The organism is Glutamicibacter sp. PAEs-4 (genome assembly GCF_051161755.1).
GTDB lineage: Bacteria > Actinomycetota > Actinomycetes > Actinomycetales > Micrococcaceae > Glutamicibacter > Glutamicibacter nicotianae.
Genome location: NZ_CP195017.1, coordinates 2641337 through 2754625, shown reverse-complemented (window position 1 = coordinate 2754625; position 113289 = coordinate 2641337). Strand labels below are relative to the sequence as shown.

103 protein-coding genes, 1 tRNA gene and 1 riboswitch (2 of these 105 only partly in view) are annotated in these 113289 nt (G+C 63.2%); of the genes, 62 read left to right on the top strand and 42 right to left on the bottom strand.

The window, feature by feature from the left end; all coding sequences use genetic code 11:
- Positions 1–410 carry the 3' portion of an HTTM domain-containing protein gene (locus ACR9WD_RS12995; protein ID WP_434922177.1) on the top strand. 733 nt of this gene lie to the left of the window's left edge, so only the last 410 of its 1143 coding nucleotides appear in the window; its start codon lies off the left edge, out of view; it ends in the stop codon at positions 408–410.
- A gap of 67 nt (positions 411–477) precedes the next feature.
- Here ACR9WD_RS12995 and ACR9WD_RS12990 read toward each other — a convergent pair whose 3' ends face one another.
- The 3 genes from ACR9WD_RS12990 to ACR9WD_RS12980 all read right to left on the bottom strand — a co-directional run bounded on the left by ACR9WD_RS12990 (position 478) and on the right by ACR9WD_RS12980 (position 3649).
- Positions 478–1860 (bottom strand): NAD-dependent succinate-semialdehyde dehydrogenase, encoded by a 1383-nt coding sequence (locus ACR9WD_RS12990; protein WP_434922176.1) that lies wholly within the window; start codon positions 1858–1860, stop codon positions 478–480.
- A gap of 272 nt (positions 1861–2132) precedes the next feature.
- Positions 2133–3194 carry an L-glyceraldehyde 3-phosphate reductase gene (mgrA, locus tag ACR9WD_RS12985; protein WP_434922175.1) on the bottom strand — a complete coding sequence of 354 codons (1062 nt, stop codon included), beginning with the start codon at positions 3192–3194 and terminating at the stop codon, positions 2133–2135.
- 293 nt (positions 3195–3487) lie between these two features.
- Positions 3488–3649, bottom strand: a complete 162-nt coding sequence (locus ACR9WD_RS12980) for a hypothetical protein (RefSeq protein WP_434922174.1) — start codon at positions 3647–3649, stop codon at positions 3488–3490.
- A 144-nt stretch (positions 3650–3793) separates the two neighbouring features.
- Between ACR9WD_RS12980 and ACR9WD_RS12975 the strand changes: the two genes are divergently transcribed.
- Positions 3794–4585, top strand: a complete 792-nt coding sequence (locus ACR9WD_RS12975) for an alpha/beta fold hydrolase (protein WP_434922173.1) — start codon at positions 3794–3796, stop codon at positions 4583–4585.
- Positions 4582–7140 carry an ATP-dependent helicase HrpB gene (gene hrpB / locus ACR9WD_RS12970; RefSeq protein ID WP_434922172.1) on the top strand — a complete coding sequence of 853 codons (2559 nt, stop codon included), beginning with the start codon at positions 4582–4584 and terminating at the stop codon, positions 7138–7140. The genes ACR9WD_RS12975 and hrpB overlap by 4 nt, the downstream gene beginning before the upstream one ends.
- Before the next feature lie 66 nt (positions 7141–7206).
- Here the strand turns inward: hrpB and ACR9WD_RS12965 are convergent, their stop codons facing one another.
- Complete coding sequence (locus ACR9WD_RS12965; protein ID WP_285673945.1) at positions 7207–8439, bottom strand: acyl-CoA dehydrogenase family protein; 1233 nt, start codon at positions 8437–8439, stop codon at positions 7207–7209.
- A gap of 101 nt (positions 8440–8540) precedes the next feature.
- Positions 8541–9230: a TetR/AcrR family transcriptional regulator gene (locus tag ACR9WD_RS12960; protein ID WP_073707925.1), complete on the bottom strand. Its 690-nt coding sequence runs from the start codon at positions 9228–9230 to the stop codon at positions 8541–8543.
- 161 nt (positions 9231–9391) lie between these two features.
- Between ACR9WD_RS12960 and ACR9WD_RS12955 the strand changes: the two genes are divergently transcribed.
- Together ACR9WD_RS12955 and ACR9WD_RS12950 are read left to right on the top strand one after the other, a co-directional pair.
- Entirely contained in the window at positions 9392–9823 is a 432-nt protein-coding gene (locus tag ACR9WD_RS12955) for a DoxX family membrane protein (protein WP_100339263.1), read from the top strand.
- 94 nt (positions 9824–9917) lie between these two features.
- Positions 9918–10100 (top strand): hypothetical protein, encoded by a 183-nt coding sequence (locus tag ACR9WD_RS12950; RefSeq protein ID WP_066141310.1) that lies wholly within the window; start codon positions 9918–9920, stop codon positions 10098–10100.
- Positions 10101–10171: 71 nt separating this feature from the next.
- On the opposite strand, the gene ACR9WD_RS12945 is transcribed toward ACR9WD_RS12950, so the two are convergent.
- From ACR9WD_RS12945 to ACR9WD_RS12935, 3 genes are all read right to left on the bottom strand, one after another.
- On the bottom strand, positions 10172–11623 hold the full coding sequence (locus tag ACR9WD_RS12945; RefSeq protein WP_434922171.1) for a DHA2 family efflux MFS transporter permease subunit: 1452 nt from the start codon (positions 11621–11623) through the stop codon (positions 10172–10174).
- Between the two features lie 60 nt (positions 11624–11683).
- Positions 11684–12682: a PhzF family phenazine biosynthesis protein gene (locus ACR9WD_RS12940; protein ID WP_233125400.1), complete on the bottom strand. Its 999-nt coding sequence runs from the start codon at positions 12680–12682 to the stop codon at positions 11684–11686.
- 95 nt (positions 12683–12777) lie between these two features.
- Complete coding sequence (locus ACR9WD_RS12935) at positions 12778–13323, bottom strand: AMIN-like domain-containing (lipo)protein (protein ID WP_038993738.1); 546 nt, start codon at positions 13321–13323, stop codon at positions 12778–12780.
- 211 nt (positions 13324–13534) lie between these two features.
- On the opposite strand from ACR9WD_RS12935, the gene ACR9WD_RS12930 reads away from it, so the two are divergent.
- On the top strand, positions 13535–14629 hold the full coding sequence (locus tag ACR9WD_RS12930) for a mechanosensitive ion channel family protein (protein ID WP_052254100.1): 1095 nt from the start codon (positions 13535–13537) through the stop codon (positions 14627–14629).
- Positions 14630–14700: 71 nt separating this feature from the next.
- Here ACR9WD_RS12930 and ACR9WD_RS12925 read toward each other — a convergent pair whose 3' ends face one another.
- Both ACR9WD_RS12925 and ACR9WD_RS12920 read right to left on the bottom strand, forming a co-directional pair.
- Positions 14701–15345, bottom strand: a complete 645-nt coding sequence (locus ACR9WD_RS12925) for a YqaJ viral recombinase family protein (RefSeq protein WP_233125401.1) — start codon at positions 15343–15345, stop codon at positions 14701–14703.
- A 64-nt stretch (positions 15346–15409) separates the two neighbouring features.
- Positions 15410–15670, bottom strand: coding sequence for a thioredoxin domain-containing protein (locus ACR9WD_RS12920; RefSeq protein ID WP_434922170.1), 261 nt, complete (start codon positions 15668–15670; stop codon positions 15410–15412).
- A 132-nt stretch (positions 15671–15802) separates the two neighbouring features.
- Here ACR9WD_RS12920 and ACR9WD_RS12915 point away from each other — a divergent pair, with 132 nt between their 5' ends.
- The 3 genes from ACR9WD_RS12915 to ACR9WD_RS12905 all read left to right on the top strand — a co-directional run bounded on the left by ACR9WD_RS12915 (position 15803) and on the right by ACR9WD_RS12905 (position 19117).
- Complete coding sequence (locus tag ACR9WD_RS12915) at positions 15803–16546, top strand: ABC transporter ATP-binding protein (protein ID WP_434922169.1); 744 nt, start codon at positions 15803–15805, stop codon at positions 16544–16546.
- Positions 16543–17868, top strand: coding sequence for an FtsX-like permease family protein (locus ACR9WD_RS12910; RefSeq protein WP_434922168.1), 1326 nt, complete (start codon positions 16543–16545; stop codon positions 17866–17868). The genes ACR9WD_RS12915 and ACR9WD_RS12910 overlap by 4 nt, the downstream gene beginning before the upstream one ends.
- A 190-nt stretch (positions 17869–18058) precedes the next feature.
- Positions 18059–19117, top strand: coding sequence for an ABC transporter substrate-binding protein (locus ACR9WD_RS12905; RefSeq protein ID WP_073707928.1), 1059 nt, complete (start codon positions 18059–18061; stop codon positions 19115–19117).
- Between the two features lie 7 nt (positions 19118–19124).
- Here the strand turns inward: ACR9WD_RS12905 and ACR9WD_RS12900 are convergent, their stop codons facing one another.
- On the bottom strand, positions 19125–19910 hold the full coding sequence (locus ACR9WD_RS12900; protein ID WP_434922167.1) for an MBL fold metallo-hydrolase: 786 nt from the start codon (positions 19908–19910) through the stop codon (positions 19125–19127).
- Positions 19911–19945: 35 nt separating this feature from the next.
- On the opposite strand from ACR9WD_RS12900, the gene ACR9WD_RS12895 reads away from it, so the two are divergent.
- The 3 genes from ACR9WD_RS12895 to ACR9WD_RS12885 are packed head-to-tail and all read left to right on the top strand — an operon-like array spanning position 19946 to position 24012.
- A complete protein-coding gene (locus ACR9WD_RS12895; protein ID WP_434922166.1) occupies positions 19946–20995 on the top strand; it encodes a FecCD family ABC transporter permease in 1050 nt (349 codons plus the stop codon).
- Complete coding sequence (locus tag ACR9WD_RS12890; RefSeq protein WP_434922165.1) at positions 20992–22101, top strand: FecCD family ABC transporter permease; 1110 nt, start codon at positions 20992–20994, stop codon at positions 22099–22101. Before ACR9WD_RS12895 ends, ACR9WD_RS12890 begins: the two co-directional genes overlap by 4 nt.
- A 3-nt stretch (positions 22102–22104) precedes the next feature.
- A complete protein-coding gene (locus ACR9WD_RS12885; RefSeq protein ID WP_149597234.1) occupies positions 22105–24012 on the top strand; it encodes an SIP domain-containing protein in 1908 nt (635 codons plus the stop codon).
- Between the two features lie 72 nt (positions 24013–24084).
- On the opposite strand, the gene ACR9WD_RS12880 is transcribed toward ACR9WD_RS12885, so the two are convergent.
- Positions 24085–24561 (bottom strand): MarR family winged helix-turn-helix transcriptional regulator, encoded by a 477-nt coding sequence (locus ACR9WD_RS12880; RefSeq protein WP_149597233.1) that lies wholly within the window; start codon positions 24559–24561, stop codon positions 24085–24087.
- 106 nt (positions 24562–24667) lie between these two features.
- Between ACR9WD_RS12880 and ACR9WD_RS12875 the strand changes: the two genes are divergently transcribed.
- The gene (locus tag ACR9WD_RS12875; RefSeq protein ID WP_434922164.1) at positions 24668–26512 is read left to right on the top strand and encodes an ABC transporter ATP-binding protein; all 1845 of its coding nucleotides are present in this window, start codon (positions 24668–24670) and stop codon (positions 26510–26512) included.
- Here ACR9WD_RS12875 and ACR9WD_RS12870 read toward each other — a convergent pair.
- Positions 26509–26994: a MarR family winged helix-turn-helix transcriptional regulator gene (locus tag ACR9WD_RS12870; protein ID WP_038993747.1), complete on the bottom strand. Its 486-nt coding sequence runs from the start codon at positions 26992–26994 to the stop codon at positions 26509–26511. The two genes, ACR9WD_RS12875 and ACR9WD_RS12870, sit on opposite strands and share 4 nt — an antisense overlap.
- A 141-nt stretch (positions 26995–27135) precedes the next feature.
- Here ACR9WD_RS12870 and ACR9WD_RS12865 point away from each other — a divergent pair, with 141 nt between their 5' ends.
- Positions 27136–27711 (top strand): NADPH-dependent FMN reductase, encoded by a 576-nt coding sequence (locus tag ACR9WD_RS12865; RefSeq protein ID WP_149597230.1) that lies wholly within the window; start codon positions 27136–27138, stop codon positions 27709–27711.
- Between the two features lie 124 nt (positions 27712–27835).
- Complete coding sequence (locus tag ACR9WD_RS12860; RefSeq protein WP_083586981.1) at positions 27836–28945, top strand: glutathione S-transferase C-terminal domain-containing protein; 1110 nt, start codon at positions 27836–27838, stop codon at positions 28943–28945.
- A 71-nt stretch (positions 28946–29016) separates the two neighbouring features.
- On the opposite strand, the gene ACR9WD_RS12855 is transcribed toward ACR9WD_RS12860, so the two are convergent.
- Positions 29017–29325 (bottom strand): hypothetical protein, encoded by a 309-nt coding sequence (locus tag ACR9WD_RS12855; RefSeq protein ID WP_434922163.1) that lies wholly within the window; start codon positions 29323–29325, stop codon positions 29017–29019.
- A 117-nt stretch (positions 29326–29442) separates the two neighbouring features.
- Between ACR9WD_RS12855 and ACR9WD_RS12850 the strand changes: the two genes are divergently transcribed.
- The gene (locus ACR9WD_RS12850; RefSeq protein WP_149597228.1) at positions 29443–30351 is read left to right on the top strand and encodes an RNase H family protein; all 909 of its coding nucleotides are present in this window, start codon (positions 29443–29445) and stop codon (positions 30349–30351) included.
- 68 nt (positions 30352–30419) lie between these two features.
- On the opposite strand, the gene ACR9WD_RS12845 is transcribed toward ACR9WD_RS12850, so the two are convergent.
- Positions 30420–31868 carry an APC family permease gene (locus tag ACR9WD_RS12845; RefSeq protein WP_434922162.1) on the bottom strand — a complete coding sequence of 483 codons (1449 nt, stop codon included), beginning with the start codon at positions 31866–31868 and terminating at the stop codon, positions 30420–30422.
- A gap of 263 nt (positions 31869–32131) precedes the next feature.
- Between ACR9WD_RS12845 and ACR9WD_RS12840 the strand changes: the two genes are divergently transcribed.
- The 10 genes from ACR9WD_RS12840 (at position 32132) to ACR9WD_RS12795 (ending at position 46054) form a co-directional block, all read left to right on the top strand.
- Positions 32132–33304 (top strand): serine hydrolase domain-containing protein, encoded by a 1173-nt coding sequence (locus tag ACR9WD_RS12840; protein ID WP_149597226.1) that lies wholly within the window; start codon positions 32132–32134, stop codon positions 33302–33304.
- A gap of 35 nt (positions 33305–33339) precedes the next feature.
- Positions 33340–34128 carry an SGNH/GDSL hydrolase family protein gene (locus tag ACR9WD_RS12835; RefSeq protein ID WP_223308767.1) on the top strand — a complete coding sequence of 263 codons (789 nt, stop codon included), beginning with the start codon at positions 33340–33342 and terminating at the stop codon, positions 34126–34128.
- A gap of 102 nt (positions 34129–34230) precedes the next feature.
- A riboswitch (glycine riboswitch) is annotated at positions 34231–34328 on the top strand.
- 164 nt (positions 34329–34492) lie between these two features.
- A complete protein-coding gene (gene gcvP / locus ACR9WD_RS12830; protein ID WP_121867246.1) occupies positions 34493–37339 on the top strand; it encodes an aminomethyl-transferring glycine dehydrogenase in 2847 nt (948 codons plus the stop codon).
- A 13-nt stretch (positions 37340–37352) separates the two neighbouring features.
- The gene (gcvT, locus tag ACR9WD_RS12825) at positions 37353–38480 is read left to right on the top strand and encodes a glycine cleavage system aminomethyltransferase GcvT (protein ID WP_073707939.1); all 1128 of its coding nucleotides are present in this window, start codon (positions 37353–37355) and stop codon (positions 38478–38480) included.
- Positions 38481–38540: 60 nt separating this feature from the next.
- Complete coding sequence (gene gcvH / locus ACR9WD_RS12820) at positions 38541–38921, top strand: glycine cleavage system protein GcvH (RefSeq protein ID WP_038993761.1); 381 nt, start codon at positions 38541–38543, stop codon at positions 38919–38921.
- Positions 38921–40243 carry a serine hydroxymethyltransferase gene (gene glyA, locus ACR9WD_RS12815; protein ID WP_066141248.1) on the top strand — a complete coding sequence of 441 codons (1323 nt, stop codon included), beginning with the start codon at positions 38921–38923 and terminating at the stop codon, positions 40241–40243. The genes gcvH and glyA overlap by 1 nt, the downstream gene beginning before the upstream one ends.
- 188 nt (positions 40244–40431) lie before the next feature.
- Positions 40432–41841, top strand: a complete 1410-nt coding sequence (locus tag ACR9WD_RS12810; protein ID WP_434922161.1) for an L-serine ammonia-lyase — start codon at positions 40432–40434, stop codon at positions 41839–41841.
- A 417-nt stretch (positions 41842–42258) separates the two neighbouring features.
- A complete protein-coding gene (mgtE, locus tag ACR9WD_RS12805) occupies positions 42259–43614 on the top strand; it encodes a magnesium transporter (RefSeq protein WP_434922160.1) in 1356 nt (451 codons plus the stop codon).
- Positions 43615–43673: 59 nt separating this feature from the next.
- Complete coding sequence (locus ACR9WD_RS12800) at positions 43674–44783, top strand: NADH:flavin oxidoreductase/NADH oxidase (protein ID WP_073707991.1); 1110 nt, start codon at positions 43674–43676, stop codon at positions 44781–44783.
- Positions 44784–44923: 140 nt separating this feature from the next.
- A complete protein-coding gene (locus ACR9WD_RS12795; RefSeq protein WP_073707992.1) occupies positions 44924–46054 on the top strand; it encodes a hypothetical protein in 1131 nt (376 codons plus the stop codon).
- Positions 46055–46143: 89 nt separating this feature from the next.
- Here the strand turns inward: ACR9WD_RS12795 and ACR9WD_RS12790 are convergent, their stop codons facing one another.
- Positions 46144–47274: a CPBP family intramembrane glutamic endopeptidase gene (locus ACR9WD_RS12790; RefSeq protein WP_073707993.1), complete on the bottom strand. Its 1131-nt coding sequence runs from the start codon at positions 47272–47274 to the stop codon at positions 46144–46146.
- Between the two features lie 196 nt (positions 47275–47470).
- Between ACR9WD_RS12790 and ACR9WD_RS12785 the strand changes: the two genes are divergently transcribed.
- From ACR9WD_RS12785 to ACR9WD_RS12775, 3 genes are all read left to right on the top strand, one after another.
- Positions 47471–48724, top strand: a complete 1254-nt coding sequence (locus ACR9WD_RS12785) for a YibE/F family protein (RefSeq protein ID WP_073708013.1) — start codon at positions 47471–47473, stop codon at positions 48722–48724.
- Positions 48725–48792: 68 nt separating this feature from the next.
- Positions 48793–49848 carry a metal ABC transporter solute-binding protein, Zn/Mn family gene (locus tag ACR9WD_RS12780; RefSeq protein WP_073707994.1) on the top strand — a complete coding sequence of 352 codons (1056 nt, stop codon included), beginning with the start codon at positions 48793–48795 and terminating at the stop codon, positions 49846–49848.
- Between the two features lie 109 nt (positions 49849–49957).
- Positions 49958–50986: a CDP-glycerol glycerophosphotransferase family protein gene (locus ACR9WD_RS12775; protein WP_158024712.1), complete on the top strand. Its 1029-nt coding sequence runs from the start codon at positions 49958–49960 to the stop codon at positions 50984–50986.
- Positions 50987–50995: 9 nt separating this feature from the next.
- Here the strand turns inward: ACR9WD_RS12775 and ACR9WD_RS12770 are convergent, their stop codons facing one another.
- From ACR9WD_RS12770 to ACR9WD_RS12750, 5 genes are all read right to left on the bottom strand, one after another.
- The gene (locus ACR9WD_RS12770) at positions 50996–52486 is read right to left on the bottom strand and encodes a gamma-aminobutyraldehyde dehydrogenase (protein WP_073707996.1); all 1491 of its coding nucleotides are present in this window, start codon (positions 52484–52486) and stop codon (positions 50996–50998) included.
- A 20-nt stretch (positions 52487–52506) separates the two neighbouring features.
- Positions 52507–52875: a cupin domain-containing protein gene (locus ACR9WD_RS12765; RefSeq protein ID WP_073707997.1), complete on the bottom strand. Its 369-nt coding sequence runs from the start codon at positions 52873–52875 to the stop codon at positions 52507–52509.
- Entirely contained in the window at positions 52875–54320 is a 1446-nt protein-coding gene (locus ACR9WD_RS12760; protein ID WP_434922159.1) for an NAD(P)/FAD-dependent oxidoreductase, read from the bottom strand. The genes ACR9WD_RS12765 and ACR9WD_RS12760 overlap by 1 nt, the downstream gene beginning before the upstream one ends.
- A 276-nt stretch (positions 54321–54596) precedes the next feature.
- Positions 54597–55049 carry a hypothetical protein gene (locus ACR9WD_RS12755; protein ID WP_434922158.1) on the bottom strand — a complete coding sequence of 151 codons (453 nt, stop codon included), beginning with the start codon at positions 55047–55049 and terminating at the stop codon, positions 54597–54599.
- Positions 55033–56955, bottom strand: a complete 1923-nt coding sequence (locus ACR9WD_RS12750; RefSeq protein ID WP_434922157.1) for a primary-amine oxidase — start codon at positions 56953–56955, stop codon at positions 55033–55035. Before ACR9WD_RS12750 ends, ACR9WD_RS12755 begins: the two co-directional genes overlap by 17 nt.
- A 142-nt stretch (positions 56956–57097) precedes the next feature.
- On the opposite strand from ACR9WD_RS12750, the gene ACR9WD_RS12745 reads away from it, so the two are divergent.
- From ACR9WD_RS12745 to ACR9WD_RS12730, 4 genes are all read left to right on the top strand, one after another.
- Entirely contained in the window at positions 57098–57679 is a 582-nt protein-coding gene (locus tag ACR9WD_RS12745; RefSeq protein ID WP_210416645.1) for a TetR/AcrR family transcriptional regulator, read from the top strand.
- Between the two features lie 105 nt (positions 57680–57784).
- Entirely contained in the window at positions 57785–58708 is a 924-nt protein-coding gene (locus ACR9WD_RS12740; RefSeq protein WP_038990270.1) for a helix-turn-helix domain-containing protein, read from the top strand.
- A 108-nt stretch (positions 58709–58816) separates the two neighbouring features.
- A complete protein-coding gene (locus ACR9WD_RS12735; RefSeq protein WP_434922156.1) occupies positions 58817–60247 on the top strand; it encodes an APC family permease in 1431 nt (476 codons plus the stop codon).
- A 25-nt stretch (positions 60248–60272) separates the two neighbouring features.
- Complete coding sequence (locus ACR9WD_RS12730; protein ID WP_434922155.1) at positions 60273–61685, top strand: aldehyde dehydrogenase family protein; 1413 nt, start codon at positions 60273–60275, stop codon at positions 61683–61685.
- 73 nt (positions 61686–61758) lie between these two features.
- On the opposite strand, the gene arr is transcribed toward ACR9WD_RS12730, so the two are convergent.
- Complete coding sequence (gene arr, locus ACR9WD_RS12725; protein WP_073708002.1) at positions 61759–62169, bottom strand: NAD(+)--rifampin ADP-ribosyltransferase; 411 nt, start codon at positions 62167–62169, stop codon at positions 61759–61761.
- 141 nt (positions 62170–62310) lie between these two features.
- On the opposite strand from arr, the gene ACR9WD_RS12720 reads away from it, so the two are divergent.
- Positions 62311–63126, top strand: a complete 816-nt coding sequence (locus ACR9WD_RS12720; protein ID WP_066141203.1) for a shikimate 5-dehydrogenase — start codon at positions 62311–62313, stop codon at positions 63124–63126.
- Positions 63127–63218: 92 nt separating this feature from the next.
- Here ACR9WD_RS12720 and ACR9WD_RS12715 read toward each other — a convergent pair whose 3' ends face one another.
- The 5 genes from ACR9WD_RS12715 to ACR9WD_RS12695 form a co-directional block, all read right to left on the bottom strand.
- The gene (locus ACR9WD_RS12715; protein WP_066141200.1) at positions 63219–63695 is read right to left on the bottom strand and encodes an HtaA domain-containing protein; all 477 of its coding nucleotides are present in this window, start codon (positions 63693–63695) and stop codon (positions 63219–63221) included.
- Positions 63696–63787: 92 nt separating this feature from the next.
- Entirely contained in the window at positions 63788–64225 is a 438-nt protein-coding gene (locus tag ACR9WD_RS12710; RefSeq protein ID WP_073708003.1) for a hypothetical protein, read from the bottom strand.
- A gap of 38 nt (positions 64226–64263) precedes the next feature.
- Entirely contained in the window at positions 64264–65622 is a 1359-nt protein-coding gene (locus ACR9WD_RS12705; RefSeq protein ID WP_434922154.1) for an FAD-binding oxidoreductase, read from the bottom strand.
- Between the two features lie 60 nt (positions 65623–65682).
- Positions 65683–67047 (bottom strand): aspartate aminotransferase family protein, encoded by a 1365-nt coding sequence (locus ACR9WD_RS12700; RefSeq protein ID WP_434922153.1) that lies wholly within the window; start codon positions 67045–67047, stop codon positions 65683–65685.
- Positions 67048–67052: 5 nt separating this feature from the next.
- Entirely contained in the window at positions 67053–68555 is a 1503-nt protein-coding gene (locus ACR9WD_RS12695) for a CoA-acylating methylmalonate-semialdehyde dehydrogenase (RefSeq protein ID WP_434922152.1), read from the bottom strand.
- Between the two features lie 111 nt (positions 68556–68666).
- On the opposite strand from ACR9WD_RS12695, the gene ACR9WD_RS12690 reads away from it, so the two are divergent.
- Both ACR9WD_RS12690 and ACR9WD_RS12685 read left to right on the top strand, forming a co-directional pair.
- The gene (locus ACR9WD_RS12690; RefSeq protein ID WP_434922151.1) at positions 68667–70193 is read left to right on the top strand and encodes a PucR family transcriptional regulator; all 1527 of its coding nucleotides are present in this window, start codon (positions 68667–68669) and stop codon (positions 70191–70193) included.
- A 62-nt stretch (positions 70194–70255) separates the two neighbouring features.
- Positions 70256–72001 carry a DUF222 domain-containing protein gene (locus tag ACR9WD_RS12685; RefSeq protein WP_434922150.1) on the top strand — a complete coding sequence of 582 codons (1746 nt, stop codon included), beginning with the start codon at positions 70256–70258 and terminating at the stop codon, positions 71999–72001.
- Here ACR9WD_RS12685 and ACR9WD_RS12680 read toward each other — a convergent pair.
- The 4 genes from ACR9WD_RS12680 to ACR9WD_RS12665 form a co-directional block, all read right to left on the bottom strand.
- On the bottom strand, positions 71998–73920 hold the full coding sequence (locus ACR9WD_RS12680) for an acyl-CoA dehydrogenase family protein (protein ID WP_052253592.1): 1923 nt from the start codon (positions 73918–73920) through the stop codon (positions 71998–72000). The two genes, ACR9WD_RS12685 and ACR9WD_RS12680, sit on opposite strands and share 4 nt — an antisense overlap.
- 80 nt (positions 73921–74000) lie before the next feature.
- A complete protein-coding gene (locus ACR9WD_RS12675; RefSeq protein ID WP_038990281.1) occupies positions 74001–75059 on the bottom strand; it encodes an ImmA/IrrE family metallo-endopeptidase in 1059 nt (352 codons plus the stop codon).
- Between the two features lie 157 nt (positions 75060–75216).
- Positions 75217–76596: an aspartate aminotransferase family protein gene (locus tag ACR9WD_RS12670; protein ID WP_073708008.1), complete on the bottom strand. Its 1380-nt coding sequence runs from the start codon at positions 76594–76596 to the stop codon at positions 75217–75219.
- The gene (locus ACR9WD_RS12665; RefSeq protein ID WP_066141175.1) at positions 76593–77060 is read right to left on the bottom strand and encodes an Lrp/AsnC family transcriptional regulator; all 468 of its coding nucleotides are present in this window, start codon (positions 77058–77060) and stop codon (positions 76593–76595) included. Before ACR9WD_RS12665 ends, ACR9WD_RS12670 begins: the two co-directional genes overlap by 4 nt.
- 210 nt (positions 77061–77270) lie before the next feature.
- Here ACR9WD_RS12665 and ACR9WD_RS12660 point away from each other — a divergent pair, with 210 nt between their 5' ends.
- From ACR9WD_RS12660 to rpsN, 8 genes are all read left to right on the top strand, one after another.
- Positions 77271–78494: an ABC transporter substrate-binding protein gene (locus tag ACR9WD_RS12660; RefSeq protein WP_073708009.1), complete on the top strand. Its 1224-nt coding sequence runs from the start codon at positions 77271–77273 to the stop codon at positions 78492–78494.
- 118 nt (positions 78495–78612) lie between these two features.
- A complete protein-coding gene (locus ACR9WD_RS12655; protein ID WP_073708010.1) occupies positions 78613–79746 on the top strand; it encodes an ABC transporter ATP-binding protein in 1134 nt (377 codons plus the stop codon).
- Positions 79743–80666 carry an ABC transporter permease gene (locus ACR9WD_RS12650; protein ID WP_073708011.1) on the top strand — a complete coding sequence of 308 codons (924 nt, stop codon included), beginning with the start codon at positions 79743–79745 and terminating at the stop codon, positions 80664–80666. The genes ACR9WD_RS12655 and ACR9WD_RS12650 overlap by 4 nt, the downstream gene beginning before the upstream one ends.
- Before the next feature lies 1 nt (position 80667).
- On the top strand, positions 80668–81465 hold the full coding sequence (locus tag ACR9WD_RS12645; protein ID WP_038990285.1) for an ABC transporter permease: 798 nt from the start codon (positions 80668–80670) through the stop codon (positions 81463–81465).
- A gap of 341 nt (positions 81466–81806) precedes the next feature.
- Positions 81807–82307 carry a MarR family winged helix-turn-helix transcriptional regulator gene (locus tag ACR9WD_RS12640; RefSeq protein WP_073708012.1) on the top strand — a complete coding sequence of 167 codons (501 nt, stop codon included), beginning with the start codon at positions 81807–81809 and terminating at the stop codon, positions 82305–82307.
- A gap of 329 nt (positions 82308–82636) precedes the next feature.
- Complete coding sequence (rpmB, locus tag ACR9WD_RS12635) at positions 82637–82873, top strand: 50S ribosomal protein L28 (RefSeq protein ID WP_013349911.1); 237 nt, start codon at positions 82637–82639, stop codon at positions 82871–82873.
- 2 nt (positions 82874–82875) lie between these two features.
- Positions 82876–83046, top strand: a complete 171-nt coding sequence (rpmG, locus tag ACR9WD_RS12630) for a 50S ribosomal protein L33 (RefSeq protein ID WP_013349910.1) — start codon at positions 82876–82878, stop codon at positions 83044–83046.
- Positions 83047–83049: 3 nt separating this feature from the next.
- Positions 83050–83355 (top strand): 30S ribosomal protein S14, encoded by a 306-nt coding sequence (rpsN, locus tag ACR9WD_RS12625; RefSeq protein WP_038990287.1) that lies wholly within the window; start codon positions 83050–83052, stop codon positions 83353–83355.
- Between the two features lie 61 nt (positions 83356–83416).
- Here the strand turns inward: rpsN and ACR9WD_RS12620 are convergent, their stop codons facing one another.
- On the bottom strand, positions 83417–83998 hold the full coding sequence (locus tag ACR9WD_RS12620; RefSeq protein WP_066141167.1) for a DUF1992 domain-containing protein: 582 nt from the start codon (positions 83996–83998) through the stop codon (positions 83417–83419).
- Positions 83999–84217: 219 nt separating this feature from the next.
- Between ACR9WD_RS12620 and ACR9WD_RS12615 the strand changes: the two genes are divergently transcribed.
- From ACR9WD_RS12615 to ACR9WD_RS12565, 11 genes are all read left to right on the top strand, one after another.
- Positions 84218–85186: an SDR family NAD(P)-dependent oxidoreductase gene (locus ACR9WD_RS12615; RefSeq protein WP_083587006.1), complete on the top strand. Its 969-nt coding sequence runs from the start codon at positions 84218–84220 to the stop codon at positions 85184–85186.
- Between the two features lie 174 nt (positions 85187–85360).
- Complete coding sequence (locus ACR9WD_RS12610; RefSeq protein WP_013349906.1) at positions 85361–85645, top strand: HU family DNA-binding protein; 285 nt, start codon at positions 85361–85363, stop codon at positions 85643–85645.
- Between the two features lie 274 nt (positions 85646–85919).
- Positions 85920–86204, top strand: coding sequence for an HU family DNA-binding protein (locus ACR9WD_RS12605; RefSeq protein WP_013349906.1), 285 nt, complete (start codon positions 85920–85922; stop codon positions 86202–86204).
- Positions 86205–86361: 157 nt separating this feature from the next.
- Entirely contained in the window at positions 86362–86970 is a 609-nt protein-coding gene (locus ACR9WD_RS12600) for a hypothetical protein (RefSeq protein WP_073705793.1), read from the top strand.
- Positions 86971–87013: 43 nt separating this feature from the next.
- Positions 87014–87604: a copper resistance CopC family protein gene (locus ACR9WD_RS12595; protein WP_170214650.1), complete on the top strand. Its 591-nt coding sequence runs from the start codon at positions 87014–87016 to the stop codon at positions 87602–87604.
- 76 nt (positions 87605–87680) lie between these two features.
- A complete protein-coding gene (locus ACR9WD_RS12590) occupies positions 87681–88196 on the top strand; it encodes a copper chaperone PCu(A)C (RefSeq protein WP_083586557.1) in 516 nt (171 codons plus the stop codon).
- Complete coding sequence (locus ACR9WD_RS12585; protein ID WP_066141156.1) at positions 88183–89319, top strand: Dyp-type peroxidase; 1137 nt, start codon at positions 88183–88185, stop codon at positions 89317–89319. Before ACR9WD_RS12590 ends, ACR9WD_RS12585 begins: the two co-directional genes overlap by 14 nt.
- A 65-nt stretch (positions 89320–89384) precedes the next feature.
- On the top strand, positions 89385–91436 hold the full coding sequence (locus ACR9WD_RS12580) for a cytochrome c oxidase assembly protein (protein WP_285673828.1): 2052 nt from the start codon (positions 89385–89387) through the stop codon (positions 91434–91436).
- A complete protein-coding gene (locus ACR9WD_RS12575; protein WP_204722772.1) occupies positions 91429–92184 on the top strand; it encodes a hypothetical protein in 756 nt (251 codons plus the stop codon). The genes ACR9WD_RS12580 and ACR9WD_RS12575 overlap by 8 nt, the downstream gene beginning before the upstream one ends.
- A gap of 149 nt (positions 92185–92333) precedes the next feature.
- Complete coding sequence (locus tag ACR9WD_RS12570) at positions 92334–94241, top strand: NHL domain-containing thioredoxin family protein (protein WP_434922149.1); 1908 nt, start codon at positions 92334–92336, stop codon at positions 94239–94241.
- Positions 94242–94395: 154 nt separating this feature from the next.
- Positions 94396–95634 carry an MFS transporter gene (locus ACR9WD_RS12565; RefSeq protein WP_073705798.1) on the top strand — a complete coding sequence of 413 codons (1239 nt, stop codon included), beginning with the start codon at positions 94396–94398 and terminating at the stop codon, positions 95632–95634.
- Here the strand turns inward: ACR9WD_RS12565 and ACR9WD_RS12560 are convergent.
- The 8 genes from ACR9WD_RS12560 to ACR9WD_RS12525 all read right to left on the bottom strand — a co-directional run bounded on the left by ACR9WD_RS12560 (position 95631) and on the right by ACR9WD_RS12525 (position 102333).
- The gene (locus ACR9WD_RS12560; protein ID WP_141358465.1) at positions 95631–96653 is read right to left on the bottom strand and encodes a hypothetical protein; all 1023 of its coding nucleotides are present in this window, start codon (positions 96651–96653) and stop codon (positions 95631–95633) included. The genes ACR9WD_RS12565 and ACR9WD_RS12560 overlap by 4 nt on opposite strands.
- 66 nt (positions 96654–96719) lie before the next feature.
- Positions 96720–98258: a helicase HerA-like domain-containing protein gene (locus ACR9WD_RS12555; RefSeq protein ID WP_434922148.1), complete on the bottom strand. Its 1539-nt coding sequence runs from the start codon at positions 98256–98258 to the stop codon at positions 96720–96722.
- Positions 98259–98276: 18 nt separating this feature from the next.
- Entirely contained in the window at positions 98277–99044 is a 768-nt protein-coding gene (locus tag ACR9WD_RS12550; protein WP_073705800.1) for an amino acid ABC transporter ATP-binding protein, read from the bottom strand.
- Positions 99031–99696: an ABC transporter permease subunit gene (locus ACR9WD_RS12545; protein WP_038990297.1), complete on the bottom strand. Its 666-nt coding sequence runs from the start codon at positions 99694–99696 to the stop codon at positions 99031–99033. The genes ACR9WD_RS12550 and ACR9WD_RS12545 overlap by 14 nt, the downstream gene beginning before the upstream one ends.
- A gap of 72 nt (positions 99697–99768) precedes the next feature.
- Positions 99769–100590, bottom strand: coding sequence for an amino acid ABC transporter substrate-binding protein (locus tag ACR9WD_RS12540; protein WP_038990298.1), 822 nt, complete (start codon positions 100588–100590; stop codon positions 99769–99771).
- 86 nt (positions 100591–100676) lie between these two features.
- A complete protein-coding gene (locus ACR9WD_RS12535) occupies positions 100677–101606 on the bottom strand; it encodes an AEC family transporter (protein WP_038990299.1) in 930 nt (309 codons plus the stop codon).
- A gap of 66 nt (positions 101607–101672) precedes the next feature.
- A tRNA-Gly gene (locus ACR9WD_RS12530) sits at positions 101673–101743 on the bottom strand.
- Between the two features lie 104 nt (positions 101744–101847).
- Positions 101848–102333, bottom strand: a complete 486-nt coding sequence (locus ACR9WD_RS12525) for an SseB family protein (RefSeq protein WP_038990300.1) — start codon at positions 102331–102333, stop codon at positions 101848–101850.
- A gap of 111 nt (positions 102334–102444) precedes the next feature.
- Between ACR9WD_RS12525 and ACR9WD_RS12520 the strand changes: the two genes are divergently transcribed.
- Complete coding sequence (locus ACR9WD_RS12520) at positions 102445–104151, top strand: fumarate hydratase (protein WP_073705802.1); 1707 nt, start codon at positions 102445–102447, stop codon at positions 104149–104151.
- Positions 104152–104278: 127 nt separating this feature from the next.
- On the opposite strand, the gene ACR9WD_RS12515 is transcribed toward ACR9WD_RS12520, so the two are convergent.
- On the bottom strand, positions 104279–105139 hold the full coding sequence (locus tag ACR9WD_RS12515; protein ID WP_073705803.1) for a M15 family metallopeptidase: 861 nt from the start codon (positions 105137–105139) through the stop codon (positions 104279–104281).
- A gap of 190 nt (positions 105140–105329) precedes the next feature.
- On the opposite strand from ACR9WD_RS12515, the gene dcd reads away from it, so the two are divergent.
- The gene (gene dcd / locus ACR9WD_RS12510; RefSeq protein ID WP_038991749.1) at positions 105330–105911 is read left to right on the top strand and encodes a dCTP deaminase; all 582 of its coding nucleotides are present in this window, start codon (positions 105330–105332) and stop codon (positions 105909–105911) included.
- 82 nt (positions 105912–105993) lie between these two features.
- Here the strand turns inward: dcd and ACR9WD_RS12505 are convergent, their stop codons facing one another.
- On the bottom strand, positions 105994–107313 hold the full coding sequence (locus ACR9WD_RS12505) for an MFS transporter (protein WP_149597198.1): 1320 nt from the start codon (positions 107311–107313) through the stop codon (positions 105994–105996).
- 226 nt (positions 107314–107539) lie between these two features.
- Here ACR9WD_RS12505 and ACR9WD_RS12500 point away from each other — a divergent pair, with 226 nt between their 5' ends.
- The 5 genes in view from ACR9WD_RS12500 to ACR9WD_RS12480 are tightly spaced (at most 8 nt apart) and all read left to right on the top strand, a layout consistent with a single transcriptional unit that may run on beyond the window.
- Positions 107540–110509, top strand: coding sequence for a Na+/H+ antiporter subunit A (locus ACR9WD_RS12500; protein WP_038991746.1), 2970 nt, complete (start codon positions 107540–107542; stop codon positions 110507–110509).
- On the top strand, positions 110506–110955 hold the full coding sequence (locus tag ACR9WD_RS12495) for a Na(+)/H(+) antiporter subunit C (RefSeq protein WP_038991744.1): 450 nt from the start codon (positions 110506–110508) through the stop codon (positions 110953–110955). The genes ACR9WD_RS12500 and ACR9WD_RS12495 overlap by 4 nt, the downstream gene beginning before the upstream one ends.
- On the top strand, positions 110952–112553 hold the full coding sequence (locus tag ACR9WD_RS12490; RefSeq protein WP_434922147.1) for a Na+/H+ antiporter subunit D: 1602 nt from the start codon (positions 110952–110954) through the stop codon (positions 112551–112553). Before ACR9WD_RS12495 ends, ACR9WD_RS12490 begins: the two co-directional genes overlap by 4 nt.
- A gap of 8 nt (positions 112554–112561) precedes the next feature.
- Positions 112562–113191: a Na+/H+ antiporter subunit E gene (locus tag ACR9WD_RS12485; RefSeq protein ID WP_083586559.1), complete on the top strand. Its 630-nt coding sequence runs from the start codon at positions 112562–112564 to the stop codon at positions 113189–113191.
- A 2-nt stretch (positions 113192–113193) separates the two neighbouring features.
- Positions 113194–113289 carry the start of a monovalent cation/H+ antiporter complex subunit F gene (locus tag ACR9WD_RS12480; protein WP_038991741.1) on the top strand. It continues 171 nt past the right edge of the window, so only the first 96 of its 267 coding nucleotides appear in the window; the start codon lies at positions 113194–113196; its stop codon lies off the right edge, out of view.

The following is a 113289-nucleotide window of genomic DNA, read 5'->3' as shown; positions in this document are numbered from 1 at the left end:
AAGGCACAGCCGTCTATGGGCCGCTGCATACCATGCGCTTCGGACCATGGCCGGAGATCAGCGAACTGATAACCACGATGGGATGGACCGTTGCCATCGCGAGTATTGGATCAATCGTTCTGCAAGTCAGTTTCCCAGGGGCATTGCTTTTCCGATGGACACGTATTCCTGTGCTGTTCGCGATGGTTTCGTTCCATATTGGTATTGCCATCTTGATGGGCCTTCCGTGGTTCTCTTTGGCAATGGTTGGCGTAGATGCCATCTTCATCCGTGACGTCACCTGGAGCCGCTTAGCGAATTGGTTCAAGAAGGCAGCCAAGGATGCGCCTGCCGATGTGGCCGCTCCAGAAATGAAGACGGTTGTGGGCGATAAACGGAATGAAGAGCTGCACGAAAAAGTCAGCGTCTAGTACCCGATAAAACCGAGGGGCTGTCTCCTGAATAATCAGGAAACAGCCCCTCGCTGCGCTTGGCGGACTATTCGCCTACGTAGAACAGGCGCTTGTTCACGAACTCGTCCATGCCCAGCGGGCCAAGTTCGCGGCCGAAGCCTGAACGCTTCACGCCGCCGAATGGCATTTCTGCACCTTCCGCGCTGGCTGCGTTCACGTTGGTCATGCCGGACTGCAGCTTCTGCGCCACCTTGGAAGCGCGCTCGACGTCGGTGGAGTGCACCGAACCTCCCAAGCCGTAGATGGTGTCGTTAGCCAGCTCGGTGGCTTCCTCGTCGCTGGATACCTTGTAGACCACGGCTACCGGGCCGAACAGCTCCTCGTAGTAGGCACGCATGTCCTTGGTGACGCCGCTCAGCACCGCAGGGGAGTAGTACGCGGAAGGGCCGTCGTGCAGCACGCCGCCGGCATGCAGGGTCGCGCCCTTGGAGACCGCATCCTGCACCTGTGCGTGCAGATCCTCGGCGGCCTTGCGCGAGGACATCGGGGCGAATGTGCCTTCCTCTTCCTTCATCGGGTCGCCGGCCTTCAAGCCCGACGCACGCTGGGTCAGCTCGGCAACGAAATCATCGAAGATGTCCTCCATGACGATCATGCGCTTGTTCGAGTTGCAAGCCTGTCCGGTGTTGTCGATGCGGAAGCCCCACGCAGTCTCGGCGATGCCGGCGACGTCGTCGGAGTCGAGCACGACGAATGGATCCGATCCGCCCAGCTCCAGCACTGCCTTCTTCAGGTTCCGGCCTGCCTGCTCGCCGATGATAGCGCCCGCGCGTTCCGAACCGGTCAGCGAAACGCCCTGGATCCGGGGATCAGCGATGATGGTCGAGATCTGATCGTGGGTGGCGAACAGGTTGTTGTAGACGCCTGCAGGCACGCCGGCCTCATCCATGATTTCCTGTATGGCCAGAGCCGAACGCGGGCAGGACTCTGCATGCTTCAAGATGATGGTGTTGCCCAGCATCAGGTTTGGTGCCGCGAAGCGGGCCACCTGGTACAGCGGGAAGTTCCACGGCATGATGCCCAGCAGCGGGCCCACCGGGCGCTTCTGCACGATGGCCTTGCCGCCGGAGAAGGACTTGATCTCCTGGTCCGCAGCCAATGCAGGGCCCTCGGTGGCGAAGTACTCGAAGATCTCCTGGCAGAATTCTGCCTCGCCCACGGCCTCGGACAGCGGCTTGCCCATCTCGGTGGTCATGATCTTGCCGAGCTCGGCAGCGCGCTCGGCGAAGAGCGCTCCGACCTTGGAGATGATCTTGGCGCGTTCGTTGATGTCGACGTCCTGCCATGATTCGTAGGCGGTCTGCGCTGCAGCCAATGCCTGCTCGACTTGCTCGTCGGTTGCTGCGTCGAACTCCTCGACAACTTCACCGGTAGCCGGGTTCAAGACCTTGTAGGTTGGGGCGCTCATCAATGCTCCTGTCGTTTGCACAAAAGTGGCCAGCGTAAGCCGCGTGGCTCTAACGTTAGCGGACTCCACGCAATAAATGAATGTAATTCACTTCATATTGCGTCTACTCCGAGCTTATCTGCAGAAACAGCTTTCAGCCACCGAGGAACAGCAGGAATTTGGCTAGGGATGAAGATGCAGACAGAAGCGAGCGAAAAAGCCGTGGTTTCCAAGTCATGTCTTGGAAAGCACGGCTCGAGAGCACAGATAATTACGCTGTGATCAGTGGATCGCTAGCTGATAGCGGAAGTTCGCCACCAATCGATTCCTGCATCGCCTTGGGCGATCTTGGCAATCTGGGCCAATTCAGCCTCGGAGAAGTCGAGGTTCTCCAGCGCACCAAGGTTCTCGTCCAGCTGCTTGGTGGACGAAGCGCCAATCAGCACCGAGGTTGCCGCACCTTCGCGCAGCAGCCAAGCCAAGGCCATCTGTGCCAGCGACTGCCCGCGCTTCTTGGCGACCTCGTTCAGGTTGCGGATCTTGGCGAGGTTCTCATCGGTCAGCTGGGCTTCGAGCGAACGGCGTCCGCCCTGGCGCACCACATCGGTGGTTTCCAGGTACTTGTCGGTGAGCAGGCCCTGGGCCAGCGGGGTGAAGGCAATGGTGCCCATGCGTTCCTTTTCCAAGGTCTGCAGCAGGCCGTGCTCCACCCAAGGGTTCAGGATGTTGTACGACGGCTGGTGGATCACCAGCGGGGTCCCCAGGTCCTTGGCGATGGATGCGGCTTCAGCAGTGCGTTCTGCCGAGTACGAGGAAATGCCCACATAGGTGGCCTTGCCTTGGCGGACCAGGGTATCCAGGGCGCCGATGGTTTCCTCCAGCGGAGTCTTCGGATCGAAGCGGTGCGAATAGAAGATGTCCACGTAGTCCAGATTCATCTTCTTCAGCGAAGCCTCGCAGGAGGCCAGCAGGTACTTGCGGGAGCCAAAGGTGCCGTGCGGGCCTGGCCACATGTCGTAGCCTGCCTTGGACGAAATGACCAGCTCGTTGCGGTAGGGCTTGAAGTCCTTGAGCATCATGCGGCCGAAGTTCTCTTCGGCCGAGCCTGCCGGAGGGCCGTAGTTATTGGCCAGGTCAAAGTGGTTGATGCCATGGTCGAAGGCATGGCGCAGGATCTCGCGCTGCGTGTCGAAGGGGCGGTTATCCCCGAAGTTCCACCACAGACCCAGGGATAGCGGCGGCAGGCGCAGGCCGGAGTCGCCTACGCGGCGGTAGCCGAAGTGCTCGTAGCGGTCTGCGGCAGCGGTGTAGGGGCGGTGCAGTTCAGGGATGGACGGGAGGCGTTCGTATTCCACGAGGCACCTTTCTGCCAGGCCAAGCGCTGGCGAGCGGAAATCGATGAGAAGTCAATTTCCACAATAGGCCAGAGCCTGAACTAAACAAATAGGCCCCGGCGAATCTGCTGTGTGCGTAATAGTTCTGTGGATCGCGTTAAATGATGAACCGACCCGCCAGGCCAAGGAGGTAACGCCTGTGCGGATCGGTTCATCTAGATCACTCGCACCTTGAGAAGGTATTAACCACACTAGGAGCTGATTCTTGTAAAAAGCTGAACACTACGTGTGCGGTCTCTCAGGAAAAGTTGTTGCTAGTAATTCGAGGGCGGATCCGAAGCGGGGAATGATTCGTCTTCCCACTCTTCGACGAGCGCTTCATCGTGGTCGTCATGGTGCTTCTTTTCCTCTTCGGCAAGTCGCAGCTTTTCCTCTTCAACGCCATCGGGCTGCCCAGCAGCTGATTGTTCAGGCATGCTCTTCCTCCCAACTTCCGTGGGCCACCCCCAGCGGGTGGCCTGACCCTGTGTCTTCAGTGTTCACCTATTCGACGCGGTTGTCGAGGGCGGGACGGAATTCTGATTTCGACTTCACCGCCGCTACAGGATTTAATCGGAGGCATGCCGATGATCAATAATCCCGCAGACGGTTCCGAAATCTTCTTTGACGATGACGGGGCCGCCGGGGAACCGATTCTGTTCCTCCACGGCTCCGCCCTGTCCCGCTCCATCTGGAGAGGGCTCGGCTACACCAAGGCGCTCGGCGAGAACCACCGGACCATCCGCATGGACCTGCGCGGACATGGGAAATCAGCCAAATCCCACGACGTAGCCGATTACACCATGGACAAGGTGGTCAGCGACATCCACGCCGTCATGGATCATCTGGGCATCAAACGCATCCATATCGTCGGCTACTCCTTCGGGGCACGTACCGGCCTGCACATGGCCATGCACCATCCCGAGCAGGTGATTTCGCTGATCATGCTCGGCGGCACCTATGAAATCACCCCCGGCGAAATCGGGAAGCTCTTCTTTCCTGGTTACCTTGATGTCCTCCGCAACGGCGATATCGAAGGTTTCGTCACCGGGCAGGAAAAGAATGGGCGTCTGGATCCAGCCACCCGACTGGCCTTCAAGTCCAACGACCCGCTGGCGCTGGCCGCCTACTACGAAGCTGCCGAGACCCTGCAGAACATCGAGGTGTCCGAGCTGGCGAAGATCAGGATCCCGACCCTGCTGCTGATCGGCACCAGGGACCAGCCGCGCTTCGACCAGAACAAGGTCATGGTCCGCACCTTGCCCAATGCGCGCATGGTGGCCTTGCCAGGCCGGACCCACGGCAGCACCCTGTACCCGATTGAACCGGTAGTGAGCGCCATCAAGTCCTTCTGGTCAGGTCGCCAGGCATGAGTTTTGCCCCCTTTGACCTGAACCGGATCTCTTCCGGCCTGGCCTTCGGGCCCAGCAGGGAAGAGCTCTTCGCATCCGTGGCGGCCAATCCCGCGCAGCCGCTGGTGATCCAGGCTCCGCCGGGATCCGGCAAGACGACCATCGTTCCGCCCACGGTAGCCAATGCGCTGCAGCAGGCTGGGTTGGAAGGCAAGGTCATCGTGACCCAGCCGCGTCGCGTTGCTGCTCGCGCGGCAGCCCGCCGCCTTGCCCAGCTGGATGGATCGGCTGTGGGGCAGCGCGTCGGTTTCGCGGTGCGCGGGGAACGCAAAGCATCGGCACAGACCCGTGTGGAATTCGTGACCGCCGGCCTGATGCTGCGCAGGCTGCTGGCCGATCCGGATCTCGACGGTGTGAGCGCGGTGGTCATTGACGAGGTCCATGAGCGGTCGATTGATACGGACCTGCTGCTGGCCATGGTCAACCAGGTCAGCGAATTGCGCGATGACTTCTCGCTGATCGTGATGAGTGCTACCTTGCATGCCAGCGAGCTTTCGGAGCTGATGGTGCGCGATACGGCAGCACCGGTGCTCAGCGCGCAGACCGCCCAGTTCGAGGTGGAAGAAGCCTTCGACAGTTTCGCGGGGATCAGGAATACCGAACGCGGGCTGAACGACGACTACTTGCGCCATGTAGCGTCCGTCGCGGTACGCCATGCGGCGGAAGCCAATGCGGCCAGCGGCACCTCGGTGGACACGCTGGTCTTCGTGCCCGGCGTTCGGGAAGTCGAACGCGTCTGCTCGCAGATCGCAGCCGCAGGCGTGCCGGTCTTTGCCTTGCACTCGCAGATTTCTTCCAAGGAACAGGACCGGATCCTGGGCGAACCGGAACCCGGCAGCGACCCGCGGATCATCGTCTCCACCTCCATTGCCGAATCATCGGTCACGGTGCCGCGGGTGCACCTGGTCATCGATGCCGGCTACGCCCGCGAGCCGCGCCGAGACAGCTCGCGCGGCTTCTCCGGGTTGATGACCGTGGTGGCCAGCCGTTCCGCAGCCACCCAGCGGGCGGGCCGTGCAGGACGCCATGGGCCGGGCAAGGTGGTGCGCACCCTGGATCCGAAATCCTTCGCCGCCGCACCAGCGCACTCCACGCCGGAAATCCGAACCGGAGATCTGGTGGCCGCGGGCTTGTCGCTGGCGGCGTGGGGGACCCCGCGTGGCGAGGGGCTTGCCATGTGGGAGGCTCCGCCGACTGGCGCCATGGCCAGCGACGAACAGGTCCTGCGCAGCCTGGACGCGGTGGATGAGGCAGGCCAGATCACCTCGCTGGGCGAGCAGATGATGAAGATTCCAGCGGACCCGCGTGCCGCCCGCGCGCTGCTGGAGGGAAGCCGGATCTTCGGTGCCCGGGCTGCTGCGGATGCTGTTGCCTTGCTGGCCAGCTCCGAGCGCATCGCCAGCGCGGACCTGAACGAGCTGCTGGTCGCGGTGGCCCGGAATTCGCATCCGGCGCACCGCGCCTGGAAGCATGAAGCGCAGCGCCTGGAAAAGCTCGTGGGAGCTGCGGGGCCGAGCACCGGAAGGCAGGCTGGATCGGCAGCCACGGCATTGGCAGGGGTGTGCGCGTTGGCGTACCCGCAATGGATTGCCCGCAAGACCGGGCCGGACGAGTACCTCCTGGCCTCGGGAACCCGGGCCACGCTGCCTCGGGGCAGCGCGCTGATGCATGAAGAATTTCTCGCGGTCGCCGAGGTGTCCCGCACCGGATTCAAGGCCATGATCCGGCGGGCTATCGGCATTGACTTGGAGACGGCCATAGACCTGCTGCCGCAGATGCACCAGATGCGTGAGGTGGCAGAAATGTCCGACGGCAGGATCACCGCCCGCCGGATCGAAAGCTTCGGTGAGATCGAGCTGGCAGCCCATCCGATCAAGGCCACCGAGGAACTGGGCATGCAGGCTGTGGCCAGCGCCCTTGCCACGCAGGGCATGCGCTTCTTCGGTACCCACGAGAAATTCGATGCCTTGCGTCGGCGCATGGCAGTGGCCCGCCGTTTGCTCGGGGAACCTTTTGTCCGGGTTGACGACCAGAGCCTGGTTGACGCTGCAGATCATTGGCTGCAGCCGGTACTGCGGAAGATTGCTTCCGGCACGAATGCGGCCAAGGTCGACCTGTATTCGGCATTGCGGACATTGCTGCCCTGGGAGCATGCCCATGATTTCGATTCCCTGGTGCCCGAGCGGCTCCAGGTTCCTTCGGGATCGAGAATTTCCGTGGCCTACCCCGAGGTCGGAGAATCTGGTCCTGCGGTTGTCGCGGTGAAACTGCAGGAATGCTTCGGGCTGGAGGACTCGCCCCGCCTGGTCAATGGCAAGCTGCCGGTGCAATTCCATCTGCTGTCGCCAGGTGGCAGGCCGCTGGCGGTGACCGATGACTTGGTGAGTTTCTTCAATGGACCCTATGCCCAGGTGCGTGCTGAAATGCGCGGGCGCTACCCGAAGCATCCCTGGCCGGAGAATCCGTGGGATCACGTGGCCACCGCGAAGACGAAGAAGCGCTTGGGCGAGCAATAGAAAAAGCACGCCCGGACCGCGGCTCAGATTGAGCCAGGTCCCGGCGTGCTTTCCTGCGTCCTGGTACTAAGCGAAGGCGGAGAAGCCGGTGATGTCGCGGCCCATGATCAAAGCCTGCACGGTTTCGGTGCCTTCATAGGTGTGGATCGCTTCCACATCGGCGAAGTGGCGGGCCACGCGGTTGCTGGTCAGGATGCCGTTGCCGCCGAGCAGGTCGCGGGCATTCGCCGCGATGGAGCGTGCGGTGCGGGTGGCGGTGTACTTGGCCAGCGAAGCCTGCGGCCCGGTCAGCTCACCGGAGGTTTCGCGCTTGGCCGCCTGCATCACCAGAACCTGGATGGTGGCCAGCTCGGACTGCATGCGCGCCAGCCGTTCCTGGACGATCTGGCTGGCAGCCAGCGGGCGGCCGAACTGCACGCGCTGCTTGGCATAGTTCACTGCCGACTCGTAGCATGCGGTCGCGTGGCCTACGGCAGACCAGGCGACGCCCAGGCGGGTGGCGAAGAGGACACGGGAGGTGTCCTTGAAGCTCTTGGCTTCCGGCATCACATCCTCATCCGGAACGAAGACGTTGTCCATGCGGATATGCGCCTGCCAGATGGCGCGAAGGGACAGCTTGTTCTCGATGGTGGTGGCCTTGTAGCCCTCGGCATCCTGGTGGACGATGAAGCCGCGGACCTTGCCCTCGTCATCACGAGCCCAGACGATGCTCACGCCGCCGATCGAGCCGTTGCCGATCCATTTCTTCTCGCCGCTCAGTCGGTAGCCGCCCTTGACCTTGGTTGCGCGGGTTTCCAGCGACACCGAGTCGGAACCGTGGGTGGGCTCGGTCAACGCGAAGGAGCCTGGGAGCTCGCCGCGCAGCATGGGGATGGCGTACTTCTGGATCTGCTCTTCATTGCCGCAGTACAGCACCGAGCGAAGTGCCAGGCCGCCCTGGACGCCGACAATGGTGGAGACGGAGCCATCGCCACGGGCCATTTCCATGTTGACCAGGCCGGCAGCAAGCGGACTCATTTCCGCGTAGCCCTCGGGATTCAGGCCATCGCGCAGGAGATCTGCGTCGCCAAGCTTCTTGATCAGGTGCAGCGGGTAGTCGGCCTTGTCCCAGTACTCGTGGATGTCGTGCTTGACCTCATCGAGGATGAACTTGCGGGCCTTGGCGCGCCAAGCATTGTCCGCTTCGCCGACTTCGGCAAAGACTCCGGTCGGGTCGGTGTTGACGTCCTCCGACCACAGGTCGTATTCGGGTTCAACAACGCCTGCGGGAAATTCGAATTCGGTCTCCAGCTGGGACATTTCAGGTGCTCCTAATAGCTAGGGTGAAAAAGTTTCACTCACTAGACTAGTGGAACGCAGTGCCATGTCAAGAAACTAGGTTTCAAGGTGTGGGGGACAAATTACTTTCCGTGCTCTTTAAGTGCGCGGGAGACCGCTTGGAGAATATCCTTCTCCTCGGCGGCGGCGTCCAGCACCGAGACCACCACGCTGGGGGCCGCGGGCTTGGCAGGGGTTGCCTTCTGGTCCGGGTCGAGCAGATCTGCGAAGCGGTTGAGGAACTGGCGTACGTCGTTGGCCAGCTTGGTGCGGTCAGTGCTGTGCGCATCCTTCAGCCAGCTGCGCAGATGGTCATTATGGATGGCCACCAGACCGGCGCTGACGCCTAGGCACAGCGACTTCTCCGATGCGGTCTTCGCCAAGTCGCGGCGCTTCAAGAATCCATAGAATGCGCGTTCGTATCGGTGGGTGGAAACCAGCTCGCGCTCGCGCAACGATGGCACCGAGGAGAGCAGCTTGTGGCGCAGCGCTGCTCCTTCGGGATTGACCGTGTACTGGTCGAAAACTACATGCGCTGCATCGATGAGCGTAGTGATCGCATCAACCGACGAGGCTGCCAGCGTGGTCTCGACGTGCGCAATGATCATTTCCTGGTCGGCAAAGACCATGTTCTCTTTCGAACCGAAACGGCGGAAGAAGGTGGAACGGGAAATACCGGCGGCAGCTGCCAGCTCGTCGACGCTGGTGGCATCGAAGCCCTGCGTAATGAGCAGATCTAAGGCTGCTGGGGGAACTGCGGAAGAAGCGATCATGATTCACGAATTTAGCATGATTCAAGCTGGGAGATTCTTGGGTTCAGCTTTGCGCGCCGCCCAAATGATTGTGAACTACTGCGCCCATGACTACGCTGAACATCAGGGCGTTCTATAGAAGATCGCCATTTCTGGAAGAAAAGAAAGAGAAGTGAGGGCCCATGGGAATCTCGATTGCAAACGCCGCGCTACGTTTGGTCAGTGGCGCGTTCATTCTCAACAGCGGCATCAACAAGTTGCGCATCGATGAAGCGAGCGCGGCCGGCCTGCAGCAGATGGCAGCCAACGGCGTGCCGCAGCTGGCCGAGCTGGAACCAGCAGTTTTCGGCAAGGCTGTCTCCATCAGCGAGATCTCGCTGGGCAGCGCCCTGCTGCTTCCGCTGATTCCATCGCGTCTTGCCGGCTTGGGCCTGGGTGCCTTCTCCGGCGTGCTGCTGGCTTCCTACCTGCGCACCCCGGGCATGACGGAATCCGATGGCATCCGCCCCACCGCAGACGGCACCGCCCTGGCCAAGGATGTCTGGCTGGCAGGTATTGCGGTGGCCCTGATCTTTGGCCGCAAGGCAGCCAAGAAGATCAAGAAAGCGAAATAAACGCTTGAGCAAAGCGCTCAGCTGGCCTTAAGTTGATCTTGAAGACTGCGGTTTTCAGCGGCCATATTTGAACCACAAGCTAAGAGGAGAACCAATGGGTTTCTTAGATGATGCAAAGAAGAAGCTGGGCGAGGCAGTCGAAAACGCGAAGGAATTCGCCGGAGACGCCAGCGAGAACATCAAGAGCTTCGCAGCTGATGCCCAGGAGAAAATCGGCGAGAAGGTCGACGAGTTCAAGCACGGCGACAACGAAGAAGATCCTGAAGACAAGGTCTAAGGGCCATAAGGCAAGCGCCTGATCCACCGACGTTCACGTCATGGATCAGGCGTTTGCCTTTGACGCGTTGCCTAGCGCCGGGCCTTCTGGCCGTCGCTGAGGAACGCAACAACCAGCACGGCGGCCACGGCGATGAAGCCTGGCAGCATCAACGCCTGCCCCAGGCCGACAGACATGGCTTCCATGATCACCGCAGGATCCTTGGAGTCCGCCTGCGCGATCTGCGCCGAAACACGGGCATCCATCATCACCGCGATCAGCGCCGACCCAAGGACCGAACCGATTTGCCGGGTGGTGTTGTAGATTCCCGAACCGGCACCGGCATCACGCGCGGTCAGGTCCTTGGTGGCCGCCAGCGACAGGGACGGCCAGATCATGGCTGAACCGACGCCTTGGACCGCCGAAGGGATCAGCAGGGCCCACAGCGGGATATCGGCGTGCATCAGGAAGGCATAGGCCACCGTGGCACCGCCAAACAGGAAGAACCCGGGCACAGCCAGGATCCGCGGACTGAGCTGATTGACCTTCTTGCCCAGCTGCGGAGCGATGAAGATCGCCACCAGGGCCATCGGGGAAATCATCAATGCGGACTCGGTCGGACTCAGACCACGCACGTTCTGCAGGAAGAACACCATAGGCAAGGCGATGGTCGCGATCGTCAGGCCCATGAACGTGATCGCCACATTGGCCAGCGAGAAATTGCGCACCGTGAACAAGCGCAGTGGAACCAGCGGCTCGGATTTGGTCTTCGACTGCCACCAGACGAAGGCACCCATCAGCACAATGCCGATGATGATCAGATGCCACGAATTCAGCGGGCCAATAAATGGTTCCCAATTGGTGGCGTCGCCTTCCTGGATGCCGAAGACCAAGCAGAACATGGCCAGCGCCGAGAGGAAGACTCCGAACCAGTCGAAGGAATGCGCATGGGCTTCAAGCGCGGGAACGAACTTGAAGACCATGGCCAGGCTGAGAACCGAGATGGGCAGGTTGATGAAGAAGATCCACTCCCAACCAACAGAGTCCACCAGCAAGCCGCCGGCAATCGGTCCGATCAGCGAGGCGATGCCCGCCACCGCACCCCACAATCCCATGGCCGCGCCGCGGTGCTGGTACGGGAAGAGCCGGGTAATGAGCGTCATGGCCTGCGGGGAAATCATCGAAGCGCCCAGGCCCTGGACGGCGCGTGCTGCCACCAGGGAACCGAGGGAATCGGACAGGCCGCACCACAGCGAGGCCAGCGAGAAGACCACCATGCCGATGAGGTAGATGTTGCGCGGGCCAAAGCGGTCGCCGAGCCTTCCGGTGACCAGCAGCGGCACGGCGAAGGTGAGCAGGTAGGCGCTGTTGACCCACAGGATGCTGGAGATGTCGGCATCCAGCGACTTCATGATGGCAGGCATCGCGGTGGACACGATGGTGGTGTCCAGCAGGATCATGAAGAAGCCGATGACCAATGCCCAGAGGGCTCGCCACGCGGCTTTTCTGTCGAAGTGTGATTCGAGATTCGCAGTATCAGGCACCGCTCAAGGCTATTCCCTATTCGCCGGATGCGGAACCGATAGCGAACCTATGAAGGTTAATCAGTCGAAGCTCACATCACCGGAGATGCGGGTGGCGACATCACCGCTGACCCAAACACCACGTTCGGTCGCTTCGATATGCAAGATCGCTTCACGGCCCAGGCGGGTACCCTGGCGTACCGTATAGCGTTGCGGCGCATACCCGGATTGCGTCAGCCAGGTGCCGAACGCCGCGTTCAGCGAACCAGTGGCTGGGTCTTCAGGAACGGCCTCGCCGGGGATGAAGGCACGGACCTCATAGTCGGCGGGAGGCTGGAGCACTACATTGCGGAAACGCTCCTCGGAACGCTCGAAATCAGAAAAGTCCAAGGGACGCAGTTCTTCACGCGTCCCGGAAACCCGCGGGATGACCGATCCGCGCGGTTGCCACACGCTCTGCGAGACGCTGGAGGCCGTGTAGGGGCCGATGACGCCGACTTCCAACCCCTGGAGCGCCACGTAGTCCGGTTCGATACCCAGCACGATATCGGCGTCACGCAGCACCAGGCCGGCAGGATGCGGACCGTTGACCAGCCACTGGTGGTCCACCACGTCTTCCTCGCGAATGCCCAGACCGGCAATCGCCCATTGCAGGACATCCGGCTCCAAAGGACCGGAGCGGGTGAGCGGGGGAGCGAGGAAAGCCAATCGCCGCGAGTGCCGGTCGCTGCTCTCGCGCTCCACGCGCACCGGGATCAAGCCGGCGCCGCACTGCTGGATCAGATGGCCGGACGGGCCGGCTTCCCCACCGGATTCCAACCAGGCATGGGCAGCGCCAAGGGTCGGATGGCCGGCAAAGGGAAGCTCGGTGCTCGGGGTGAAAATGCGGATGGCATAGTCGGCTTCCTCGTCGCTCGGTTCGACGAAGAATACGGTTTCAGCAAGATTCATCCACTGCGCAAAGTGCTGCATCTGGTCATCGCTCAGGCTGTCAGCATTGAACACGACTCCCAGGCCATTGCCGTTGAAAGCAGTGGGTGCAAAGACGTCAACCTGCTGATAAGAGAATGTGCGCGACATACTTAGCATGGTGGCACATTAACCAGCAGGTTGACCCGGTGTTACGTGTTAGGTCACGCAAAAAGTTGCGAACGCATCATGCAAGCGGACCTTCCTTACCAATGGTGCGCAACATCGATGACCAAGCGTGAACCGTCGCCAGGTCCAGCCAGGGTGAACACGCGCATCGGAAGCCGGGCCCTGGTGGAGATCCCCACCTTGGTCTGGCCTTCAAAGCTGCCCAGCCAGACCAACTGGCGGAACGTCGTATAGCCCAGATTCTTCACCTTCGCTCCGGGATTGAACCCCGGAGCTGTTGGTGCCTGCACCAGGATTTCCAAGTTGGCCCCACCCGTGGTGGCCACCGGCAGTCCGGAACCGATTCCAGTCAGTTCGCTGACATACCTTGCCGAGTAGCTGGCAGCCGGTCCTGCCAGATCAATGACCAGCCGGTCAAAGCACAAATGACGTCCGGTACGCAGATCCTGAACCGTGGAATGCGTGGACAAGGAACCGGTTTTGGCCAAAGAACCCCAATAGACCGTTGGACAGGAAGTGGATGCCTGCGCGGCCGGCGCCGGAGCCGCCGCGGAAGCCGGCGTCACCACGAGCAAGGCCGCCGCCACCGCGCCCAGCGCGATTCCGATTTTTCCGTGGCGCATAGGGATCACCGTCTTTCTTGGTTTGCGCCTGCTGGCAGAGCATACTGCCAGTGAATCTACTAAAGTCCTGGAGCACGTGAAGCACAAGGGCAAAAAGGAATTGGAACCACACTGAGACGGTTCTGCAATGGTGCTGGAAACCTCCCGAACCATATGGTGGGACGAAGGTTCCGCACAGCATTTATTTAGCGCCATATGACATGCTTAAAGCATGTCTCCTACCCCCGTTGAACCTCTAGACGAAACCGTCGAGGAAGTCATTACAGCATCAAGCTTCCTCCCCGAATCGTTGCAATTCTGGGTTGTGCTGCTGATCGGTGCGCTCGTAGCCGCAATCTTGGCATTCGTTTTCAGCGGCGTGGCACGCCGCGTGCTGCGCCGGATCGGCGTGGATGAAGCCGATGTGAAAGCCACCAGATTCCCGTTCTTCGGCATGGTCACATCGATCATCGCGAAGTCGGCTTTCGCGGTCTTCTATAGCGATCGTCCCTGGTACAACCCCTGGCAGTTCGCCATCCTGATCGTCTTGGTCTTCTTCCTCACCTGGTTCATTATCAAGCTGGTGCGCGTGATTGAAGCCGGCATGATGGCACGCTTCGAGTCGAGATTCGGCCCAGGACGCAGGCTTGCCAAGGTCCAGACGCAGGTCGGCCTGATGCGCCGCGTGCTGATCGCGGTGCTGTGCATCCTTGCCGTCGCCGCGGTGCTGCTGACAATCGAACAGGTCAGGGCGCTGGGCGCCGGCCTGTTGGCTTCGGCCGGTCTGGCATCGGTGGTCGTCGGCTTGGCCGTGCAATCAACCTTGGCCAACGTCTTCGCCGGCTTGCAGGTCGCCTTCACCGACTCCATCCGCGTGGATGACACGGTGGTGGTCGAAGGGGAGCGCGGCACCGTCGAGGAAATCACCCTCTCCTACGTCGTCGTGCACCTGATCGATGGGCGCCGGATGATCCTGCCATCGACCTACTTCACCACCACGCCGTTCGAGAACTGGTCGCGGCGCAGCACCGAGATTTCCGGAAATGTCGCACTGCAACTGAAGCTCAATGCGCCCATTGCCTACTTGCGCCAGCGCAGCACCGAACTGCTTGAGTCCTCCGACTGGTGGGACGGCCGGGATAATGAGCTACTCGTGACGGATGCCCAAAATGGCTTGCAGACAGTGACCATTTATTTATCTGCGCGCAACGCCGGGGACCTGTGGAACCTGCGCAACATGCTGCGCGAGAAGCTGCTGGCCGAGCTGGTGGAAAACTACCCTGACTGCCTGCCAGATCCCCGGATGATCCCGAGCAACCCAGTCTGATGGCATAGAGATAGCCACTGATTCCAGTCCTTCGAACTGGTTTCAGTGGCTATTTCCGTTTCCCGGTGAAATCAAAGCCGCAACGCCGCAGGCCCGTAGTCGTTGTAGCGCTCCTGGCGGGCCGTCGCCTCGCGCAATGCGTCGATCAGCGACTCGGCCTTGCCAATCAGATCGCTGATCAAATCATCGTCCCGTTCCACCCAGAGGTATTCGGGAACCGCGCGCACCGGCACGAAATTGTCGTGTTCTTCCCAGACGAACAGCGTGCGTTCGGCACCGATCACGTGCTGCTGCCACAGGATCTGGCGCAGATAGTTCTTCGGGATTTTCTTGAACGGCTTATTGGTGGTCTTGATTTCAGCCAATACCGGAACCCCCGAAGCGTCAAAGCCAAGGCCATCGGGAGTTGCCAGATGCAGTTTCGATTGCTGCGAGTGGAAGAGCTGGGTGGAAGGGAAGATATTGAAATTCTCTTGGACCCAGGCGGCAATGACCGGTTCGCGCTTGCGTCCATGGTCGGTGTAGGGATTGCCGGAGAAGCCATTGCCGTACAGCTTGTCCCATGCGGCGTTCTTGATGGACTTCTCGGTGGACAGCTTGGCCACGTCCGTTGCCGTGATGCCCTGCGCTCGTGCCCGCAGCCACTCGATGCGGTTAGAAGAGTCAGCTAAAACACGTTCGAAGCATTCATGGTGGACGCCGGGCACAGTAATCACTTGATCTATTCTTCCCCATGAAGGGGCAAGAATCGTGCACCTTGGCCTCGCAGCCGGCGTGAGACTAGTCGCTGGCTCCGGCGATAGCGGTCAACAGCTGATTGATAGTCGGCGTCTCACTGGCACGGAATTTCTCTGTGCCGTCCTGCAATAGCCGGATGACCGGGGTGCTGGTGATTCCCAATTCCTCGCCACGGGCCACCTGCTCCACGACGTTGACCTCTTCGACCTCCAACGCGGGCAGCAATTCCTGCACTCGGGCCACGGTTTGCCGAGTGCGGACGCATGGCGCGCAAAATGGCTGCGTATACAATTCCAGCTTCATTTGCCGCTGACTGCTCCTGCTGTAGTTGTGAACAAGACGCCGGCAACTCCTACCGGGGGATGAGCCCGGCCGGAGGCGACTTGGCCCCCTGCGCCGATGCGCGTAAGGGCACACGATTGAAAACATTGGGTCATGCTTGAAAATTCCCTTGGCCATCCACCCGTCCTCGACGCTCGCAGACTCTACCGCAGCTTCGGCTCCACCACCGCATTGAACGGCATCGACCTGCAGATTGCACTGGGCCAATCGCTGGCCATCATGGGTCCCTCGGGGTCCGGCAAATCCACGCTGCTGCACGCACTGGCCGGTATCGAACTTCCAGACGCCGGCAGCATCATGCTGAACCTCCCGGGCCGGGCACCGGTGGATATCCAAGGGCTCAAGGACAAGGCGCGCACCAAGCTGCGCCGCGAATCCTTCGGCTTCGTCTTCCAATCCGGACTGCTGATTCCCGAGCTGACCGCCGAGGAAAACGTGGCCATGGCCCTGATGATCAACGGGGTGCCACGCAATGCCGCCATTGCCAGCGCCGGATCAGCGTTGGCCGAACTGGGCCTGGCGGGGATGGAGCAACGCCGCATCGGCCAGCTCTCCGGCGGGCAGCAGCAACGCGTTGCCATAGCCCGCGCACAGGTCACCGGAGCCATGGTGGTCTTCGCCGATGAACCCACCGGCGCCCTGGACTCGACCACGGGATTCGAGGTGCTCGATACCTTGCTGCGCTGCACCGTCGGCGCCGGCAAATCACTGGTGATGGTGACCCACGATCCCAACGTAGCCGCACGCTGCGGCCGCATTGTGCAGCTGCAGGACGGCCAGTTGACCAGCGGCAGCCTGCACCCGTCGAATGCAGCGAAGGACGGTGCCCAGCAGTGAATATCCTGCACCTTTCATGGATGCTCGGCCGGCCGGCGAAATCCCGGCTGGCACCGCAGATCCTGACCGCCAGCGCCTACGCCATGGTCAGCGCGATCCTGCTGATCGTGCTCGGCGGCGCCTACTCCTTCACCAGTTTCAAGCTCGAAGCCCAGGGAACCTATCTGCCCTTGGCCATCTTCGCCGTGGTGCTGCTGGTGGTCCCGCTGCTGGTGCTCGGCTCGGCCGCGGCCCGGCTTTCCGCACGCTCCAATGACCGGGCCCTGTCATCTTTGCGCTTGCTCGGCGCCACCGGTGCGCAGATCAGCCTCGTGGCAGTGCTCCAGGCAGCAGGCACGGCACTGGCCGGTGCGCTCGCCGGTATCGCGCTGTACTTCCTGGCAGCCCCGTTGGCTTCCTTGATTCCGTTCCAAGGTGCGCCGATCGGCTCAGCCATCTACTTGCCGCTGTGGGTGCTGGCGGTAGCGGTAGCCGCTATCGTGCTCCTCGCGGCGGGCAGTGCAGCTGCCGGCCTGCGCAAACTGGTGATCACCCCGCTGGCGGTGGCAACCCGCAGCACGGTGCCCACACCCAGCTGGCTGCGCGCGGTAATCGCCGTTGGCGGCATCCTGCTGCTGTACGCGCTGTTCTCGAACATGGGCCAATTCATGCAGTCCATCGCCGCGATCATCGCAGTGATTGCGGGCGGATTCGGCCTGGGCTTGCTGGTGATGAACCTTCTCGGCCCGTATCTGGTGGCCAAGGCGGGCAAGGGCAAGCTGCGCAAGGCCAGCACTCCGCAGCAGCTGCTGGCGGCCCGCATGATCCTGGAAAGCCCTGCCGAGTCCTGGCGCCAGGTCTCCGGGGTGGCCATGGCTTCCTTCGTCGCGGTGGTGGGCGGAAGCGGTGCCGCCCTGATGGCATCGCCCGGCAATGAATTCGGCCAGGGCACCTGGATGGAGCATGTGCCGGCAGATATCGTCACCGGCGTGCTGGTGACCCTTGCCATCAGCTTCATCTGCGTGGCCGCCTCGGCAGCGATTTCGCAAAGCGCCAGCACCTTGGACCGTGCCCCGCTGTATCGCGGGCTGAACCGCTTGGGCATGCCCTACACGACGATGAACGCCGCGCGCACCAAGTCGATCATGATCCCGGCGCTGACTGCCTCGCTCGGTTTCGCCATCGCCTCCACAATCCTCGTGCTGCCCCTGGCCGGGGCCGCCGTCCTGCTCCAGCCGCTGACAGTCATTACGGTCATTGCCTGCGTCGCGCTTGGATTGCTGCTGGTGCGAACGGCAATTTCGGTTGCCGATCCGCAGAAGCTGCTAGCAAGTAGAGAATAAATTCTCTGGTCAGCACACCGAAATAATGGCCCGATTTGGTTAGGGTCACTTCCGGGCCGGTGATTAGAGACGTTTCGTGTTGCGTAATGCTGACAAAAACGCGTATTGTGGCATACGGCCCGGATAGGCTTGCCTAACCTTGCTGACCGATACGCTTACAGTACCTCGCATAGTCTGGAATTACCGACCCATGAAAAATTCACGTCGCGCCGGAATTTTCGCCGCATCATCCGTCATCCTCGCCCTCGGCCTGACCGCCTGCGGCGCGTCGAGCAACTCGGCGGATCCATCGGCTGACACCTCTGCCAAGGCTGCAGAAGACTTCACCCCGGTCACCATCGAGAACATCTATGGCGAGACCACCATCGAAGAAGTCCCAGAACGCATTGCGACCATCTCGTGGGTCAACGCCGACACCCTGCTGGCACTGGATACCGTGCCGGTAGGCATGGACACCGACACCTACGGCATGAACGAGAACAACTCCACCGCGTGGAAGGACGCCGCGCTTCAAGAGCAGGGCGCCGCCATCGGCTCCGAGAACGCTCCCGTGCAGTACAAGGTGGGCGACGACATCGACTACACCGGCATCGCCGCCAGCAAGCCGGATGTCATCTTCGCCCCATACTCGGGCCTGAAGAAGGAGCAGTACGAGAAGCTGCAGGAAATCGCCCCGGTCGTTGGCCCGATTGAGCCGAACTACCTGACCAGCTGGGAGCAGGCAGCCGAGGCCGCCGGCCAGATGCTGGGCAAGGAAGAAGAAGCCGACGCCCTGATCGAAGAGATCGAAGGCAAGCTGGCCAAGGTCGGCGAAGACAACCCAGTGCTGAAGGACACCACCTTCATCGCCGCCGACCTGTCCGCTCCGGACACCGCCTACGTCTACTCCGAGGGCGACACCCGCCCGCGCTTCCTGAGCGCGCTGGGCATGACCCAGGCCGAGTACGTGCAGGAGAACGCCGCCAAGGACACCTTCTTCTTCACCGTTTCCCCTGAAAAGGTCAACGAGTGGGATTCGGACATCGTCTTCGCCTCGGCAGTTGCGGGCAACACCATGGACGACATCATCAAGGGCCAGCCGCTGTACGGCCAGATCCCTGCCGCGAAGAACGATGCAGTGGCACTGCCAGGCACCGACGAGGCAACCCTGGCCATCTCCGCGGCATCGCCGCTGTCCATCGAATGGGCACTGGAGAACGTGGTTCCAGGCATCGTGAAGGCTGCCGAAAACGCGGCTGCCGCGAAGTAGCTTCGGGCTAGGGATTCACTGACAGATAGTGCAATTGCGCTTCCAGGGAATGGGTAGCCGCGCCCACCAGGCGCGCATCGAGGTCGGGGTAGACGTGCTCCAGCAATTCTGCTGGCTGCGTGTCGGCCCCGGCCTTGCCGAGTTTCCGCAGCGCCGCACGCACCTGGTCCAGCCGGGACTGGCGGTGCTCGATGTACATCTGCAGCAGCGGATGCGAGGACTCGTGCTGTTCGCCGTGCGCCGGATGCAATGCCATGTCGGGCAGCGCCAGCAGCCGCTGCAGGGAGTCCAGGTAATCGGCCAGCGTGCCATCGGGATGCTCCAGGATGGTGGTGCCGCGGCCCAGCACGGTATCCCCGGTGAACAGGTGGGCGCGTTCGCCCTGGCGGATGAAGCACACCGAGTCCGAGGTGTGTCCCGGGGTGGAGAGCACCTGGATGCTGGCCCCGGCCGCATGGATCACCTCGCCATCGGCGAGGACCGGCGCATCCCGGCAGTACTCGGGGAGATTGGCGCGCACCGGCGCCGCGGCCATCCGGCGCAGCGCATCGATGCCTCCGGTGTGATCGGCATGCCGATGGGTAATGAGCACCAGCTGGATGTCGAACACCGCCAAGGCTTGCAGATGCTCTTCGAGCTCGGGGCCCGGGTCGATCAGCACCACCGGTGTTCCCGGCGCGAGTTCGCCCGCAGCCGGGTCGAACAGCAGATACGAATTAGTCCCGTCCAAAGTCATTTCAGAAGGATTCGGCGCGCGCAGCACGCCGATCCCGGGGGCGATAATAGTGGGCAAGGGAAGAAGAGCCATAGCAATGAGTGTAGGAACCAATGACCGCGACTGAAAGCGTGACGCGCCAGTCACCGGGGGCCGCATCGGCAAAAACCACCCGGAAGCTCGGAGCCGTGCTGCTGCTGATCCTGCTGCTCGCACTGGCACTGTTCGCCTCGCTGCTGCTCGGTGCGCGCAGCGTCTCGATCGGCACCGTCATCGATGCCATCTGGAATTTCGACCCGACCAACGGCGACCAGGGCGTGGTCGCCTCGCGCTTCGCCCGCACCGTCGGGGCCATCGTGGTTGGCGCCGCCCTGGGCTTGGCCGGGGCCGGCCTGCAGGGGCTGACCCGCAACCCGCTGGCCGATACCGGCATCCTGGGCCTGAACGCCGGATCCTCCGTGGCAGTGGTGCTGGCGATCGCCTTCCTCGGCGTCCGCTCGCTGGGCGGAATCATGGTTGCCGCCTTCATCGGCGCCGCCGGGGTGATGGCGCTGGTCTACCTCGTGGCGAATGTGGGCCGCGACGGCGCCACCCCGATCAAGCTGGCCCTCGGCGGTGCCGCCATGGCCGTGGGCGTCGGGGCGATCACCAATGCGATCCTGATGATTTCCGATGCCACCGTGGACCGCTTCCGCATGTGGCAGGTGGGCACGCTGTCCAGCAGCGGCATCGACACCTTCCTCGGCGCGATTCCCGTGGTGGCGGCCGGCGCGCTGATCGTGCTGTCAACCGCCAGGGCCTCCAATGCCGTGTCCATGGGCGATGACACCGCGATCGCCCTGGGTTTCAACCTGAACCGCGCCCGGCTCATCGGCTCCATCGGCGTGGTCATTCTCGCCGGCACAGCTACCGCTGTGGCCGGGCCCATCGCCTTCGTCGGCCTGATGATCCCGCATGCGGTGCGCCTGCTGGTCGGTTCCGACTACCGCTGGCTGATGCCGGCGTGCCTGATCGCCGGTCCGATCCTGCTGCTGGTCGCTGATACGGTGGGACGGATCATCGCCCCGCCCAGCGAGATCCAGGTAGGCGTCATGTGCGCCATGCTCGGCGGACCGATCTTCATCATCATGATGCGCAGCGGCATGAAGTCGGTGAGCCTGTGAGCACGAGCGAAATGGAAGCAACCACCATGGCCCAGCCGACCAGTACCGGGGACGCGGACCTGCCGGCGAAGCCGCCGGCTGCCGCCCAGTCCGGCACGACGCTGGCGGCCCGGCGCCGCTCCCGCGAGCGCCGCACCGCCCTGTGGATGGTCGTGGCGCTGGTGCTCGCCATCGCCGCCTACCTGTTCTGGGGACGGGACCGACTTCCGGCGGCCGAGGTGTTCCAGGTGCTTGGCGGCGAGAAGGTGCCGGGCACCAGCTTCATCATCATGTCCGACCGCCTGCCGCGCATCGCCGTGGGCGTGCTCGCCGGTGCTGGCCTGGGCATTTCCGGTGCGCTGTTCCAGCGCTGGCTGGGCAACCCGCTGGCCAGCCCCGACGTGATCGGCGTGGGCTACGGCGCCTCGGCGGCCGCCGTCTTCGCCATGATCATCCTCGGCTACACCGACTGGAAGCTCAACGCCTTCTCGCTGGCCGGCGGGCTGCTGGTCGCCGCGCTGATCTATTGGCTCTCGGCCGCGGGCAAGCGCACCGGGTCCCGGCTGATCCTGGCCGGCTTGGCCATCGGCGCAATGCTGCAGGCGCTGATCCAGTACCTGCTCACCCAGGCGCAGGTGAACACTGCCAGCGATGTCATGCACTGGTTGACCGGTTCACTGGCCAGCAGCAACTGGGAGAACGCGCTGCTGCTGCTGGTCTCCCTCGGCGCCATCGGCATCTTGCTGCTGCCGCTGGTGCTGCGCCAGCTGAAGATGCTGGAGCTGGGCGAGGACGCCGCGGCGGCTCTGGGCCTGCATGTCGGCTGGGCCCGTGCCCTGCTGGTCTTCGTGGCCGTGGCCATGGGCGCCCTGCCGATCGCCGTCACCGGGCCGATGGCGTTCGTCGCCTTCCTGGCCGGCCCGATTACCGCCGCGCTGACCCGCGGACCGATCAACATCCTGCTGGCCGGCCTGACCGGTGCCACGCTGGTGACCATCGCCAATTTCTTTGCCGCGAACTTGTTCGCGGACCTGTCGCTGCCGGTGGGCGTTATCACCGGCGCATTCGGTGCACCCTTCCTGATTTGGATTCTGGTGCGCGCCAACTCAACTGGAAGCGGGGCATAACCCATGGCCACTTTGCAGGCTAGCGATCTGACCTTGGCCTATGACAAGGTCACCATCGTCGACGAGCTGTCGCTGGATATCCCCACCGGGCAGGTGAGCATCGTCGTCGGAGCCAACGGCTGCGGCAAGTCCACCCTGCTGCGCGCCCTCTCCAGGCTGCTGAAGCCGGCCGGGGGGCAGGTGCTCCTGGACGGCGCGGATATCCACTCGAAGCCGGCCAAGGTAGTCGCCAAGACCCTGGGCCTGCTGCCGCAGTCGCCGACAGCGCCGGACGGCATTACCGCCCGCGAGCTGATCAGTCGCGGCCGCTACCCGCACCAGGGCCTGTTCAAGCGCTTCTCCGCCGAGGACGAGGCGGCGGTGAACCGCGCCATGGAACTGACCGGCACCACCGAGCTGGCCGACCGCTCGGTGGACGAGCTCTCCGGCGGGCAGCGTCAGCGCGTCTGGATCGCCATGGCCCTGGCCCAGGAGACCGACCTGCTGCTGCTCGATGAGCCGACCACCTTCTTGGACGTGGCGCACCAGCTCGAAGTCCTGGATGTGGTCAGCGAGCTGAACCGCAGCCGCGGGATCACCGTGGTGATCGTGCTGCACGATCTGAACCTGGCTGCCCGCTACGCCGACTACCTGGTGGCCCTGCGCCACGGCAAGATCTACGCCGCCGGCCACCCCAACGACGTGGTCACCGAAAAGACTGTCAAGGATGTCTTCGGCATGCCAAGCCGCGTGATCCCGGACCCGGTGGGCGGCACCCCGCTGGTGCTGCCCATTGGCCGGCACCGCGTGCTGCGCACCGAACAGGTCCTGGCCACCAAGGGGATCTACCGCAGCGAAGCGTCGGCGCGGGACACCGTGGCGAAGCAGGCCGCCAGCGTGAAGGAAGCCGCCGAAGCCGCGGCCCAGCTCGATCCGCAGGCCATGCGCCCGGCCCATGAGCATGTGCCGACCTTGGCTTTCGACACCACGGTCGTCAAGAGCCAGCAGCTGGCCCCGTCCTTCCGCCGGCTCACCGTCAGCGGCGAGGACCTGGAATACTTCGGCACCAACAGCCACCCTTTGGATATGCGCATCAAGCTGCTGCTGCCGCCGGCCGGCGGAACCGCGCTGACGGACGAGATCGCCTCTATGCGCCCGGAGGCGCTGACCAGCCCGGCCGAGCAGCAGGGCTGGTACAAGCGCTGGCTGTCCATTGATCCGGACACCCGCGGCTACATGCGCACCTATACGGTGCGGGCCTTCCGCGAGGCAGGGCACCGGGACAATATCGGGGCCACCGCGGAGCTGGACATCGACTTCGTGATGCACGGGCATATCGTGGACGGCCAGCTGCAGGGCGGACCAGCGACGGAATTCGGCGACCGGGCCAAGGTCGGCGACCAGCTCTTGCTGCTGGGCCCGAACAAGACCCTGAACGACTCCACCTACGGCGGCATCGAGTTCCGCCGCGGCGAGGCAACCCGCGTGGTGCTGGCCGGCGACGAAACCGCCGCCCCGGCGATCTGCGCGATCCTCGAAGAGCTGCCGTCGAACGTCACCGGCCATGCGCTGATCGAGGTTCCGGAGACCACCGACATCCTCGGTGCTTCCACCCGCTCGGGCGTCTCGGTGCAGTGGCTGACCCGCGGCAGCCACGAGCATGGAGAATTGCTGCAGGCCGCCTTGCGCCAGGTGGTCGCGATTCCGGCCGCCGGAGTGGTGCATACCAATGCCGAGCCGGAAGATATCGATGTGGATGCCGACATCCTGTGGGAGACCGGCCAAGCGAACACCGCGCCGTTCTACGCATGGATTGCCGGCGAGGCCGGCACGGTCAAGGAAATGCGCCGTTATCTGGTGCGCGATGCCGGTGTGGACCGCAAGCAGGTGGCCTTCATGGGCTACTGGCGCCGCGGAAAGACCGAGAACTAGGCGGCAGCGTCAACCAGAACCAGGGCCCCGGCACACTGTGCCGGGGCCCTGGTTCGTTCTGGCAGCGGTCCGCTATTTTTCTTTGGCCGGGTTCTGGCACGCGCCGCGTGCAGGCCGCGGGTTTTCGCGGTCGAGGATTGCCAGAAGCCGGGTGAGCTCGGCGCGATCCTCGTCGTCGAGTTTGTCGAAGTAGCCATCCATGCTGGAACGGCGCAGCTCGGCAAGCTCCCCGAGCTGGGCGCGGCCCGTGTCGCTGAGCGCGATCAGCGTGGCCCGGCGGTCCGCTGGATCCGGGGTGCGCACGACCAATTTCTTGGCCTCCAGCTGGTCGACCACCTCAGTGGTCGAGCGGGCGGCAATATGCAATCGTTCTGCAAGCTGCGAGTTGCGCAGCCCTGCGTCTTCGGCGCGGGCCAACAGGGTCAGCACCCGTGATTGGTGCGGGGTGATGCCCAGGGGAATCAAGCTGTCCCTCCACCTGCCGCGAAGCATGCGCGAAGCGTGGAGGAAAAGATCTGCCAAGTCAGGCTTGGATTCGTCGTTCTGCATGTTTTCAAGAATAGTGTGTTTCTGCGGACATTTTCAAGATGCAACCACATAGTGAGGTTCCCTCTGTTATTCTGGACTTGGGAAATCCAGGACAAGGAGAGGGCTTATGAGCGCTATGGGAATGCCAGGTCCGCATCCAGGCGGTGGCGGACGGGGCCCGTCCGCGGATGCCGCAGGGGACAAGCAGTGGCTCTCCGAGCATCCGGTGTCGCTCGCACGCATCGCCGGGCTCTTCCGTCCTCATCTGGGATCGGTGATTGCCGTCATGCTGCTGATCGTGGCATCCTCGATCATCGGCTTGGCCCAGCCGTTCATCATCCGGGAACTCATTGACGACGCCATTCCCCACAGCAACGTCCGATTGCTGCTCTGGGGCGCCGGGGGACTGGTGCTGATCGCCTTGGCCACCGCGATCCTGGAAGTCCTCCAGACCTGGCGGGCAACCCTGATGGGCCAACGTGTCATGCATGGACTGCGGACCGGGCTGTTCACGCACCTGCAGAAGCAATCCCTGGGTTTCTTCACCAACTCCCGCTCCGGGGACGTGCAGTCCCGCCTGGTCAACGACGTGGGGCAGATGCAATCGGTGATCACCAATTCGGCCACGAGCATTGCCTCGAACCTGACCACGGTCGTTGCCACCGCCTGCGCGATGGTGGCGATTTCGTGGAAGCTGAGCCTGATCTCCCTGGTCGTCCTGCCGCCAGCAGTGCTGCTGGCCAAGCAAACCGCGAAGCTGCGCCGCGCCGTGACAGGAAAGCGCCAGCGCGAGATGTCCAACTTGACCTCGCTGATCGAAGAACGCCTGAGCATCTCCGGGGTCCGGCTCTCCAAGATCATGGGCACCGGTACCGCCGATGCCCAAGCTTTCGGAGACTCCAGCCGCAAGCTCATCGACCTGGAAATGAAAAGCGCCTTGGCCGGGCGATGGCGCATGGCCACGATGAGCATCATCTTCGCTGCCATCCCCGCGGTGCTCTACATCGTGGCAGGCCTGCCCGCCACCGGGCAGGGCATGAGCATCGGCACCCTGGTGGCCTTCACCGGGTTGCAGGCCGGGATCTTCCGCCCGGTCATGGGCCTGATGCAGATTTCGGTCCAGTGGATCTCGGCCATGGCCCTGTTCAGCCGCGTCTTCGAATACCTCGATACCGACCAGGCGCTGCCGGTAGCCGAGCATCCGCGGGCGGTTGAACCCGCGAAGCTGCGCGGCGAAGTGGAGTTGCGCAATGTCAGTTTCCGCTACCCCGAAGCTGATCGCGCCACCCTGGATCAGCTGAATTTGGAGCTCGAAGCCGGGACCATGACCGCGGTGGTTGGCGCTACCGGCTCGGGCAAATCCACCCTGGGATCCTTGCTGCCCCGGTTGCTTGATCCCACCGAGGGCCAGGTGCTGCTCGACGGCATTGACCTGAAGGAATTCGAACCCGAGGGGATCGCGCAGGCGGTCTCCGTGGTGGCTCAGGAAAGCTACCTGCTGCATGCCTCGATTCGCGAGAACCTCTTGTGGGCGGCGCCGGAGACAACGGAAGAAGAGCTCTGGGATGCATTGGAAGCCGCGCAGATGGCGCCACTGATCCGCAGCCTGCCGCACGGCCTGGAAACACAGGTGGGGCAGCGCGGGCACCGCTTCTCCGGTGGCGAGCAGCAGCGACTGGCCATTGCCCGCACCATGCTGCGCAAGCCGAAGGTGCTGGTGCTCGATGAAGCCACCAGTGCGCTGGATACCGTCACCGAGGCGCTGGTGCAGCGGGCGCTGGATGAGCTGGCGATGGGGCGCACAACCTTGCTCATCGCGCACCGGTTGAGCACGGTGATGCGGGCGGACCGCATCGTGGTGCTGGAGGATGGACGGATTGCCGAATCCGGTACCTTTGATGAACTGGTCCAGCGCGGGGGCCAGTTCGCCCAGCTGGTAGCCAAGAGCGAACTAGCCCAGAGGACCAGCTAGCACCCGTCCGGTTTCAGGCCCTGCTGCTCCAGGGAGGCCAGGATCTTGGGCAGCGCCGATTCGAAGGCGGTGCGCTCGGACGGCTCCAGCGAGTCGAAGATGGTTTCACGCACGAAGCTTACGTGGCTTGGCGCGGCCTCTTCGATGGTTTGGCGCCCTTGGGCGGTCAGCGTGATCTGGTGCCCGCGGCGGTCGGTTTCATCCGAGCAGCGGCTGATCAGGCCCTTGGCTTCCATGCGGCGCAGCAGGTGGGAGAGGCGGGAGCGATCCCAGCGCAATGCGGTGGCCACGTCGGCCGGGCGCAGGCTCGGCTCGGCCGTTTCCGAGAGCACGGCCAGCACCGAGTATTCGCCGGACTGCATATTCGAATCGCGGAGCATCTGGCGGTCCATGGCGCTGGGGAACTGCCAGAGGAATTCGCGCAGGGTACGCCAGAGGTCCTGCTCGCTATCGGTGAGCCAGCGGGTCTCTTCGCTCTTCATTCTCTTTCCTAACCATGTTCTGCCCAACGGGGATGCTGAAATATTGTTGACGCATCAATTATCTCCTGTATAGTGGGATTTGGCAAGAGATGATGACGTGTCAACTAAAGTGGTTGGCCGCAGAGCTCCAAGGAGATTGAATTGTCGAAGATCGCTATCGTTACCGGTTCCACCCGTCCAGGCCGCGTCAACCAGTCTGTCGCGCAATGGGTGCTGGCCAAGGCCGAGGAATTCGGCGGTGCCGACTATGAGCTGGTGGACATCGTGGATTTCAACCTGCCGATTCTCGATGAGCCCTTCCCGGCCGCCTACCAGAACTACCAGAACGACCACACCAAGGCCTTCGCCGCCAAGATGAGTGAATTCGACGGCTACATTTTCATTGTTGGCGAGTACAACCACTCTGTCCAGCCTGCCTTGGCCAACGCGCTGAGCTACCTGAATGCCGAGCTGAACAACAAGGCCGCAGGCATGGTCGGCTACGGCTCCGCCATGGGTTCGCGCGCGGTGGAGCACCTGCGTGGAATCCTCTCCGAACTGCAGATCGCCCATGTGCAGAAGACCGGCATGTTCTCGCTGTTCACCGACTTCGAGAACTTCTCCACCTTCGCACCGACCGAGCAGTCCGCTGGCAGCGTGCAGCCGATGTTAGAGCAGCTTCTGGCCTGGAGCAAGGCCATGGCGACCGTGCGCGACAGCGCCTCGGTCAACGCCTAAGGATGATCGAATATGGCGGGGTGCTGGCAATCGGCACCCTGCCATTTCCAAACCTGTCCAACTGCCATAGTCTCGACATGAATGGTTTATGCACGGGACCGCAAAATTCTTTGGAAGGAATGCGATGAGCGACGAATACTCGACCAAGGGCTCCTACGTCACCGGCGGAGAATTCACCCGGGACACCAACTACATCCAGGACCGCATCGTCGCTGATGCCAGCGCCGAGCACTATGGGCACAAGGACAGCCACAGCAAGATCGGGCATCCCGACGCAGGGCTGTCCGAAGGCGCCCAGCTCTGGCCGGTGGAGGCCGGCCGCTACCATCTGGTGGCCGCCCGCGCGTGCCCATGGGCCAACCGGACCCTGATAGTCCGCCGCCTGCTGGGCCTGGAAGACGCGCTGTCCATCGGACTGCCCGGTCCCACCCACGATGCGCGCAGCTGGACCTTCGACCTGGATCCGGAGGGCAAGGATCCGGTGCTGGGCACCGAGCGGGTCCAGGAAAACTACTTCAAGCGCTTTGCCGATTATCCACGCGGGATCACCGTTCCGGCCATTGTCGATATCCCCACCGGCGCGGTTGTCACCAACGACTACCCGCAAATCACCTGGGACATGTCCACGCAGTGGAAGGAATTCCATCGTGAAGGCGCACCGGATCTCATTGCCCATGACCAGCTCGATGAGATGCTGCCGCTGATCAAGCGGATTTTCACCGAGGTGAATAACGGCGTCTACCGTGCCGGGTTCGCGGGGGACCAGAAGTCCTACGACGACGCCTACGACAGGCTATTCACCACGTTGGACTACCTCGAAGAACGGCTATCCACCCGCCGCTTCCTCATGGGCGATTACATCACCGAGGCCGACGTGCGGTTGTTCACCACCCTGGCGCGATTCGACCCGGTCTACCACGGCCACTTCAAGGCCAATCGCAACAAGCTCATCGACATGCCCAACCTCTGGGGGTACGCCCGGGATCTGTTCCAGACCCCAGGCTTTGGCGACACCATCGACTTCGAGCAGATCAAGGCCCACTACTATGTGGTCCACGAAGACATCAACCCGACCGGGATCATTCCGAAGGGACCGGATCTGGCGAACTGGCTCGAAGCCCCGGACCGGGAAGAACTGGCGGAGCACGGCCCGTTCCTGAACGGCACGGCACCGGACGAAGTCCGTGCCGAGGAACGCGTCCAGGCAGGACACAACCCGCTGTACCCTGCCTAGGCTCCGGAAGAACCAGCCTGGCGGCCCAAGAGCAGGTCCATCCCATGGAGCGGATCCCGGGCCGCTGCGCTTTATTCGAAGTCGAAGCCCTGGGCTTCGCACGCCTCCTGGAATGCTGCCAAGTCGGTGATCTTCGGCGTGCCGGCGTCATCGGTGGCCACGGCAGCGCTGATTTCTCCGGTCGTGGCCTTCGCCCCGTGCTCAGCGGCTTTCGCCATGTTCGTCGCGCCCATGCCCTCGGGGTCAACCATGCCCCCGCCAAAGTGCACGCACGCGGTATGGCCCTGCGGATCCTGCTCGCGCAACTCTTCGATCGACGGGCCGCCGCAAGCGGTGAGCGCCAAGGCTAGGGTGGCCAGTACAGGCATAATTTTCTTCACAACCCAATCCTAGGCATGGATCCGCTGGGATGCTGTGTTCCGCTCTGCAGGAATTCGCTGGCGACATGGCCCTATGCCTGGAACCCCGCGGTGCGGTGAACGTGGCAGGATTAAACCATGACAATCATTGCAGCGGCGGATGGATCAGCCCTAGGGAATCCCGGACCAGCAGGTTGGGCCTGGTACGTGGACCAGGACAACTGGGCCGCTGGCGGTTGGGACCACGGAACCAACAACATGGGCGAGCTCCAGGCGGTGCTCGAGCTCTTCCGGGCTACCGAGCACCTGCCAGACGAAGAACTGAAGATCCTGTGCGACTCGCAGTACGCGATCAACTGCATCAGCAAATGGATGCCAGGGTGGAAGAAAAAGGGCTGGAAGAAGGCCGACGGCAAACCGGTACTGAACCAGGACATCCTCAAGGAACTGGATCAGGCCATTTCCGGGCGCAAATACACTTTTGAATGGGTCAAGGGCCATGCCGGCCATGAGCTGAACGAGGCAGCAGACGGACATGCCCGCGCGGCTGCCACCGCGCACCAGCAGGGCACGGCAGTAGAGGCTGGACCCGGCTACACTGCCGGTGGATCAGCCTCGTCCGGCTCTCCGGCTGAGACGGAGGCGGCACCAGCACCGGCGGAAGAAACCGCTGCCACGCCAGAACCCGGCATGGACATCGCGGCCGCCGCCTATGAGCTGGAGCAGGGTTTTCTCGACCCGCAGATCCGCGCCAGCTTCGCCGAGCTGAACGACTTCCTGCACCCCGGCTATCAGGAAGTGACCCGGCATGGGGGCCTGCTGGACGTGGCCACGGTCCGATCCATGCTGGAATCCGGGGTGGCACTGCCAAGCACCGGTGCGGTGCAGGTGCTTGCGGCGCGCGAAGTGGATGCGCAGATGGTGCTGCTCGCCTACCGCATGAAGCCCGCGGATTCCCCGGTGCTCGTGGTCTCGTCGTGGTGGCAACGCACCGAACGCGGCCTGAAGCTTCGTTTCCGCCAGGAAACCGTTGAGCAGGCGGCGTAGAAAACGCGCTTAACGCAGCAATGCCCGCCGAATCAATCGGCGGGCATCGCTGCATTAAGAGCTAGGGATCAGTACTGGCCCGGGCGGGTTTCAATGACGCCCTTCTTGTAATTGATCCGGTTGATCAGCCAGGTGACTGCCCACAGCACGATGCCGATCACCAGCAGCAGGCCGGCAATCTCGTACTGTACCCAGTCCTCGCGGGAACGAGCCCAAGGGCCGGCAAGGAACAGGCAGAAGACCACGCCGAGGATCGGGATGATCGTTGGCGCGCGGAACGCGCCGGGCTCCGGCTTGTCGCGGCGCAGCACCAGCAGGGCGACGTTCACGACGGCGAATACGCACAGCAGCAGCAGTGCGGTGGTGCCGCCCAGCGAGCCGACGATGCTGCTGCCGGTATCCAGGTTCACGTAGGCAACCAGTGCGATGGCCAGCGCGGTGCTGAACAGGATCGCAACCCATGGGGAGCGCCGGGTCGAGTGCACCTTGCCCAGGAACTGCGGAAGCACGCCCTGGCGGGCCATGCCGTAGAGCAGCCGGCTGGCCATCAGCATGTTCATCAGCGCCGTGTTGACCACCGCGAAGACGGTCAGGAACGGGAAGATCGCGTCCACCGGCAGATTCGGCAGGCCAATGCGCACCACATCCAGCAGGATGCCGGCATCCGGGTTCTTCGGATTCAGCAGGTCACCGGTGGGGATCACCATGATGACGGTGACGGCCACCAGCATGTAGATCACTGCGCAGATGCCCAGGCCGATGAGCATGATCTTCGGGAAGTCCTTCTTCGGGTTCTTGGTTTCCTCCACCAGGTTCACCGAGTCCTCGAAGCCCACCATGGCGAAGAATGCAATGGCGGTGCCCATGGTCACGGCGGCGAAGACGCTGCGGTCGGTCGGGGTCTCGAAGACCACCAGGCGGGAGATGTCTCCGTGGCCCGAAGCGATCACGGCGAAGCCGATGCCGATGATCGCGGCCATGATGGCCAGCGACACGACGGTCAGGAAGAGGTTGAACTTCACGCTCTCGCCGACGCCGCGGAAGTTGATGATCGCGAGGATGACGATCACCGCAATAGCCGCCCACATGCCCGCTTCAGGCGTGTTGGGCACGCCCTCGACGAACTGGCCGATGCCAATCAGCAGGTTCCGCCCGACCAGGGTGGCCGAGGTAGCGGCGCTGGTAATGCCGGAGCAGGCAACGGTGAAGGCCACCAGGAAGGTCACGAAGTGGATGCCGAACGCCTTGTGGATGTACAGGGCGGCACCTGCTGCGTGCGGGTACTTGGTGACCAGTTCGAGGTAGCTGAAGGCGGTGAGGGTCGCGATCGCGAAGGCGATCAGGAACGGCAGCCACGCGGCTCCACCCACCTGGCCGGCAACCTTGCCGGTAATTGCGAAAATGCCGGCGCCGATGATATCGCCCATGATGAGGAATAGCAGCAGCTTCGGGCCAATCACCCGGTGGAGTTCTGTTTCTTTGCCGTCGGTAACGGCCGTGTCACTGTTCACAGTCATGCGATCGAGATCATCTCCTTCAAATTTGTAGGCAAACGTTACAACTTTAGGGTCAGCGCATGAAGTGGGCAAACCGGGCTCTGAGCTGGCTCGCAGAATCGCGGGACGAACGGCATTATTACGTCGGCGAGTGGCTTAATCGCTTCAAAGGTGTGAGCTGACCTACCTATATGCTGGGTGGTGGACAGCATGTGGAACCTTCGGGAAATGGGAGCACTGCGGTTAGGGTTGGTTGTTGAGGAACAAGCACTTTAAGGATTTAGATGCAATCGGTGATCACTGAGGATTTCGCGCCCCTGGCCCAGGCTTTGGAAGCGCGTGCCGCTGAGGAAGAAGGCTACTCGGCGCAGCTGGCCGTATACCACCGCGGAGAACTGGTGCTCAGCCACACCGTCGGAGAGCACCTCTCGGGCGACGCGTTGACCTGTGTTTTCTCCTGTACCAAGGGCCTGGGCGCGCTGGTCGTGGCACTGCTCGTGCAAGATGGCCTGATTGATCCGAATGCGCCCATGGCCACCTACTGGCCTGAATTCGGCGAGAACGGGAAATCCAGGCTCACCGTCGGCGAGGTGCTCAGCCACCAGGCCGGCGTGCTGGGCGTTCCCGGGGGCGTGCCCAGCAAGATCCTCCTGGACTCCGCCGAGTACGCCAAGGTGCTCGCTTCCATGCCCAGTGTCTGGCCGCTGGGGCAGAATATCGTCGGCTACCACGCGATCACCATGGGCGTGCTCATGGAAGAACTGGTCCGCCGGGTCACCGGCAAGGAGCTCAAGGAGGTCTTCGAGGGGCGCATCCGCAAGCCGCTGGGCGCCGAGGCCTACATCGGCCAGGACCCAGCGCTGGAATCGCGCTACCGCGATGTGCTGCCAGCAGCCGAAGCTGCCACCGAATTCTTCGACCCGTTTTCCCCGGCCGGACTGGCGGTGAATTCGGCCTCCGGGTTCGCGCTGGAAACTGGCCCGGTCTACAACTGGCACGAACTGGCCAATGCGCCGCAGGTGCGCGAACTGGGCCCGGCATCCATGGGAGCGGTGGCCAACGCCCAGGGCCTGGCCGCCATCTATGCCGCCTCCTTCGGTGCAGTTCCGGCACTGGGAACCACGCGTGGTTTCCTTTCCGCCGACACCTGGTCCCAGGTATCCACCGAACTGGTCTACGGCCATGACCGGACCAATGGACTGCTGCAGGCCTTCGCCCTGGGATTCATGAAGGCCACCGCGCGCAACAATTACGGCTCGATTTTCGCCTACGGCCATGACGGTGCGAACTCCTCGCTGGCCTTCGCCGATCCGGCCCACCAGCTGGGCTTCGGATTCATCCCCTCGCGCAATGAAGGTCTCAAGGAGACCTCCACCGGGGTGAAGCTCAGCCAGCTGGCGCGCCAGCTGATCATGCAGAAGAACATGGCGGCCCAGGCTGCCGGCAACAACGCATAGCCGCCCCACCGGGCAAGGAACGAAGCAGGAGCGAAGTGAAGAAGTTTGTGGCACTGGGTGACTCGTTCACCGAAGGCGTTGGCGACGCGGATCCGGTCCGCCCTAACCAGGTGCGCGGCTGGGCGGACCGGGTGGCCGAGGTGCTCTGCGCCGAAGGGGAATGGGAATACGCCAATCTGGCCGTGCGCGGCAAGAAGATCGGCCAGGTGATCAACCAGCAGCTGGACCAGGCCCTTGCGTTGGCCCCGGATCTGGTCTCCATCTACGCCGGCGGCAACGACATCCTGCGGCCCAAGGCCGACCTGGATGCGCTGATGCGCGGCTATGCCGGCATGGTGCGCCGCTTTTCCGAAGCCGGAAGCACGGTGCTGCTGTTCACCGGTTTCGACACCGTGGACTCGCCGCTGTTCTCCAAGACCCGTCCGCGCACTGCCATCTACAACGAGAAGGTCCGCGAAATCGCGGACGAATACGGTGCGCTGATCGCCGACTACTGGCGATGGCGCGAATTCTCTGACCTGCGCTACTGGGCGCCGGACCGGCTGCACATGAACGAGCTGGGCCACACGCTGATGGCTTCCAAGGTCCTGGACGTGCTCGGCGCCGGGCAGATCACCAAGGAGAACTGGTCTGCGAAGATCCAGCAGCCGTCGCTGCCGGAGCTGGCGGTGAACTCGCGCGGCGAGAAACTGAAGCAGGAATTGGGCTGGGCCAGGGAGCATTTGGCTCCGTGGATCAAGCGACGGCTCACCGGCACCTCGTCGGGAGATTCCTTATCAGCGAAGTATCCCGATTACATCCGTTTAACTGCAGGCGCAAACTGAACGCGTTTATGACTTTTCCTGCCACCGTTCCTGTTTGACGTTGGGGGCGAGGCGGGTAACATGGTGGTGTGCTGCAGGCCTCCGGCCGGCAGCACACGCCATAGACGGATGGCGGGAGAGTCCCGTTCACACCATGGACGGGCGCCGTAGGAGCAATTCCTCCCCAGGAAACTCTCAGGCACCCGTACCGCCATCATGAGGCAACTCTGGAAAGAAACCGGCCCGTTCCGGTTCACCGAAGGTGCAAGTACCCGGCTTGGTTTGCTGGATGCGTAAAACTCTCAGGTTATGCAACAGGGATGGGGAGGTAAAAAGACCTTCCTTTGGCATGCGCCAAGACAGATCCCATGGAGATACCCGCACCATGACCATCACGCAGACTTCGGCACCAGCGAATACTGAATTCGTCTCCCGCCATATCGGCCCGCGTCCTTCCGACGTTGCCACCATGCTTCAGAGCCTGGGCTACGACAGCCTGGAAGCACTGATCGACACCGCCGTTCCGGCAGATATCCGCCAGGACTCCGCACTGGATATCCCTGATGCGCTGAGCGAAACCGAAGCCTTGGCCCACCTGCGTGCGCTTGCCTCGAAGAACGTCATGAAGACCCAGATGATCGGCCAGGGCTTCTACGACACCATCACCCCAGCCGTAATCCGCCGCAACATCGTGGAAAACCCTGCCTGGTACACCGCCTACACCCCGTACCAGCCAGAAATCTCCCAGGGCCGCCTCGAAGCCCTGCTGAACTTCCAGACCATGGTCATGGACCTGACCGGCCTGCCGATCGCCAACGCTTCGCTGCTGGACGAATCCTCGGCCGCCGCCGAAGCAGTGCTGATGATGCGCCGTGCCAACAAGAAGAAGGCCAAGGGCAAGACCGTCCTGGACTCCAACATCTTCCCGCAGACTTTGAAGGTCGTGCAGGGCCGCGCCGACGCGCTGGGCTTCGAGATCGAGGTCGCCGACCTCTCCGCAGGCCTGCCCGAGGGCGACATTTCCGGCATCGTGCTGCAGCAGCCGGGCAATGACGGCTCGATCGCCGACCACGCCTCGATCATCGCCGCCGCCAAGGAAGCCGGCGCCATGGTGACCGTGATCGCCGACCTGCTGTCGCTGACCATGATCACCCCTCCGGGCGAGCAGGGCGCCGACATCGCCGTGGGCAACACCCAGCGCTTCGGCGTGCCGCTGTTCTTCGGCGGACCGCACGCAGCCTACATGGCTGTTGCCGATGGCCTGACCCGCTCGATGCCAGGCCGCCTGGTGGGCGTCTCGGCCGATGACGCTGGCGTTCCCGCCTACCGCCTGGCGCTGCAGACCCGCGAGCAGCACATCCGCCGCGAGAAGGCCACTTCCAACATCTGCACCGCGCAGGCCCTGCTGGCCATCTGCGCATCGATGTACGCCGTCTACCACGGCCCGGCCGGGCTGAAGCAGATCGCAACCCGTGCCAACAACCACGCCCGCGTGATCGCCAGCTCGCTGGTCGCAGGCGGCTTCACCCTGGCCTCGGATACCTTCTTCGACACCGTTGTGGTGAACGTCGAGAACGCCGATGCCATCATTTCCAAGGCCGTCGAGGCAGGCATCAACCTGCGCAAGGTGGGCGAAACCCAGGTGGGCATCTCCACCGACGAAACCACCACCTCCGCAGTGGTCAAGACCCTGCTTGAGGTCTTCGGCGTGCAGCTCTCGGCTCCGGAAGGCTTCGAGCTGCCCGAGGCCATGGTGCGCACCAGCGACTTCATGACCCACCCGATCTTCAACTCGATCTCCTCCGAGACCCAGATGATGCGCTACCTGCGCCGCCTCTCGGATCGCGACCTGGCGCTGGACCGCACCATGATCCCGCTGGGCTCGTGCACCATGAAGCTGAACTCGGCCGCCGAGATGGAATCCATCACCTGGCCTGAATTCGCGTCCATCCACCCCTACGCACCTGCCGCGCAGACCGCCGGCTGGCGCGAGCTGATCACCGACCTGGAAGGCCGCCTGACCGCCATCACCGGCTACGCAGGCGTCTCCATCCAGCCGAACGCCGGCTCGCAGGGCGAGTACGCCGGCCTTCTGGCCATCTCGGACTACCACCGTTCGCGCGGCGAAAGCCAGCGCGACCTGTGCCTGATCCCTGCATCGGCACACGGCACCAATGCCGCTTCGGCGGTGCTGGCAGGCATGCGCGTGGTCGTCGTGAAGACCGCGGCCGATGGCACCATCGACGCCAATGACCTGGATGCCAAGATCGAGGCCAACAAGGACGTCCTTGCCGCCATCATGATCACCTACCCATCCACGCACGGTGTCTACGACGCCGACGTGCGCGAGGTCTGCGACAAGGTCCACGCCGCCGGCGGCCAGGTGTACATCGACGGCGCGAACATGAACGCCATGGTGGGCCTGGCCCAGCCGGGCAAGTTCGGCGGCGACGTGTCGCACCTGAACCTGCACAAGACCTTCTGCATCCCGCACGGCGGCGGCGGTCCGGGCGTTGGCCCGATCGGCGTGGGCGAGCACCTGCTGCCGTTCCTGCCAGGCGACGCCTCGGGCACCTACTCGGAGCGCGACGGCGTGCCGGTCGTGGCAACCGCCTTCGGCTCGGCCGGCGTGCTGCCGATCTCCTGGGCCTACATCGCGATGATGGGCGGCGACGGACTGACCGAAGCCACCAAGCACGCGATCCTGAACGCGAACTACATCGCCAAGCGCCTGGGCGAGCACTTCCCGATCCTGTTCACCGGCAACCAGGACCTGGTCGCCCACGAATGCATCCTGGACCTGCGCGAACTGACCGCCAAGACCGGGGTCACCGCCGAGGACGTGGCCAAGCGCCTGATCGACTTCGGCTTCCACGCGCCAACCCTGTCCTTCCCGGTCGCCGGCACCCTGATGGTGGAGCCGACCGAGTCCGAGGACCTGGCCGAGATCGAGCGCTTCATCGAAGCCATGATCACCATCCGCCAGGAAATGGACGAGGTGCTCTCCGGTGCGTACAGCATCGAGGAATCCCCGCTGCGCAACGCTCCGCACACGGTCTCGGCAGTGGTCAACAGCAACTGGGACCGCAAGTACTCGGTGGAGCAGGCAGCCTTCCCGGTAGCCAGCCTGAAGTTCGATAAGTACTTCCCAACCGTGGGCCGCATCGACGGTGCCGGCGGCGACCGCAACCTGATCTGCTCCTGCCCGGCTCCTGAAGCCTTCGAAGACTAAGGAAGAGTTAGAGATGACTGAGACTACCCAAGCACTCAAGCGCACCGCACTGCACGCCCAGCATGAAGCTTTGGGCGCGAACTTCACCGATTTCGGCGGCTGGGACATGCCGCTGAAGTACGGCTCGGAACTGGCAGAGCACAAGGCCGTGCGCTCCACCGCCGGCCTGTTCGACCTGTCCCACATGGGCGAGGTCTACCTCACCGGACCGGAAGCCGGCGTCGCGCTGAACACCGCGCTGGCAGGCAACCTGAGCATCATGAAGGTCGGCAAGGCGAAGTACTCGCTGATCCTGAACGCCGAGGGCAAGATCATCGACGACCTGATCGTCTACCGCCTGGAAGAGGAGAAGTTCCTCGTCGTGCCGAACGCCGGCAATGCCCCGGTGGTCGCCGCCGAGCTGGCAGCCCGCGCCGCTGATTTCGATGTAGTCGTGGACGACGCATCGGGCCGCCAGTCGCTGATCGCGGTCCAGGGCCCGAACGCCGAGGCGATCGTGAGCAAGCTGGCCGCCGACGAGGCAACCGCCCAGGCCGTCGCAGAGCTGAAGTATTACGCGGCTGTGAAGCTGGTGCTCGGCGGTATCGACGTGCTGCTGGCCCGCACCGGCTACACCGGCGAGGACGGCTTCGAGCTGATCATCGAGAACGAGGATGCGTCAGCCCTCTGGGAGAAGACCGTTGAAGCCGGCAAGGACCACGAGCTGGTTCCTTGCGGCCTGGCCGCCCGCGACTCGCTGCGCCTGGAAGCCGGCATGCCGCTGTACGGCAACGAGCTGTCCCTGGAACGCAACCCGTTCGACGCGGGCTTCGGCCCGGTGGTTTCCTTCAAAAAGGAAGAGAACTTCGTGGGCCGCGAGGCACTTGAAGCGCTGCGCGGCACCACCCCGCCACGCAAGCTCGTGGGCCTCAAGGGCCTGGGCAAGCGCGCCGGCCGCGGAGGCTACTCCATCGTCAAGGACGGCACCGCCATTGGCGAAATCACCTCCGGCCAGCCATCGCCAACGCTGGGCTATCCGGTGGCGCTGGGCTACGTGGATGCCGAATTCAGCGCAACCGGAACCGAGCTGGAGGTCGATCTGCGCGGTAAGACTTTGCCATTTGTCGTAGTCGAACTGCCGTTCTACACCCGAGCCAAGTAACGTTAAACATCAGTAGGGCTAAGCTAAGCGCCCGCTAATTCCCTTGGGAGAGGAAATACCGTGAGTAAAGTTCTTTCGTCATTGCGCTACTCGGCTGAGCACGAGTGGATCGATGCATCGTCCCCAGCAAAGATCGGCATCACCCAGGTTGCCGCTGACGCCCTGGGCGACGTGGTCTACGTCGACCTGCCAGAGGTTGGCGACACCGTGACCGCAGGCGAGACCTGCGGCGAGGTCGAGTCCACCAAGTCGGTCTCCGACCTGTACTCGCCAGTGACCGGCACCATCGTTGAGGTCAACCAGGAAGCCGTGGACAACCCGGCCATCCTGAACGAGGATCCATACGGTGCCGGCTGGCTGTTCACCGTTGAGGTCACCGAAGAAGGACCGCTGCTCTCGGCAGCAGATTACGCAAGCGCGAACGGTGGAAACGTCGAGTAATGAGCAACCAGACTTTTGAAACCGTTGCCTCGAGCTCGCTGACCCAGTCGCTGGCATCGCTGGACCCGGAGGTGGCGCAGCGCATTGACGCTGAGCTGGCTCGCCAGCAGCGCGGCCTGGAAATGATCGCCTCGGAGAACCACACCGCGCAGGCCATCATGCAGGCGCAGGGTTCGGTGCTGACCAACAAGTACGCCGAGGGCTACCCGGGCCGCCGCTACTACGGCGGCTGCGAGGAAGTCGACGTCATCGAGACGTTGGCGATTGAGCGCCTCAAGGAGTTGTTCGGGGCGAAGTTCGCGAACGTGCAGCCGCATTCCGGTGCGCAGGCTAATGCGTCGGTGTACCACGCGCTGGTGCGCCCGGGCGATACCGTCCTCGGGTTGAACCTGAACCACGGTGGGCACTTGACCCACGGGATGAAGCTGAACTTCTCGGGCCGCTTGTTCAACATCGTGCCTTACGGCGTGGATGAGGAAACCTACCAGGTGGACATGGATGAGGTGGAGCGCCTTGCGGTCGAGCACCAGCCGAAGATGATTGTTGCCGGCTGGTCGGCGTACCCTCGCCAGCTGGATTTCAAGCGTTTCCGCGAGATTGCCGACAAGGTTGGCGCGTACCTGTTCGTGGACATGGCGCACTTCGCTGGCTTGGTGGCCGCCGGGCTGCACCCGTCGCCGGTTCCGCATGCCCATGTGGTGACTTCCACGACGCACAAGACGTTGGCTGGTCCGCGTGGCGGCATCATTCTGTCGAATGATGCGGAGATTGCGAAGAAGCTGAATTCGGCGGTGTTCCCTGGCCAGCAGGGTGGTCCGTTGGAGCATGTGATTGCTGGCAAGGCTGTGGCGTTCAAGATTGCTGGGTCGCCGGAGTTCAAGGAGCGCCAGGAGCGTACCTTGGCTGGGTCGAAGATCTTGGCTGAGCGTTTGACCCGGGAAGACGTTGTTGCCAAGGGCATCAGCGTGCTGACTGGTGGCACCGATGTGCATCTGGTGCTGGTGGATCTGCGTGACAGCGAGTTGGACGGCCAGCAGGCTGAAGACCTTTTGGCGCAGGTGGAGATCACGGTGAATCGTAATTCGGTTCCGTTTGATCCGCGTCCGCCGATGGTGACTTCGGGCCTGCGCATTGGTACTCCGGCGTTGGCGACGCGTGGTTTCTCCGAGGCTGCGTTTGCTGAGGTTGCGGAGATCATTGCACAGACCTTGATCGCTGGTGCCGACGGCAATACGGCTGCACTGCCAGAGCTGAAGGAACGTGTTCTGGCGTTGGCTGAAGCCCACCCACTGTACCCGGACCTGCCAAAGGTTTCCGAGTAGCAGCAAGCTAGTGAAGATGCGGGCCCGGAAGGTGGAATTAGGCGCTTTTCGGGCCCGCAGTCTCTCACCATCCAAAGTTCCACCAGCCGCCGCGATACCTGCGGCGGCCCGGGGGGAGTTTGGAACCACACTTCATAGATCCGGAGCCCAAGCTCTCGGATTACCCAAGTTCTAAGGATGTGACCCGCATGGCGGTTAGCGTATTCGATCTTTTCTCGGTTGGCATCGGACCATCTTCCAGCCATACCGTGGGACCAATGCGTGCAGCGCACGCATTCATTGCCCAAGTAATCCGAGAAGGCCAACTGGACGCACTGGAAAATATCCGTGTGGACGTCTATGGATCCCTGGCCGCTACCGGCCGCGGCCACGGTACCTTCACCGCCATCATGCTCGGGCTCGAAGGCTTCGAACCTGAAACGGTGCTGCCAGCACAGGTCGATGAGCGCCTGGCAGACATGGAAGCCACCGGCGTGCTGCGCTTGGCCGAACAGCTGGGCCAGCGCAAGGACCTGGACTACAAGGTCGAGGACATGATCCAGCACCCGCTGACCGTGCTGCCGCGCCACACCAACGGGGTAAAGTTCATTGCCCTGGATGCCGAAGGCAATGAAATCGTCAACGTGACCTTCTTCTCCGTCGGTGGCGGCTTCATCGTGCGCGAAGGCGCCGAAGACCGCATCGAGAAGAACCTCGAGGAGAAGCTGAACAAGCAGCCCTACCCGTTCACGACAGCAGCCGCACTGCTGGAGCATGTGAAGGAAACCGGCCTGTCCATTGCCGAGATCATGATGGCCAACGAGGAAACCTATCGCACCCGCGAGGAAATCCGATCAGGCCTCATCCACATCTACGAAGTGATGGAAGGCTGCAAGGACTCCGCGCTGGAACGCACCGGCGTGCTGCCCGGCGGCCTGAAAGTCCGCCGTCGCGCCCCGGAATGGCATGAACGCCTGCGCAAGGAAGACAAGGACCGCGATCCGGTCTACTGGCAGGAATGGATCAACCTCGTCGCACTGGCAGTCAATGAGGAGAACGCCTCCGGCGGACGGGTTGTCACCGCCCCCACCAACGGCGCCGCCGGCATCATCCCGGCAGTGCTGTTCTACGCCACCCACTACGCGCCAGGCGCGAAGTACTGGAACGAGGACGAAAAGCACGACGCAGTCGTACGCTTCCTGCTCACTGCAGGCGCCGTCGGCGTGCTGTACAAGGAACAGGCATCGATTTCCGGAGCGGAAGTTGGCTGCCAGGGCGAAGTCGGTTCGGCCTCCTCGATGGCCGCCGGTGGCCTGGCCGAAATCCTTGGCGGCACCCCAGCCCAGGTGGAGAACGCCGCGGAAATCGCAATGGAACACAACCTGGGACTGACCTGCGATCCAATCGGCGGCTTGGTCCAGATCCCATGCATCGAACGCAACGCCATTGCCGCTTCGAAGGCAGTGAATGCGGCGAAGATGGCACTGATGGGCGACGGCGAACACCACGTCACCTTGGACGAAGTCATCATCACCATGCGCGAAACCGGCAAGGACATGAGCGACAAGTACAAGGAAACTGCCATGGGCGGCTTGGCCGTGAACGTGGTGGAATGCTGATTTCATAGCACCGCGAGAACCAAGTCCAGGAGGCCTGCACCGCAGGCCTCCTGGACCATTTAAACGTGATATCGATCCCCAAAGCGGGCATTTCCCAGCCATTGCTGATAGAACTTGGTCAAGGCCCGATGCGCGTGAGCGCAAACCGATTTCGAGGAGGTGAGCGTCGTGGACGACAGTTCAAGTCGATCTATGCCCACGAACTCACCTGGGCGCTCATAGCCGAATCTGCCGAATAGGGCTGCATCCTGCCATGGGAGTCCCATGAGTTCGTGACACCTGCACATGTCACCGGCGCAGAAACCTGCACGCAAATACTGACTGATTTATCTCCCTGTATTCACGGGGTGCTCCAGCGGTGAGAATTTGCTGGCAGGCTTGTATTCCTGCGCCAAATGAACCATTTGGACGCACATCATGATTTCTCCAGAAAAGGTAGACTTCTCTACTATTTCGCGCTCCTTGAGCTCCCACCTCAACCACGGCGAATTCCAGCAAGCAGCACGGCTGCTGGGGGAGCTGCATACCGCTGAGGCTATCGAGCACCTTGAAGCGCTGGATGCCACCGAAGCAGCCTTGGCCTACCGCCTGCTCGACAAGCAGGCCGCCGTGCTTCTCTTCAAGGACCTCGACGCTGAGGTGCAAGCCGAACTGATTCGGGCGCTGCAGTCAGAAGCAGTGGTCGATGCCTTCTCCCAGCTCTCCGCCGCACAACGGGCAGCACTGCTCGATGAGTTGCCAGCCATCGTGGCAACGAAACTGCTGGCAGGTACATCGAAGGCCAAACGCCAAGACATCGGAGCCCTGCTGGGCTATCCCGAAGCAAGCGCCGGCAGGGCGATGTCCCCGGACTTCATCGCCACCCATCCGCAGCTAACCGTGGCAGAATCCCTGGCACGCATCAGCAAGCGTTTCGCGCATTGCAAGGACGCGCAGCACATCTTGGTGATCGATGATGAACGCAGGCTGCTTGGCACCATCACGCTCAGCGAGCTGCTCGCCGAACCGGGCACGATGACGGTCGCAGAATTGTGCACCCCTGGCCCCAGCGTCCAAGCCTGCGAGCCGGAGGAAAGCGCAGCACGATTGGCCGTGGGGCGGAAGGCAACGGTGCTCCCGGTACTTGATCAAGAAGACCGCCTGCTGGGCGTGCTGACCTTGCCCATGGCGCTCGGGATCCTGGAGGATGCCGAGGAGCGACGCACTGCGTACGATCCCGGGGCGGAACCGCTCGTCCGCCCGTACCTGGGTATGCCGCTGCGCCACCTGGTGAAGGCGCGGATCATCTGGTTGCTGGTCCTTGCGATTGGTGCCACCTTGACCGTCAAGGTCCTCGCCAGTTTCGAGCAGACGCTTGAATCGATGGTGGTGCTCAGCTTGTTCATCCCGCTGATTGTGGGCATTGGCGGGAATACCGGAAACCAGGCGGCGACTACCGTTACGCGTGCGCTGGCGATGGGGGAGGTGCGGGGCCGCGACTTTTGGCGGGTGCTGATGCGTGAGGTGCGTATCGGGGCGATCTTGGGATTGGGCCTTGGCCTTGTCGCCCTGTTCTTGGCCGGGCTCATTTTCGAACCCAGCATCGGATTGGTGATTGGCACCAGCCTCGTGGCGCTATGCAGCATTGCGGCCGCTGTTGGCGGGGTGATGCCGATCATCGGAAAATTCTTCAAGGTCGACCCTGCGGTATTCTCCAATCCCTTTATTTCAACGTTCGTGGATGCCGCTGGGCTGATTGTCTACCTCTCTGTGGCGGTACTGATTCTCGGCTAGTTTGACCTGGCACTGGGGGTGCGCGGAATAAATTCGCGCACGCCAGCGTCGTAACTGGTATGCCTCAAAGCAAGCTATTTACTGAAATTACCGTTCCAACCCGCAGCGGCGAAGGCCTGAAGCTGCGCAATCGCGTGGTCCTCCCGCCGATGTGCCAATACTCCGTGGAAAAACACGACGGCGTTCCAACGACCTGGCATCTGGCTCATCTGGGATCCATGGCGCATGGCGGATACTCCCTGGTTATCGCCGAAGCAACAGCGGTGGCAGCTGAAGGCAGGATCTCGGACCGCGACACCGGTTTGTGGAATGACGAGCAGACTGAGGCCTGGAAGCCGATTACAAAGTACATCCGCTCACATGGTGCAGCCGCTGGAGTGCAGCTTGCGCATGCTGGCGCGAAAGCCTCGACCTATGGTTGGCTCAAGGAGTTCGAAGAGGCCGGAAAAATTGGCAGCATCAGCGATGAAGAAGGCGGCTGGGAAACCTTCACTTCCACTCCAAGCGAGCTCTATGGACTGAAGCCGGCTACCGAGATGACCGTTGAGCAGATCCAGGACTCGGTGCAGAATTGGGCTGACGCGGCCAAGCGCGCAGACGAGGCAGGATTCGACCTGATCCAGATCCATGCGGCCCACGGCTACCTGGTGCACCAGTTCCTCTCGCCGCTGTCCAACAAGCGCACGGATGAATACGGCGGCAGCTTCGAGAACCGCACGCGGTACCTGCGTGAAATCATCAAGGCGGTGGCAGCCGTGTGGCCGGAAAACAAGGTCTTGGGCATCCGCTTCTCGGGAGAGGATTGGGTAGACGACGGATGGGGTATCGCTGACACGATTCGAATCGCCAAGGAGCTCTACGGCTACGGTGTTCGCCATTTCGATCTGTCCAGCGCCGGCATCGGCAAGTTCAAGGGTCCCTCTGGTCCCGGATACCAGGTGCCGTTGGCCCAAGCAGTGAAAGACTCACTGCCGCAGGACGCCTTCGTCACCGCGGTGGGCGTGATCACCGAGCCGGTGCAAGCAGAGCACATCGTCGTGACCGGGCAAGCCGACGGCGTGAGCATCGGACGCGCCGCTCTGGGCGACCCGCAGTGGGCCAACCGTGCGGCGAAAGAACTCGGAGCGCCGATGGCATTCCCTGCCCAATATTGGCGCGGCCACTGGTAAACACTTGCTGTCATGCTGATTTCATCCAAACAACGACATAGTTTCTGGTTACCTCTTCCAGCCACTGAATAGTGATGTTAGGTTAGTGCCACGGATCTAGTCGCACCGCGGCCAAGGCTCGCGTGCGGAAGGGAGTCAGCATGGCACTACGCGCGGATTCTAACGGAATCGACGCTTCGCTTTATCGGAGAAACGGCTCGTGGAGCACCGCCCTCGTGGACGCATCGTTGGGAACCACTGCGGCCCAAGAAGCCGCAGATCGGCTTCCGGACGACGTAGCCAAGCTGCTCAAGAGCCAGCAGGCACAGCCGGACGATGTCCAAGCACTGATCGGCGCACTGGAACCAGCCGAGGGCTTGCGAGCACCCGTAGCAAGATTCGTCGCCGTTCATGACGGCGAAGTCGTGCTCAACGAAATCATCCCAGGACTCAAGGTCCAAACTCCATCGGTGGATGTGGGTCCATTCCCGAACTTCACAGCGCTGGCTCGCGCGCGTGGCGGATCGTTCTCCTACCTCGTAGCCGAAGTCAGCAAGGACGGAGGTGAAGTGCACCTCTATAACACGGCGTCCCCTGAACGCCTCGGCAGCCGTGGCATAGTCGGATTACCCGAGGAAATCCACCATGCGCGCAAGGTGCCCGGCGAATATGACCAGCCGAAAGCCCAGGCGGCCGCCGATGAGATGGTACGTCGAAATGCTGATGAGGTCGCCGGCCTGATCAGCGAGATGTCCGCCGAGAACTACGTTCGTCTGGTCATTCTTTCCGGCGATATCAAGGCTCGTGAAATAGTGCTCGGGGCACTTCCGGTGGCACTGAAGGAATACGTAGAAGTCATCGACTCGCATACGCGTACCGGAGGTGCGGACGCCAAGCAGGTCGATGCCCAGATCACCAAGCTGGTGGAGGAGGTCAAAGCCAAGGATCTGGCTGAATTGGAGTCGAAGGTTGCCGCCCAGTCCGGCAACGGCCGAGCGCAACTGGCTGTCGGATTGAATGAAGTCGTCACTGCACTCCAATCGGCGCAAGCCGAAATGGTGCTGGTTGGCCAATATCAAAGCGAGCATACCCTGCGCGCCTTGAGCGCAGAACCGTGGATTGCCCATCAAGATGGGGATGACCATGCAGAGTTGGTGGTCGGCGAGTGGCCAGCGCCGGAAGTGCTCTTGCGCGCAACCGCGCTGACGGACGCCAGCATCCGATACGTACCGGAATCGATGATTCCTGACGGAGCAGGAATCGCGGCCTTGCTGCGCTGGGCCAAGTCCTGAAGAAGCGCACTAAATGAAATTGCAGTAAACGAAACGATCCGCACAGGAGCTCCTGTGCGGATCGTTTTTGCGCTTGAGCCGCGTGAATCCTAGCGGTCCGACGGGTCGGGTGCCCGCGGCGCTGGTGGGGAATCCACCGGCGGATTGCCGGCGTGTGGCTGCTGCTCTGGCTGATATGCCGGAGGAGCCCAGTATGGCTGGTTAGGGCGAAGCGGTGGCTGGTTCATTTGCCAAGGTTGCAGCAACGGCCGGCGGTCTGCAACCGGGATTGGGCCCGCCGTACGAGCGATGCCCTGCCTATCGGCAAGCTTCACCAGCATGAAGGTCAACAGGGCCATGAAGCACACCGAGAAGACTAATGAAACCGGGTTGGATTCCGTGGCGTTCAGATCGACAAGGCCGACTGCGCCGAGCAGGAACAAGAACGTGTTGTTGATGATGTGCATGGCCATCGCCGCTTCCAGGCCGCCGGTGCGCCACGTCAGATAGCCTGCCGCGATAGCGAAGGCTGCCACATCGAGAAGCCCCCAGATATCGTAGAGGTGGCCGATGGTGAACAGCGGCACCGGTAGCAGAATGGCGAACAAGGGATGCTTCAGCCAGCTGCCGATGACCTGCATGAACGCACCGCGGAAGACGAGCTCTTCGGCTGCGCACTGGAACGGTGTCAAGAGGATAACCAGCAGCGCATAGAACAGCGGATCCGTGGGCAGGCTGCTGGCAGGAACCGGCTCGGACGCGCCAATTCCCACTGCGCCCAGCCCGAAATTCACCCCGAAATACAAGGCGAACAAAACGGCGCTGGCAGCCAACGCCAGGCCGAACCATCGCCAGCGCAATTTGCCGGTGACCGAAATCAACTGGCCGACAGGCTTCGGTCCGATAAGCAAATAAGCGAAAAAGACCGCAGGGATCATGATGATCAATGAGGCCATGGTCATCGAGAAGTCCGTCGCCGAAGCCATATTCAGCATTGGATCCATGAGGAATTGGTCGGGGGCCTCTTCCGGATTATCGGCAGCCCACGTCATCGGGTTCATGAGCAGTGCGGCGAACATCGCCAGCATTGCAATGAGCAAAGCTGCGAGGTAGAAGCCAATGCCGACGCCGGAGAACGCCAGCGGACGCCACCAGCGATAGTTCGCACTGCGTCTCATCAGGCGATGGAACGGATAGCTCATTTCACCTTCGGCGCCCTGCGGCGCGGGTGGCAAATTCATTGGCAAGCTCATGGCTCAATTCTCCCGTTCCGCGATGCTGGAAAGCATGAACCTTGCGGAGGATTTATCGCGTCATCCTTTTGAGCGTCCACGAACAGCGCGGGAAGACGCGGACTGCGTCCATATGAAACTCCCAGGGGCAAGCTCTTAGACTTGGTACGGACGATTCGCCTTTATTGATTTGGAGCAGCGCCACGTGGGCCATCATCACCATGACGAACCGATTTTGCAGGATCCCAAGCGCCGGCGGCGTGCCTCGATCATCCTTTGGGCTCTGCTTGCGCCCATAGGTGCTTTGGCCATGGTCATGGTCATCCTGTTGTGGCCGCAAGGCAACTACGACAAGTTCGCCCTCAACGGAGCCATGGATACTACCGGCGGAGCGACGATGGAAGTTGGCACAGTTACGCGCAGCGCCATCCAGGATTGCCCTTCGTCCCAAGGATTGGAAGAAGTAGGCGGCAAGGTGCTCGAATGCCAGGTCACCTATGTGATGCCTGAATCCGGTGGCGCTGAAATCCAGTTGGAGATCCCGCCGGAAATGCTGCAATCACGGGATGCGCGCGCGGGCGACAGCATCCGCTACCTAGATCTTTCCGCGGTCGACACCACCAGCGGAAGCCCGTACGTGTTCGTTGACTTCGTGCGCACGTTGCCCATGGCACTGCTGGCCATCGCCTATGGCGTGGTGGTGGTGCTCGTCGCCGGTTGGCGCGGCACCCGGGCCATGATCGGCCTGATCGGCGGCATCGCCTTCATGATCGTCTTCATGGTTCCGGCCTTGCTCGAAGGCGGCAATCCGGTCTTGGTGGGACTCACAGGCTCTACCGCCATCATGTTCGTCGCGCTGTATTTCGCCCATGGACTGAACGCGAAGACATCCACAGCGCTGCTGGGAACGCTCTTCGGTCTTGCGGTGACTGCAGGGATGGTGCTCTGGCTGACCGATGCGGCCGCGTTGACCGGGGCCAATGATGAATCGGCAATCACCTTGTCGACGGTGGCCCCGCAAATATCCTTGCCCGGCTTGCTGATCTGCGGTGTCCTGGTCGGCGGCATGGGTGTGCTCAATGACGTGACGATCACCCAATCGGCCACCGTGTGGGAACTGGCAGAGAGCACGCCGAAGTCCTCGGCCAGGGAATTGTTCTTCCGCGGAATGCGCATCGGCCGCGACCATATCGCTTCGACCGTTTACACCATTGCTTTCGCCTATGCTGGTGCGGCCCTGCCAGTCTTGGCTATTGCCGCATTGAGCAACCAGAGTTTCGGGGTCACCTTGGGCTCCGGCGCCATGGCCGAAGAGGTCATCCGCATTCTGATCGGCTCCATTGGATTGGTCCTGGCAATTCCGGTAACGACCGCAATTGCGGTCATGGTCGTGAAGGCGACCGGCACCGGCGGGGCCCACGGCAAACGCTCCTTGCAACGCGTGGGTTCCGACGCCTAGGTGCGAACCATTCTCATATGTAATGTAGAATAGTTCTCAATAGCGATCCGATTTAGATGGAGACACCCATGAAGAACCACCGCTCGCTGCTCGCAGCAGCTGTAGCCCTGCCTGCTGCTGGACTGATCCTCGCCGGATGCGGTAGCAGCACGGCCAGCGAATCAACGGAAGCGGATTCTGCTGCGATCAGCGTAGTGGCCACGACGAACGTCTACGGACAGATCGCCCGAGCCATTGGCGGAGAGAGCGTGGAGGTCAGCGAGATCATCACTTCGGCCGCACAGGATCCGCATTCCTACGAGCCAACAGCCCGAGATAAGCTGGCGATCTCCAATGCCACGCTGGTGCTGGCCAATGGCGGAGGATATGACCAGTTCATGGACTCCCTGGTTTCCTCGATTCCAGAAGGCAAGGCTGGCGAGATCACGCTCGTGCACGCAGTGGATTCCTCGCCGGTAGCTGAGGAATCGGAAGCAGCCGGGCATGAGGGCGAAAGCGCTGAAGAGCATGCGCAGCACGCCGAAGAGGATTCGCATGAGGGCGAAAGCGCTGAAGAGCATGCGCAGCACGCCGAAGAGGATTCGCATGAAGGCCACGACCACTCGGCCTACAACGAGCACATCTGGTATGACCTGGAATCCATGGGCGACCTGGCTGATGCGCTGGCTGAATCCTTCGGAAAGGCCGATAGCGCCAACGCCGAGCAGTACCAGCAGAATGCGGCTTCCTTCAACGAAGGAATCGACAAGCTGGAGCAACAGCTCGAAACCGCGAAGCTGGATGGCAAGAGCTTCGTGATGACCGAGCCGGTACCATTCCACCTGCTGCATGCTGCAGGCATGGAAGATGCCACCCCGGAAGGGCTGAGTGAAGCCATTGAAGAGGGCGAAGGCATTGCACCGATAACCATGAAGAAGGCCGAAGACCTGCTTTCCGCAGGCGATGCCGACATGCTGGCCTATAACGTGCAGACTGAAGGCAGTGAAACCAAGGCGCTGAAGAAGAGCGCAGAGCTGGGGCAGATCCCCGTGGTTGACTTTGCAGAAACCATCCAGGATGACTCCAGCTACCTTGAATGGATGGAATCCAACATTTCCGACTTGGCTTCCGCGATCAACGGCTAAACCTACGTAGACTAAATGCATGGCATTGTTCTCTTCCCAGATAACTCAAGCGACAGGCAAAGCACGCTCCCTCCTCGCGGAGCGGTCTGTCCGAGCAGAAATCGCCCACTTGGACCGGGGAATCGAACAAGCCGACCATGTGCTGTTCTTCGCCGAAGGCCCCGGCCAGTTCTACCAGCTCGGAGTCTGGCTGGGGACCTTCGAGCGGTTGGCTGCCCAGGGCCTGAGCATCGGAGTGGTGCTCATGGATGCCCTGAGCGCACGCCATGCGCTGGAAGCGACGACTCTGCCGATCATGTTCTCGCGTTCCATGGAACAGATCGAGAACAACCTGCGCGAGTGGGATGCCAAATCCATCAACTACGTGAATAACGCCCAGCGGAACTTCACGATGCTGCGTTTCAATGGGCCAGCGCACATTCACCTGAACCACGGTGAAAGTGAAAAGACGTCGATGGTCTCCAACCAGCTCAAGGCCTATGACTTCGCCTGCGTGGCCGGTGCCGCTGCGGTCGAGCGCATCACCGAAAGCATTGCCCGTTTCGACCCAACGCATCTGGTGCAGATCGGGCGCCCGCAGCTGGACAACCTGGAATGGCCCGAGCCATCCGAGAAGATCCGCGTGCTCTACGCGCCGACGTGGGAAGGCGATTCCCAGGCCATGGCCTACTCCTCGGTGGCGACCCTGGGGGAGCGGATTCTCGCCCAATTGAGCAACGATGAGCGCTTCGACGTGCGTTTCCGACCTCATCCGAAGACCGGAGATGTCTCCGCTGAAGCGAAGAAGGCAGTTCTGGGCCTGAAGAGCAATTATGCCGCCACGCTGGACCCGATCGGCGATGCGGCGCAGTCATTGGTGTGGGCGGACGTGGCCATCTGCGACACCTCGGCGATGGCCTATGACGCGGTAGCGCTGAACATCCCGCTGCTGCTGTCGGGGGATCCCGAAAGCAAGCTCCATGCCGGGCTGCCGTTGGACCAGCGGCTGGGCAACGCGAACGGCTTGGCCCAGCGGGTAGCCGACCTGGCCGCCTCGCCAGTGGCAGGGGCGCAAAAACAGCTGGCCCAGTACTTCTTTGCCACCACCGAACCAGGGGTGGCAACCAAGAAGCTGAACCAGCTGCTTTCCAGTCTCTAGTTTTCGCGCCTAGCGGTGCTTGAAGACCGTGTCCTGCCATTCACGGTGGGCAGCGGGATCATGGGAGATCATCACGTGCTTGACGTTGGTGTACTCATCGAAAGAATACTGGCTCATGTCCTTGCCCATGCCGGAAGCCTTGTAGCCTCCATGCGGCATGTCGGAAACGATCAGGATATGCTCGTTGATCCACACGCAGCCGGCCTGGATCTCGGCGCTGGCACGCATCGCCCGGTCCACGTTCTTGGTCCATGCGCTCGCCGCCAGCCCATACGGGGTATCGTTGGCCAGTTCGATGGCCTCATCGTCAGTGCTGAATGGCAGGGCCACCAGAACCGGTCCGAACACTTCCTGCTGCACGATCTCCGAATCCTGGGCAGCTCCAACCACCAAGGTGGGACGGTAGAAGAAGCCATCGCCCTCAAGCTGATGGCCGCCCGCCAGCACCTGAGCTCCTTGATCCTTGGCCCGCTGGACCATCGAGGAGACCTTCTGCAGGTGCTCCTGGCTGATCATCGAGCCCATGTCGGTTTCGGGGTCGGTGGGATCTCCCACCACCATGGCCTCCATCAGCTCGGCCACACGGCTGGTGAACCGCTCGAAAACCGAGGAATGCACGTAGGCGCGGGTGGCCGCGGTGCAATCCTGGCCTGAATTGATCGTCGAGCCGGCTACCGCACCGTGCGCGGCGGCTTCGATATCCGCATCATCGAAGACCACCAACGGTGCCTTCCCGCCGAGCTCCAGATGCACCCGGGTACCGCTCTCGGCGGCCATGGACATGATCTTCAGGCCCACCGCGGTGGAGCCGGTGAACGAGGTCATCTTCACCAGCTGGTGGCGCACCAATGGCGCACCGACGCTGGGACCGTCGCCAACCACAATATTGATCACCCCGTCCGGGAGCCCTGCATCCTTGGCAGCCCGGGCAAAGAGCACCGAGGTGCCCGGGGTCAGCTCGCTGGGCTTGAGCACAATCGTGTTGCCGGCGGCGATCGCGGGCAGGATCTTCCATGCAGCCATCTGCAACGGGTAGTTCCAGGGGCTGATCGAGCCGATCACGCCGATGGCTTCGCGGCGAATCATCGAGGTGGTGTTCCCGGCATAGTCCCCGGTGGCCAAGCCCTGCAGGTTGCGTGCGGCGCCAGCAAAGAAGTTCACGTTGTCGATGGAACCGGGCACATCGAACTGGGTGGACATGCGGATGCTCTTGCCGGTCTGCGCGGTCTCCACGGCGGCGATCTCATCAGCATGCTTCTCAAGTTCGCGGGCGAAGGCCAGCAGGTGGTCGGCACGCTCGCCCGGGGTGAGCTTGGACCAGGTTGTGAAGGCCTCGGCGGCCGCGTGCACCGCCTGGCCAACCTGTTCGAGGCTTGAGGTATCGACGTCCAGCAGCTTCTTCCCGGTGGCAGGGTTCACGCGTTCCAGCACCGGGCCGAGCCCGCGGACTTGCTGGCCGTTGATGAACTGGTGTCCGAGGGAACTATCGTAGTAGGCCATGTGGATTCTCCTAGGGATGCTCAGAGGGTGAAATAGAACTTGCGCAGGGTTTCGGTGACAGTCCACTGTGTTCTCATGCCAGCATGAAGCCTGGCAATGCTGCCCGGAACCAGCCGGAGTTCCTGCGCGCCGAAGCCGTCGGCTTCCAGGATCTGCACGGTGGCGAGGCCGGAAAGCACAGCGAAATATTCGTCGGATTCGATATCCCGCATGGCTCCGGCAGACATTTCCCAGATGCCGACTTCCGCATTCCCGAGGGTGCCCAGTTCCGCATAGCCTGTGGTCGCGGGTGCCTGTCCGTCAGCCCGCTGGTCTTCGCCGATCGGTTCGTGGCTCAGCTCCACGTCGCCGGCCTGGACGATACTGGCTCGAAGATCTTTGGACGGCATCAGGAATCGAACCCCATTCCGATCTTGTCCATCAGCTTCAAGAAGGCCGAGCGCTCGCCGTGATTGCGGTCGGCTTTGGCCAGCTGGCTGGTCATGAGTTTCACGCCCACCCATGCGGCAGGTTCGGGAGGGAAAGGGATCGGCTTGGTGCGCACTAGTTCCAATTCGGTCAGCTCCGTCTTCTTTCCCGAGAGCAGATCCAGCATGACCTTGGCACCGAACCGTGTGGCGCCCACACCGAGGCCGGTGAAGCCTGCGCAGTAGGCGACCTTGCCGCCATAGGCCAGATCGAAGAACGAGAAGAATCGCGAGCAGGTATCGATGGCGCCACCCCATGCGTGGGAGAACTTCACATCCGTCAGGTCCGGGAAGCTGCCGAAGAAATGCGCGGCCAGCTTTTCGAAGGTCCGCTGGTTGGTGTCGTAGCTGGAGCGGACCTTGCCGCCGAAATGGTAGACCGCGTCGTAGCCGCCGTAGAGAATGCGGAAGTTCCCGTCGGCATCGATGGTGGGGCGCGCATAGTGGAAGCGGTTGTTCAGATCTGCCAGGCCCACCATGTCCGCCCAGCCGATGGCTGTGCGCTGCTGGGCTGTGAGCGGTTCGGTCATCAGCGCGTAATCGTAGACCGGGATGACGCGTGCGCGGTGGCGCTTGAGCAGCGAGGGGAAGACGTTGGTGGCCAGGGCTACGCGCTGGGCGGTGATCTGGCCGTCGGCGGTGAGCACCTGGACCTGCGCGCCGGTATTCTCCATCTCCAAGGCGTGGGTGTGCTCGTAGAATTCAACGCCCAGTTCGCGGCACACGCGGGCCAGTTCCCAGACGAGCTTGGCCGGGTGGATCAGCGCGGTGGAATGATTGTCGCGGGAGCCGGCCAAGAAATCCGGGGAGTTGATCAGCTGCTTGACCGCGTCGGCGTCCAGGTAGTCGACGCCCGGGGCTTCAGCTTCCTCGGCCACCCAAGCGATCTGATGCTGCTCGGTGGCCACGTTGATCGAGCCTTGGCGGATGAAGTCCACGTCCATGGCGTAGCGCTGCACCGTTGCTTCGAACTCGTCGAGGTTCTGCGCCCCGAGCTCGGCGAGCAGCTCGTTTTCTTCCGGCAGGTGGTTTGCGCCATTTGCTTCGCCGTGGACCAGCGATGCTTCGCAGAAGCCGCCATTGCGCCCCGACGCGGCCCAGCCCAAGCGCTGGCCCTCGATCAGCACCACTTTGCGGGAAGGATCCCGTTCCTTGGCTTGCAGCGCGGTCCATAATCCGGTGTAGCCGCCGCCGATAACCAGCAGGTCGGTGGCGATTGACCCGTGCAGTGCCGGATGTGGAGTGGGACGCTGGCTATTGTCCAGCCAGTAGCTGGTGCGCTTGGCATCTGCCAGTGCCCGGGCGACCAAGGCGGGGGAGACTTCGGCTTCATGCCTGTCAAACGTCAATTCATTGTTGGTGGCCATTGGTACTTTCCTCGAAGATAGCTGATTCGGTGGACGCTATCGATGCAGGGGAACGACCAATGGTCCTTGAGGCTTTGCGGTCTGCTGGGCACCGAGGATGCCAGATGAGTGCCTGTCGGCGGTCAAGGCTATCCCTCTTCTCGGAAAAGTTGAACACAAATTGAATGTGATTCATTACTCATCTAAGCCCGTGCAACTCGGGGTTGTCAAGATCCGGAAGCAGGCAGAAACCCGGCCTTGAGAACAGCGGAGCGTTACATTCAAGACCGGGTCTGGCTAGGCGGGAAGAGCCGCGGGTTCTGAGCTATCCGGTTGATCGGCACGGCGTGGGACGCTGCCTGCGGTGTGGCGGCTGAGCCAAGCGGCGCCGAACATCAGGAGGAATTCGGCAGCCGCGATGCCCAGCATGATCGGCGCATGGTGCCCGTCATGCACCGCATGCGCGCCGTGGTGGCCGGTGAACCATGGCATTCCGATCACCATCGCCACGTGCGAAGCGCCCATCAGCGCGCTCATCACCAGCAGGCTCATGGGTGAGCCGCCGCGCAGCACGCACCAGGAGCATTTGACGCACCAGAAGGTCATTGCCAGCAAGGCCAGGGTCCACCACAGCGTGTGCGGCAGCGCTGCCAGCACCAGCAGGTGGGCTGCCGCCAGGCATAGCGAGGCGATGCCGAGCGCGCGATGCCTGGCAGGGGCACTCGTCGTGAGCCTAGTCGCCGCTGCCACAGCAACCGTCGGATTCCTTGGTGGCGCAGCAGCCGTGCTGGACCGGGGCCGGAACGTCAAGCACAGGGGAGCGGTCGAAGAATCCTTCGGGGCGGATGGTGAATCCGACCTTGTCCACGGGCATCATCGGCCAGTCCTCGGTGCGCGGGAAGTGGGTCAGCGCGAAGGTGTGCCACAGGCTGATCTGCTCGCCATCGATGTTCTTGTCGTCCTCGATCCAGGAGCCGATGCCGTCAACGCCAGGGTTCTGGTTCACGAAGTCGCCGGTCGGGTAGCGCTGGCCATCCTCGCGCTTGGTCACCCACAGGGCCTTGGAAGCGAATTCCGCGCGGCGGTGGATGGAGGATCCCTCGGCGGCCAGCAGGGTCGGGAGTCCCTGGGACATCAGCTTGTAGCCTACCGGCTTGCCCAGGTAGTTCTGCTTCTCGGGGTTGGTGACCACCCAGGTGCGCCCGGCCGTCGGGTTGTTGTCGCGCACCGCCTGCTTCTCGGTGGCCAGCACGGTGTGGCTGCGGGTAAAGGCGTTGCCGCGCGGATTCTCCTTGCTGATCGGCAGGCGGACGGCTTCTTCCTCGATGACGCGGCTCGGGCCGCCATCCAGCGCGAAGTCCAGGCGGGCGCCGAAGATGTGCTGGTGGAACGGCGCGGTCAGCCCCGGAGCCATCTCGGATGAGAAGCGCTCGTCGCCCATGGCCGAGGTGAAGACGATGCCGGTGGCCTTGGCCTCGAATTCGATGGTGCCATCCAGGTAGAGGTACCAGTAGAAGCCGTAGTCGTAGTTGCCCACGGTGGTGAAGAAGCTGATCACCAGGCGGCGGTTGCGCCGGGTGTACTTCACTCCGGACCAGTCATCGGCATGCTTGGAGAGGATCGAGGCGTCTTCCTCATGCATGCAGATGCCGTTGGCGATCGTCTGCGCATTGCCATCGGCGTCGGTGACTACCGGGGAGATGTAGTGGATTTCGCCCAGGCAGTCGCAGCCGAGCTCCAGGGAATTGGCCAGGCGCCCGATGAGGTATTCGCCGGTGTCGAAGTAGTTCTGCCAGCTGCGTACCGGGGACGGATCCCCGTAGGGCACGACCATTTCCGCGATGGAGGCGCGGTCCAGGATCCGGCGTTCCACGCCCTTGTCGTTGAAGGCGATGTTGTAGAGCACCAGGCCCTCGCGCATGTCGAAGCCGATGTCCAGCGACCATTTCTCCCACTCGACATGGTTGCCGGCGCTCACCGTGAAGCTCGCGCCTTCTGGCTGGGTGATCTCGATGGGCTTCTGGGTGGTGCGTAACGGGCCCGTGAGTTCCGGGTCGGTGTAGTTGCCGTGGGTTTCGGGCACCGGAACGATGCCCAGATCCAGCAGCTGGTCGATTTTCCCGGCGATGGTGTCGATGTAGACCACCAGTCCGTCAACCGGGTGGGCCCACGCGGAGTCTTCGGCGAAGTCCTGGCGGAAGGCCAACCCGCGCAGGATGCGGCGTCCTGATTCCTGTGGGTACTCGTCGTCGTACACACCTGCGGACAGCGGGGCCACGCGCACCTGTTCCGGCTTCAGTCCGCGCTTAGCCAAAGCGGCCGCCCACTGCGGGTCGTCAATCAGGATGGACTCGACCTTTTCGAATTCCTCCAGCAGCACCGGCATCTGCCCCACCTTGGCTGGATCCAGATCGACGCTTGAGTGCACGCCCTGGGCGCCCAGGTCCAGGACGACATCCTTGGGGGAGTTGGCCAGCTTGTCCATGAGCATCACGCGGACAAAGCGGCCGGGACGGTCGGCGCGCGGGTCTTCCAGGCCCATGTAGGCGATGCGGGTGTTCTCGGTGAACAGCTGGTTGCTGACCAGCAAGTCCTTGGCGGCGGCAACCTCTGCTTCGCTGAGCAGGGTGAAATCCGTGGCGGTGGTGGTTGGCATGAGACCGGCTCCTTTAGTGCTGAAATGTGATCTGCAGCATTTATTATTCTCTGGTTGTAGAGAATACGGGCGGACTCGCAAAGGCGCAAGCCTTTGGCGGAAATAAATGATTTATCGCTAATCTTGAGGCATGCCGAAAATCGTGGACCATGATCAGCGTCGCCGGGAGATCGTCGAGGTCACGTGGAGATTCATTGCCCGGGAGGGGATCGAGAAACTCAACCTGCGCGACCTGGCTGCTGCCGCCGGATATTCCAACGGCGCCTTCAAGCCCTACTTCCCAACCCGCGATGCGCTGCTGGTAGCGACCTTCCGCTATGTCGCCGAGGCGACCGACAAGCGCATTGCCCGCAAGTGCCAGGGGCAAACGGGAATCGCGGCCATCGAGGCATTTGCACGGGAAGTGCTTCCGCTCGATGAGCTGCGGCGAAATGAAGCGCGCATCGCGGTGCACTTCTGGCATCTGGCCCTCGGGGATCGGGCGCTGGCGGCGGTCAATGCGGGAACCATGGACCGCTGGCGCACGCTGGTTGACCAATGGCTTGAGCAGCTCCTCGGCCCCGACCACCCCACGGCACCCGTGGCGCGCGACTCGATGATCAATTTCCTGATGGGCGCGCAAACCAGCAGCGTGCTCGACGAAGCAGTCAATACCGCCGACGCGCTCGAAGCGCAGCTGCAGTACCGCCTGGAGGCCTTGCGCAGCCTGCGCGCAGCGGAGTAGCTGGATATTCTCCGCACGACGAAAAAAGTGACTTTTCGGCGCGCTCGGCGTACTCTCATTCGTGATGCCCGACACAGTTCCTTGGGCTTCGATGGGGAGGCAGGCATGTATCAACTTCAGCACGTCGATTCGTTCACCGCGTGGTCGCGGCTCATTTCCGACGCCTTCGTGAAGCTGCGCAGCGAGCAGATTTCCAGTGGACATTTCACCGCTACGCTGGGTGCCAACATGCTCGGAGAGATCGGCTTGATGCGCATCCATGCCAAACCCCACGCGGTGAAGCGAACCGAGGACCTGAGCGCCAGCGGCGACGGGGATTTCTACAAGATCTCCTACCAGCTCGATGGCTATGGGCTGCTGATCCAAGATGGCCGCGAAACCTTGCTGGCACCCGGGGACCTGGCGATCTACGATACCCAGCGCCCGTACACTCTGGCCTTCGAGAAACCTGCATCGGTGCTGGTCACCTTGGTTCCGCATGACCTTTTCCGCTTGTCGCAGCAGCAGGTCGGCCAGCTGACCGCGGTTGCGCTCAAGGAATCGCACCCGTTGTCGGGGACCGTCGCACCGCTGCTGCGCCACCTCGGATCCAACCTTTCCCAGTGGGATGAATTCGGCGGCTACCAGCTGGCCCGCAACACCGTGGATCTGCTGGCCACCGCACTGGGCGGCGCGCTCGGCGCCGAATGCCATGGGGACGCCAAGTTGCGCCAACGCGAATTGGTCACCGGCTACATCAATGCGCACCTGGACGACGCCGATTTGGGACCGGCCCGCATCGCGGCCGCCCACTTCATGTCCGTACGCAGCCTGCATGCGCTGTTCGAGCACCAGCCGCTCAGCGTCGCCGCGCTGATCCGCCATCTCAGAATGCGCGAAGCAGCGCGCCTGCTGCGCGACCCGCTCATGGCCGACCTGCCAGTGCAGGCCATCGGATCCCGGGTGGGAATTGCCGATGCCGCGGGCTTCAGCCGCATGTTCTCCAAAGAATTCGGTTCAACCCCGGGCAAATACCGCGACGCCGCCTGAGACGCAGCGGAAGTGCACGCGGTGCCAATGGTCCTGCGCTCAATGCCAACGAAAAGTTCGAGGACTCCGGGATGCTGATATCCAAGAACTCGGATAATGGGGGATCGAATGGGACTCGAACAACGCACGCTCACGGTGCCGGCTCTGGTCGTGATGATCATTGCCGCCAGCGCACCGCTCACCGCCGTGGCTGGCGGCGTGACGACCAACTACGCGGTGACCGGCATGGAATCGGTGCCGCTGTCCTTCCTCATCATCGGTGCCATACTGCTGGTCTTCAGCATCGGCTACACCGCGATGAGCCGCTACATACCAAACGCCGGAGCCTTCTACGCCTACATTGCCCAAGGCCTGGGCGGAGCAGCGGGCGTCGGCGCAGCGATGGTCGCGCTGGTCAGCTACAACCTCATGCAGATCGGCATCTACGGAATGTTCGGGTTCGCCGCCGCATCCTTCGCCAACGCCTCCTTCGGCACCGCCATCCCGTGGTGGGCCATGGCGCTGGTGGCCTGGGCAGTGGTCGGCTTCCTCGGCATGAACCGGGTCGACTTCTCGGTCAAGGTGCTGGGCATCGTCGTCGCCGCTGAATTCCTCGTCGTCATCATCTACAACATCATGGCCTTCGCCTTCGCACCCGAGGCGCCGCAGCCGGCCGCATCCTTCAACGTGGCCGACGCTGTGGCGCCGGGAATGGGCGCGGTCATGGCCTTCACCATCGCCGCATTCATGGGCTTCGAATCCGGAACCATCTACAACGAAGAGGTGAAGGATCCTGTCCGCACTGCCCGGCGTGCCACGATGATCGCGGTCGTCATCATCGCCTGCTTCTACGCGTTCTCGGCCTTCGCCGTAGCTGTCGGCGAAGGTGCCTCGAACGTCATCGGCGCTTCGGCGGAACTCGGACCTGACCTGATCTTCGCTTTCTTCGGCGCCAACGCCCCAGCATGGTTCGTCGATTTGGCCAACATCCTGTTCATCACCAGTTTGTTCGCCGCGCTGCTGGCCTTCCACAACGTCATTGCCCGCTACTTCTACGCCATGGGCCGCGGCGGGGCCCTGCCGAAGTTCCTTGCCATCACCTCGCGCACCACCCACGCGCCGGTGGCCGGCTCGCTGGCGCAGTCAACCCTCGGCCTGGTTGTCATCGCCATCTTCGCGGTGATCTCGCAAGGCAAGGACCCGATGTACGTCGTGTTCACGATGTTCACCTGGATGACCAACTCGGCGGCCTATGGCCTGGTGCTGCTGATGGCGCTGACCTCCTTTGCCGTCATCGGATACTTCAAGCGCAAGCAATCCTCTGAATCCCTGGCCACCCGGGTGATCGCCCCGCTCGTCTCCGGCATTGCGCTGGCCTACGTCTTCGCGCAAATCGTCATCAACTTCGACATCTTGCTTGGCATGGAAGAACCGGGAATGCTCGGTTATGTCCTGCAAGGCATCGTGATCCTGCCCGGCGTCATCGCCTGGGTACTGGCACTGGTCGTCCGCTCGTCGACACGGCGTGCGCCCATGGCCGATGAACTTCCCGTCAGCTAACCACCTAGAACCAAGGAGCTCAAAGATGGCTTACGCAAACGCCCAAGAACTGCTGGACGCGATCCAGCCGGCAACCGGTGGCACCGAAATCCTGGACCCGGCAACCGGTGAACTGGTTGGCCGTGTCGCCGAGCAAAGCGCCGCGGACCTCGACGCCGCGGTCGCCGCGGCAAAGGCCGCCCAACCGGCATGGGATGCCCTGGGCCATGAGGAGCGCAAGCGCCTGCTGAACGCCGCGGCCGACAATATCGAAGCCAATGCCGAGGCACTGGCCGAACTGCTCTCCCGCGAGCAGGGCAAGCCGCTGAACGGCCCGAACGCCCGCTTCGAGGTCGGCGGAGCGGCCGCCTGGCTGCGCGCCGCCACCGCCTATGAGGTCGAGCCGGAAGTCGTTGTGGACGACGGCGAAACCTACGCCGCCAAGCACTACCGCGCACTGGGCGTCGTCGGCGCTATCGGCCCGTGGAACTGGCCAATGATGATCTCCATCTGGCAGCTGGCCCCGAGCCTGCGCATGGGCAACACCGTGGTGATGAAGCCCAGCGAATACACCCCGCTCTCGGTCCTCGCGCTGGTCCATGTGCTCAACGAAGTGCTGCCGGCCCACGTGCTGAACATCGTCGCCGGCGGACGCGAGGTTGGCGAGAAGCTCTCGGGGCATCCGGACATCGCCAAGATCATGTTCACCGGTTCCACTCCTACCGGCAAGGCCATCATCCGCTCCTCGGCCGATACCGTGAAGCGCCTGACCATGGAACTGGGCGGCAACGACGCCGGCATCGTGCTGGAAGACGCCGACCCGCAGGCCATTGCCGAAGACCTGTTCTGGGGTGCCTTCATCAACACCGGCCAGACCTGCGCTGCGCTCAAGCGCCTGTACGTGCCGGAATCGATCTACGATGCGGTTTGCGACGCGCTGGCCAATGTCGCCGCGAAGATGCCGATGGGTGTGGGCCTCGATGAGAACAACGTGCTCGGCCCGCTGCAGAACAAGGCCCAGTACGACATCGTCGCTTCGCTGGTCAAGGACGCCGTGGATTCCGGGGCGAAGGTGCTGCTCGGTGCCAACCCGGACGAGAACGCCGCCGGCTACTTCTACCCGACCACGCTGATTGCCGACATCGACCCGTCGAACCGCCTCGTGGTCGAGGAGCAGTTCGGCCCGGCCCTGCCGATCATCAAGGTCAAGGACACCGCCGAAGCGATCAAGCATGCCAACGCCCTGGAAGTAGGCCTCGGCGCCTCGGTGTGGAGCAGCAACCGCGAGCAGGCACTGGAAGTTGCCGCGCAGATCCAGGCGGGCACCGTATGGATCAACTCCCACGGCACCATTGATCCGCGTATTCCGTTTGGCGGCGCCAAGCAGTCCGGCTATGGCCTGGAATTCGGCCTGGACGGCTTGAAGTCGCTGGCCCAGCCGCAGATCATCAAGGGCTGATATAGGCCAGCCGATCCACCGTCCATGGGCGGTGCCGGTGCCGATCAGGCATCGGGCACCGCCCATGCACTGGCTAATTGATGATCTCGGCAGTTGGATCATTCGTGAGCCGTGCGATGCGTTCACGCCAGTCCTGCAACGCTTCGGGCGACAAGCGCGTCCAGCCATGGACCTCACGGATGACACGGACCGGATGCGCACTGCGGTAGGACCGGGTGGGATTGCCTGGAAATTTCTTATCCGTGACATTCGGGTCATTTTCAAATGGCCCGGTCGGCTCCACCTCATACACGTGCGCAGTGCCGTCCAATGCAGCGATTTCGGCTGCCAATCCTGCGCCATCGGCTAATGCGGTGAAGTAGATGTGGTTCATGATGACTTCGGGCCGATAGTTCGAGGGGAAACCGGGAGATAGCAGATCCCCGGGGCGCAATGCTGCCTTGGTGCCGTGGAAAAAAGGTCCTTGGTCAAGATCCTGGATCATGCGCACTGAGCTTAGCCGATGCACTGGCAGAGCGAAAGAGCAACCCAAGCGTGCCCTGATTGCCGTTGCGGCTTTGCGGGATGAACCAGTCAGTGCACGTATATTGGAGGTGAACCGGCCACCACCACTGGAGATCCCCGCGTGCCCATTTTGAACAAAGACATGTCCCTCTGCATTTCGCTCTCCGGGCGTCCATCGAATATCGGGACGCGTTTCCACAACTACCTGTATGACGAGCTCGGCCTGAACTTCATCTACAAGGCCTTCTCCACCGAGGACCTGCCAGGAGCAATCGCCGGGGTACGTGCCCTGGGCATTCGCGGCTGCTCGGTCTCGATGCCGTTCAAGGAGGAAGTCATGGAACTGGTAGACGAAATCGAGCCTTCTGCAGCTGCCATCGATTCGGTCAACACGATTGTGAATCACGATGGCCGGCTCGTGGCATCGAATACCGACTTCGAAGCGATCGCCGCCCTGATTGACCGCCATGGATTGAATGCGCGCAGCAGCGTCCTGGTGCGCGGTTCCGGCGGCATGGCCAAGGCAGTGGTTGCCGCTTTCCGCGAGGCCGGATTCAGCGACGTGACGGTGCTGGCACGCAATGCGCACGCAGGCAAAGCGCTGGCCGACAAGTACGGCTACCGCCACGCCTCGGCAGATCCAGTTCCAGGCCACCAGATCCTGGTCAACGTCACTCCATTGGGCATGGATGGGGAGAATGCCGAAACGCTGTCGTTCACCGCTGAGCATATTGCTTCGGCACAAAGCATCTTCGACGTGGTCGCCTTCCCCAGCGAAACGCCGCTGATACGTAACGCACGAGACGCTGGCAAGCAGGTCATCACCGGAGCCGAGGTCATCGCGCTGCAAGCCGCGGCGCAGTTCGAGAAGTACACCGGGCACCCGCTGACCGAAGAACAAGTTATGCGCGCGTCGGAGTTCTCGCGCGAATCCTGAATCAGGGGGTGACCAGCCACTTGGCTGGCGCGGCAACCCAACACAGTGAAGGCCCGGCACTTGCGCGCCGGGCCTTCACTGCTGGTCAGCTGCTAACCGCGCAGCACAACCTCAACTTCTTCCATCTGCTGTCCGGCAGGATATTGGCCGTTGAACAGCTTCGAGCCAGCCTCGGTGAGCACCGCCGAGAAACGGGTCTTGACCAAGCCAAAAGCGTTCGAAACGCTGGTTTCGGTAAGCTCGGCAATGGCTACGCGCTCGCCGGCCTCGTCAATGGTGAGGGTGATGCGGTCATCGTGGTTCACGATGCGCGGCTCAATGAGATCCAGCTTCATCATGCCTCCGTGCCCGGAGAAGGAAACACGGCCGTTGAACCAGATTTCATTCTCCGGAACCTCGGTAGCGGGGGAGACTGGGAACGCCAACGCGTTGCCTGCCTGCCACACCCCGTTGGCGGCCTCGATGCGTCCGTCGGCGAGGGAAGAAATGTAGCTCACGAACGAAGCCTTCAGGCCCCATTCAAGATGCGGCTGGAACGGATCGCCTGCTGGCGCGCCACTTCCGATCATGGTCTTTTCCCTCCACAGGATACTGGCGTGAATAAATGCTGTGGCCAGTATTTCACACTGAAGTCAGATCCGGGTTCGCAGTTCTCTGCCAGCTAATCCTTCGTCATCTTGGGCTCGACGAGCGGGCGGTATTCGGCCTGCATGGAGATCTGGGCGTCCTCGTAGCTGGTGCCATCGGGGAGGGTGATGTCCGCAGTGGCCCACGACCCGTTCCAGTACTTGATATCCAGCTCGGTCGGCGAGTATTCCTTGTGGATGTTCGCTTCGAGATTGCTCATCGCGGTGCTGTAGCCGGTGATCCCCAAGACCAGGAAGACGGCTGTCGCGACTGCTGCAAGTCCGGCTGAAATGAACTCGGTGCGGATGGACGAGCGCCGGGCATAGGTCTGCTCCCCGTCACGCAGGCCGGCGAACGCCCTGCGGCGGATCAGCGCGTGAACAGCCAAGGGTACCGCGATCAGCAGGAGGACCACGGACAGCGCCACGGACATGAGCGGAAGGCCGAAGGCTACTGGTAGATACTCATCCATGTACTTACCCTACCCACGTCAGCGCCTGACTTCCAGAGTCAGATCGCCTTCCCCGGGTTCAAGATGCCCTGCGGATCGAACACCGCGCGCAGCCGCCGTTGCAATGCCAGCGAGGTCTCGCCCAGCTCCTCGGCCAGCCAATCCTGCTTGAGCAGGCCGATGCCGTGCTCGCCGGTCAGCGTGCCGCCCAGCAACTGGGCAAGGTGGAACATGTCGCCCAGCGCGGCTTTCGGCGCGCCACTGGTGATCGACTGTCCTTCGGGCACCACGATGATCGGATGCAGGTTGCCGTCGGCGGCATGGGCAATGGTGAAGATCGAAACTCCGCGCTCGTCCTCGATGCGCTGCAGGCCGGCGAACGCCTCGGCCAAGCGGTACCGCGGCACGCCGATATCGCAGATCGAGGCGGTGCCCAGCAGCTCCATGCTCGGGATGGCCTGGCGCCTCGCTTCGATGAGCGCCTGGGCTTGTGCCTCATCGCGGGCAATCTCGATATGCCCGGCCAGCGGGGCAATCGCCTCCTGCAGCGCCTGCATTTCCAGGTGCGCGCCGTAGCCATCGGTCTGCGCGAGCAGCAAGGCGCCGCCGCGCGACTGGTGATCCGTTCCCAGCGCCGCATCCACCGCCTTCAAGGTCTTGCCGCACATCAGCTCCAGCACCGAGGGAGTCAGCCGTTCGGCGATCACCGCCGAGGCGGCCTTTGCCGCGGCATTTTCATCGGGGAAATAGGCGACCAGGGTGGAGGTGTGCTTGGGCTTGGGACGCAGCCGCAGCAGCGCCTCGACCACGATGCCCAGCGTGCCTTCCGAACCGATCATCAGCGCATTCATGTCGTAGCCGGCCACGCCCTTGATGGTCCGCCGCCCGGTGCGCAGCAGCTGCCCGTCGGGCAGCACCACCAGCAAGCTGAGCACCGACTCGCGGGTCACCCCGTACTTGGCGCACCACATGCCCCCGGCGTTGGTGGCGATATTCCCGCCGATGGAGCAGATCGCGGTGCTGGCCGGATCTGGTGCATAGAACAGCCCATGCTCGCCGGCCGCATGGTTCACCGCCGCATTGATCACCCCGGGCTGAACCACTGCGGTGGCTTCCACCGGATCAATCTGAAGGATCTTGTCCATCCGGGACAGATCGAGCACGATCTGCCCAGCCTGCGCGCTGGAACCTGCCGCCAGCCCGGTACCTGCCCCGCGCGGCACGATTATGGCCCCATGCTCATGGGCGAGCTTCATCGCGAGCACCACATCGTCGATGTCCTGCGCGAAGATCACCCCGTCGGCATAGGTTTCGGGCACATAGCCCGAGCGGTCCACGCTGGCCTGCCTGCGATCCTGCTCATCGATCGAGGCCCGGGGATGGGCGTCAAGCACGGGACTCGTTGCGAGGGTGGTCATCTCGATCTCCTTGTTAATGCGCAACTGGCAGGACAGCTGTGCTGTCCTGCCAGTCAGGTGCTATTGAACGAACGTGTCGGCGACGTCCAGGGCCTGCTCGAGGCGATCCAGCGCCTCGATGAGCACCGCATCCGCGATGTTCATCGCAGGCACCACGTGCAGCCGGTTGAAGTTCGCGAAGGGCAGCAGCCCTGCGGCCTTCGCGGCGGCAACCACCTGGTTCATCTCCGGGCTGCTGCCTCCGTAGGCGGCCAGCGGCTCGCGGGTCTCCCGGTTCTTCACCAGCTCGATCGCCCAGAACACGCCGGTTCCGCGCACTTCGCCCACGGAAGGATGCTCGGCGGCGAACTGCGCCAGGCGCGGCCCGATGATCTCTTCTCCCAGCCGCTTGGCGTTTTCCACCATGCCCTCATCCTCCATCGCGGTGATGGTGGCGACCGCGGCCGCGCAGGCCAGCGGGTGGCCCGAGTAGGTCAGCCCGCCCGGGTAGGCCCGCTCGCGGAAGGTCTCGAAGATTTCCGGGCTGATCGCCACCCCGCCCAGCGGCACATAGCCGGAGTTCACGCCCTTGGCGAAGGTGAGCAGATCCGGGACGATGTCCCAGTGGTTGACCGCGAACCATTCGCCCGAGCGGCCGAAACCGGCCATGACCTCGTCGGCGATGTGCACGATGCCGTACTTGCGGGTCAGCTCGCGCACCCCGGCCATGTAGCCGGCCGGCGGCAGGTAGATGCCTGCGGTGCCCGGGATGGACTCCAGGATCAGCGCGGCGATGTTCGACGGGCCCTCCAGGATGATCGTGTCTTCCAGGTGCTTCAGCGCGCGCTCGGTCTCCTCGGCCTCCGTTGCCGACCCGAAGTAGGAGCGGTACGGGTAGGCCGGGAAGAAGTGCACGATGCCGTCCGCGCCATGGTCCGAGGCGAAGCGCCGCGGGTCGCCGGTGATGTTCACCGCCAGGTGCGTGCCGCCGTGGTATGAGCGGTACGCGGAGAGCACCTTGTGCCTGCCGGTGTGCAGCCGCGCCATGCGCACCGCATGCTCCACCGCATCCGCCCCGCCGTTGGTGAAGAAGATCTTGTCCAGCTGCCCCGGGGTGTGCTGGGCGATCAGCCTGGCCGCCTCGGAGCGCGCGACGTTCACATGCTGCGGGGCGATCGTGGCGATCCTGCCCGCCTGCTCCTGGATCGCTGCGATGACCTTCGGGTGCTGGTGGCCGATGTTCGTGTTCACCAGCTGGCTGGAGAGGTCGATGAGCTTGTTGCCCTCCCCGTCCCACACGTACGAGCCCTCGGTCTTGAGGATCGTCATCGGGGTGAACGGGCCCTGGGCCTGCCAGGAGTGGAAGACGTGCTCGCGGTCCAGCTCGTAGGCGCGCTGGCCTGCAGCGATCTGGTCGCTGGTGATGTCGCTGATTTCGGTAGTCATGGTTCCTAGTCGTTCTGCGGGAAGCCGAGGTTGATGCCGCCGTGGCTTGGATCCAGCCAGCGCTTGGTGATCACCTTGTTGCGGGTGAAGAACTTGAAGCCCTCCGGGCCGTAGGCGTGCTGGTCGCCGAACAGCGAGGCCTTCCAGCCGCCGAAGGAGTGGTAGCCCACGGGGACCGGGATCGGCACGTTGACCCCGACCATGCCCACCTGGATCTCGTCCTCGAAGCGGCGGGCCGCGCCGCCGTCATTGGTGAAGATCGCGGTGCCGTTGCCGTACGGCGAGGAGTTGATCAGCTCGATGCCCTCGTTGAAGCTGTCCACGCGGACCACCGAAAGCACCGGGCCGAAGATCTCCTCGGTGTAGATGGACATGTCCGTGCCGACCTTGTCGAACATCGTCGGGTGCAGGAAGAAGCCCTCGCCATCGGCGTCCACCGTGCCGGTGCGGCCATCGAGCACCAGCTCGGCGCCGGCAGCGACGCCTGCATCGATGTAGCCGGCCACCTTCGCCTTGTGCTCGCCGGTGATCAGCGGGCCCATGTCGCAGCCGCGGGTGCCATCGCCCACGCGCAGCGTCTTGGCGCGTTCGGCGATCTTGGCTACCAGCTCATCGGCGATGGTGTCGAGTGCGACGACCACGGAGATCGCCATGCAGCGCTCGCCGGCCGCGCCGAAGCCCGCGTTGACCGCCATGTCGGCGGCCAGGTCCAGGTCGGCATCCGGCAGCACCAGCATGTGGTTCTTCGCGCCGCCGAAGGCCTGCACCCGCTTGTTGTGGGCGGTTCCGGTGGAGTAGACGTACTGCGCGATCGGGGTGGAGCCCACGAAGGACACCGAGTTCACCCGCGGATCGGTCAGCAGCGTGTCCACCGCTTCCTTGTCGCCGTGCACCACGTTCAGCACGCCCTCGGGCAGACCGGCCTCGGTGAACAGCTCGGCCAGCCAGTTGGCGGCCGACGGGTCCTTCTCCGATGGCTTGAGCACCACGGTGTTGCCCGCGGCAATGGCCACCGGGAAGAACCACAGCGGCACCATGGCCGGGAAGTTGAAGGGGGAGATGATGGCCGAGACGCCCACCGGCTGGCGCAGGGACTGCACGTCGATGCCGGTGGAGGCGTTCTGCGAGAACTCGCCCTTGAGCAGGTAGGGGGCGTTGCAGCACAGCTCGACGACCTCCAGGCCGCGGGCCACCTCGCCCAGCGCGTCATCCAGCACCTTGCCGTGCTCGGCGGTGATGATCGCCGCCAGCTCGCCCTTGCGCTCGGCCAGCAGCTGGCGGAAGTTGAACATGATCGCGGTGCGGCGGGCCAGCGAGGTGTCGCGCCAGCCCGGGAAGGCTGCCGCGGCGGCGGCAATCGCGTGCTCGGTGGTGGCCTTGGAGGCCAGCGCCACGTGGCGGGAGACCTCGCCGGTGGCGGGGTTGTAGACCTTGCCGGTGCGGTCATCGGCGGAGTAGCTGGCGTTGTTGATCCAGTGCTGCAAGGTGTCGGTCAGCGTTGCGGTCATCGTATCGGCCTTTCGAAGTTGGGTGCCTGCATTCATCATGGGTCATGGATGTGAGGGGCAACACCATCACTGTGTCATGATTTAAGCACTATCGATGACGGAGTGTAAAAAATGCTAACGGTGAACGACGTGCTGCACCTGCCGGTGGTGCAGGCCGCCGACCCCCAGGTGCTCTGCGCCGCCGGGATGGACGCGCAGCTGCGCTGGGTGCACGTCACCGAATCCACCGAGAACATCGACCTGTTGCTGGGCCGCGAGCTGATCCTCACCACCCTGCGCAACGTGAGCGATGTGCGCGCCTTCATCACCGCGCTGCGCGAGGCCGGAGCGGTCGGGGTGATCATCGAGGACTTGTCGGGCGCCGAGCTGGATGTCGCCGACCTGGGCCTGCCGGTCATCGCCCTGCGCACCACCACCCGTTTCGTCTCGATCACCGAGGTCATCCACCAGAAGCTCGTGGCCGAGCAGCTCGAGGCCGTGCAGTTCTCCCGCACGGTGCACGAAATCTACACCGGGCTCTCGCTGACCGAGGCCGACGAGGCGCAGATCGTGGCCCGCACCGCGCAGCTGCTCTCGGCCCCCGTGGTGCTCGAAGATGTCCGCCACCATGTGCTCGCCGAGTCCGGCGCGCAACTGGAAGACTGGATCACCCGCTCCCGTTTCGTCGGCTACCTGGAGCACACCGGGCGCGCCACCGGCGCCGAGAACTGGCTGCAGACCCCGGTCGGGGCGGTGCGCAGCCGGTGGGGCCGGCTGATCGTCCCGGCCGTGCTGGATGACGACGACCGCGCCGCCCTGGTCCTGGAACGTGCCGGCCAGGCGCTGACCATCGCCCGGCTTTCCGGCCGCGACCAGCGCGAACGGCTCTACCAGGCCCGAACCTCCACGCTGCACGAACTGCAGTCGGGGCACAGCTACAGCGACAAGGACATCGCCATCCGCACCCAGGCCCTGGGCCTGGCCGCCGCCCCCTACTACGTCCCGGTGGTCATCTCGCTGGCCGGATCCGGCACGCCCACCGAAACCCAGCTGGCCGACCGCGCCCTGCTCGAAGTGCTCGACCAGCTCGCCGACGCCCAGCACCTGGGCATCCTGGCCGGCTCGCTCAAGCCCGGGTATCTGGGGCTGATCCTGCCGCTGCGCGCCCGCGAACTGGTGGACTCCACCCTGCAGGGCTTCACCCGGCGGCTGGCCGAGCAGCTCACCGCCCCGGTGGCCATCGGCGTGGGCCCCGAAGGCACGCTGGCCACCAGCATCGCCGGGCTGGAAGAGGCCGCGCACGTCGCGCAGATCGTCCCGCACCTGCCCACCCGCGCCCAGCCCTATTACCGCTTCGCCGACCTGCGCCTGCGCGGGGTGCTTTCGGCCATGGGCGGCGACCCGCGGATGCGTTCCTTCGCGCAAGCCGAGCTCGCCGGCCTGCTCAACCCGGTCGATCACCAGGGACTCGACCTGCTCGATCTCTACCTGGCCCACGGCGGGAACAAGACCGCACTGGCCAAGGCCGGCTACCTTTCGCGGCCGACCCTGTATTCCCGGCTGGCCAAGCTCGAAGCAAAGCTGGGGGTGCAGCTGGACTCCGCCGAATCCCGGGCCTCGCTGCAGGTCGCGCTGCTCTGGTACCGCATGCACGGCTGAGGTTTTCCACATTCCGCCCCGGCGTACCAGCGGCATGGCGTTTCGGGCGCAAGCTGGTTTCCATGAGCACAGACATCGCGCAAGCACTGAAGGACCTGGCCAACGCCAAAGCGTTGGCCGCTTCAGCGACCCGGCGCCTGGCCCACGCGGGTCTCACCGCAGGCCACGCCGCCTATTTCGCGCTGCTCACCGAAGACTTGGCCCAAGAACTCACCCGCACCCAGGTCCACGCGGCTGCCGCACTGCGCAGCACCGGCGCCCACAAGCTCGACCAGGAATCCTTCCAGGCCATCACCGACCTCGGGCCCGACCCCACCATCGAGGAGATCGACGCGGCGAAGGGGCGCACCACCACCGGCCGCACGCACTTCAAGGACGCCAAAGGGCTGATGACCGGATGGCTGGATATCCCGCGCAGCACCGCGGCCGCCCGGCTGGTGCAGGCCGACTGCCTGCTCGGCGGCGTAGACGAAGCAGGGCAACCAACTGCTCCGTGGCTGCCCGAGCTCGCCGCCCAGTTCCAGGACCCGAACATCGATCCGCGGCTGGTTGCCTCGGCGGCGATGAAGCTGCATTCGGTGCGCAAGGACCTGGGCGAAGGCAATGCGGCCGAAGTGAAGAAGCAGCAGCTGCAGGCCGAGTCCGCGGCGTTCCTGCGGTCGGAGCCGAAGTCGGCGCGCAAGCACATCAACGACCTGGTCGCGCAGGTCAAGGCCGGCAAGCGCCCGCTCAAGGCCCTGCTGGACGGGATCGGGATCTTCAAGCGAGGCATGCGCAAAGGCCTGGTGGAATACCTCTTCCGTGTTCTTCCCTCGCAATCCGCATACATCGATGCGTATTTCGCGAATCTGGATAATCCTTCCACGGTTGCCGGCAACCGGCAGGGCTTGAAGGACGTGGATGCCCAGTTCACCGGTGAGGAAACCAGTGGCTGGGATGATGAGGGCAGCAAGCCCGACTGGGCGAAAGACAGACCCGGTGACGAGGACGTCGAGGATGACCCGCCAGAAGAAGGACTCAATCCAGACGCAGAGGATCCCCATTCCCAAGCGGACGATCATCGGCCAGAAGGCGAAGACGAGGAGCACCAACCAGAAGGTGATAGTTCCGAACCGGAGCCGGCAAGCGGTGAATGGGAAGATCTGAAACCCGAGCGGCGGCGGCTTGTCGGTTTCATGGCTTTGCTGATGAGCGAACGGAAACCGAATGGCAGCCCGCCGGACCAGCAGGCCGGGCTGGCCAGCTCGCAGGTGAGCATCATTCTGGATTGGGAGAAGCTGCAACAGAAAATGGAGGATTTCGCGGTGACTTCCTCGGGGATCCTGCTCTCCCCGGGCGAGGCCAGGACAGCATTGTGCACTGCGGGAATTCTCCCGGTGGTGCTCAACGGCAAGAGCCTGCCGTTGGATCTGGGACGGACCCAGCGGCTGTTCTCCAAGGCGCAAGTGCGTGCTTTGCGGGCAGCCTATCGGGGGTGTTCGTATCCTGGGTGCAGCATGCCTGCACAACGATGCGAAGCGGATCATCTGGATCCGTGGGAGAAGGGCGGACGGACCGATATCAAGTCTGCGGTGTTGAATTGCTTGATTCACCATACGGCCAGGCATTGCGGGTTGTTCCAAGCGGTGAAAATCCCTGGCAGCCGGCCGATGGTGCTGCTGCCGCCGGAGTTGGATCCAGAGCAGAAATTGCGCGTCAACACGTATTTCATGACGCCGGCCGAGGCGTTGGAGGCTGAGGCGTTGGCGGAGGAGACCACTGCGCGGTGGCGTGCGGGATTGCTGGACGTCGAAATCGCCGAGCCTTAAGACTCCTTCCCATACGGCCAGCGCACATCCTCGCCAACCTCATCGGACCACTGGGCGATCCAGACACCGGTGCCTTCAGAGGCATCGCGGACCCCTTCTTCCAGCCACTGGAACTTGCCGTCCAGCAGGTCGGCGGCGAGCTGCCCGTCGGAATGCGTCGTGTTGTTCCAGAGCTTCTCGAAGTGCATCTCGCAGCGTTGCGCAGCTTGCTCGCAGAAGGCCAGAGCAAGGCGCTGCGCCGAGTCGCGCTGTGCAGCAGGAGACTGCGGCAGCGCGGTGGTCTTGGCAATCACGGCGGACATGGCGAACAGCTCCGCGCCGATATCCACGATATGGCCGAGGAAAACCTGCTGCTTTTCCATGCCTGCCTGCCAGCGTGCCATGCCGGCGAACGTCTGCCGAGCGAGCCGGCGCGAGGTCCGTTCCACATAGCGCAGATGCTTCGCCAAGGGGCCATGCCCGGAATAGGACGTCGGCACCGAGCCTGCGCCCACGGCGAGCTTGGGCAGCCAGCGGGCATAGAATCCCGACGCGGATGCCGCGGCCCGAGCCTTTTCCTCCATGCTCGCCCCGGCACGAGCCAGGTCTCCCGCGGCCTGCAGGTGGGTATCCACCGCCTCGCGGGCAATCAGCAGGTGCATGATTTCGGTGGAGCCCTCGAAGATGCGGTTGATCCGCAGATCGCGCAACAGCTGCTCCACCGGCACCGCCCGCTCGCCGCGCGCCGCTTGGGACCGGGCGGTCTCGAAGCCGCGGCCGCCACGGATCTGCAACAGCTCATCGGCGATCGTGCACGCGACCTCCGAAGCCCAGAGCTTGGCCAGGGCCGCTTCGATGCGGATATCCTTCGTGCCGGCATCGGCCAGCCGGGCCGAAACCTCGAAAACCGCTTCCAGCGCATAGCTGCTGGCAGCAATGTAGGCGAGCTTGCCGGCGACGGCCTGGTGCTTGCCGACCGGCTTGCCCCACTGCACTCGCGCCGCGGACCATTCGCGGGCAATCTTCGTGGACCATTTGCCGGCCCCGGCGCACATCGCCGGAATGGACAGGCGCCCGGTATTCAAGGTGCTCAGCGCGATCTTCAGTCCCGAGCCTTCCTTGCCCAGCCGGTTGGCCACCGGGACGCGCACCTCGCGGAAGCGTGTCACCCCGTTCTCGATGCCGCGCAGGCCCATGAACTGGTTGCGGTTCTCCACGACGATGCCCTCGGTATCAGCCTCGACGATGAAGGCGGTGATTCCTCCGCGGCCCGCCGGCTCTTCACCCGCGGCCTCGTGCGGCTGCACCGCGGCCATCACCACCAGCAGCTCGGCGACCACCCCGTTGGTGGTCCACAGCTTTGCGCCGTCCAGGAGATAGTGGGTGCCGTCGTCGCTGAGCCGGGCCGTGGTGCCCAACCGGGCAGGGTCCGAACCGACATCATTCTCGGTGAGCAGGAAGGCGCTGATTGCTCCGGCCGCGCAGCGCGGCAGGTATTCGCGTTTTTGCTCCTCGGTGCCGAAGGACTTCACCGGCTCGGGGACGCCAATGGACTGATGGGCCGAAAGCAGCGCGCCGAGCGCGGGGCACACCACGCCGACCCGCATGAGTGCCCGGCCGTAGTCCAGCAGGCTCAGCCCCAGCCCGCCGTATTCAATCGGGATCTTCATGCCGAAGGCGCCGATGCGGCGCAGCTGGGCAATGTACTCATCGGGGATGCGTGCCTCGGCTTCGATGCGTTCCGGGTCGATGGAATCGAGCACCGCTTCGAGCTGCGGCAGGAAGGCCTGGCCGCGTTCCGGGTGCACGGCTCCCGGCAGCGGTTCGATCAGCGAGAAGTCCACTGCCCCCATGTACAGGCCCTTGGCGAAGCTGGGGCGGTTGAACTGCTCGCGGGATTCCTCGGCGATTTGCCGGGACGTGTCGGCGTTGGCTTGCATGGCGATCCCCTTTTGGCTCGGCGATCGGCCGCGGCGCCATCGCCTGGTGGCACCAGCGTAGCCCCGAATCCGCGGGGTTGCTAGAGCGCGCGCAGGTGGCCGCGGATTCCCTCGCCGGCTTGATGCAGGTTCCCGCCGTCGAGCACCACGTAGGCCTGCCCGAAGGTGAGCTCATGGATCTGCGCTGCGGTCTGCCCCAATTCGCGGGCGATCCGTGCGGTGCTGGCCCGATGATCGAGCTGCAGCGAGGGGAAGACCAGCGAGAACACCCGGGAGACGAGTTGCTGGTGCCCTGCGGCCGGTTCCAGAGCCAGCTCCTGGGACAGCCAGCGGTAGGTGCCGTCGCCCAGCAGGCCGCAGGCCCGGGCGTGGGCCAGGATCGCCGTGGCAGGTGCCCCGAAGTGCTCTTCGAGAACCAGCAGCTGCGGGATCTGCAGCGAGTCCGAAACCCTGACCTGCAGGGACAAGGAAGGCAGCAGCAGGCGTGCGGCGAATTCATCGGCCTCGCGCTCGGCGGTGGCCATCTGCTCGCGGTTCTCGCCCAGCGAGGAGTGCATCAGCAGATGCCCCAGCTCGTGGGCCATGTCCAGGCGTTGCGCATTGCGGCTGCCGGCGGCCAGGAAGATGAAGGCCTGTCCGTCTTCCCAGAAGCTGAAGGTCTTGACCGCGTCCAGCGAGGCAGGCAGGCTCAGCACCCGCACCCCGTGGGATTCGAGCAGGTGCAGCAGATCGGGCAGCGCGCCGCAGCCCAGATCCCATTCGGTGCGCAGCTGCGCTGCCGCATCTTCCGGGGTGAAGCCGCACAGCTCGGGGATCTCGGTTTGCGGGAGCCGGAAGTTCCGCGTGATCAGGTGGTAGAGCTCCACGCCGTTGCGGCCCAGGGCGGCGGCTGCCACCTTCTGCGCGGTGCTGGTGCGGCGAGGGGAGCGGAAGAAGATCCGTTCGGTGTCGATGCCCCGGGTGGCGGGAAGCCGGAAGTACTGCGGCGCGCAGTCCAGCGCATCGGCCAGCGCAAGGGAAAGATCCTCGGGAGCACGAGCTAGTTCGCGCTCGCAAATGCCCAGCGAGGCGGCCAAGGCGGACCGGCTCAGCGCCGCACGTTCGCGTGCCAGCCTGATTCTGGTCGGTTCCAAAGTCATGAGGTTCCTGCAATCTTCCAAAAGGCGATCTTAATCGTCTAATGACCTCAGACTAGTGGCCTATGCCACAAAGTACCAATTGGGCGTAGCTTCGTGAAGTAACACGCTCTGACTAGTGCAAAAGGCCCGCAGGCGATATCTGCGGGCCTTGTCGCACCTAGATCCTGCTGGCCGCTTCCTGCAGCACGGTGCGCAGGATGGATTCGATCTGGTCGAACTCCGGCTGCCCGATGGTGATCGGCGGAGCCAGTTGGATGACCGGGTCGCCGCGGTCGTCGGCGCGGCAGTACAGTCCGGCCTCCCATAGTGCCGGAGTCAGGTACCCGCGCAGCAGGCGTTCGGACTCGGCGTCGTTGAAGGTTTCCTTGGTCGCCTTGTCCTTGACCAGCTCGATTCCGTAGAAGTACCCGGCACCGCGCACATCGCCGACGATATCCAGGTCGGTGAGCTTGGAGAGCGTGGACTTGAACGCGTCGGCATTGTTCTTGACGTTCTCGTTCAGGCCCTCGCGTTCGAAGATGTCCAGATTCGCCATCGCCACCGCTGCGGCCACCGGATGCCCGCCGAAGGTGTAGCCGTGGTAGAACGTGGTGTCGCCCTTGGTGAACGGCTCGAACAGCTTGTCGGAAACGACCATTACGCCCAGCGGGGCATAGCCGCTGGTCAGCGCCTTGGCCGAGGTGATGATGTCCGGGACGTAGCCGAAGTCATTGCAGGCGAACATGGAGCCGATGCGGCCGAAGGCGCAGATGGTCTCATCGGAGACCAGCAGCACGTCGTGCTCGTCGCAGATTTCGCGCACCCGGTCGAAGTATCCAGGAGGCGGCGGGAAGCAGCCACCGGAGTTCTGCACCGGTTCCAGGAACACCGCTGCCACGGTGTCGGGGCCTTCGAACTCGATGGCTTCGCGGATACGCTCTGCGGCCCACAGCCCGAAGTCCTTCTCGTTGTCGGCGAACATCTCCGGGGCGCGGTAGAAGTTCGTGTTCGGCACGCGGAAGGTGCCGGGCACCAGCGGTTCGAACGGGGTCTTCATATCCGGCAGCGAGGTGATGGCCAACGCGCCTTGCGGGGTGCCGTGGTAGGCCAGGGCGCGGGAAATGACCTTGGTCTTGCCCGGCTTGCCCTTCATCTTGAAATGCTGCTTGGCCAGCTTGAAGGCGGATTCGACAGCTTCGCCGCCGCCGGTGGTGAAGAAGACGCGGTTCAGGTCGCCCGGCGCATAGCTGGCCAGGCGTTCGGCCAGGTCGATCGCCGGCTCATGGGCGTAGGACCACAATGGCATGAAGGCCAGCTTCTCGGCCTGCTTGGCCATGGCCTCGGCCAGTTCGGCGCGGCCGTGCCCGGCGTTGACCACGAACAGCCCTGCCAGGCCGTCGAAGTATTCGCGACCGGCATCGTCGTAGATCTTGTGCCCCTCGCCGCGCGAGATGATCGGCACCTGCGCACCGTTGGAAATTCCGGAGTGCCGGGCCATATGCATCCATAGGTGATCGCGAGCGGCCTGCTGGCGATCGGTACCACGTGGTGTGTTCATCGTGTTCCCCAGTTGTATTCCTGTTTTTTGAGTGAAAGGTAGGTGTACGTATTGGTGCTGACCACGCCTTCGAGCCCGCGGATCGTTCCGATCACGCGCAGCAGGTCTTCATCGTTCGAGCAGATGACCTCGGCGAGGATGTCCGAGCTGCCGGCAGTGACCACGCAGTAGTCGACCTCCGGCAATTCGGCGATCCGGTCGGCGGTGCCGCTGATGTCATTGGCGGCGACGATGCCGATCATGGCCTGGCGGGTGAAGCCCAATTCCAGCGGATTGGTGACTGCGACGATTTGCACGACGCGGCTCTCGACCAGCTTCTGCACGCGCTGGCGTACAGCCGCTTCGCTCAGGCCGACTGCCTTGCCGATGGCGGCATAGGAGCGCCGGCCATCCTCCTGCAGCTGCTCGATGATCTCCTTGGAAATTTCATCAATGGCCTGCGCGGTATGCGAGGGCAGCGTCATATCGACCTCCTAGGTCTAAGGGACTTTCCACAGACCCTACCTTCACTGAATCAGTTGCGAAAGAGGTATTTTCAAAAGATTTCAGTTTTCGTAACGCAATTTTTACAAGGAAACTTGCGTTCAGGTCTTGTTGCACCTGCGCATTGCTGGCAGGATGAACGTCAACACTCTCATGTGTGGCCGATCACATTCGTCGTTAGGACTCCAGCCATGTCGCACTCGCAACGCCGACTTCCGCAAGACCCGCAGATCCGCGCACTCGTCCAGGCCATGAGCCAGCGCAGCTACTCCCGCCGCTCGGTGCTTTCCGCCGCCGGCGCCCTGGGCCTGACCGGGCTGCTCGCGGCCTGCGGCACCGGTGGCAGCAGCACGCAAGCAGCCCCGTCGATCAAGGACATTTCCGAAACCGATCCGACGGTCAACTGGGCCAACTGGACCCTGTACCTGGATTACGACGATGAGAAGAAGACCTATCCGACCCTCGATGCCTTCACCAAGAAGACCGGCATCGCGGTGAACTACCGCGAGGACATCGACGGCAACGACACCTACTACGGCAAGGTGCAGGGCCAGCTCAAGGCCGGGCAGGACATCGGCCAGGACATCGTCACGCTGACCGACTGGATGGCCGGGCGCATCATCCGCCAGGGCTACGTCCAGGAACTGGACCTGGCGAACATCCCCAACTCCGCCAACCTGCTGCCGAGTCTGAAGGAAGTCGACTTCGACCCGGGGCGCAAGCACTCGCTGACCTGGCAGTCCGGATATGCCGGCATCGCCTGGAACAAAAAGGCGTTCCCGAAGGGCCTGAAGTCCGTCGAGGACCTCTGGGATCCGAAGCTCAAGGGCCGTGTCACCGTGCTCGACGAAATGCGCGACACCATCGGCCTGCTGATGATGCAGAACGGCGTGGACATCGCCGGCCAGTGGGGTGAAAGCGAATTCGGCGCCGCGACCGACGTGCTGCGCGAGAACATCGACAACGGCCAGATCCGCCAGGTCAAGGGCAACTCCTACAAGGAGGACTTCGTTTCCGGCGATGCGATCGCCGGCATTGTCTGGTCCGGGGACATCGTGCAGATGAACTTCGAGAACGACGACCAGTGGGAGTTCGTGCTCCCCGAAGCAGGCGGCACCCTGTGGAGCGACAACCTGATGGTTCCGGTCGCTTCGCCGCGCAAGGCCAACGCCGAGAAGCTCATGGACTTCTACTATGACCCGGCCGTGGCCGCGGAGGTCGCAGCCTACGTGAACTACATCTGCCCGGTGGTCGGCGCCAAGGAAGAAATGGAGAAGATCGACCCGGAACTGGTCAGCAACCCGCTGATCTTCCCGACCGACGCCGATCTGGCCAAGGCGCACGTCTTCCGCTCGCTGGAGGCGGATGAAGAGACCACGTTGAACTCTGAATTCCAGAGTGCCATCGGCGCCTAGAAGCGGGGAATTCCATGAGACAACGAGCCGAGATCTGCACGCGCAGAGGCGCAGTCCAGGCGCCTCGCCGTTCGGCGCCAACCGTTGACCAGAACCAGTTCCAGGAAGTGATAGGGGCATGACAATCTTGGCACCGCGTACTGAAACCACTGCCACCGGTGCGGACCTGCACCTGTCGGGCATCACCAAGCGCTTTTCCAGCTTCGTGGCGGTCAAGGAGCTCGAGCTGGTGGTTCCATCGGGCACCTTCTTCGCCCTGCTCGGTCCGTCGGGCTGCGGCAAGTCGACCACCCTGCGCATGATCGCCGGCCTGGAAGCTCCCAGCGAGGGCAGCATTTCGATCGGCGGGCAGGACGTGACCGGGTTGGCCAGCCACCAGCGTCCGGTGAATACCGTGTTCCAGTCCTATGCGCTGTTCCCGCACATGAGCGTGCTGGAGAACGTGGCCTTCGGGCTCAAGCGCAAGAAGGACAAGCAGGCTATGGACAAGGCGAAGGCCGGTCTGGAGCTGGTGGAGCTGGGGCATCTTGCAAACCGCAAGCCGATCCAGCTCTCCGGCGGCCAGCAGCAGCGTGTGGCCCTGGCCCGCGCGCTGGTCAACCGCCCGCAGGTGCTGCTGCTCGATGAGCCGCTGGGAGCGCTGGACATGAAGCTGCGCCGGCAGATGCAGCTGGAGCTGAAGAACATCCAGACCGAGGTGGGCCTGACCTTCATCCACGTCACCCACGACCAGGAAGAGGCCATGACCATGGCCGACGTGGTCGCGGTGATGAATGGCGGGCGGATCGAGCAGATGGGTCCGCCGCGCGAATTGTACGAACTGCCCAAGACCGCGTTCGTCGCGAACTTCCTGGGCAAGTCCAACCTGATGCGCGGCACGGTCACGGGCCAGGAAGCAGGGATTCTCAGCGTCCTGGTCAATGGGCAGAGAATCCTGCTGCCGGCTGACCGAGCGGTGCAGACTTCGGGCGAAGTGGTCGTCGGCGTGCGCCCGGAGAAGATCTCGATCTCGCGCGAGGGGTTTGCGGGGGAGAACCGCCTGACAGGCACCGTGATCGACGTGTCCTTCACCGGCACCACCACCGAATACCTGGTCGAGGTGGACGGGATCGGCACCATCGGGACCTTCGCGCAGAACCGCGGCCAGCAGCCGGCCGCCGAGGGCGACACCGTGCACCTGTCCTGGGAGGCGCAGCACTCCTTCGGCTTGGCCGGCGCCGAGCATGAAGACGCGGGGGTGGACCAGACATGACGCTGATGACTAGGAAGGGGATCGCCGACCTGCGCAGCCGCGAGGAGATCCGGGCGGAACGGCGCAAGGGGCGCACCGGCGTCTACCTGATCGCGCCTGGCATGCTGGTGCTCGCCCTGTTCTTCGCGCTTCCGGTTCTCGTGCTGCTGGCGATGAGCCTGTATGTGAAGCCCGAAGGCGCGGAAATCGGCGAGTTCGTGCCGGGCTTCGAAATCGGCAACTACGCCACGGTACTCGCCGCCTACTGGCCCGAGCTGCTGCGCTCCTTCGGCTTCGCGGTGATCGCCACCGTGCTGGCCCTGCTCATCGGCTTCCCGATGGCCTACCTGGTGGCGGTCCGCCTGCGCGAGAAATCGCTGCTGCAGGGCATCTTGCTGGTGCTGCTGATCGCCCCGTTCTTCTCCAGCTTCATCCTGCGCACCCAGGCCTGGAAGCAGATCCTGGCCGACGAGGGGTTCATCGCGCAGACACTGAAGTTCCTCGCGATCCTGCCGGCCGACGGACACCTGACCGCCACGCCGATCGCGGTGGTTGCCGGCCTGACCTATAACTTCCTGCCCTTCATGGTGCTGCCGATCTACGCGAACCTGGGCAGGCTGGACACCCGGCTGCTCGAAGCCTCGGGGGACCTGTATGCCAGCCCGATGACCTCGTTCTTCAAGGTGACCCTGCCAATGAGCGCCCCTGGCGTCTTCGCCGGCACCCTGCTGACGTTCATCCCGGCCGCCGGCGACTACGTCAACGCGGCCCTGCTGGGCAATAACCGCAATACGACGATGATCGGCCAGGTCATCGACTCCAGGTTCTTCAAGGTCATTGATTACCCGGGCGCCTCGGCCCTGAGCTTCGTGCTGATGGTCTCGATCCTGATCCTGGTCACGATCTATATCCGCCGCTTCGGCACCGAGGAGCTGATGTAGCATGAAGCAGAAAATCGGACGCTGGTTCATTCCCGCCGTCGGCGGGCTGGCCTTCATCTACCTCCTGGTCCCGATCGCCTACATCTTCGTGTTCTCCTTCAACGATGCAGGCCGCACCAACCTGGAATGGCGCGGCTTCACCCTGTCGAATTGGCAGAACCCCTGCGGCGCTCCGGCAGTGTGCGAGTCGCTGGTTCACTCGCTGCAGGTCGGCACGGTGGCCACCATCGTCGCCACCGCCCTGGGCACGCTGATCGCCATCGGCCTGGTCCGCTATAAGTTCCGTTTCCGCAAGCTCACCGACGTGCTGATCATCCTGCCGCTGGCGACGCCGGAAGTGGTGCTCGGCGCGTCGCTGCTGGCGCAGTTCCTGAACCTCGGTTGGGAACTGGGCTACACCACCATCGTGATCGCCCACATCGTGTTCTGCATGTCCTTCGTGATCGTCACGGTCAGGGCGCGGGTTTCCTCGCTGGACCCGCGACTGGAGGAAGCGGCCGCCGATCTCTATGCCTCGCCGCGCACGGCTTTCTGGAAGGTCACCTTCCCGCTGCTGCTGCCGGGCATCGTGGCCGCCGCGCTGTTGTCCTTCGCGATGAGCTTCGACGATTTCATCATCACGAACTTCAACTCCGGCACCTTCCAGACCTTCCCGAAATTCATCTATGTGGCAGCGACCCGAGGCATTCCGGCCCAGGCGAATGTCATTGGCTCGGCGATGTTCATCCTCGCCCTGCTCGTGGTGGTCATCGGGCAGGTAATCAGCTACCGCAAGAAGAAGCAGCTGGAAAATTCCTAGCTGCCCCGAGGTCGTGCCAATGGCCCGCGCTCCAGAAGCGCGGGCCTTTGGCATGCCCTGCGTGCCGGTCCGCCAAATTCATGAGGGCATTAAGGATCCTGGTACGGACCGGGCCAAGCGCTTAGGCCGGTGGCAGTTCTTCCGCTTCAACGCAGGAAGCGTGCCAGCGGGAAGCGCCCGAGACGAGAGCCCATTAGGATGGCTAGCGGATGGAAATGTTGGTACAGAGCTGAATTATGGGCATCTGACATATAGTAAATACTTAGCTTTACAGTACGTACCCTACTGTTTGATACATTCCCAACCCGATAATTGCAGTTCTCGAAACGATTGGAAACTTCATGAGCGATAAGCCAGTTTGGCTCTCTCAGCCTGAACGCGACGCCTGGCTTGGACTACATGCAGTCATGACTTTGCTGCCGGCTGCCCTGGATTCCGATCTGCAGGGACTGGAAGGTATCACGCTCTTCGACTATCACATGCTCGCTATGCTCTCCGAGGCCAAGGACCACCAGCTGACGATGACGACACTGGCCTCGCATACCAGCGCCTCGCTGTCGCGGCTGTCGCATGTGGTGAAGAAGCTGGAGAAGCGCGGCTGGGTGATCCGCGAGCAGTCCCCAGAAGATGCCCGTGTGAAAATCGCCTCATTAACGCAGGAAGGGTGGGAAGCTGTGCAGCAAATGGCACCTCATCATGTTGCTTCGGTGCGCGGGCTGCTCTTCGATACCCTCGATGACAAGGATGTTAAGGATCTTACGCGGATCACGCGCAAGATCACGACGTCGCTTGATGCAGATAATTGGATCCTGAACGCGGAGACTTCCGATTTGGAACACTGAGAAATTCTCGATAAGCTAATCAGGCGTTAATCGCGTGTGTTGCTATGCCGTCTAACGGCAGAACAACTGCGCGTTGCCCGTAATACCGAATATCGTGGCCAACTGAGTACGGGGAAATTGCTCGACCGGTTGCGAAGTTCACCGACTTACATACTTTAAGGCTCTTCGGTTGGTTCTCACCCAGCCTGGTTACCTTCCTAGTGTGCAGTATTAACGGTGTTTCACTGGTTGGCGGGACTCATAACGCATCAAGCCGTGTCGATATTTTAGGTATGGGCACTGTGCGCGAGTACCGCCGAATTTTACTACTAACTAACTGAGGAGTGATCATGGCAGCTGTTTGCCAGGTAACCGGTACTACTCCGGCCTTCGGACATAGCATCTCCCACTCGCACCGTCGCAACAAGCGTCGTTTCGATCCGAACATCCAGAAGAAGACCTACTACGTGCCTTCGCTGCGCCGTAAGGTGACCCTGACCCTGTCGGTCAAGGGCATCAAGGTAATCGATGCTCGCGGTATCGACGCTGTTATTGCTGACCTGATTGCGAAGGGTGTGAAGCTCTAAACATGGCAAAGAAGGATAAGGACGTACGTCCGATCATCAAGCTGAAGTCCACCGCTGGAACCGGTTTCACTTACGTAACCCGTAAGAACCGTCGTAACAACCCTGACCGCATGGTCATGAAGAAGTACGACCCGGTAGTCCGCAAGCACGTAGAATTCCGAGAGGAGCGCTAAGACATGGCCAAGAAGTCCAAGATCGCAAAGAACGAACAGCGCAAGGTCATTGTCGAGCGTTATGCTGCAAAGCGCCTCGAACTGAAGAAGACCCTGGTTGATCCAAACGCAACCGACGAAGCTCGTGAAGCTGCACGCGTAGGCCTGCAGAAGCTTCCACGCAACGCGTCCCCAGTGCGCGTCCGAAACCGCGACGCTATCGACGGTCGCCCACGCGGTACCTTCCAGAAGTTCGGCATCTCCCGTGTTCGCTTCCGCGACATGGCACACCGTGGTGAGCTTCCGGGCATCACCAAGTCTTCCTGGTAAGACCTGCAAGTCTTTTGACTTAGCAAGCCGCCTTCCCGTTTCGGGAGGGCGGCTTCGCCATTTAACGCCTCCACCACCGGCGTTTTGGCGGTGCACTCTCTTCCACTGGCGACGGTTTCTCCGCGCGGCGCTGTTGCCAGCCAAGCACCTCGGCAGTGGAATCGCGCAACGCGGTGATCACCGGGGGTCCGCCCAGCAGCTGGCGCCGTGCCTCAATGATGCGGGCGTTGAAATCCTCGATATGCTCCCGCACGGCACGCTCGGTGGGCAAGCGGTCCAGAGTTTGCTCCATCTGCTCATCTTCAACCCGCAAGGTCAGCGCAGGTGGTCCTAGACCGGTGAGCTGCTCGCGGCGCATCATCGACTTCAGCCACCAGTCGGGATCATCGTTGCTGGTGATGTGGTCGATCTTCTGTCCGGCGAGAGCCAGATTGTCGAAGTCGCCGCGGGCGAAGGCCTCATCGAGCACCGAGTTGGCCACCTCCCAGGCTTCGTCCTCGGCATGCAGCTGCAGGGGAGTCTTCTGCTTCTCAACGGGAGCCATCCCGGTGGCCTGCGCATACTCATCCACGGGCAGCGGCTCGCTGTCCTGCTTCATCTTGTACCGGGCCGCATTCAGCGCGGCATCCTCGTTATGCTCCATCTTCCAATGATCCCACCGCGGGCTGGAACCCGGCAATGCGCGTGCAGGCTTTCCAGAGCAATCCACGCAGGAGCTCGGCGAATAAAATCAATCCCCGCGGGTCCGCGTGGATCGCCGAAGATCATGGGCACCACGTGCTGCTGCGAGGTGTCTGGGGGTTTGGCTCAATTGCCATGTCCCACCGGCATTCGAGGGCCCGCCCTGTAGTAGCGTGTAACCATGAAGCCAGTGACCCCCTACCCGCAACCCGCAGCCGACATCTACGCGAACCGGAAGCGGTGGGCGACACTGGGTCACGGCAAGACCGTCGTAGTGACCGGCGCGAATAGCGGCCTCGGCTTCTTCGCCAGCCTCGGCTTGGCGCAGGCCGGTGCTCAGGTCATTCTTGCCTGCCGCAACCAGAGCCGCGCAGAACATGCGATGGGGCAGATCCGGCGGCGCGTGCCGGAGGCCCGTGTCGAATTCATGCAGTACGACTCCTCACGCATTGAATCTGCCATGGGGCTGGCGGCAGAGCTGCGCAATCGGCCATTGGACGCGCTGATCGCCAACGCCGGGATCATCCGGGCGCCGCGGGAACGCCAAGGGGGCCTGCTCGGTTATGAGCTCACTATGAGCACCAACTTCATCGGACACGCACGATTGGCCGGCGAACTCGCCGACCGCTTCAGCCAGCCGATGCGGTTCATCGGCCTGGGGTCGATGTCCACACGTATGCTGGCCACCGATCCGCAGAATCTGGCCTTGGCCCGCGATTACCATCCCTACCGCGCCTATGTGCAGTCCAAGGCGGCAGTGCAGGCGTTCACCCTGGCCCTGGACCACCGGCTGCGCCAGCTGGAACTGCCGGCTCGTGCGCTGGCGATCCATCCGGGATATGCGCTCTCCGGGCTGTCCCCGCAGGTGCCCAGCATCAATGAGCCGGACTACGCCAAGCGGCTGATCGGCCAATTGCAGGCTGGTTTCGCGCAGGGCAAACACGAAGGAGCGGTGGCCTTGGTCGAAGCGGCCTTGGCACCTGAATTGGATGCCGCGCCACGAGGCTGCTACCTGGGGCCGAAATTCCTGACGAAGGGCCCAACGGTACTGGCCAGCCCGGCGAAAGCGACCCGCGGCAAAGAGCTGCAAGGCAAAGCCTGGGAGCTGTTCGTGAAGGCAAATGAGGGCCTCGATCCGTTCGCGCTGTAGGTCCCGGGTGAACTTTCACACCTTTGATTTGGCTAAAAATTCAGCAGAATCCGCATGATGATGCACTTTTTGTCGTCGCCAGCTGGTAAGTTCAACTCTTGATAAGTCCGTGCGACCGCGCGGCGCCCGGGCCCGGAAGAGGGTCTTGGATCACTAGTCCAGGAGGACCATACATTGGCTATGAACCGTAGCGAACTTGTTGCTGCTGTTGCAGCGAAGACCGAAAACTCCCAGGTTGCCGTCAACGGTGTTCTGGATGCAGTCTTCGAGGTTTTCGTCGACCAGATTTCCAAGGGTGAGAAGGTGTCGATCCCAGGTTGGTTGGCTGTAGAGCGCACCGATCGTGCAGCTCGTACCGGCCGCAACCCGCAGACCGGTGAAGCAATCCAGATTCCTGCTGGCCACTCGGTCAAGCTGACCGCTGGTTCGAAGCTGAAGGCTGCTGTAGCCAAGAAGTAAGCTTCCTGTCGAGCTTTGCGCAAGGCCCGCCAACCGTCCTCGGTTTGGCAGGCCTTGCCGCGTTAAGCAGCGTTGCAATAGCTTTCATTCAGCTCGAAAATGGTGCCGTTGAGCCAAGAAAACTGCAATTAGTTGAAAAAATCCCGGTTTTCCGCCCGTTTTCCAGTGTTTCGGGGCAAAACGTTTGATATGTTCTCACTGATAAGTCCGTGCGACCGCGCGGCGTCCGGGCCCGGAAGAGGGTCTTGGATCACTAGTCCAGGAGGACCATACATTGGCTATGAACCGTAGCGAACTTGTTGCTGCTGTTGCAGCGAAGACCGAAAACTCCCAGGTTGCCGTCAACGGTGTTCTGGATGCAGTCTTCGAGGTTTTCGTCGACCAGATTTCCAAGGGTGAGAAGGTGTCGATCCCAGGTTGGTTGGCTGTAGAGCGCACCGATCGTGCAGCTCGTACCGGCCGCAACCCGCAGACCGGTGAAGCAATCCAGATTCCTGCTGGCCACTCGGTCAAGCTGACCGCTGGTTCGAAGCTGAAGGCTGCTGTAGCCAAGAAGTAAGCTTCCTGTCGAGCTTTGCGCAAGGCCCGACCCGCTCCGGAGAAATCCAGGAGGCAGGGACGGGCCTTTTGCGTTATCTGGCACCATTTGAGGCATACTTCTACTTCGCGTAGAATCAGCCATGATTGAAGATTTCCACTAAGAATGGCTGCCCACTGTGTCACAGAAACCCGCTACCCGCGTACTGCGCGGCTGGTTAGCGGCAAGCGTGTGCACCTGGACAGCTTTTGCCGCCCACGCCCACAGCGCGCCGACTGCGCTGTCGGTCGTGGCCATGGTGCTGATTACCTGCGTTTCCGCGGCGATCAGTGTTGTGCTGGTTGGCCGTAAATTCTCCCTGTGGGCAACCAGCCTGGTCGTGCTGCTCAGCCAAGGGCTCTACCACTTGAGCCTGTCGGTGATGAGCCACCCGAGCGGCGATGTTTCCGGCATGGAGCACATCCATCATGCGGGACGAAATCTGGAGCTGGCGCAGAACATCACCGCGCAGTACGCCAACGTGCATACCGAATCGATGCTCTACGCCCACGTGCTGGCCGCGATCGCCAGCGTTGTGGTGCTCAACGGCGGTGAACGCCTGCTCAAGGTCTTGGGCAGCTGCCTCACACTGTCAACGGCCCGGCGGATCCTCGCGCGCATTCGCGTGCAGGCTCCTGCTGCCCGGCCGCTCCGCGCCTACTTCCCCTTGCGCTTCCAACTCAAGCTGGCGCAACTGGGAAGGCTGCCGGAGCGCCGCGGTCCTCCCTGCTTCATTCTTGCCGCCTGAGAAAAGAATCGAAGCGCCCCGACAGGGGCTTGGAAGGAAAACCATGACCGTAGCAACCAAGAAGATCTCGCGCGTGATCGCCGTATTGGCGTTCTCCCTGCTGGCCTTTGCCGGCTCGATTAGTGCCGCGAACGCCCACGACCAGCTGATCGGCTCCACCCCGAAGGACGGGGCAACCGTCAAGCAGGCCCCGGAAGACATCACCCTGGAATTCTCCGGTGTGCTCCAGAGCTTATCCGGCGTGGACTCCACGGTGGTCTCGCTGACCCTTGATGGGGAAAAGATCGACGCCGAAGCGCAGACCAAGGGCACCAAGGTCACCATCACCCCGGCCCAGGAACTGGCCAACGGAGAGTACCAGCTGGCCTACCGCGTGGTGTCCTCTGACGGGCACCCGATCGAGAACAAGATCGGCTTCAGCGTCGACGCGCCGCAGGCCGAACCGACCCTGGTCAGCTCCAGCGAGCCAGCCGCTCCAAGCGAGACTGCCGGCTCCGCTGACGAGGAACGAGGCCAGAACCCGGTCCAGGAACTGGGCAGCTCGGTGAGCCCGGTCATCTGGGTGATCATCGGCGTGGTCATCCTCGGCGGTGCGCTGGGCGTGCTAGCCAAGTTCATGCGCCAGTCCAAGTAACCCCCACTCTTCCGGTGCGCCAGAGGCCACCGCAGCCTTTGGCGCGCCTGCACACCGATTTTGAAAGCTTGAGAACATGAAATTCCAAAAGACTTCTGCACTGGCCTTGGGCCTCACACTGCTGCTGGCCGGCTGCGCGCAGGGCGCCGGCTCACCCGCACCGGGCAGCGAGCAGCAAACCGTCCGGCAGGCTGAAGCGCTGACTACGAGCGAGACCTGGGCAAAGGCCGCCGAATCAGGCATGAGCGCGGCCTTCGGCATCCTGCACAACTCGTCGGGCACCCCGATTGCACTGCACCAGGTCAGCAACGCGCAGGGCGACGAGATCCAGATCCACGAAATGCGCGGCACCGGCACCGGGATGACGATGGCGCAGCTCGAAGGGGACCTGGTGATCGAACCCGGGAAGGACGCGGTGCTGGCACCGGGCGGAAACCACTTGATGTTCATGGACCTGCAACAGCCGCTGGTGGCCGCCCAAACGGCGAGGCTGACGCTGGAGTTCGCCGACGGGTCGAGCACCGAGGTCGATTTCCCGATCCGCAACTTCGACGGAGCCAAGGAAAGCTACGACGAGCATGCCGGGCATTAGTGTCGATCGCCGGGCGCTGCTGGGCACCACCGCGGCCGCCGCGCTGGGCGGGATGCTCACCGGGTTCGGCACCGGCAAGCTCAGCGTGCCAGCGGCCAGCGCCGCTGAGCCTGGCTACCGCCCGTTCTACGGCAAGTACCAGTCGGGGATCCTCGATCGCCAGCAGGCCCACGCGGTGTTCGCCGGATGGGATCTGCACTGGCGCGAAGGGTCGAAGAAGGACCAGCTGCGCGCGATGCTGCAGATGATCACCGAAGATGCGGCCAGGCTGGCCAGCGGCCGCGGAGTGCTGGCCGACACCGAACCGGAAATGGCGCAGCCCGGATGCGAGCTGACGCTCACCGTGGGGCTGGGCCAGAGCCTGCTCGATGTAGCCGGGCACGGGCAGATCGGCACGTTGCCGCATTTCGCCGGCGACCAGCTCGAACAGCAGTACGGGCAGTGCGATCTGCTGATCCAGTTCTGCGCGCAGGATCCCACGGTGCTGCAGCATGCAGTGCGGGCGGTATCCAAGAACCTGCGCGGCCTGGCCTCCCGGCGCTTCGCCCAAACCGGGTTCGCAAGCCCTGGCGTGCACGGGTTCCGCAACCTGTTCGGCCAGCTGGACGGCGTCAACAACCCCGAGGGGGAGGTGCGCGCGGAAGCTGTGTTCGGCCAGCCGGGCTGGATCGAGAACGGAACCACGCTGGCGCTGCGCAGGTTCGAAATGGACCTGGATGGCTGGGACGAGGTGGACACCGCAGGACGCGACCATGCGCTGGGCCGGCGGCAGGCCGACGGCTCGCCGCTGTCCGGCGGCAGCGTCGATGACCCGGTGGACCTCGCAGCGGTCAATGGGCTCGGGCTGCCGGCGATCGCGGCCAACGCCCACGTGGCGCTGGCCAGGCCGGGCAGCGCCGATGAAGTCATGCACCGGCGGGGCTACAATTTCGCCGGGCAGGCTTCGGGCCTGCTGTTCGCCAGCTACCAGCGCGACCCGGCAACCAGCTTCATCCCGGTGCAGCACCGGCTGGCGGCCGCGGATGCGCTGAACACCTGGCTGAAGCCGGTGGGATCAGGGCTGTATGCGATCCTGCCCGGGGTGGCTGAAGGCGGCTATCTGGGGGAGCAGCTTCAAATGTGAGATGCGCCCAACCCGCCCGGCCGCACGGTGACCGGCCGGGCGAAGAATGAGATGATGAGAAGGTTATGGATACACAGCGTACGGTTTCAGTTGCCCGCTTCATCCTGCCCGGAATCCTCGCTGCGGCGGTGGCCTTCCTGGCGGCGGTGTTGTTCACCGGGATCGCCCGGCCGGCGGAATTGGCCGATCCCGGGGCGTTCGTGCGCTGGTCGCTGCCCATCGCCCGGGCCATCCACCACGCTTCGATGGCGCTGAGCATCGCAGCACTGGTGTTCGCCGCGGCGATCATCCCGCGGGCCGCCAAGGTGACCCGCGATACTGAAGGGGACGCCCATCCGGCATTCACCCGCACGATGAATATCGCCGCCGGGGCGGCGGTGGTGTGGACCCTGTCCGCGGCCACCGTCATGCTGCTGACCTTCTGGGACCTGGCAGGCATCCCGATGAGCCTGGACCCGCAGTACTCGGCAGCGATCCTGGACTACATCCTGTCGATCACCACCGGACGGGCCTGGGCCTGGATGGTGGTGATCGCCGCGATCACCAGCTCGCTGGCGCTGGCAGTGCGCTCCAAGACCACGGTGGGGCTCAGCGCCCTCTTCTCGCTGTTCGGCATCCTGCCGCTGGCGTTCATCGGCCACGCGGCCGGGGGAGACGACCACTTCGCCGCGGTGAACTCCATCGGTCTGCACCTGCTCGCCGTGGTCCTCTGGTTCGGCGGCATCATGGTGCTGGCCCTGCTCGCCCCGACGCTGGGAGGCGAAGCACCGGGCCGGGCCCGCGGGCAGGTGCTGGCCGGGGTAGTGCTCAAGCGCTATTCTGCGCTGGCCACCTTCGCGGTATTCCTGATGATCGGCTCCGGTCTGGCTTCCGCGGTCATCCGCATCACCGACTGGGACCAGTGGCTGACCCCGTATGGAACCCTGGTGGTCGTGAAGCTGCTGATCACCCTGGCACTGGGCATGCTGGGCCTGTGGCACCGGCGAATGGTGATTCCGAAGCTGCTGGAAGGCAAATTCACTGCGCTGCGCGCGGCCTGGCAGGTCGTGGCCGCGGAAGTCGTCCTGATGGCCGCAGTGATGTCGGTGGCCACCGTGCTGGCGCGCACCGCTCCGCCGACTTCCGACGCCCCGCCGGCCGAAGCGACCCCGGCGCGACTGCTCACCGGCTATGACCTGCCACCGGCTCCGGACACGGCCGCCTGGTTCACCACCTGGCGGATGGACTGGATATGGGTGGCTGTGTGCCTGTTCGGCCTGGCCGTGTACCTGTGGGCGTTCATCAAGCTCGCCCGCCGCGGGGACAAGCCCAGCGTGCTGCGCCTTGCCAGCTGGATCGTCGGCCTGTTCGCGCTGTTCTACGTGACCAGCGGCGCGGTGGCGGTGTACGGCAAGATCCAGTTCTCCACGCATATGGTCGACCACATGTCGCTGACCATGATCGTGCCGATCTTCCTGGTCCTGGGCACCCCGGTCACGCTGCTGCTGCAGGTGCTGCCTTCGCGCGCCGATGGCACGCGCGGCCCGCGCGAATGGATCCTCTACCTGGTCCACTCGCGCTACTCGAGGGTGATCACCCACCCGATCTTCGCGGCCGTGAACTTCGCCGGCTCGATCGTGGTCTTCTACTTCACCCCGCTGCTCGAACCGGCCATGCGCTACCACGCCGGCCACGAGCTGATGAACCTGCACTTCCTGCTCACCGGCTACCTGTTTGCCCTGTCGCTGGTGGACGCCGACCCGGTTCCCAAGCGCTACCCGTACCCGATGCGCTTGGTGGTGCTGCTGGCCACCGTCGCCTTCCACGCCTTCTTCGGCGTCGCGCTGATGAGCACCGAAACCCTGCTGGCCCCCGACTACTTCGGGAACATGGGCCGCACCTGGGGCGGCACCGCGCTGGAGGACCAGGTGGTGGGTGCCGGGGCGATGTGGGCGATCGGCGAGGTGCCGACGCTGGTGCTGGCGATTTTCGTGGTCATCTCCTGGCTGCGCCAAGACAAGAAGGACACCAAGCGCTACGACCGCCAGGCCGAGCGCGACAACGATGCCGAGCTGGCTGCCTACAACGAAATGTTCGCCCGCTACAAGCAGGCCGACCGAAGGGACCCCCGTGCCTAGCACCAAGAAGATCCTCGCCTCCTCGCTGCTGGCCTGCGCGCTGCTCGCTGCCACCGCCTGCTCCGCGGAGCAGGAGATGCCGCAGGACGAGACCCACAAGATCGCCGTGCAGGGCACCGCGACGCCCAGCGCCTCCGAGAAAGCTGAAGAGCCTGCGGAAATGACCACCGCTCAGGTGGCCACCACCGCCGGGGCAGTGATGGCCGCCGAGCTCGGCTTCCCGGCCAGCGCGAAGATCCAGGGCAAGGACCTCGAATCCCTGGCCACGCCGCCCACCGACACGCTCAAGGACATCGTGGTGCTGCCGGCCCAGTGCTCGGCCCCGATCGAGGATTTGAACTGGTCGCCGGTGCAGCTGGGCACCGAGGCGGCGCGCACCGACTTCACCAACGAGAACCAGTCGATCACCGGTTCGGTGGAGGTCGCCAAGCTCGGCGACCAGGCGGCGAAGTTGGCGGCGCACAACAAGAACGTGGCGACCATCCTGGACGAATGCAAAACCGTGAAGCTCAACGGCCTGGATTACCGCGAGACCCTGAAGTTCTCGGATCCCGGCGTGCCGGAAGCCGATTCGGCGCTGTACTACAGCCGCGACGGGCAGTATGCGCAGGATTCGCTGGTGCTGATCAAGAGCACCGATCAGTACGCGGTGATGGTTTCCTTCATGTCCGCGACCTCGCTGCAGGATGCCACCTTCAACAAGGTGGCCACCAGCATCATGGACACCGTGCTCGCGCAGCTGCCCTAGCGGGAATACCCGGCCCGGGCCGGTGGTTGCACCAGCAAGAACTTCACACTTTTCTCAATGTTGCTTAACACCGTTCGCCCGTTCGGGCGGCGGTGGCAGATAATTGAGGTTCGAATTGCCGCAGCCGCGGCGACAGCGAAAGGACCACCATGAGCACTTCCGAATCCGTCCGCGCCAATTACAAGGTGCGCGCCAGCGAGCTGCTGGGCCGGAACTGGCTGAATACCGGCGGCAAGCAGCTGGATCTGGACGCCCTGCGCGGCAAGATCGTGATCCTGGACTTCTGGACCTTCTGCTGCATCAACTGCCTGCACGTGCTCGACGAGCTGCGCCCGCTGGAGGCGAAGTACTCCGACGTGCTGGTCACCGTCGGCGTGCATTCGCCGAAGTTCGAGCACGAAGCCGATCCGGACGCGCTGGCCGCAGCCGTGGAACGCTATGAGATCCACCACCCGGTGCTCGATGACCCGGAGCTGGTCACCTGGCAGGCCTATGGGGCGCGTGCCTGGCCAACCCTGGTGGTGCTGGATCCCGAAGGCTACATCGTCGCCCACCTTTCCGGCGAGGGCCACGCCCAGGGCCTGGGCTCGCTGATCGAGGAACTGGTGGCTGAGCACGAAGCCAAGGGCACGCTGCACCGCGGCAACGGGCCGTACGTGGCTCCCGAGGCCCGCGAAGGCGACCTGCGCTTCCCGGGCAAGGCCATCGCCCTGGCCAACGGCAACTTCCTGGTGGGCGACTCGGGCCACCACCGGCTCGTCGAGCTGGCCGGGGACCTGTCCACCGTGGTGCGCACCATCGGCGCCGGGGTGAAGGGCTACGCTGACGGCGACGCGGACACCGCCCAGTTCAACGAGCTGCAGGGCCTGGCCGCACTGCCGGCCGAGCTGGCCGCGGAACTCGGCTACGACGTAGTCGTTGCCGACACCGTCAACCACCGCCTGCGTTCGGTCAACCTGGCCACCGGGCAGGTGGGCACCCTGGCCGGCAACGGCGTGCAGCGCCTGCTGGACTCAGAGAACGCCCGCCAGGAAGTCCAGCTAACCGAGCTGGGCACCGACGCGCTGAACATCTCGCTGTCCTCCCCATGGGATGTGCTCTACCACCCTTCGGGCAAGATCATCATCGCAATGGCCGGCACCCACCAGATCTTCGCCTTCGACCCGCGCACCAGTGCGGTGTCGGTCTTCGCCGGCACCGGCCTGGAAGGGCTGGCCGACGGGGCACCGGACCAGGCCTGGTTCGCCCAGTCCTCGGGCTTGGCCCTGGACGGGGAGAACGTGTGGATCGCCGACTCGGAAACCAGCGCCCTGCGCTGGATCGAGGTCGAAGACGGCCAGGCCCAGTCGGTGCACACCGCGGTGGGCACCGGGCTGTTCGACTTCGGCTTCCGCGACGGCGACGCCGAGGCGGCGCGCCTGCAGCACCCGCTGGGCGTTGCGGTGCTGCCTGACCACTCGATTGCGATCGCCGACTCGTACAACGGCGCGGTGCGCCGCTTCGATCCGGCCACCAAGACCGTCTCCACCTTGGCCAAGGGGCTGAAGGAACCGGCCGACGTGCTGGTTGACAGCTCGGTGGACGGCGACCCGGTGCTGCTGGTCGTGGAGACCAACACCCACCAGCTGGTGCGCATCCCGATTCCTGCCGAGGCCCTGGTGGTGGACGAAGGCGCCAGCCAGACCCAGCGCCCGAAGACCCGCGTGCAGGCAGGAAAGCACGAGATCTTCGTGCGCTTCGCAGCGCCGAAGGGGCAGAAGCTCGATGACCGCTGGGGCGATCCGACCCAGCTGAAGATCTCGGCCAGCCCGGAGGAGCTGATCCTCGACGGGGCCGGCACCTCGGTGGGCCTGACCCGCACCCTGGAGCTGAACCCGGAGGTGGCCGACGGCGTGCTGCACATTACCGCCCGCGCCGCGGCCTGCGACGGAGAGCCGGGCGGCGAGATTCCCGATCACGCGGCCTGCCACCTGTACCAGCAGGACTGGGGCATCCCGGTCGTGCTTGATGCGGACGGCGAGAACGAGCTGCTGCTGGATTTGCGCGGCGTGAACTAGAAAAAGGCGCACCCGAGGGTGCGCCTTTTCCATGCCCGGCGAAAGATGGCATCACAGCGATAATCTGAGGAAACCTCAGCATTTTCCTGCCCAAGTAGCTAGACTGGAGGGCGGGAGGAGCCGGAGGGATCCGGCGATAAGTATGGCGTCGAAAATGTTCCGTGCACTGGAAATACCAAATTACCGGTTGTGGGTGATCGGCGCGCTGGTCTCCAATATCGGAACCTGGATGCAGCGCGTGGCCCAGGACTGGCTGGTGCTCACCGAGCTCACGGACCACGATGCGGTGGCCACCGGCATCACCACCGGCCTGCAATTCCTGCCGGTGCTGCTGCTGGGCCCCTATGCCGGTCTGATCGCCGACCGCTTCAACAAGCGCCGGCTGCTGATCCTCACCCAGAGCTTCATGGGAGCCTGCGCCCTGATCCTCGGCCTGCTGGTGGTCACCGGCACCGCGCAGCTCTGGCACGTCTACGTGCTGGCCACGATGCTGGGCATTGGCGCCTCCTTCGACGCGCCGGCACGCCAGGCGTTCGTCTCCGAAGTGGTTCCGGGCACCCACCTGGCCAACGCGGTGGCGTTGAACAGCGCCAACTTCAACCTGGCCCGGCTGGCCGGTCCGGGCGTAGCCGGTGCGGTCATCGCCCTGGTCGGCACCGGGCCTGCCTTCCTGCTCAACGGCGCCTCCTTCCTTGCGGTGATCTCCTCGCTGGTGTTCATGCGCAAGGACGCGCTGAACCCCTCCAAGCCGGTAGAGCGGGCCAAGGGGCAGGTGCGCGAAGGCATCGCCTACGTGAAGAACCGCAAGGACCTGCTGCTGATCTTCTTCCTGGCCGGGGTGATCGGCACCTTCGGGCTGAACTTCCAGATGACCAACGCGCTGATGGCTACCGAGGTTTACGGGGTGGGCGCAGGGGAGTACGGAATCCTGGGCTCCATCATGGCCGTGGGCACCTTCGGCGGCGCGCTGCTGGCGGCACGGCGTTCGGCTCCGCGTTGGCGCTACTTGATCGGCGGCGGCGTGTTCTTCGGCATCGCCGGGGTCGCCAGCGCATGGATGCCCAACTACATCGCGTTTGCCCTGGTGCTGATCCCGGTGGGACTGGGGTCGCTGACCTTCCTGAACAGCTGCAACACCATGGTGCAGACCTCGGTGCCGCCGCAGTACCGGGCGCGCGTGCTGGCACTGTACCTGATGGTGGTGATGGGTGGAACGCCCATTGGCTCGCCGCTGATCGGCTGGTTCGCCGAACTGTTCGGGATCCAGATCGCCGTGACCATCGGGTCCGGGCTGTCGCTGGCCGCCAGCCTGGCGGCGCTGCTGGTCTGGCAGAAGTTCAAGACCAACGCGGTGCCGCTGCGCAGCCAGTTCCGCGAACTGCTCGGGCGCTAGCCGGCCACCTGTTCGCCGCCGGCCACCGGGACCACCGACACTTCGGTGGTGCTGGTTGTCAGCTGGGCAGTGAAGGAGTAGTCCTCCTTGACGGTCTTCTTGGCCTTGGCACCGGTGCGCAGATCCTGCTCGGTCAACGTCAAGGTGGCGGTGGTCTTCAGCGGGGAGAGCACCCAGGCGCCGTTGTAGTAGTTCACTTCAATGGTCGGGTACTTCGAAATGGACCAGTCGATGGTTGCCGGGTCCACGCGCGCAGAGGTGTTGTAGGCGAACGGGCAGCCGGACGGCATCAGCACCTGCTGTTCGGCGCAGTCGTTGAGGTACTTCTTCACCTTGGTGTTGATGGCTGCGATGAATTCCTTGGTCGGCTCCGTCTTCAACGCGATCTCCACCGGTTCCTCGGCAGGCGCCGTGACCACCATGCCGCGGGTGTCGGCCGCGAAGTTCTTGGTGCTGAAGCTCGCGTCGAGGATCGCAGGGTAGAACACCGGCAGGGTGCTCACGCCGGCGGACAGCGGGATCTTCTGCTCGTTGACCGTGACTTCGTTGACGGTGTTGGCCTTGATCTTCACGCTGGGCAGGGTGCTCGGCTCGAAGGCCCACTTGTCGAACAGCAGCCAGGATTTGCCGGCATGGCGCAGCGTGTAGGTGGATTCCTTCTCCACACCGTGGGCCTTGTAGTGCGCGGTGACGGTGCGCAGCTGCTCATCGCCGTCGACCGGCTGGGCCTTGTCCGTGGTGAACTCCGTAATCCCGGCCTGGGTGCGCTTGAGCACGTCCCCGTCCAGGGCCACCGCGTCGCCCTCCGGGACCTGGGCCTGCATCAGGCCCAAGGCCTCGGCGCCTTCGCCCTTGGCCAAATGCTGCTGCAGCGCCTTCACCTGGTGCTGCGGGGAGAAGAGCGTGCGGTTGGCGGCAATCGACCCGGCAATGACCAGGACGATGACTGCCGCTGCGGCCATGGCCCAGCGAAGCGCCAGGCGGGCAGCGGAGATCTGCATGGAATTACGAGTGTTCATCAGTAGCTAGGCTATCTGGTTTCCGGGCCCAGATAGTAAACGGCGTGCTGGAATGAGCGGGTAATATCACCGGCGACGGCGCTTGCGGTTGCCGAAGAAACCGCGGATCAGCTCGCGGCCAATCACCTTGGCGGCATCCATGGCCATGTCCATCATCGGGTTCGCTTCCTGCCGCTCCCGGCCCTGGCGTGGTGTACTTTCCCGAGACGGTTCCGGCGCCGCCTCGGGAACCGGAGCCGCGGCCGGCTGCGCTGCCTGGGCTTTGGCGTCGAGCATTTCGCGGGCAGAATCACGATCCATCGCGGCCGAATATTGCGCCGCCAGTGCCGAGCTGCCGCGGACCTGCTCTAACCGCTCGGAGGAGGCGGGGCCGATATTCGAGCCCGGCGAGGACATCTTGGTCCATGCGACCGGGGTCGGAGCGCCCTTTTCGCCCAGCACGGTCACCACCGCTTCGCCGACCCCGGCCTGGGTCAACGCCTCCTGCAGGTCCAGCTCGCAGGAGGGGAAGGTCTTGATGATCTGCTTGAGCGCGCTCTGGTCCTTGGCGGTGAAGACACGCACCGCATGCTGGATGCGATTGCCCAGCTGGCCGAGCACCTCGTCGGGCAGGTCGGTGGGGGACTGGGTGACGAAGAACAGGCCCACACCCTTGGAACGGATCAACCGGACGGTGCTGATGATCGCGTCGGTGAAGGCCTTGGTCGCATCCTTGAAGAGCAGGTGGGCCTCGTCGAGGAAGAACACCAGCTTGGGCTTGTCCAGGTCTCCGGCTTCTGGCAGGTCCTCGAACATGTCGGCCAGCAGCCACATGAGGAAGGTGGAGAACAGCATGGGCTGGGAGCTGACCGAGGGCAGTTCCAGGATGTTGATGACGCCTGCGCCGTCGCGCACCTGCAGGAAGTCCGCGGTATCGAACTCGGGCTGGCCGAAGAACTGGTCCAGGCCCTGGGTTTGCATGATGGTGATGCCCCGCAGGATCACCGACGCAGTGGACGAAGACACCCCGCCCAGGGCTTCCAGTGCCTTGGCACCGCCGTCGCTGAGCAGGAAGCTGATGACCGCCTTCAGATCGCTCAGGTCATCCAGCGGAAGCTTGTTGGAATCGGCGTAGTGGAAGATCAGCTGCAGGCATTCTTCCTGGGTCTCGTTCAGTTCCAGGACGCGGGCCAGCAGGATCGGTCCGAAAGCGTCCACGCTGGCGCGCACCGGGACGCCCTCGCCCTTGCCTCCCAGGCTGAGGATTTCGACCGGATTGGTGCGCGCAGTGAACTCGTGGCCCAATTCGGCCAGCCGGGCTGCGAGCTTGTCCGACGGCTCGGCAGGCTGCGCCAGGCCGGTCAGATCGCCCTTGACGTCGGCCAGGAATACCGGAACGCCGGCCACCGAGAGCTGTTCTGCCATGGTCTGCAGTGTGACGGTCTTGCCGGTGCCCGTGGCGCCGGCAATCAGGCCGTGGCGGTTGAGCATCTTCAGCGGCAGGCGGACCTGGGCGGCCGGCTCGGCCTTGCCGTCGATCAGCGCAGCACCGAGCTCCAGGCACGCGGATTCGAAGTCATAGCCTTCAACGAGGCTGTTCAGCAAAGTATTCGTTTCCTGGGTCATGGCATCACTCTATTGCTTTTAGAACGGGTGCAAAAGACGCTGGACGAAACTTCGCGTGCGCGGGTTGGCAGGCGTGCCGAGCACCTGGGCGGCCGGGCCGGTTTCCACGACTACCCCGCCGTCCATGAACACCACGGTGTCAGCCACATCCCGGGCGAAGGCCAGCTCGTGGGTCACCAGCACCATGGACCAGCCCTCCTGGGCCAATTCCTTGATGACGGTGAGCACTTCGCCGACCAGCTCGGGGTCCAGCGCGCTGGTGGGCTCGTCGAAGAGCAGCAGGTCCGGCTGCTGCATCAGCGCGCGCACGATGCCCACGCGCTGCTGCTGTCCGCCGGACAGCGAATTCGGGTAGGCATCGGCCTTGGCTTCCAGGCCGACGCGGGCCAGCAGCTTCTTCGCTTCGGCCAGCACCTGGTCCTTGGGGCGATTCTGCACCTCGATCGGGCCGATGCTCACGTTCTGCAGGACCGTCAGATGCGGAAACAGGTGGTGTCCCTGGAACACCATCGCCGAACGATTGCGCAGGATCTGCGCGGACTTGGGCTTCATCCCGGGGCTGAAGGACACCTCCGGGCCGCCGGCGAATCCGACGGAACCGGCATCGGCGATTTCCAGGCCGTTCAGGCAACGCAGGGCGGTGGTCTTCCCCGAGCCGGACGGGCCGATCAGCGCCAGCACCTCGCCGGAATGCACGGTGAAGTCGATGCCCTTGAGCACCTGGTTCGCCCCGAAGGCCTTGTGCAGGCCGGAGACTGCCAGCAGCGGGGAATTACTTGGCGACATACTTTTCAAGCCTTCCTTCGACAGAGTTTTGCAGGGCCGAAAGCACCAGGCAGATCACCCAGTAGATGGCCGCGGCTTCGCAGTAGAGCAGCAGGAACTCATAGGTGGAAGCCGTGATTTCCTGGGCCTTGCGGAACATTTCGGTGACCAGGATGGTGGAGGCCAGCGAGGTGTCCTTGACCAGTGAGATGAAGGAGTTCGACAGCGGCGGCACGGCCACCCGGGTGGCCTGCGGCAGGATCAGCCGGTACAGGGTGCGTGTGCGCGACATGCCCAGGGTGTAACCGGCTTCCCATTGGCCTTGGGGGACCGAGAGGATTGCCGCACGGATGATCTCAGCGGCGTAGCCGCCGATATTCAGGCTGAAGGCGATGATGGCGCTGGGCCACGGGTCGATGACCAGGCCCACCGAGGGCATGCCGTAGAAGATGACGAACAGCTGCACCAGCAGCGGCGTGCCGCGGATGATGGAGATGTAGATCCGGGCGATCGAGGAGACCACCCGGTTCTTGCTGATCCGCATCAGCGCCATCAGCAGGGCGATGACCAGGCCCAGGGCCATGCTGATCAGGGCCAGCGGAATGGTTGCGGTGATCGCACCTAGGGCCAACGGCCCGAGCGAGTCGAGGAATAACTGCCATTTCGGATCCATGGGCTACCTTTGCGCAAATGAAACTGGCTCCACGCGTTTCCACGTGTGGAGCCAGTCTACTGATAGTGCTTGCTACTTGCTGACGTCTTCGCCGAAGTACTTCTCGGAGATTTTCGCCAGTTCCCCGTCGGCGCGCAGCTCGTCCAGGGCGGTGTCGATCGCCTTGGCCAGTTCGGTGGAATCCTTGCGCAGGGCGACCGCGGATTCGCTCTTCTCCTCGGACTCGGCAGCGATCTTGATGCTGTCATCCGGATTGGTCTTCTGCGCGTCCAGGAAGGTCAGCTTGTCGTTCACGGTGGCATCGACGCGGCCCTGCTTGAGCAGGGTGATCGACTGGGCCCAGCCTTCAACCGGTTCGACATTCGCACCGGCATCCTTGGCGGTCTCGTAGAAGTTGCTGGTCAGCGACTGCGCGGTGGTCTTGCCCTTGAGCGTGGCGAAGGACGTGATGTCGGTATTGTCGCTCTTGGTCACCACCACGCCGGTGGAGACGGTGTAGGGCTGGGTGAACAGGTACTTCTCTTCGCGTTCAGGGTTGATCGAGACCTGGTTGGCGATGACATCGAAACGGCCGGCATCCAGGCCAGCGAAGATCGCGTCCCACTGGGTCTCCTGGAACTTGACCTCGACGCCCATCTTCTCGCCGACGGCTTCGATCACCTCGACGTCGTAGCCGGTCAGCTCGCTGCCCTCGTGGTAGGAGAAGGGGCGGTAGGTGCCTTCGGTGCCCACGGTCAGCACGCCGGAATCCTTGACCTTCTTCAAGGTGTCGCCGGTTTCGGCCGTGGCACCACCCGATGCGCTGGGGGAGGCCGGCGAGCCGGAGGACCCGCAGGCGCTCAATGACAGGGCGATGATTGTGGCGGCAGCCAGCAGGGGTGCAGTGCGCTTCATGATGACCTCACTAGGGGAGCGGATAGAACCAGTAGTCCATAGAACACTCTAGTGATGATCGCTTATTCCTGCGGCGCGAAGTTACCTCAGATTCCGAGGATGATCGCCAGCAGCATCATCAGCGGGATCGCGCAGATGGTGGTGACCAGCACGGTGTCCTTCGCTACGACCACCCCGTGGTCGTAGCGCATGGCCGTTACGAAAATGTTCTGTGCGGTCGGCAGGCCGGCCATGATGACCGAGGCCACCAGCAGCTCTCCACGCAAATTGAAGACCCAATAGGCAAGTACCCAGGCCAGGAACGGGTGCAGGAGCAGCTTGGCAGCCGTGGCGATCAGCACGTCGGCGCGGCGGCCGGTTTTCTTTTCCAGCGGCTTGGAGCCCACCAGCGAGATGCCGAAAGCCATGAGCATGGCGGGAATCGAGGCGCCGGCAATCAGATCGATGGGTTCAAGCACCATCGAAGGCAGCTCGATGCCGGTCAGCGCCACCAGCAGGCCGAGCAGCGAGCCGATGATCATCGGGTTCTTCGCGGTAGCCAGCAGCAAGGCGATCGGGGTGGTGCGGTGTCGAGAGGTGGTGGCATCCAGCATCGCCAGATTGACCGGCTGGTAGAGGGCCAGCTGGAAGAGGATGATCGGGGCCGCATAGGACATGTCGCCGAGCACGTACAACGCGATGGGCAGCCCCAGGTTCGCGGAGTTCACCGTGGAGGCGGACATCGCGGCGATGATGCTCTCCGATGCCGGGCGCTTCAGCGTCCGCACCGTCGCCAGGTAGTAGATCGCCGCAGTCAAGGCCGCGGACAGGGCAGCCACCCAGAGCAGCGGCCCGAGCACGGAGACCGGATCGGACTCGGCCAGGGTGGTGAACAGCAGGGCCGGGCTGGCCACGAAGAAGGTGACCCGGCTGAGCACGTGGCGGCCCTGGTCGCCGAGGACCCCGGTGCGGCCCACCAGATAGCCGACGAGAATGACGACCCAGATGATGGAGAAGCCTTCGAGGACTCCGGTCATCGTGCTCCTTCGCTGGCTGCAGGGACAGAAACGCCGGAGCACCATTGGTGCCCCGGCATTCGCTTGAGCGGGCGACGGGAATCGAACCCGCGTATCGAGCTTGGGAAGCTAGCGCTCTACCATTGAGCTACGCCCGCAGTGCTCCGAGCGGCCTATTGACGGCCCGGGCATCAAAAGCATATCCCACGAATCTTGCGCACCGGCAAACGGCACGGGAAATCGTGGCAAAAGTTACGAAATGCTATTCCGGACGCTTCTCGTTGAGCAGCTGTTCACGCAAAATCGCCACCCCATCAGCGGGGACTTCGAAGCTGAGCTCGTCGCCGGGGTTCACCACGAAGCCGGTGTTCTCCAATGCGCGCACCACGGTGGCGCCCTGGACCTTCACACCGTAGGGTGCCATGTCGATGTACGAGGAAGGGATCCGCTCCAGGGTGGTGAACACCGCTACCACCGCTTCGCCCGAAGGGTTGGTGAGCATCATCGGCTGGGCGTTCTTGTTCTCCCCGGTGACCTCTTCGCGGGAGAGGAAGTACACCTCCGCACTCATGAACGCGCCGATGACCGAACCGGAGAGCTCGGGTTTGTTAAGCCCGGCCTGCAGCATCATCTCGAAGTGAGTTTTGGGCTGAGCCCGCTGCTTGTCCATCGGGGTTTCGATGATCGCATCTGGGCCCGGGGCAGGCTTTTGGTTCTCGTGCGCTTCGGAGGCGTTCTCGTTGCTCATGTATTACAGCATGTCGCGATAAACCTTCAGGTGCAAACGGCGAATGCGGTTAATTCGGGGTAAAGGCCTAAAATGGCAGATGAGCACCCACGATTGAATCAAGGACTGAGCATGCCTGAATTCCGTTATGAGGATCTTCTGCCCATTGGCGAAGACACCACCAAATACCGCAAGATTTCCTCCGAAGGCGTCGAGGTAGTCGCCGGTCCGGACGGGAAGAACTTCCTGAAGGTCGCGCCGGAAGCCTTGGAGCAGCTGGCAGAAACGGCGCTGCACGATATCTCGCACTACCTGCGCCCGGCCCACCTGCAGCAGCTGCGCAACATCCTCGACGACGAGGAAGCCAGCCCGAACGACAAGTTCGTGGCGCTGGACCTGCTGAAGAACGCGAACATCGCCGCCGGCGGCATCCTGCCGATGTGCCAGGACACCGGCACCGCGATCGTGATGGGCAAGCGCGGCCAGCGCGTGCTCACCGAAGAGCAGGACGAGATCTCGCTCTCGCGCGGCATCTACAATGCCTACACCCGGCTGAACCTGCGCTACTCGCAGCTGGCTCCGATCACCACCTGGGAAGAGAAGGCCACCGGCAACAACCTCCCGGCGCAGATCGACCTGTACGCGAACACCAAGGACGGCGCTGACACCAGCTACAAGTTCCTGTTCATGGCCAAGGGCGGAGGATCGGCCAACAAGTCGTTCCTGTACCAGGAGACCAAGGCGATCCTCAACGAGAACTCGATGCTGAAGTTCCTCGACGAGAAGTTGCGCTCGCTGGGCACCGCCGCGTGCCCTCCGTACCACCTGTCCATCGTCATCGGCGGCACCAGTGCCGAGATGGCATTGAAGACCGCGAAGTACGGTTCGGCCAAGTACCTGGACTCGCTGCCCACCGAGGGCGCGATGACCGGCCGCGGCTTCCGCGACACCGAACTGGAAGAAAAGGTCCTGGAACTGACCCGCCACTTCGGCATCGGCGCCCAGTTCGGCGGCAAGTACTTCTGCCACGACGTGCGCGTGGTGCGCCTGCCGCGCCACGGCGCCTCGATGCCGGTGGCCATCGCCGTATCCTGCTCGGCCGACCGCCAGATGCTGGCCAAGATCACCGAGGAAGGCCTGTTTGTCGAGCAGCTGGAAACCGATCCGGCCCGCTTCATGCCGGACGAATCCCACCCGGCCATCGCGGCCCACGACCACGAGACCGATGGCGTCACCGGCACCGGCGGTTCTTCCGTGGTGAAGATCGATTTGAACAAGCCGATGGATGAGATCCTGGCCGAGTTGACCAAATACCCGGTCAAGACCCGCCTGTCGCTGACCGGTCCGCTGGTTGTGGCCCGCGACATCGCGCACGCCAAGATCAAGGAGCGCCTGGACGCCGGCGAAGGGATGCCGCAGTACCTCAAGGACCACCCGGTGTACTATGCAGGTCCTGCCAAGACCCCTGAGGGCATGGCCTCGGGTTCCTTCGGCCCGACCACCGCAGGCCGCATGGACTCCTATGTCGACCAGTTCCAAGCTGCCGGCGGCTCGATGGTCATGCTGGCCAAGGGCAACCGCTCCAAGCAGGTCACCGATGCTTGCAACACCCACGGCGGCTTCTACCTGGGCTCCATCGGCGGCCCGGCCGCGCGCCTGGCCCAGGATTGCATCAAGAAGGTCGAGGTGCTCGAATACGAGGAGCTGGGCATGGAAGCAATCTGGAAGATCGAGGTCGAGGACTTCCCTGCCTTCATCGTCGTCGATGACAAGGGCGAGGACTTCTTTGCCGAGACGCTGAAGCCGACCTTCACCGGCATCCCAGTGCGTGCGAAGTAGGACTTCAAGCTAGTAGGAGCCGCCAGCTGAAAGTTGGCGGCTCCTTTTCCTGTTCGGGCCGCTTTGTCCCGTCGCCGGGAACGAGGAACCAGGTCCGGGCTTGGCAGTGAATCCTGCCCCGGGGTGGCTACTGGGTGAAGCCGAAGCCCCAGTCGCGGTACGGCGGAAGGAAACGCAGGACCAGCAAGTCCTCGTCGACGACAACATCTTCGCCAGCCTTCTGGGATTCTTCCTTCGGCTTTTCTTGCTTGGCCTTTGCCGGTTCCTTCTCGATGGCAACCTCAGCTTCGCTCTGCTTGGCGCTCTCAAGCGAGTCGGCGAGCATCTGGTGGTACTCTTCGAAGGTTTCTGCGCCGGAAGCCAGCATCGCTTCGGCATGCTCGGTTCCGATGTAGCGCACATGCCATGGCTCGTACTTGTAGCCGGTGATCTCTTCCTTGCCCTGTGGATAGCGGATGACCAGGCCGTACTCCACCGCATGTTCGGCGATCCACAAACCGGCCGGAGTCTGGCCGAACTCTGCCTTCAATTCGGCACGGCTGTTGGTGTAGCCCAGGTCTGCGGCCAAACCGAGCTGGTGCTCGCTGGTCCCGGGGCGTGCAGAAATGCGTTCGGCATAGGCAGTGCCGTATTTGGCTTGGTACTGGTTGAACAGCACCGCCTGGCGCTCGTAGGAACGGTAGGCGCTGAGCAGCTTGATCGAGTGGCCGGCGGCGCGTGCGTCGGCAATGAGGGCTTCGACCGCCTTGGCGGCTTCTGGACGCAGGGTCATCGAGCTGCCGGCAACACTCACCAGCTTGCCTGGAACGTAGTCTTCTGGCGAAAGCTTCGTGCTGGGGTTGATCAGGGCCAGGGGGCTCGATGCCGTCGTCAGCTGCGAGCTCTCCACCGCAGGCAGGTCCTCAGCCGGCGCAGCGAGTGCGGCGGTGCCGGAGAGCAGCAGTGCCGAGGCGAGTACGGTGCCAGTCAGCGCGTAGGCTAGACGCATGTTGAATAAACCCTTGTGTTGCGGAGCGATGATGGGAAAAACCCAACTTAACGATAGCTGGAAACACTGGGTATTTGGTGAGAAATCCGCCACCGGCGGGTGAACAGGAGGCGCCTGCGGGAATCGACTCGCCGTACATATTTGGCCCAATAGTTCGGCTGCCGGGGAAAGTCAGGATAAATTTATATCCGTGTTGTATTCAGATGGTGATATTCGTCGAGAAATAGCGTCCGGTGAGATTGGGCTGGAGCCCTTTGAACCGGCGATGGTCCAGCCCGCATCCGTGGATGTTCGACTTGACCGGTTCTTCCGGCTTTTCGACAACCACAAGTATGCGCACATCGACCCTTCGGTGGAGCAAGACGAGCTTACCCGCCTGGTCGAGGTCGACCCCGATGAGCCATTCATCCTGCACCCGGGCGAATTCGTGCTCGGCTCAACCTATGAAGTGGTGACCTTGGGCCACGGCGTGGCAGCCCGCCTGGAGGGCAAGAGCTCGCTGGGACGGCTCGGTCTGCTTACCCATTCCACCGCCGGCTTCATCGATCCGGGCTTCTCCGGACACGTGACCTTGGAACTGTCCAACATGGCAACCCTCCCTATTAAGCTGTGGCCCGGTTCGAAGATCGGCCAGCTGTGCTTCTTCAAGCTGACCTCGGACACCGAGCACCCTTATGGTTCCGGCCCTTACGGCAACCGCTACCAGGGCCAGCGCGGCCCAACGGCTTCGCGCAGCCACCTGAACTTTCACCGGACGAGCATCGAGAACTAACGGCAGCACGCCTGGTCATCTCGCAAACGGCGCTGGCTCCCAACGATTGTTGGGAGCCAGCGCCGTTTGCACTCGGGTTGGCTCAGGCGGCCTTCTTCGGCGCGCGGATCGGCAGGAGCAGCAGCAGGCCGAGAGCCAAGACCACCAGGATGCCCAGGATGCCGTAGCGCTGAGCTTCACCGGATGCCACCAGCGGGGTGGCGATGGCGATGGCCCCGGCGAACAGTGCAGGTGCCAAGAAGGACACGGCGCGGCCGGTCGTCGCATACAAGCCGAAGAGTTCCCCTTCGCGCCCTTCGGGAATCAAGCGCGAGAGGTAGGAACGTGAAGCTGCCTGTGCCGGTCCGACGAACAGGCACAGCAGCAGGCCGAAGATCCAGAAACCTGTGGCTTCGGGGGAGAAGAAGACGCCGGCGCCGGCCACCAGCAGGCCGATGAGCGAACCGACAATGACAGCCTTCGGTCCCGCCCAGTCATCGACCCGGCCGCCAAGCACGGCACCCAGGGCGGCAACCACGTTGCCGACGATCGCGAAGATGATCACTTGGGTCAATTCGAAACCGAAGGTGCCGGCGGCAATGACCCCGCCGAAGGTGAAGATCGCTGCGAGCCCGTCGCGGAAGACGGCCGACGAGCACAAGAAGAACAGCAGGTTGCGGTCGCTGCGCCACAGTTCCTTGATGTTGTTGAACAGCACCTTGTAGGTCTGAACCAACGGGATCTTCTTCGACGTGCTCGGCGGTGCTTCAGGGATCACGAAGAACAGCGGCAGCGCGAAGAGCAGGCACCATGCGGCCGAGAATATTGCCACCCAGCGCAGGTTCAGGGATTCATCGGTATTGGCACCCGGCCATTCCACAATGGGCTGCACGAAAAGGAAGAGCACCAAGGCGAGGGCGAGGATGCCGCCGACATAGCCCATGCCCCAGCCGAAGCCGGAGACCTTGCCGACCGTTGCCTTGGTGGAAATCTGGTTCAGCACCGCGTTGTAGTTCACGCCGGCGAATTCGCCGACGACAGACATGCCCGCGATAAGGATAGCGCCGAACCAGAGGTAGGAAGGGTCGGGGTAGACGAAGAAGCAGGCCGCGCAGATCACCACGAGAATCAGCGTGTTGACCACGATCCACAGCTTGCGCCGTCCGGCAACATCGGCCCGGAGCCCGGTGACTGGCACCAGCAGGGCGATGGCCAAACCGCCGACGGCCAGTGCCTGCGAGAGCACCAATGAAGCATGATCGGTATCGCCAAAAAGCTCGCTGGTCAGATAGACGGTGAAGACGAAGGTAATCATTACCGCGTTGATCGCCGCTTGGCCCCAGTCCCAGCTGGCCCAGGCCCATGTGTACCTATTAAGCCACTTTTCACGAATCGCTGACGGTTCGACCTGATTGATTCCCATGCTCGCATCGTACCGGCAACTGGTAATCAGGGAATGAATAGGAACGACTTTTTAGAAAATATCGAGCGATTCAGAAAATCAGCTGGTTGCGGAAAACGCGGGGAATATTCATTAAACGACACATTCCTGCAATGGCAGGCAGCTGCTGGCTGATAAAATTACAGATGCAGACGCTTTTTGCGGCGTTCTGGATACTCTGCCCACCACCAGCCGACAGAGGAAATGCGTGCTAATAATTCTCACTGCGCTGTTTGTGACCGCTCTTTTATGCCCACTGATATTCAGGGCCCTGAAGCGTAACGGTTTCTACGTTGTGGCGGTCGTTCCTGCAGTGGGATTCATTTGGTTGCTGACCCGCATGCCTGCGGTGCTTTCCGCTGACAATTCACTGGCCAATGGTGCGCCAAATGCGCCGCCATCAGTTCAGATGGAATGGATTCCCGGGCTGAACATCGCCCTGAATTTCCGCATGGATTCCTTGGCCGCGACAATCCTGCTGCTGATCCTGGGCGTGGGCGCGCTGGTGCTGTTCTATTGCGCCCGCTACTTCAAGAATGATGATCCTCAGATCGGCGGCTTCGCGGCGAAGATGGTAGCTTTCGCCGGGGCCATGACCGGCCTGGTGACGGCAGATGACATCATCATCATGTTCATTTTCTGGGAAATCACCAGTGTCCTTTCCTACTTGCTGATCGGTTTCAGCCAGGCCCTGATCACCGCGCGCCGTTCGGCCATGAACGCCCTGATCATCACGACCCTCGGCGGTCTGGTGATGCTCGCCGGCATCCTGATGCTCGGCGCGGCGGCCGGCAGCTACCAGCTGTCGGAAATCATGGCGTCGGCCGATGCGCTGGTGGCGCTGGGGACCTTCACCGATGTTGCGGTGGCGCTGATCATCGTCGGTGCGATCTCCAAGTCGGCCCTGGTGCCCTTCCACTTCTGGCTGCCCGGTGCCATGGCGGCCCCGACTCCGGTGTCCGCGTACCTGCACGCGGCGGCCATGGTCAAGGCCGGTGTCTACCTGATCGCCCGCCTGGCCCCCGGCTTTGCCGAGACCGCGCTGTGGGCACCCATGACCGTGGGCATCGGCATTCTGACCATGCTCATCGGAGGCTACCGGGCGCTCAAGCAATACGACCTCAAGCTGATCCTGGCCTTCGGCACGGTCTCGCAGCTGGGCTTCATCATCGCGGTCTTCGGCTTCGGCACGCCCGAAGCCGCCTTCGCGGCGCTGGCCATGACGCTGGCGCACGGCCTGTTCAAGGCGACGCTGTTCTTGAGCGTGGGCATCATCGACCACAACACCGGTACGCGCGATATCCGCAAGCTCACCGGTTTGGGCCGGGCCATGCCGATCCTGGCCACGACCACCGGCATTGCCGCGGCCTCCATGGCCGGCGTTCCGCTGCTGTTCGGCTTTGTCGCCAAGGAGGCTGTCTACGAGGCGGCCCTGCACCTGGATACCGGGTGGTCGCTCGCGGCACTCATCGGCATCCTGCTAGGCGCAGCGCTGACCATGGCCTATTCGCTGCGCTTCTTCTTCGGAGCGTTTGGCGTGAAGAAAAAGAAGCTGCCCGCGCTGCAGTGCAAGGCCCCGACGCTGATCTTCCTGGCCCCCTTGCTGGTTCTTTCGGCGGCGACGCTGTTCCTCGGCCTCTACCCGCAGCTGGTGGAGCCGTTGGCCATCCACTGGTCGGCCGCGCAGGGCGGCCCTGGCAAGATGCACCTGCTGCCCTTCGCCGGCTTCAACGCGGCCCTCGGGCTGAGTGCCATTTCCGTGGGCCTGGGCCTGTGCTTCTTCTGGCTGCGCCACCGCACCGACACCGGCGCCCCGCTGCGCCGGATGATCACCTCAGCCGAGGAGATCTATCGCATGTCGGTGAACGTGCTGGACAAGGCGGCCATTTGGATCACCGGCCGCACCCAGCGCGGTTCGCTGTCCTTCTACCTGGGTGTCATCCTGGTCGTGGTGCTGGTGATTCCGCTGGCCATCGCGCTGACCGTCTACACCCCGTGGCCGACGAACTGGATCATTGCCGACCATCCGGCGCAGCTGCTGATCGGTGCGGTGATCATCGCCGGTGCGGTGGTTGCCATTACCGCGCCGAAGCGCTTCATGGCGGTGCTGATGGTTTCGGTAACCGGCTATGGCATGGTCGCGATCTTCGCCCTGCAAGGTGCCCCCGACCTGGCACTGACCCAGCTGCTGGTGGAGACCATCGTGCTGGTCTCCTTCGTGCTCGCCCTGCGCGCCTTGCCCAAGCGGCTGTGGGTCGGGCTGACCAAGATCAAGTGGGGCCGGGCGATCTTGGCGATCTCCCTGGCCTTGATGGTCGTCTACATCGCCATCGCGATGATGGCCGCGCGCACCGAGGCACGCATTTCCCTGGCTTGGCCCGATCTGGCCTACTACGACGGATTCGGCAAGAACATCGTCAACGTGGCCCTGGTGGATATGCGCGTGTGGGATACCTTCGGCGAAATTACCGTGCTGGCGGCGGCAGCCACCGGTGTGGCGTCGCTGATCTTCGCCGGACGAAGCTTCGGCAACCGGGTACGCGCCCACCACGTGGCTCCAGGCAGCATCGACGCCGGCTCCGAAGCCATCGGCACCAAGGACTCGAAGGAAACCGAACTGCGCATCGCCCGGCGTTTCGCTTCCAGCTCCAACCAGGACTGGCTGATGGCCGGCAACACGCTCGTCGCTGAACGCCGCTCGATCATTTTCGAAGTTGTCACCCGGCTGATGTTCCACACCGTGCTGATCATGTCGGTGTACACGCTGCTGACCGGGCACAACACCCCAGGCGGCGGCTTTGCCGGCGGGCTGATTGCCGGCTTGGCGCTGACCATCCGCTACCTGGCCGGAGGCCGCGTGGAACTGTCCGAGTCGATGCGCATCGCTCCGGGCATGCTGATTGGCGGCGGCATTGCGCTGGCCGGCCTGGCCGGCATCGTGCCGCTGCTGCTGGGCGATGGAATCTTCACCACTTATGCCCTGGAATTCTGGTTCTTCGGCGAGCACAAGTTCGTTTCCTCAACGATTTTCGATATTGGAGTGTATCTGGTGGTCCTTGGCCTTGTGCAGGATGTGCTGCGTTCCCTGGGCAGCGAAATCGATTCGCTGTCCGAGGGCCGCAGCCCGGTGGACCGCCACGATGAAATCCAGGCATCACGGACAGGAGTTGGCCGATGAGCGTGAATATCACCTTCCTCGTCGTCACCGGCGTGCTGCTGGCTGCCGGCTTCTACCTGGTGCTCGAACGCACCCTGACCCGTGTGCTGCTGGGCATCATGCTGCTGGGCAACGGCATCAACCTGCTGCTCCTCACCAGTGGCGGCCGCAAGGGAGCGGCACCGCTGTTCAACCCCGAGGTGCCCGCGGACGAGTATTCCGATCCGCTGCCGCAGGCGCTGATCCTCACAGCGATCGTGATCACCTTCGCAGTGACCGCGTTCCTGCTCGCGATGATCTACCGGTCCTGGACCTTGACCAGCGCCGATGAGCTCACCGATGACACCGAAGATATCAAGGTGTCCCAGAAGACCGCCTACGACGAGGAAGAGGACTCGCCGGTGGCTGAGGACACGACCGAATTCGTCGATGAAGAAGGCCGCCCAGTGCGCGAGGGGGAAGAGTGAATTTCCTGGATCTAGCCCCGTTGGCTGTGGTGCTGCCGATCTTCGGCGCCGGTGCCGCGTTCCTGGCCCGCCGCCAGGTCCGCATGCAGCGCATGATCACTATCGGCATCCTCACTCTGACCCTGGTGCTCGAAGCCGGGATGCTCGCCGCCGTGTGGGGCGGGGAAAGCTACGCCATCCACATTGGCGGCTGGGACTCGCCTTTCGGCATCGCGCTGATGGTCGACGGGTTCAGCTCGTTCATGCTGCTGGTCTCCACGGTTGTTTCGCTCGCCGTGCTGCTCTTCGCCACCAGCCAGGGCCTGGCCGATGGCGATGAGCCCGGACCGGTGTCGATTTTCCATCCGGCCTACCTGATCCTGCTCGCCGGCGTGTCCAACGCCTTCCTGGCAGCCGACCTCTTCAACCTGTATGTCGGATTCGAAATCCTGCTCACCGCCAGCTATGTGCTGCTGACTCTGGGCGGCACCGCTGAACGCATCCGCGCAGGCACCACCTATGTGGTGGTATCGGTGGTCTCCTCGGTGATCTTCCTGATGGCCATCGCGATGATCTACGCGGCCACCGGCACGGTGAACATGGCAGACCTCGCGGTGAAGCTGCCTGAATTGGGCCAGGGCCCGCAGCTTATCCTGCATGTGCTGCTGCTGATCGCCTTCGGCATCAAGGCCGCGGTCTTCCCGCTGTCGCTGTGGCTTCCGGACTCCTACCCGACCGCGCCGGCACCGGTCACCGCTGTGTTCGCCGGGCTGCTGACCAAGGTGGGTGTCTACGCGATCGTCCGCACCGAAACCCTGCTCTTCCCGGGCGGCTCGGTCAACGCCGGCCTGCTGGTGGTGTCCGCGCTGACCATGGTCATCGGCATCCTCGGTGCGCTGGCGCAGACGGACTTCAAGCGCATGCTCTCCTTCACGCTGACCAGCCACATCGGCTACCTGATCTTCGGCGTGGCAGTGGGCGGGCCGCTGGCCATCGCCGCGACCATCTACTATGTCGGCCACCACATCATCGTGCAGACCTCGCTGTTCATGGTGGCGGGCCTGATCGAACGCCGTGCCGGCAGCTCGAATGTCACCCGGCTCGGTTCGCTGGCCAAGCTGTCCCCGGCGCTCTCCCTGCTCTTCTTCATCCCGGCCATCAACCTTGGCGGCATCCCGCCATTCTCCGGGTTCCTGGGCAAGTTCGGGCTGCTGCATGCTGCCGCGCAGGACGCCGACCCGCTGACCTGGGTAGTGATCGGCGCCGGGCTGCTGACCAGCCTGCTGACCCTGCTGGCGATCATCCGCGTGTGGGCCCGCGTGTTCTGGCGCCGTGCCGCCGATGCCGAGGTGCCCAACCAGGAGCTGGTGGCCGAAGCGACGCAGGTCGCCGACGAGACGCTGGCCGGCGGTGCGCAGAACCCGCGCCTGGGCTTGAAGCTGGCCAAGCAGCTGGAAGCCCACTCCTTGCCCTGGGGCATGCGCTATGCCACCGGTTCGCTGGTGCTGGCGGGCATCGCCCTGACCGTCTTTGCCGGGCCGATCTTCGAATTCTGCGAGCGGGTGGCCGCTGAGCTGATCGCCCGCGAACCATATATCAGCTCGATCTTGCCATTCTGATTGGAGGGATGATGCCGAACAAGAACTTTGAACCGCGCGACCAGCGCATCGATGATGCGCTGGATACCTCCGGCGTGCGCCACCGTGCAACACTCAAGCAGGAATGGCCGCTCCTGCTGCTGCTGCTCTTCGTCTGGGGCGCCCTCTGGCAGGACTTCTCGCTGGCGAACATGATCTTCGGGGCGGTCATTGCGCTGGTGATCGTGAACCTGTTCCCGCTGCCGCCGGTGGTCCTTTCGGGCCGGATCAACCTCTGGTACTGCGTGAAGCTGTTCATCTGGTTCCTCGGTCAGGTTGTCGCGGCCAGCGTCCACGTGGCCTGGCTGGCAATGGTCCGCGGGAAGAACACCCGCAGCGCGATCATCGCCGTCCCGCTGCGCACCGGCTCGGACCTGATCGTGATGACCGTGGGCCACGTGCTCACGCTGATCCCGGGATCCTTCGTGATCGACGTGGACCGCAGCTCGTCGACCCTGTACCTGCACTACATCGACATCCAGTCGCCGGAGGATGTGGAGACGGCACGGGCAGCTATCCGGGACATCGAACGCCGGCTGATCATGGCCATCGGCAGCCGTGACGAGTACGAGGCGATCAAGAGCGAATGCGGACCGGACTTCGCTGCGAGGAAGGGATAAACATGCTGGATATCGTCATCTGGATCTGCGGCATCATGCTCGGGCTGGGTGCCATCGCCTGCCTGATCCGGGTTGCCAAGGGGCCATCAATCCTAGAC

What these genes read in the sequence shown, in the direction of transcription:
- ACR9WD_RS12885 (WP_149597234.1), top strand. Translation starts at nt 22,105, where the DNA reads ATGGCCACTTTGCAGGCTAGCGATCTGACCTTGGCCTATGACAAGGTC.
- ACR9WD_RS12580 (WP_285673828.1), top strand. Translation starts at nt 89,385, where the DNA reads ATGGATACACAGCGTACGGTTTCAGTTGCCCGCTTCATCCTGCCCGGA.
- ACR9WD_RS12990 (WP_434922176.1), bottom strand. Translation starts at nt 1,860, where the DNA reads ATGAGCGCCCCAACCTACAAGGTCTTGAACCCGGCTACCGGTGAAGTT.
- ACR9WD_RS12525 (WP_038990300.1), bottom strand. Translation starts at nt 102,333, where the DNA reads ATGAGCAACGAGAACGCCTCCGAAGCGCACGAGAACCAAAAGCCTGCC.
- ACR9WD_RS12570 (WP_434922149.1), top strand. Translation starts at nt 92,334, where the DNA reads ATGAGCACTTCCGAATCCGTCCGCGCCAATTACAAGGTGCGCGCCAGC.
- ACR9WD_RS12770 (WP_073707996.1), bottom strand. Translation starts at nt 52,486, where the DNA reads ATGGCCTACTACGATAGTTCCCTCGGACACCAGTTCATCAACGGCCAG.
- ACR9WD_RS12505 (WP_149597198.1), bottom strand. Translation starts at nt 107,313, where the DNA reads ATGGGAATCAATCAGGTCGAACCGTCAGCGATTCGTGAAAAGTGGCTT.
- ACR9WD_RS12640 (WP_073708012.1), top strand. Translation starts at nt 81,807, where the DNA reads ATGAGCGATAAGCCAGTTTGGCTCTCTCAGCCTGAACGCGACGCCTGG.
- ACR9WD_RS12780 (WP_073707994.1), top strand. Translation starts at nt 48,793, where the DNA reads ATGAAGAACCACCGCTCGCTGCTCGCAGCAGCTGTAGCCCTGCCTGCT.
- ACR9WD_RS12935 (WP_038993738.1), bottom strand. Translation starts at nt 13,323, where the DNA reads ATGCGCCACGGAAAAATCGGAATCGCGCTGGGCGCGGTGGCGGCGGCC.
- ACR9WD_RS12560 (WP_141358465.1), bottom strand. Translation starts at nt 96,653, where the DNA reads ATGAACACTCGTAATTCCATGCAGATCTCCGCTGCCCGCCTGGCGCTT.
- ACR9WD_RS12545 (WP_038990297.1), bottom strand. Translation starts at nt 99,696, where the DNA reads ATGGATCCGAAATGGCAGTTATTCCTCGACTCGCTCGGGCCGTTGGCC.
- ACR9WD_RS12555 (WP_434922148.1), bottom strand. Translation starts at nt 98,258, where the DNA reads ATGACCCAGGAAACGAATACTTTGCTGAACAGCCTCGTTGAAGGCTAT.
- ACR9WD_RS12645 (WP_038990285.1), top strand. Translation starts at nt 80,668, where the DNA reads ATGAAGCAGAAAATCGGACGCTGGTTCATTCCCGCCGTCGGCGGGCTG.
- ACR9WD_RS12650 (WP_073708011.1), top strand. Translation starts at nt 79,743, where the DNA reads ATGACGCTGATGACTAGGAAGGGGATCGCCGACCTGCGCAGCCGCGAG.
- ACR9WD_RS12980 (WP_434922174.1), bottom strand. Translation starts at nt 3,649, where the DNA reads ATGCCTGAACAATCAGCTGCTGGGCAGCCCGATGGCGTTGAAGAGGAA.
- ACR9WD_RS12950 (WP_066141310.1), top strand. Translation starts at nt 9,918, where the DNA reads ATGGGTTTCTTAGATGATGCAAAGAAGAAGCTGGGCGAGGCAGTCGAA.
- ACR9WD_RS12930 (WP_052254100.1), top strand. Translation starts at nt 13,535, where the DNA reads ATGTCTCCTACCCCCGTTGAACCTCTAGACGAAACCGTCGAGGAAGTC.
- ACR9WD_RS12735 (WP_434922156.1), top strand. Translation starts at nt 58,817, where the DNA reads ATGGGACTCGAACAACGCACGCTCACGGTGCCGGCTCTGGTCGTGATG.
- ACR9WD_RS12800 (WP_073707991.1), top strand. Translation starts at nt 43,674, where the DNA reads ATGCCTCAAAGCAAGCTATTTACTGAAATTACCGTTCCAACCCGCAGC.
- ACR9WD_RS12905 (WP_073707928.1), top strand. Translation starts at nt 18,059, where the DNA reads ATGAAAAATTCACGTCGCGCCGGAATTTTCGCCGCATCATCCGTCATC.
- ACR9WD_RS12880 (WP_149597233.1), bottom strand. Translation starts at nt 24,561, where the DNA reads ATGCAGAACGACGAATCCAAGCCTGACTTGGCAGATCTTTTCCTCCAC.
- ACR9WD_RS12765 (WP_073707997.1), bottom strand. Translation starts at nt 52,875, where the DNA reads ATGCCGTCCAAAGATCTTCGAGCCAGTATCGTCCAGGCCGGCGACGTG.
- mgtE (WP_434922160.1), top strand. Translation starts at nt 42,259, where the DNA reads ATGATTTCTCCAGAAAAGGTAGACTTCTCTACTATTTCGCGCTCCTTG.
- ACR9WD_RS12960 (WP_073707925.1), bottom strand. Translation starts at nt 9,230, where the DNA reads ATGATCGCTTCTTCCGCAGTTCCCCCAGCAGCCTTAGATCTGCTCATT.
- ACR9WD_RS12675 (WP_038990281.1), bottom strand. Translation starts at nt 75,059, where the DNA reads ATGACTTTGGAACCGACCAGAATCAGGCTGGCACGCGAACGTGCGGCG.
- ACR9WD_RS12565 (WP_073705798.1), top strand. Translation starts at nt 94,396, where the DNA reads ATGTTCCGTGCACTGGAAATACCAAATTACCGGTTGTGGGTGATCGGC.
- ACR9WD_RS12685 (WP_434922150.1), top strand. Translation starts at nt 70,256, where the DNA reads ATGAGCACAGACATCGCGCAAGCACTGAAGGACCTGGCCAACGCCAAA.
- ACR9WD_RS12585 (WP_066141156.1), top strand. Translation starts at nt 88,183, where the DNA reads ATGCCGGGCATTAGTGTCGATCGCCGGGCGCTGCTGGGCACCACCGCG.
- ACR9WD_RS12695 (WP_434922152.1), bottom strand. Translation starts at nt 68,555, where the DNA reads ATGACCGCAACGCTGACCGACACCTTGCAGCACTGGATCAACAACGCC.
- rpmG (WP_013349910.1), top strand. Translation starts at nt 82,876, where the DNA reads ATGGCAAAGAAGGATAAGGACGTACGTCCGATCATCAAGCTGAAGTCC.
- ACR9WD_RS12790 (WP_073707993.1), bottom strand. Translation starts at nt 47,274, where the DNA reads ATGAATTTGCCACCCGCGCCGCAGGGCGCCGAAGGTGAAATGAGCTAT.
- ACR9WD_RS12595 (WP_170214650.1), top strand. Translation starts at nt 87,014, where the DNA reads ATGACCGTAGCAACCAAGAAGATCTCGCGCGTGATCGCCGTATTGGCG.
- ACR9WD_RS12535 (WP_038990299.1), bottom strand. Translation starts at nt 101,606, where the DNA reads ATGACCGGAGTCCTCGAAGGCTTCTCCATCATCTGGGTCGTCATTCTC.
- ACR9WD_RS12845 (WP_434922162.1), bottom strand. Translation starts at nt 31,868, where the DNA reads ATGACTGTGAACAGTGACACGGCCGTTACCGACGGCAAAGAAACAGAA.
- gcvT (WP_073707939.1), top strand. Translation starts at nt 37,353, where the DNA reads ATGACTGAGACTACCCAAGCACTCAAGCGCACCGCACTGCACGCCCAG.
- ACR9WD_RS12860 (WP_083586981.1), top strand. Translation starts at nt 27,836, where the DNA reads ATGAGCGACGAATACTCGACCAAGGGCTCCTACGTCACCGGCGGAGAA.
- ACR9WD_RS12485 (WP_083586559.1), top strand. Translation starts at nt 112,562, where the DNA reads ATGATGCCGAACAAGAACTTTGAACCGCGCGACCAGCGCATCGATGAT.
- ACR9WD_RS12870 (WP_038993747.1), bottom strand. Translation starts at nt 26,994, where the DNA reads ATGAAGAGCGAAGAGACCCGCTGGCTCACCGATAGCGAGCAGGACCTC.
- ACR9WD_RS12615 (WP_083587006.1), top strand. Translation starts at nt 84,218, where the DNA reads ATGAAGCCAGTGACCCCCTACCCGCAACCCGCAGCCGACATCTACGCG.
- rpsN (WP_038990287.1), top strand. Translation starts at nt 83,050, where the DNA reads ATGGCCAAGAAGTCCAAGATCGCAAAGAACGAACAGCGCAAGGTCATT.
- ACR9WD_RS12920 (WP_434922170.1), bottom strand. Translation starts at nt 15,670, where the DNA reads ATGAAGCTGGAATTGTATACGCAGCCATTTTGCGCGCCATGCGTCCGC.
- ACR9WD_RS12750 (WP_434922157.1), bottom strand. Translation starts at nt 56,955, where the DNA reads ATGCCAACCACCACCGCCACGGATTTCACCCTGCTCAGCGAAGCAGAG.
- ACR9WD_RS12840 (WP_149597226.1), top strand. Translation starts at nt 32,132, where the DNA reads ATGCAATCGGTGATCACTGAGGATTTCGCGCCCCTGGCCCAGGCTTTG.
- glyA (WP_066141248.1), top strand. Translation starts at nt 38,921, where the DNA reads ATGAGCAACCAGACTTTTGAAACCGTTGCCTCGAGCTCGCTGACCCAG.
- ACR9WD_RS12665 (WP_066141175.1), bottom strand. Translation starts at nt 77,060, where the DNA reads ATGACGCTGCCCTCGCATACCGCGCAGGCCATTGATGAAATTTCCAAG.
- ACR9WD_RS12915 (WP_434922169.1), top strand. Translation starts at nt 15,803, where the DNA reads ATGCTTGAAAATTCCCTTGGCCATCCACCCGTCCTCGACGCTCGCAGA.
- ACR9WD_RS12620 (WP_066141167.1), bottom strand. Translation starts at nt 83,998, where the DNA reads ATGGAGCATAACGAGGATGCCGCGCTGAATGCGGCCCGGTACAAGATG.
- ACR9WD_RS12550 (WP_073705800.1), bottom strand. Translation starts at nt 99,044, where the DNA reads ATGTCGCCAAGTAATTCCCCGCTGCTGGCAGTCTCCGGCCTGCACAAG.
- ACR9WD_RS12795 (WP_073707992.1), top strand. Translation starts at nt 44,924, where the DNA reads ATGGCACTACGCGCGGATTCTAACGGAATCGACGCTTCGCTTTATCGG.
- rpmB (WP_013349911.1), top strand. Translation starts at nt 82,637, where the DNA reads ATGGCAGCTGTTTGCCAGGTAACCGGTACTACTCCGGCCTTCGGACAT.
- gcvP (WP_121867246.1), top strand. Translation starts at nt 34,493, where the DNA reads ATGACCATCACGCAGACTTCGGCACCAGCGAATACTGAATTCGTCTCC.
- arr (WP_073708002.1), bottom strand. Translation starts at nt 62,169, where the DNA reads ATGATCCAGGATCTTGACCAAGGACCTTTTTTCCACGGCACCAAGGCA.
- ACR9WD_RS12740 (WP_038990270.1), top strand. Translation starts at nt 57,785, where the DNA reads ATGTATCAACTTCAGCACGTCGATTCGTTCACCGCGTGGTCGCGGCTC.
- ACR9WD_RS12705 (WP_434922154.1), bottom strand. Translation starts at nt 65,622, where the DNA reads ATGACCACCCTCGCAACGAGTCCCGTGCTTGACGCCCATCCCCGGGCC.
- ACR9WD_RS12875 (WP_434922164.1), top strand. Translation starts at nt 24,668, where the DNA reads ATGAGCGCTATGGGAATGCCAGGTCCGCATCCAGGCGGTGGCGGACGG.
- ACR9WD_RS12895 (WP_434922166.1), top strand. Translation starts at nt 19,946, where the DNA reads ATGACCGCGACTGAAAGCGTGACGCGCCAGTCACCGGGGGCCGCATCG.
- ACR9WD_RS12975 (WP_434922173.1), top strand. Translation starts at nt 3,794, where the DNA reads ATGCCGATGATCAATAATCCCGCAGACGGTTCCGAAATCTTCTTTGAC.
- ACR9WD_RS12690 (WP_434922151.1), top strand. Translation starts at nt 68,667, where the DNA reads ATGCTAACGGTGAACGACGTGCTGCACCTGCCGGTGGTGCAGGCCGCC.
- ACR9WD_RS12520 (WP_073705802.1), top strand. Translation starts at nt 102,445, where the DNA reads ATGCCTGAATTCCGTTATGAGGATCTTCTGCCCATTGGCGAAGACACC.
- ACR9WD_RS12660 (WP_073708009.1), top strand. Translation starts at nt 77,271, where the DNA reads ATGTCGCACTCGCAACGCCGACTTCCGCAAGACCCGCAGATCCGCGCA.
- ACR9WD_RS12810 (WP_434922161.1), top strand. Translation starts at nt 40,432, where the DNA reads ATGGCGGTTAGCGTATTCGATCTTTTCTCGGTTGGCATCGGACCATCT.
- ACR9WD_RS12670 (WP_073708008.1), bottom strand. Translation starts at nt 76,596, where the DNA reads ATGAACACACCACGTGGTACCGATCGCCAGCAGGCCGCTCGCGATCAC.
- ACR9WD_RS12590 (WP_083586557.1), top strand. Translation starts at nt 87,681, where the DNA reads ATGAAATTCCAAAAGACTTCTGCACTGGCCTTGGGCCTCACACTGCTG.
- ACR9WD_RS12730 (WP_434922155.1), top strand. Translation starts at nt 60,273, where the DNA reads ATGGCTTACGCAAACGCCCAAGAACTGCTGGACGCGATCCAGCCGGCA.
- ACR9WD_RS12715 (WP_066141200.1), bottom strand. Translation starts at nt 63,695, where the DNA reads ATGATCGGAAGTGGCGCGCCAGCAGGCGATCCGTTCCAGCCGCATCTT.
- ACR9WD_RS12495 (WP_038991744.1), top strand. Translation starts at nt 110,506, where the DNA reads ATGAGCGTGAATATCACCTTCCTCGTCGTCACCGGCGTGCTGCTGGCT.
- ACR9WD_RS12760 (WP_434922159.1), bottom strand. Translation starts at nt 54,320, where the DNA reads ATGGCCACCAACAATGAATTGACGTTTGACAGGCATGAAGCCGAAGTC.
- ACR9WD_RS12955 (WP_100339263.1), top strand. Translation starts at nt 9,392, where the DNA reads ATGGGAATCTCGATTGCAAACGCCGCGCTACGTTTGGTCAGTGGCGCG.
- ACR9WD_RS12710 (WP_073708003.1), bottom strand. Translation starts at nt 64,225, where the DNA reads ATGGATGAGTATCTACCAGTAGCCTTCGGCCTTCCGCTCATGTCCGTG.
- ACR9WD_RS12700 (WP_434922153.1), bottom strand. Translation starts at nt 67,047, where the DNA reads ATGACTACCGAAATCAGCGACATCACCAGCGACCAGATCGCTGCAGGC.
- ACR9WD_RS12965 (WP_285673945.1), bottom strand. Translation starts at nt 8,439, where the DNA reads ATGTCCCAGCTGGAGACCGAATTCGAATTTCCCGCAGGCGTTGTTGAA.
- ACR9WD_RS12655 (WP_073708010.1), top strand. Translation starts at nt 78,613, where the DNA reads ATGACAATCTTGGCACCGCGTACTGAAACCACTGCCACCGGTGCGGAC.
- ACR9WD_RS12850 (WP_149597228.1), top strand. Translation starts at nt 29,443, where the DNA reads ATGACAATCATTGCAGCGGCGGATGGATCAGCCCTAGGGAATCCCGGA.
- ACR9WD_RS12515 (WP_073705803.1), bottom strand. Translation starts at nt 105,139, where the DNA reads ATGCGTCTAGCCTACGCGCTGACTGGCACCGTACTCGCCTCGGCACTG.
- ACR9WD_RS12540 (WP_038990298.1), bottom strand. Translation starts at nt 100,590, where the DNA reads ATGAAGCGCACTGCACCCCTGCTGGCTGCCGCCACAATCATCGCCCTG.
- hrpB (WP_434922172.1), top strand. Translation starts at nt 4,582, where the DNA reads ATGAGTTTTGCCCCCTTTGACCTGAACCGGATCTCTTCCGGCCTGGCC.
- ACR9WD_RS12680 (WP_052253592.1), bottom strand. Translation starts at nt 73,920, where the DNA reads ATGCAAGCCAACGCCGACACGTCCCGGCAAATCGCCGAGGAATCCCGC.
- ACR9WD_RS12940 (WP_233125400.1), bottom strand. Translation starts at nt 12,682, where the DNA reads ATGTCGCGCACATTCTCTTATCAGCAGGTTGACGTCTTTGCACCCACT.